Here is a 101,838-nt window from a genome sequence, read left to right on the forward strand (position 1 = left end):
CAACAGGTACGGCCGAAGCCTACTACCTCAATGGTATCAATGCCTCTTTTGAGTATTACCTGGAGAGGCTTGCGGTAGGTAACTATTCTGAGATTATTGAAGTGGCTTCACCTGATGCAGCTTACTTCGCTCAGGCTGATGTTGCTTACACTGGCACGACAGCTGAGAAATTGCAGAAGATTGGCACACAGAAGTGGGTAGCTCTTTTCTTCAATGGCATGGAGGCCTGGTTCGACTGGAGAAGGACCGGCATACCAGCAATTACACCTGGCCCTGGTGCGGTGATTCCTACCGTACCGGTTCGCTTTATGTATCCAGGCGACGCCCAGGCACTAAATGCTGACAATTATAAGGCGGCTGTTGCCCGCCAGGGTACCGATGCAATTACCACCCGTGTTTGGTGGGATGTAAACTAAATAAGAAGTAATTTTTGCCTCAAACCTATCTGGAAGTAAGGGGGACGTTTGTCCCCCTCAACTTTTGGAGCAACCCGATTGACAATGAAAAACACCTTACTTCTTATTGCCGGTTTAGCGTTTTCTCTGGGCACTTTCGCTCAAAAGAAAGACCTGAAAACAGAGAATGTCTTCATTATTACTTTTGACGGCCTTCGCTGGCAGGAGCTCTATGGAGGAGCCGACGCAGCGCTGATTGGCGACAAAGACTATGTGGAGAATGTAGAAGCTCTGAAGAAAGAGTTTTGGGCAGAAGATGCGAAGACAAGGCGAGAAAAGTTGTTCCCTTTTTTCTGGTCTGAGATTGCAACAAAGGGGCAGATGTATGGCAACCGCAACGAGGGAAACAAAGTAAACTGCGCTAATGGCATGTGGTTCTCTTATCCCGGCTATAACGAAATTTTATCCGGATTTGCTGATGACAAAAGGATTACCAGCAACGACAAGATTCCAAACCCCAATAAAACTGTGCTTGAGTTCGTCAACAACCAACCACAATACAAAGGCAAAGTTGCTGGCTTTGGCTCGTGGGACGTGTTTCCCTACATCATCAACGCTGAAAGAAGCGGCATTCCGGTAAATGCCGGATTCATGAAGGCAACAGGCAGCAATCTGACAAACAGGGAAGTTTTTTTGAATCAGTTGCAGGACGAAATCCCCGGCCCATGGGGAGGAGTGAGGCTTGATGCCTTTACCCATCATTTTATGATGGAATATCTGAAAAAGAACAGCCCAAGACTTGTGTATATCAGCTATGGTGAGACAGACGACTGGGCGCACGATGGTGAATACGACGAGTATTTACATTCAGCTCGCCGCACCGACCAGTTTATAAAAGAGCTTTGGCAGTATATCCAATCCAACCCCAAGTATAAAGATAAGACTACCCTGCTGATCACCACCGATCACGGAAGAGGCACTGTGCCGAAAGACACGTGGAGAAGCCATGGCAGCCAGGTTGAAGGAGGCGGAGAGATTTGGATGATGGCGATTGGCCCGGATACGCCAGCATTAGGCGAGGTGAAGCAGGATGGGCAACTATATCAGAACCAGGTAGCAGCCACCGCAGCTACCTTGCTGGGTCTGACATATGTTAATACTCTGGAGCCGGGAGCGATTGTCGGCTCAATGTTCAGCAAGTGATGGATTTCAAAAGGGTAATTGTGCTCCTGTTGCTGGCGGCCTTTGGTTGTCGGCAGCAGGACTCAATTATTTCCCCAACCTATACCATATTTCCGCCGCAGGATTCGGTAAGACTTACACTGGCAGAAAAGTGGAAAGCGGCCAAGACACCAACACCTGCTATTACTCAACCCATCGATCAAGGTTGGCGGTACGTAGCTGGAATAAATGAAAGTCTGACGGATTTTGAATTCCCGGAATGGGAACAGGCCGAAGCGCTCGATTTACCTCACCGTATTACTCTTCCAAACACCGCCATGTGGTATCGACGGCCGGTGTTTGACGCCATCGATTCTTCAGTTTTGGAGGTCAATGCGGACGATGGTGCCCAGGTATTCCTCAATGGTAAAAAGCTGGAAAGGCTAATTGACGACAGGTTTTATCTCACGGCCACGGCTGGAGACATGCTGACGATTAGGGTACTTAACAATGCCATGGCTGGTGGCTTGCGCACAGTGAAACTGATTCTTCTCGCCAACTATAGGGACTACAAGAACCAGCTGGCACTCTATCGAAAAGCAGGTGCTGCCGTCGATCAGGTGTTGCGATTGAGTGAACCGTCGGCAGAGGCCATGGAAGCTGCAAGCCTTCTTGTGGAGCACCCGACCATAGAGAATATTACGAGGGTTGAAGCACTTTTGAGTGCATATCCCATGCTCAGCGACCCTGTTTTGCTGAATAACAAAGGCCACTTCGAGCTCAATTGGTTGAGTACGGGCAGTGGTCAGACAACAATTTTCGCAGGCAACGACCCGAGTCACCTTACCACTGAGTTTATAGTGACAGCCAAACAGCAACTGTTCAGATTTCCGCTGGAGCAGCTAGGCAACGCCAGTTTTTACAGGATTCGGCAGCTCGATACCTGGACAGAAATATTCGAAGTGCCAAAAATGGAGCAAACCACCGGCCCTTTTTCATTTACGCTCTGGGCCGATAGTCAGGGTGGTTGGAACACGTTCAGCAAACTGATGGCTCAGACCAAAGATGATAATGACAAGTTTAGCCTTGGCGCTGGCGACCTGGTGGCCAACGGCTCCGATTCCCTGCAATGGAAAAGCCTGCTGACCAGTCTTGGTCAGGCCAAAGGTCGCTTCCCTTTTTACCTCGTGCTGGGTAACCACGACTACGATGGCTATTACGACGACCTCAATCCTAAAAATTTTAATCAGTACATTACCACTCCTTCGGGGAAAAACTACTTCTCGTGGCAGTATGGTAATTGCGCTTTCATTGCCATCGACCCTAATGAAGCCTTTCCTATTGGTTTTGACTCAGGTCGGCAAAAGGAATGGTTTTTAAATGAGATAGAAACAGCGGCATGGAAATCAGCTACCTGGCGTTTTGTAGTGCTTCACCAGCCGCCTCTTTCCCAGGGATGGCCTGGTTACCATGGCGACGAAGTGGTTCGGCAGCTGCTAGAAGCTGTGTACGAGTCGGCGGGCATCGATTTTGTTGTCACCGGGCACACCCATGATTATGAAAGGCTAACGAGAAATTACGGCAACCAGCAGGTCAATTTTCTGATTGTTGGAGGGGCCGGAGGAGGTCTGGAGCCTGAAGACGACAAGTCGGAGTACCCAGTGATGGACAGGCTGATCAGGAAGCATCACCTCGCTCGCATGTTTGTACAGGGCGACGCCATCCATTTGGAAGTGAAAGACCCTGATCAAAATATCATCGATCAATTTGATTTTACGAAGCAATGAAAAACTGTCTCCTTCTTCTTTTTGCGTTGCAAACCTCAGTGGTTTTTTCGCAGGATGTCAAAACCGGCCTGCTGGGCGACTGGTGGCTTTGGCCAGAGTACACATTGCCTGCCAGGGCTAATAATACTCCCGGCAATCAACCCAAAGCACCGGAGTCAGTGTTTGCCAATGTGGACAGCCGTAGCATCCCGCTTGTGCTGAAAGGGGAGGAGCCCACCCAGAGGCTTACGGGTATTTTACCTCAAAACCAGCTTCCTGTTGCCAGCTTTACCGTGGAGTATTGGTTGGTGAACCATGTGAATCAGCCAGTGGGCATGTTGGCGGCTGTGAAGCCCAAATACACAGGGGGCGAGCCACAGTGGTTGTTGGGCGTCTACGAAAGGGAAATCATATTTTCGCTGAAACCAGAAAAGGAGCCTTTTGCGGCGGTCATCAGCCATGAAATCAAGGCTCGTGGTTGGAAAAACTACTGGGGACATTTGGTGGGAGTGTACGATGGCAGCTCAATGAAGCTCTACCTGAACGGGGAGCTTCTGGAAGAGCAAAAAGTGGGAGCGATGGCAGCTCTGACGCAGGACAAGGAGCTGGAACTGGCTTCATACATGCACAACGAACCCTATATGCAGCTGGGCAATATGCTGAAAAACTTCAGGCTCTACAACCGCCCACTCAACGCCTCCGAAATCAAGCAACGTTACGCTTACCTTCAAAAGCATGTAGAAGAAGGGAAGCTTTGGCCCGACACCTTTCATTTTAATGCCGGGCCTTACCTCAATTATGCTACCACTTCCAGTATCAACGTGCTCTGGGAAACAGACAGGCCAACAAGGGCTGTGGTGGAATACGGTGAGTCGCTGCCTTTGAAACAAAAGAAAGAATTGGCTGTGGCCAGCCTGAAGAAGGAAGACCCAGCCTCGGAAGGTAAATACATTCAAGAGTTGAAACTGGACAATTTGAAGCCGGGCACCACCTATTTCTACAATGTGAAAGTGGTGGCCGACGATGGGCAGGAAATGGAGTCTGGTGTGCTGACTTTTGCTACGGCCGTTGAACCTGATGCTCCATTTGCTTTTGGGATCATTGGCGATACCGAGGCCCGGCCCCATGTGAACGACCGGGTGGCCAAAATGCTGTGGGACGAGCGCCCCAACTTTCTCATGATTGTGGGCGACCTAACCGACGGTGGCCAGGAACACCATAAGTTTGAATGGAACTACGAATACTTTGCCGCCATGACGCAGCTCACCAGCCGGGTGCCGGTGTTCCCGGTAGCGGGCAACGGGGAGTCGGATCTATTTTGGTACAACCAGTACCATGCCCTGCCGGAGCCCGAAGGGTACTACTCATTTACCTACGGCAATGCGGAGTTTTTCATGCTCAACAGTAACCAGCGAGACGAATTTGCTCCCGGCAAAATGCAGTATGTATGGCTGGAGGAGAAACTAAAGGCTTCTACAGCCAAATGGAAGTTTGTGGCACATCACCATGCCCCCTACTCCGCTGATGAAGACGACTACGGCAACAGCTGGGAAGGCCCTACCGACCTGGGCGACAAAAAGGTGAGAGAGATTGTGCCATTGTACGAGAAGTATGGAGTGGACATGGTGTTCTTCGGCCACCTGCACACCTACCAGCGCACGATGCCTATCGAAGCCAATAAAGTAAGCGAGCAAAATGGCGTCGTCTACATTCAAGCCGGCGGTGCCGGAGGCAACCTCGAAGACTTTGCGCCTACCCGGGCCTGGTTCAGTGCTAAAACCTACCGGGGTCATCATTATTGCATCGTGGGGGTGAATGGCGGAAGCCTTTCTTTTAAGATGTATGACACAGAGGGGAGGCTTAAGGACTTTTTGGAGTTGAGGAAGTAGGGTTTGGGATTGTTGATTTTGACGTCATCCGAGGGAGCATTGTAATTACCAATTGTGTCTAAAAATGGCCGACGACCGAAGCAATCCGGTCATTAACACTCAGGCTCCGAAGTGAACAGGATTGCTTCGTCACTTTGTATCCAGAGCACACAATGCAACCCAGTTCAAGTTCCTCGCAATGACAACGTTAATATTTACGTTTCTTAATGAGATTTGTCGGCGAATCACTACTCATCCTTCTCATCCACCACACACCTAAAACCCACGGTAGCACTTCTTTCAAACCCCGGTGACACCCGCAGCAGCATCTGTCGCCAGGGAAGGGGCTGGGGGCCACCTTTTACATACCACCAGCTTGAAGTTGGGTTGAAGTAGCTGCCGCCCTTTAGTATTATGAATTCGCTCGTGCCATTGAAGTAGACATCGTTGGTCAGTTGCCATACATTGCCCACCAGGTCTTCGAGTCCAAGTGTGTTTTTCCCATCGGGAAATTGTCCCACAGCAAACGGCTGACCGTTGGCACGACTGGTTTTAGTGCTGTCCATCTCGGTGCCCCAGGGCCAGGTATGGGAGGCATTGCCCGCCTGGGCGGCATACTGCCATTCCAGCTCGGTCGGCAACCGGTATCCCTTCCACTCCGCATAAGCCCGGGCATCTTCAATGTCTACATACACTACGGGAAAGTCTTCTTCTCCTTTCTTTGGTTTGCCACCTGGCCAGTGTTTAAGAAAATTGGTGTCGTCATTGGGGCGGTAGCAGGTGGCAGCCAGAAAGTCGTAGTACTGGGCATTGGTTACCGGGTAGCGATCCATCCAGAAGCTGTGCATGAGCGTGTCTTTTTCAAGCTGTTTCGGGTAAGGAATAAACTCTCCTTCCCGGGCATCCACTTTGTAGTGATAGTTGCCGCTGGGTATCCGGACTGAAGTTGGGTCGATATTGTTACCTGCTGTGCTGGCGGAGCTTGAGATCAGCCAGGGATCCGAAGCTTTTAGTTCGAATACCACTTCATCCATTAGCTCACCATCGGTGAGGTACTGGATGACCACGCTGCCCTCTTGCCAGCCAAATGTCTTTCTAAGCGACAGGCTGTGCTTTCCGCCTTCCAGTTCATAGGGTTTTTTGTCGTAGCTGGGGCCATTGATGGATAAGGTGATCTTTCCTGGCGGGCTTTCTAGCGCCAATTCATCGCCCTGGCGGCTGACCTCCAACACTTTCGGAAATACGGCGACCACACTCACCGTGCCTTCGTTGTTGGTGCCAAGGTCGCCAGGCGCAAATCCATCGATGGAAACAATCGCTTTGCCACCTTCCACACTTACCGGTTGGTGCGCCCACAGGCTGACGGCGTGATGAGTGTCGGGCAGTTCCAGGTCAAACAGAGGCCCCGTGAAGCCTTCAGGGTTGGCGTTGTAAATCGTGTAGAGAGTTTTGGCGTCACTCTTCCACTCGTTAACATACACACTGTCCCGAAGCGTTGGAACTAGTGGGGTGAGGGTGCTGTAATTGAAAACATCGCTGTTGCTGCGGAGCACCATCAGTATCCTGCCCAGGTGTTTGTACTGCTCATCTACCCATTCTGGTCGGCCGGGTTGGAACTGATTGATCTCTACACCATGGCCGTTGAAAAGACTTAGGTTATATTCCCGCAAGATGGGCTCATAGGCCAATTCCGCCACCCGGAAAATAGCGAAATCAGGCTTGATGAATTTGTTGAGGTTGAGCAAAGGAGGGTACTCTAGTGCATTGTGCACCCTACCGGAAATAATGCCCGGCATGTCTTTGGGAATGGCCATGCCCTCGCTGTACATGATTACGCCCTCTTTGGCGGCATCGCCTGCCGCTTGTATCTCGCCGCTGCTACTGCCCCTGGTGTCGAGCACTACGCCGTCGGTGTCAGTGGCTTTGAGCATGTCGGTCATGCTTGCCATCTGCTCGGCGAACGTAGTAGCGGTAGTACTTTCATCCCATGGATTGTAGCAGAGGAAAATCTTTGTGCCTGCTTTGTGAGCATCGGTGGTGATGCGTTTCAGCTCTTTCATGCCGCCTGGCAGGTTGCGGAACATGTCCCACTGATTGCGCTGGTCGAGGCCAAGGGCTGGCCAGGTGGGCCAGAAACCAATAACATCCCAGCCGCCGAGCAAAGGATTTGCTTTTTCGATTGTTTTGGGCAGGTAATAGATGCCATAGCGGGGGTTGTAAAAGTCTTTGTCCCAGGCCATCATCAGATTGATGGCATATGCCTTCCGAATCCACGCAAGGTCAGGGCGGTCGAAGAGGCTGTTGTCAAATTGCTCCAGGTCAAAGAGCATATGCTTTTGAAACATGAGCCGCAGCCCTTCCTGCCAGTTGCCAGCGAACGGCTCATACCAAAGCTCGTAAGTGACCTCACCACCAGGGTACACGACCGTTTCGAATCGTTTGCGCTGTGCCTTCTCCCAGCTTTGGCGGCGAGCCAGCCCGGCTACAGCGTTGCCATCGGGCAGGGGCAGAATGCCAAAACCCAGCTCCCAGGCGTTGTCGGGCAGAATGACACCAATGGGGCCAAAGCCCGGTCGGTAAATCACGCTGCGTGACAGCCGGTGTTCTCCCAGCCCGGTGATGTACACATGGTCGGGATTTTCACCAAACGGCACCACATTTTCGATGGTGAGGGTGTCTGTGGCCGAGGTATTTTTGAAGGTGAAAGTGATTTTGTAAGGCAGGGAAGATTTGGATGATGGATGCGTGTAAAGAGTTTCAAATCTCTTGTCAGCACCTTCCTGTACGGCACTGCCGATCACCTTGCCATTGACCCGGAAAGAGATAAAGGGAACGTGATCTGTTTGGTATTTAGTGCCTGAAGGCAGAGACACCCGTTGAATACCAGCTTTACTGTATTCAAACAGCTGGGCCTTAACGGAAAAAGTAGCTAGGGACAGAAGAAGGACGGCCAGTTTTCGCATGCACTAATATCGGGAAGATTTGGGAAAAGAGGAGGGGTGAGATTGATATGGTTCATTGTGCACTAACCACACGCTTGGCGACTTGCTAGCCATCTTATTCTGCCAACAACTCGTGCACCGTTTTAGCTGACCCGCCGAGTTGAATTACTGTATTTCTAAATGTTATATCATTGGTGATAAGTGTTAAGTAGTTTTTTATAGCTGTTTCACCAATTATTGCATCGTTGGTTTTTTTTCGGTTCCCCTTCCGGAGCTTCTCTATCAGTTTGCCATCTCCAATTTTTGCAGATCCAATTCTAGAAGTTCCAATAACAAAAGATTCTGTTGGAATTTTAGTTGGTCTAAGTTCGATCAACATCAGAAACAAGCGAGCTCTTTTTTCAGAATCAGAGCATCTGTTTAATTCATCAATTTGAATGTGCGTCAAGAAGATTTCAGCATTCAAATTTTCGATAACTTCAAGTTTCAATTTACCAGAAACAATATCATCGAAAACATTGGAATCAAAAATGAGTTTCATTCGGACAGGGTTCATTGTGAGATATAAGAATGGCTCTTTAGCCGAGGTTCGTGTCTCACGAACCATGTACCTTATTTGCAATCGTATTTTTCCTTTTCTCCCAATACTATTACGCCATTTTTTTGAACGTAACCGTTGGTTTCGAAGTGGGTACAAACCGTGTCAAATTCATCAATCGCACCTTTTTCATATACCACTCTCGACTCGAAGAAAGAATGGATTTTTAAATTTGTATCGATGACTGCATATTCTTCGCACTCCAAGATTTCTCCGGCATATATTACACTGTTCTCTTCAGTAAGTGACTCATAGGAAATACGTTTGCCCTGTTTATCAAAGGTCACCAAATTGGGTTTGCTTATTGCTGAAATGGTAATAAAGATAAACGAGTAGAAGCTCGAAGTGTCGGGGAGTGCTCCAATGACAAAGCTAGCAGTTCCTCTGAAATCCGCACATAGAGTTGAGTCTTTGCCCCAACATTGAATTCTGTAAGTACCGTTTGTTGAGGCATTGAAAAGTGCCTTGTACGGGAGTGACACAAAACCAACTTCGTTGATCAAATCATGGAGTAGATTTTTTTTTGAGCCATCTTGTCTGCTCGCTCTTGTAATTTCCTCGGTGTCTTTTATCGAACTGCTGCTTGCTAGGAGTACCATTACAGAAAACAAGGTGAGGAATCTTGGCAGTCTATTTAATTGTAGCATATCCCGAGTGTTCAGTCTAGGTTTAACGCCATAGCTAATCTGGCCGGTCAAATTGTTATTTTGCTTTGGCCTTGGTTCGTGTCTCACGAACCAACCCACAACGCAACATAAAATTATCTATTACACATGTAAATTGAATGGGGTTTCGTAATTTATTGCTAGCAATGAATCACTATGAGTGACATTTTTACAGACAGGCGTAAATCATACATGGATATCGGTGAAATATTCTTTTTCACTGCGACTATCAACAGTTGGATGCACCTTTTGGCGGCCAACAATTACAAGCAGGTAGTGGTTGATAGTTTGGAAAACCTCAAAAGCCGTAGCTTGGCTGATATATTTGCCTTTGTGATTATGCCAAATCACATTCACGTGATTTGGAGAACTTTGTCGTTAAATGGGAAGGAAACAGTGCAGGGCTCATTTTTGAAATATACGGCCCATTGTTTTAGAAGAATGCTGATGAACGACGACCCTGCGGAGCTTAGAAAGTACTCGGTGGTTGCCAAAAACAAACAATTCGAATTTTGGCAAAGAGATTCCCTTGCTATTCATCTATACTCAAAAGAAGTGGCGTTGCAAAAGCTCGACTACCTTCATCGCAATCCGCTTGCAGAACATTGGCAGCTAGCTAAGGAGCCAAGTGATTACTATTGGTCCTCAGCTTCGTTTTATGATCAGGGTGTCAGCCCATTTGGTTTTTTGAGTGATTTGAGAAATGAGTTTTAGTGGTAATGAATTGGTTCGTGGGACACGAACCAAGGAAATTAGGCTGTTAGCCAATGCGGTTTTCAAAACAAATGGTGAAATTCTATTTCAATCGTGGATCAAAATATTCATCCGTTTCATCCAATTTGGACACATATTTCCCGAACTCCGGATGTTCGGGAAATAACAGGATATTCTTCTCTCTGGGTGACTGGACCGATGGAACAACCACCCCAACATACAGTTGGCTATCCATGATATCCTTTACCATCGCCGCTAATTGCCTGGGGTAGGGATAGGCATGCCAGGTTGGTGGTAAGTCGGCGACGGTCATTTCTGCCAGTGGAGTTTCATCGTCTATTTCAAGAGTCAGTACGTACCTGTTCTGAGGTATTCTCGACCCACTATTAGCCAGCGTTTCCAATTTGGCAAGGGCGATGTTCTCTGAGGTATACACCACCCACATATCTTTGGTGCTCCAGCGGCCGTTTGCAAAACGAGAACCAAGAGGAGGGTAAGTGGACTGGTATTTCTTCTTTTCTATTCTAAAAACCAGCATTAGCCATACACTCCATACTCTACCCGGTCAATAGCTTCCAAAACCGCTGTTCTACCACTTTCGGTCATCAAAAGGTCAATCGGACGCTGATCCCCCAGGTTGGCTATCTTCGATTGAAGCCACTCTTCAAACGGCTCCGGCCCTTCAAAGGCTTCCATTCCTCTCTGGTAAATTTTGAACAAGCTTGAAAGTCGGTCCACCGTGCCCATATCAAGTTCCGGCTCATCTTTGGCCCTGTAGAAAGTAGTTTTGCTCATGTCAAGCAGCTCTGCCACTCTGGCCACGGGCAGGTTTGTTAAACCGGGAACCTCACCAAGAAATGAGCCTTGCAACCGAAGTGTACCTACACCTGCATAGCCCAGGAGTTGATCAATTTCGGCTTGTACGTCATTGCGGCTGGCCCGCCACTTGTTCGGCTGAACATGCTGATACTTTCGCTGACCGGCACCATACCTGGTGACGTTTTTTAATACCGACCGCACTTTTTGTTTCATTTGGTACTTTCAACTTCCTATTTGAAACTCAATTTAAGAACAATCATTGATTATTAAAGGTTTGGGTGTACAATTTTGTGGTCAGATAGCTGCTTATTCAGCCCTCTCATTCTTCTTCCCCGGCCCTATACTTAATCTGCATGCCACTCAAAAAGTACCGCAGATATTGGTCGTTACAAGGCCTGTACTGGCTTTGTTTGGGGTTGCGGAAGAAGGCGCTTAGCTCATGGGGGCCGATGCTTTTGCCTTTCAGTTTGAAAATGGCCTGGATATCTTCTGAGCTTAGGTTGAAGGCAATCTTGAGCTTTCTGAGGATAATATTATTATTGAGCTGTTGCTCTGGCGCAGGCTGATCGCCCTCTCTTGTGCCACGTTTTTCGTTGATGAGTCCGTTGAGAAAAATCGCCAGCTTGATATCAGGCATTTCCTGGAAGGTTTCTTCATCTTCTCTTTTCATGTAGTCGCTCACTTCGGCCCTGGTTACATGATGCCCAGCCTGTGCAAACAGCTCAATCATCTGTGAGTCACCGGCATCAAGCAGGTAGCGCAATCGGCGGAAGATATCGTTGTTGGTCATATCGAGTGCAAATTTAAGAGAAAACTGTTGGCAATATGACTGCAGAAGGAAAACCTCAACCCCTCTTCGACCTCATGGCCTTCACTTTCTTGATGGAGTCGTCAGCCATAAACTTTTTGTATTCCTCTGTTTCGGCTCCGTAAATGGCAATTTTCCCTTCAGCATTGGCGTGAACGCCCCAGCCGTATTGTTTGGTGAGTGGTGAAGCTCTAAAACATGGCTGGCCTTTTGAGAAGTAATGCTCACGCTGCTCTTCGATTTCACTCTGTTCGAACTCCCGCCTCACAGCAAACACAGCAAATAATACCTCATCAGAGGTGTATTTGTAGGGGTTTTCGTAGACCATATCGAACTGCATATTGGCTACTGACTTTTTTTCTCCTTTTAGTGGAGGCACGGCAGCTTGCTCGCTGGGGCTGTCTTCTGCGATTTCTATAAATGTATTGTAGTAGTTGGTGGTGTGTTCCATTATCCCTTGAGGCAATTGTGGTTATGAACATAAAGGTATCGGGTGTGCCTGTCAACCTTATGTCAGTAGGTGGAAAAAAGATTTGGTAGCTTTTGCTGCCATCACAGAACTTTTTACGGCAGTGCAGCAACCATCTTCAGCAAACCTTGAATTGGGAATTCATTCCTTAAGTGAGATAAGGTCAATATATTTAGTGTTGACTTACCTATTCGCACCTTCTGTCGATCTATGCCTGGGTGTTTCTGTGGTCTTTCTTGCTTACCAGGTGAAAACGTTTCTTGGATAAGATGTTATGGGAACATTAGAGGCTGGAGCAAATTCGCAACTTTGAATAACAAAAAGACATATTTTCGCCGACCCACCCACTTACCGCTCCTAAAGTATCCAAAACATCGATGTGCCCGCAGGCGTTGTTTTATTAAACAACCCTAAACGTTATTAATGTATTTTAAGACTGTATCACTGATTGCCTTACTTTGCTTTGCCTATTATTTACCATCAATTTCTCAAACTGTAAAAGCCGAAAAAATCAAGTTGTTTTTGGATTGTAGCTCCACCAGATGTGATCGAACGTACATACGAACCGAAATCAATCTGGTCGACTTTGTCAATAACAGAACCCAGGCAGACGTCCATCTGCTTCTAACGGATCAGCGGAGCGGAAACGGAGGCAGAACCTATCAGCTTATTTTCTTTGGACAAAACGATTTTTCTGGCAAAAGGGATACCCTCGCTTTTTCAATGCCGCCGTCGGCCACTGACGTAGAATATCGGGAAAAGCTATTGAATTTGATCAAGATAGGGCTAGTGCCATACGTTGCTCAAACGTCCTGGGTCAACGAAATGATGGTAGCCATGAAAGCTGATGGGATGGATGCTGACGAATACGAGGCATCCAAGGTGGAAGACAAATGGGACTATTGGGTATTTCGTGTCGGCGGACGAGGCAACCTCAGCGAGGACCAAAACTACAAGGAGACGGAATTGAATAGCTATATTTCGGTCAACAGGACGGTGCCGGAAAATCGAACTGAATTAAGAGTTGGGTATGGTAGAGAACGATCAGATTTTGAGTATGTGAACGATGATGGGACGCTAGAGTCCTACTCTGTACGAAACTCCAACTGGTACCTCAATCACTTGTTCGTCAATAGCTTCAGCGATCACTGGTCCTACGGTTACTACTTGTTTATAAGAAATAGTACATTTTCCAATTACCAGCATAGCATAAGGGCTAGGCCAGCCATTGAGTATAATTTTTTCCCCTATTCGGAGGTTAATACGAAGTATTTAGCTCTTTCTTATATGGCTGATGTCAGAAACAACAGCTATTATGAGGAAACCATTTATGATAAAAATAACGAATGGCTTTATGGCCACAGGGCTCAGGCTGTAGTGAGCTTCAAGCAAAGGTGGGGCAATCTTAGCTCAACAGCCTCCTACTTCAATTATTTCCATGATTGGAGTCAAAATAGTATTCGAATTGATTTAAATGCCGACGTAAGGGTAAAAGGTAACTTAAGTTTCTTTGTCAACTTCTATGGAAGTTTGTCGAGGAACCAGGTGTTCATCGCCAAAGGAGAATCGAGCGTTGAAGACGTGCTTGCCCGCCGTAAACAGCTAGCGTCAGGCTATGAATACGGCACATGGTTTGGGATTAACTACCGTTTTGGCTCCATCAACAATAGCTTTATTAATCCACGGTTTTCAGACGAAGTGGATTAATTGACTAGACCAGCAGGTCTTGGCACAAATATTTCAGGATGCCCAGACAAATTATCGGCAACTCAAAGTCTTTATCTTGAGACTAAACCCCAAACGGCTCTTCAATACTAATACTTTGCGGAGTGAACAACTGGCCTCCGTCTTCTGTCACATAGAAACAGTCTTCGAGGCGAACGCCAATTTCTCCATAAATGTAGATGCCGGGCTCGTCGCTAAAGCACATGCCAGGCTGTAGTGGAAGGTCGTTGCCTTTCACGAGGTAAGGCCATTCGTGCCCATCCATTCCGATGCCATGGCCCAGGCGGTGGAAGAAGTTTTTGTAACCTGGGCCAAAGCCAGCATCCTCAATTACTTTGCGGCCCACGTCGTCGATGGAACCACAAGTAGCGCCAGGCTTCACAGCTGCCATAGCGGCTGTTTGTGATTCTTTTACTTTGTTCCAGATGTTAGTTTGACGCTCAGTCGGCTTTCCGTAAATAGTAGTCCTGGTAATATCTGAGGCGTAATCGTGCAGGTTGCAGCCCCCATCCATTAATACGATGTCGCCTTCTTTCATGCTTTGAGCCGTTTGGCTGCCATGCGGGTAGGCCGCCCACTCTCCAAACATCACGCTGGCGCCCCCGGTTACTCCCAGCTTCTTAAAGGCATCTGAGATATTTCCGCTGAACTCGTATTGCGACATGCCTTCTTTCATTACGGCGATTGCCGCTCTATAGGCTTCAATAGTAATTTCATTGGCTCGTTTCATCAACGCCAACTCAGTCGGAGATTTAATCATGCGGCACCCAGCAGCTACGGGAAAGGCATTTACAAACTGTATTTGTGGAAGCTCTTTTCTTAGTCCATCGAAAAGGAAAAAACGGACATTCTCTTCAACCCCGATTTTGCCAGTGCTAATACCATTGTCTTTAAGAATGCTGCCTACCAGCTTGTATGGGCTTTCATGCTCCTGCCATACCCGGAGATCATTACCGAACAGAATTCTCTCTTTCAACCTTTCTTCTTCGAACGCCGGACATACATAGGCCAGCTCACCTTTGGCAGGGATGATGGCTGCCATCATACGCTCGCTGCGGCCCCAGTTGATACCGGTAAAATACACCATGGTAGAACCTGATTCTAAATAAAGGGCATCGATTTTATTCTCTACCATCAGCCGCTGCGCTTTTTCTATTCGCTTCTTTCTTTCCTCATTGCTGATGGGCTTCATGTCATCCACCATCGATTTGAGGTGGTCGAATGGGCCTGCTTGCGCAACCACATCTGTGGGCTTATCCTCAGCTGCGCAGGCTGTTAGACCAACTGCAGCAATTGCGCCCGTGGCTTTAATTGATTGATCAAAGAATTTCCTTCTGTTCATGGTTGGGTAGGTTTATGAAGGTTTAAGATACTGTGAAATAGAATTCGGAAGGAAAGAATTTATACGGAGGGCTAGTGGAATGGTTGGCGGTGGTTTGAGCAAGGAACAATTATAAAAGAACGTCACCTCGATCCGACGTAGGAGGGATAGTTCTCCCAAAAATAGACTGAGTCCAGTTCGGGAGACCTCTCACTTCGCTTACGCTACGTATCGAGGTGACGTTTTAGCCACTACATCTCCCTGATCCAGATATTCCTGAAGCTTACCGGGTTGCCGTGATCTTGAAGCATAATAGGGCCTTTGCCATGTGCTTGATACGTGGGCGAGCCAATGTAAGCTGTATTGCCCCAGATGCGTGTATGGTTTTGCGTTACCACGCCGTTGTGCAACACCGTCACCGTTGCTTCATGCACCACTTCTCCTTTGTCGTTGAAAACAGGGGCCGTGTAAATGATGTCATACGTTTGCCATTCCCCAGGGCCTCTTGTTGCGTTTACCAGGGGAGGCGATTGCTTATAAATACTGCTCGCCTGACCGTTGGAGTACGTACGGCTTTCGTAGCTGTCGAGCACCTGCACTTCGTAAATGCCCTGCATGAACACGCCACTGTTGCCACGTCCCTGGCCTTCCCCTTTTACTTCGGAGGGAGCACGCCATTCAATATGAAGCTGGTAGTTGTCAAACTTCTGCTTGGTTTGGATCACTCCCTTGCCAGCAGCCACGGTTACAGCGCCATCTGCTACAGTCCATTCTGCTGGGCCTCCTTTCCCCGACTCCCATTTGTCGAGGCTTTTGCCATCGAAAAGCACAATGGCGTCTGACGGAGGAGCACCGTATTGTGCACCTGGATTTATTTTTTTAACTGCTGGTTCCCAGACTTCCGTCGTTTTAGGGTCTTCACCTTCTTTAACTTGTGCGCAAGCTGCAAAGACTACCAGAAAGGCTAAAGCGCTGAATAGGATGTTTTTCATGGTTGAAATATTTTTTGTGATACTTAAAATTTAGCAGGATGATGTCTTTCGAAACTTAGTGGTGCCCCCAGCTATGACTGTGGGCACTACTTCAAACTTCCGTCTACGGTCTTCTGTCTTCTTTACAACTCTCTTATCCAGATGTTTCTGAAACTGATAGGCTTGCTTGGGTCGCCATGCGCCTGAAGTTTGATAGGCGAAGCGCCATGCTTTTTGTAAGAAGGCTGTCCGATGTAAACAGTGCCACCTTTTAGCTCAAAATTATTTTGCACTAACACGCCGTTGTGAAAAGCAGTCACTCTTGCAGGGCTTTTCAGCGAACCATCGCTATTAAAGCGGGGAGCCGTCCACACCACGTCATAAACCTGCCATTCCCCAGGCTTCTTACACGCATTGGCAAGCGGCACGCCTTGTTTGTAGATACTGGCCGTTTGACCATTTACGTAAGTCGAATTATTGTAGCAGTCAAGAATTTGTATCTCGTATCCATCGTCGCCGGGGCCGGTGCTGGCAAGGAACAGACCACTATTGCCTCTGGCCTGTCCCGTTTCAATGATGCCCACCGGCTGGTACCATTCCAGGTGCAATTGGTAATCCATAAAGCTTCTTTTGGTCTGGATATTGCCCTGGCTTTTGTCCACAGTGATCACACCACCCAGGCTTGTCCAGCCCGCAGGCTTCGAAGGGTCGTTGGTGCTCACCCATTCGCTCAGGTCGCTGCCGTTGTAAAGAACTACGGCGTCAGACGGAGCATCGGATGGAGCATCGCCAGGAGTGACTACCGGAGGCACTGGCTCATAGAATTCGGTAAGCTTTGGGTCGCCTTTTTGTTGGGCGAAAGCCGACATGGCAACGAAGGCTGCAAGGGCGCTGAAAAGTATCTTTTTCATGTGTCTATCTTTTAAAATCGATGTTTAAGTAGTTTTTGGGGAATATAAGGAATTCTGAAATAAACCGTTAGCTGAAAGTGATGAACAAAGTTCGCAAGTCAATCACCTTTCCCAGAGTTTTTGGACTCCTGACTGGTTGGTGAATAAACATCCCACATCATCCGGTTCACAATGCCCGCCCAAATATAGGTGCGATGATAGCCAGCCCAGGGCTCGTCGGGGCTGTAAAATTCCCAAAGATTGTGGTTCTCCTTTAACTGATAGATCATACTGGCCGAAACCCGATCCACCAATTCTTTTGCCTCCGCATTATACCCGTAGTTCTGCAATCCCCTTTGGATCAGGTAGTCCCATTCTACCCACACCGGGCCGTTCCAATAGCCTTTATCGTTGTAGAAGGGGTCATCAGCTGCGAGGCTGGGTACTCCGTAAGGTCGCCAGAATTTATCTGGATTGGTTAGATGTTCCACCAGCCGTTCAGCCTGGTCTTTTGAAGCAATACCAGCCCACATTGGCAGGAAACCGATGATTTCCATACGCTTCAGGTCGTCGGTCTTTTCAAATGTAAAGTCGTTGTCTGCTTTGTCTGCATTGTAGTAAAAACCAGTCGTTTCATCCCAGAAAGCAGCATTGATGAGTGTGGTTCTCTGCTCGTGGTCAGCTTTCCATCGGGCAGCCTCGTCCGTTTTGCCCAGAGCGGCTGCCATTTGCTCAAGTGACTTCGCTTCCATCACGAGCATGGAGTTGAGGTCCACTGCCTCAAAGTTCGCAGGCCAGCCTACTTCGTCCCATACGGCCACATCGGCATCCCTCACCGACTCCAATATGGCGTGTCCGCCCCACTCGCAAAGACCGTCACCGTCTTTGTCCCGGTTGGAAACATAGAACTCGTAAAACCTTTTGCTCGACTCATACATCTCCGCCAAAAACGTTTTGTCCTGTGTGATTTTGTACACCTCCCAGTTGATCCACGCATACCAGGGGGCTGATGAGGTGAGCTCTCCCTCGTGCTCAATGATTTCATCCAGATAGCCGCCTGTCCGGTAGTTGATATAGCCGTTTTCGTACTGTCGCTCTTTGAACACCCTTTGGGAATTCATAGCCAGTTCCGGATCCTGTAGCGCCAGTGCCAGCATGGTCAGGCTTTCGTGAAACACCTGCCCGCCATGGCCCCAACCCCACACGGGTTCACGGCTGAAAACATAGTATGGGTAGCTGCTTTTTCCCTCAGCCGGGTAAAACACCTGCTGCATCATGTTCCAGCCCGACAGGTACAGCAGCTGTTGGTCGGCCGTAAGCCCGGGCAAGGGCGGAATGCTATTCAAATAGATTTCTCTGCCCCCCATTTCCAGACTGAAGCCTTCATCCAGAAGCTTTTCTGCTTCCTCCCAAGCGGCCTTTTCCTTCAAAGGGGCAACCGACCTCACTATCCTGATGCTGGTTGATTCACCGGGAGCGAGTGTAATACTTTTGCTGTAAGCCACTATTTTGAAGTACTTCAGGCTGTCATTTTTCCAGTCACCGGTTGCAATTGCCTGTTTGAGTGAGGGGCCCGGCAAGGTATTGCGCTCTCGGGCATGCATCCCAATTTCTCCACCTGCTCCGGCACCTACTGCGATGAAACAATAGAGGTCATCGGTAGGCAGTTGCACCATCAAGTTGGTGGTGGATAAGGGTTTAGTAAACTGCGTGTAGTAGTTGTCGTTCGCTTTTTTCCTGTAAATAATGACCTGGCTGCCATCTGATGGTTTGCTCCAGCTGAGCGCCGCTCTGTTTTTTTCCTGCATGATCACTTCAAATCTTTGCGGTGCAGCTGGTAATTTGATGTCAGAAGGCCGCAGGCTACCTGAAAACTGAGAGCGTGCCGACGGAATGGAGTCGGTTCGCTGCGCAACGATGCCCAATGTTTCGTCGACTGCGGTGAGTGTGTATTGCGCAGCCCTGCCAGTGCCCGGTAGCTGACTGAGCTCCATGCGAAAATAGCCGTCTGAATTCAGTGTGCCCTGGAGGCTCCCAAAGACGGGACTGCTTTCCGTCAAAAGATGTTTTGTATCATTGTCGACATAGGCTTGCAGCCTTACTTTAGGAAGCTGAGTCATCACTCGTTGGCCACCCTCGTTGTAAAGTCTGCCGTTTACTTCTTTGACAGGCTTTTTATCTGGAAATACTTTCCATGGCAAATAACTTCCTTCCTCTGAAAAAGAGCTGAAAGCCCCGAATCGATCTGGCTCTGCCGACATTTTGAAAAGGTTTTGCAGCGAATCGGTAAATGGCACTTTATGTCCAACCGTCCAGGTGTCTGGGAATTCCTCGTGGTTGAAACGCTGTACGCCGTCCTCCACCAAATAGGTATTGAAAAGCCTGCTATTTCCCTGAACAAAAGGGATGTAGTCAAAGGAAACGGTAGAATCGGTATTGTTGGTAAATGTGCTTTCCAGCACAGCAGACACAGAGCTGTACACTAAAAACTTACTCTTTACTTCAATTCCATTAACAGGCGAAAATGAAAAATTCACTTCGTCAGGAAACGACGAATAGATGACTGGTTTTTGTGCATAGTCACCCGTTTTATAAATCCAACTGTCTTTTGATGCGAAAGAAAACCCAATTTCTCCGCCAGTGTCTGAAGTAAAAATGGGGGCGGAACCGTCTTCATTAAAAACGAACTCATAACCCTCATCAAGCACAAAATGAGAACGGTCTCTGGCGGCTGCATAGGTAGTGTAAAGCGGTGCGGAGGCGTCTGCAGTGATAGAAGGTATATTTTTATTAACCGGCTTTGATGTTTCGCAGCTGTGGAGGAACCAAACGGATAATATAAGAAATGGAACTAAAGAATCTCTTTTTAGCATTTTGATGATATCTTTTGTGAAAGTTACCAAATTGAGACGAGGAGCAAACCTCTCACAATACCAAAGGTTTCTTTTTAACCATCATTCTTCGACATGGATTTACTAAAAGCCCTCAAAGAGAACCCCAGTTTTCAGGGAGTTCCTGAGGATCAACTACAGTGGCTGATCAACAACTCCGAGTGCAGAGATTTTGCTGAGGGAGAGTTTTTATTCAAAAGGGGCGACCCTGCTGACCATATGATGATCGTGCTCACAGGAAGAGCAAAAGCCTATGCATTGCAGAATAACCAAAAAAGAGACCTCTTCGAGCTGGTACCTCCCGACATCAGCGGACTTTTGCCATTTTCTCGTCTCAAGGTGACTGTGGGTTATGCTGAGGTAATAGAGCCCGCAAGCGTCCTTCTTACATCAAGAGAAAAATTGAGGGAACTAGTTTGCAACCACTATGAGCTGACTGAAAAACTGGTCCAGGAAATGACTTCCAGAGTGAGGGAGTTTACCTCTATGCAGCGGCAAAACGAAAAGATGATGGCCCTGGGAAAACTCTCTGCGGGCCTCGCACACGAGCTTAACAACCCTGCCGCAGCAATTGTCAGAAGTTCCGATGAACTGAAAAAGCACCTGGCCTACACCCCTGAAAGGTTCAAGCAGGTGATATCGATGAAGCTTGAAGAGGAGCAAGTAGATGCTGTGAATGCTATTCTTTATGAAAAAGCCAAAGCGGGGCGTCAAAACCTGGGGTTGAGAGAGAGAAATAAACATGAAGAAGAAATTCTGGACTGGTTCGACGACAATGACCTGAAAGGGGGAGACGACCTTGCGGAAAACTTTATCGAATATGGAATAGGGCCCAAGGAACTGGATATGGTTCGGGAATATATTCCAGAAAAAGAGCTTCTGCCAGTGCTGTTCTGGCTCGACAATGTATTGACAACCGAACGAATGGTTGGCGACATCAACGAAGCCTCTACCCGGATTTCTAAGCTGGTACAGTCCGTGAAATCGTACTCTCACATGGACAGGGGCCACGACAAGGCCCCAACCAATATCCACGTGGGCATCAAGGATACGCTGACTATGCTCGACCACAAAATAAGAAAGGGCAATATTTCCCTGGCCATCGATGTGGCTTCAGGCATTCCTCCTATTAATCTGCTGGCTGGAGAAATGAACCAGGTATGGACAAATATTATCGACAACGCTATTGATGCGCTGGAAGGAGTGCCTTCACCGATGCTAACAGTGAAGTCGGTAAAAGATGGCGAGTTTGTGAAGGTGCATATCATCGATAACGGCCCTGGCATTCCTCCAGACCTGCTAGGCAAGATTTTCGACCCCTTTTTCACGACCAAAGAGGTGGGAAAGGGCTCTGGGCTCGGGCTTGAAATTGCCAAGAATATTGTAGAACAACACAATGGCACGCTAAAGGCCACCTCTCGTCCGGGTGAAACTATTTTTACCGTATGTATCCCATTGAAAGACAACTAACCAATGAAGAAGCCAGTTATTTTTTCGGTTGATGACGACCCTCAGGTACTAAAAGCGATACGCAGAGATTTGCGTAATGAGTTTCGTGACGACTACAGGATTATGAATACCGAGTCGGCCAACGAGGGCCTGGAGGTACTGCTGGATATAAAGAAGGCTGGTGAGGAAGTAGCATTGTTTATTTCCGATCAGCGCATGCCTGAAATGGAAGGGGTGGCTTTTTTGGAAAAGGCCAGGGTGATCTTCCCTGAAGCGAAGCGGGTGTTGTTAACCGCCTATTCCGACACCGACGCAGCCATCAAAGCCATCAATGACGTGCAGCTCGACTACTACCTGATGAAACCCTGGGATCCGCCCGAAGAAAAGCTTTTTCCGATCCTCAACGACCTTCTGGACGAGTGGCAAGCGGGCTATATTCCGGATTTTGACGGATTGAGGATCCTTGGGTACCAATTCAGTCCTAAAACCCACTCACTGAAGGATTTTCTTTCCGGTAACCTGTTTCCCTTCCAATGGCTGGATGTGGAAACCAACGAGAAAGCCAAAGAGCTTATTACGCTGCATGCTTTGATTGCGCAGGATTTCCCCGCTGTGGTTTTGGACAATGGCACGGTGTTGAAGGGAGTAACTGCCGAAACTTTGGCTGAAAGTATTGGCCTGAATCCCCGGGCTAAGGAAGAGCTGTACGATGTGGTGATCATAGGTGCCGGACCGGCTGGCCTGGCCGCCGGGGTTTATGGTGGCTCGGAGGGCTTGAAAACCCTGCTGGTTGAGCGACGTGCCCCTGGTGGGCAGGCAGGTACCAGCTCAAGAATTGAGAACTATCTCGGCTTCCCAAGCGGGCTTAGCGGAGCTGACCTGTCAAGGAGAGCAATCACGCAGGCCACCAGGTTTGGTGTTGAATTTTTATCTCCACAAGCAGTAAATAAAGTGGAGGTAAAGGATCCTTACAAAATTATCACATTGGCAAATGGAAGTGTCATCAATGCGAAGAGTATAGTGATAACAACCGGTGTGGACTATCGCAAGCTGGATACCAAAGGGTTGGAGCAATTCACCGGGGCGGGCGTGTACTACGGCGCTGCCACCACCGAAGCAGCTGCGTGCAAAGATGGTGATGTGTTTGTGGTAGGGGGCGGCAACTCTGCCGGGCAGGGCGCCATGTATCTTTCAAGATTCGCCAGAAAAGTATTCATTGTTGTTCGCAAGGAAGACCTTACTTCTACCATGTCATCCTACCTCATCGATCAGATCAACGCAACACCAAACATTGAACTCGTGCCTTGCACCGAGGTTACAGAAGCTTTTGGTGAGAATGAGCGACTTACCCAGCTTGAGCTATCCAATATTTCGAACGGCCAGAAAAGTAAAGTAGAAGCAAGGGCGATCTTTATTTTCATTGGCGCCAAGCCTTACACAGAATGGTTGGGCGATCTTATCATCAAAAATGAAAAGGGATTTATTGCCACAGGCCGTGATTTGGTGCAGTTTCCTGATTTTAAAAAGAAGTGGAAACAAGCAAGAGAACCCTTTGCGCTGGAAACTTGCCAACCGGGCATTTTTGCTGCTGGCGATGTGAGGATGAATGCGATGAACAGGGTGGCGTCAGCTGTGGGAGAGGGCGCTATGGCCATCAGCTTTGTGCACAGGTACCTGGAAGAGATCTAGTTTGCGATGGGGAGTGCTATTCTTTTTCGAGCTCAGCAATATGTGACTCCAGCTCATTCAGGTATTTGCCGAATGACACCTTGTTCATCCACCGGGCCAGCAGGTGGCTGAGTGGGGTGAGCACGATCCAGCAAGCGATAAGCAAAATAATGGCCGTGCGACTTTCAAAAAACTCATCGAGAGTCGCCTGAGTGGTAAAGCCCAGTAGAAAGCCTGCCGTAAGAGCCACAGGATAGATGAAGAGTGCGATCCTTTCTTCCTGTCGCAACACCTTACTTACAAACGCATGATAGTTTTTCAGGTTGGTCAGCAGGCCCTCGTCCATGGGAATGCCCGCCTTGATTCTCTTATTCTGGCTTAAGAATAGAAAGAAAGCGGTGAAATAAACGCCTGCCATAAAAAACTGCAAGCCACTCACCAGAGGCTCTTTTATTTTGATGCCGATGTAAAGGAAAATAAATGTAAATACGACAATAAAGGCCAGTTTGATAGTAAACCCGGTTTGTATTTTCTGGACAGGGCCGTGCGATTTTTTGTGCATGGCTTCCAGAATATCCTTGTCGTCCAGTATCCCCATGGAGAACTGATCCATTTGCATTTTATCCCATGTTTTTTTCAAGTCCATACCCTTAGCCGTTTAATTTTTTGGTCAATTGCTGCTTGATCCTGTGGAGTTTGACCGCCACATGATTCTTAGTCAAACCGGTGATCTCGGCTATTTCCTCATTTTCGTAACCATCCAGATGGAGAGAAACGATTGCCCTGTCCGTTTCTCCAAGCGATTTGATGGCCATCATGAGCATTTCTGTATCATCATTTTTGTCACCAGGCAGTGCGTAGCCTGATGCCTTTTCTAAATCATCAGTAGGTATTCTGCTGTTTTTTCTCCTGAACGTGAGCACAGTATTCAGGCTCACTTTGTATAGCCAGGTAGAAAATTTGGAACGCCCGTCGAACCTTGTAAAGGAATGCCATGCCTGAAGAACGATCTCCTGGTACAGGTCCTTTTGGTCTTCAGTATTATCGATATAAAGCCGTATGACCTTATAGATAATGCCGGCATTCTCTTTTACCAGCGACATATATTGCGCCTGAAGATCCGACTGAAGGTGGGGCATTAGGTTGATTTGGTTTGGGTAATAGGTATTGGCTCTTGAGCTATAATTACAGGCTTTTGCAATTTTTACGCAGAAGGTAAGCTTATTTATTCAGTTGGAGAATAAAGGACAAAATTGTTTTCATAGCCAGGAGATGTGCTGACAATCACTCCTCCATCATCAGTTCGGTCAATGGTATTTTGAAAGTTTTGTTGCTGGCTGTTCTCCCTTCGTCCCAGGTGCCCCCGAAAATATACAAATAATCGCCTATGATAGCTGAGCCTGGGGATACGATTGTCATCCAGGTTTCAAACTCCTTGAACGAGCCGTCTCTGATGTCTATCCGGCCGATAACATTGTTTTCCTGCCCTACATTGGAAAGGAATATGTAGGGATACCTGGCAGCAACGGAGAAATGGCTGGCGGCGTAAGGCAAGTATCCCACGGTTTCCCAAAAATCTCCTTCAAAATCGTAGCGCCATATGTCTGCGTAGGTGTGTTCGTTGTCAAACCCACCAAAAGTATACAGGCTATTGCCAACCACTGCTCCGTAAGTACCACGGGCGGAAGGCATCGGCGCCAGGTCTTCCCATTCACCGGATGCAGGGTTGTAGCTAACCATACGATTGGAGAAGTGTGATGATCCGTCTTCCTCGAAGGCTATCCCCCCAAAAACATAGGCTTTACTATTCCAGTGAACTACCTGGCTTCCCTGAGCCCAGTGAGGATTGCTTCGCAGGTAGTCGATATGGTAGTCTCTAAGGTCAAGGATTTCAAGGGGGAAAGTGTAAAAGTCACCTTTCTGAATGTCGGCGAAGCCAGTGGATACTATTATGTTGAAATTTGGTAGATATACGCTATTGGTGTGCCCCTTTACAAGTGGTTTGTCATTGAAATGGGCCTTTTCCCATCCTCCGGCAAAAGGCGAAAACAAATAGACTTCTCCAACAGATTGCCTTGCTCGGCCTAGAAACGTGGTTCCCCCAATAGAAAAGATAATTTTTCCATCGGTAGCGTAGCCCATCTCAAATATGCCGGTTGGCATGCTCGGGCCTCTAAGGATTTTAACCGAAGATGGTAAGCGAAGGCTTTTGCAACCGCTGCTAAATATGAGAAGAAAGATAAGTAGGCTTTTGGGCAATTGACTCAACATAGCAAGACTGGGAAATCAATATGCTTATTTAGCCAATTTAGGTGGATTCCCCATGAGAAATGCGATTAGTTATTGCCTTTGGCCTACAAATCAAGCGCTTTGTGCATAAAAACAGCAGAGGAGGGGCATAAGTCGGAAAATTCGGAAGTATTTTTTATCACATCAGGTGCGGTATTCCTGTCGGCTGTTTGGTACCCTGCTCTTTCAAAAAATATAGCGGCTGTGGTGGTAAGCAGATAAAAATCTGTAATGCCATTGGCCATTGCATCATTTTCAATGGATCGAACGAGATGGCTGCCATATCCTTTTCCTTTTTTCTGAGGGGGCACGCAAACCGAGCGAAGCAGGGCCTTGTCCTGATACGCCTCCAGGCCTCCCAGGGCCAGTAGAGTTTGGCCGTCGAACAGGCCGAACAACGTCACCTTTTCCGAAATATCGGAAACCACCAGTGACGCTTCACCCAATAATGCTGTCGCCACTGCTAATTCACTTGTTGTGATTGAACGGAACTGGATTGAAAATAACGTAGTATTCATAGTAAAGCCATTTAGTACACAATGTAATGGCATTTGGTGTATGAATCCAGCCTTAGGTGAGGCTTTTAACCGACTGAGAGGTCAGTCATTTTTGGTTTTTCTTCTTTAGCTCTTCTATGAAGTCCAGCCACCTCACGGGGTCGAGGAAATGATTAGGGGGAATTTGGCCTGTCAGCTGATAGATTTGCCGGTTCTTTAGTTGTTCATCGTAGTATTTTTCCGATTCATAAGAGCGTCTCATAGTTGCTTCTAGCTCTTTCTGCATGTTATTGGTTTTGTCTTGCTCAGTTGGTGGAAGGGAGACACCAAGGAAGGCTGAGTGAAATTGTGATGCAGAGGGCCAGGGATAGACTTTGAGCTCTTTGAGCACTACAGTCGACTTTTCCATTAACTCCAGCATGGCATAGCGGCTTTCGGTCATGCTTGCAGGAATGACAAGCTCCGAAGTCTTATAACCCACCATCGAAAACTGCACCGTGTCGGTGGGGTGGACGAGCAAGGTGAAAAGCCCCTGAGAGCTCGTGATAGTGCCGTGGAAGGAGCCTTTCACCAGCACGGTGGCAAATGGAAGCGGCTCCAGGCTTTCTTTGTCGAGCAGGCTACCGGTAATTTGCACGGTGGCAGGCTGCTGAGCAAAGCCGCCCAAAATAACGCTGCTTACTAAAAACAGTAAAAGAAATAGTCTTTTCATAGTTAGTGGCTCCAGTTGTACTGGTCTAACTCTGATAACGCAGAAGAGAGCAAATTAATGCACGATTGTACGTCTTCTTTGTGGGCCATTTCAATTACCTGATGCAAATGGCGGGTAGGGATGGATATAGCGCCCGAAATAGCGCCGTTTTTACCCATTCTCTGCACATAGGCCGTATCGGTACCGCCTGCGGTAAGAATTTCAGGCTGCCATTTTATTTTGTTTTTATCGGCGGTCTTTTTCAGGTAGTCCACCATTCGGTAGTCGCAGATAGCTGATGAATCCATGATTTTGATAGCGGCACCTTTCGAAAGTTCCGTCACCTTTTCATGGGCTTGCGCTCCTGGAACGTCAAAAGCAATGGTGGTGTCGAGCGCCAGGCCAAAATCGGGATTAATGGAGTGTGCTGCTATTTGGGCACCTCTGAGGCCAACCTCCTCCTGAACCGTAAATACTCCATAAATGTCGTGAGGAAAATTTTTGATGTTTCTGAGCGTCTCAATCAAAATGAAGACGGAAATTCTGTTGTCAATCGACTTGCAGTTAACACAATTTCCCATTTCAATCAATTCTCTCTCCCGGGTAACGGAGTCGCCAATGCCGATATATTTTACCACTTCGTCCTTGTCCATTCCCATGTCGATGAAGAAATCGGTGGTCTCTGGGAGCTTCTTTTTTTCTTCGGCGCTCATTACGTGCACCGGCTTGGTTCCCATCACGCCAACAAGGTCTTTTTTCCCGTGAACGATGACTCTTTGGGCAGTTAGTGTCTTAGGATCGAAGCCGCCAAGGGTATGAAAGCGGAGGAAGCCGGCGTCGTCAATATGCTTCACAATAAAGCCTATTTCGTCCATGTGTGCGGCAACCATTATCTTTTTATTGTCCTTGTTATTTTTAGCTTTTTTTACACAGATAACATTGCCGATGTTATCTACCTCCACTGTGTCGACTAACGGAGCGACCTCTTTAATTACCAGGTCTCTAACCTTTTTTTCGTATCCTGGGGCACCTGGTGTCTCGCAGATTTTTTTTAGGAGGGCTATATTTAGGCTCATTTCACTAAGAATCAGTGTGTTATTTATCGCACAAATATGGGTGATTTTAGTGGAAATAAAAAAGTTTTGGGAAGATAGAAAAGAAGTGCGCAAAGGGGGATTCGAACCCCCACGGGCTAACGCCCACTACCCCCTCAAAGTAGCGTGTATACCAATTTCACCACTTGCGCATTAAAACCTCAATTGGGAGTGCAAAGATAGACCAGTGTTAATTAATCACAAAGAATTTTCTCTGGTAAACTATCAGGTGGCCACCCAGAGCGAATCAGTGAAATATTCATCTTTGTCCCGGAGGTTTTTTACGACATCAAACCCACTGCTGGCAGCTAGCTCGTTGATCGTTTCAAAATCAAACTTCCTGGAAATTTCTACATGTATAGGCTCCCATTTTTTGAAGTGGTAGGCAGCTTGTGAGGCTTGCATAGTTACCTCTTGCTCTTCGGTGCTAACCAAATAGCTCTTGCATTCACCTGACTCTGGGTCGTACGATTGGTAGTGTTTGAACCTGGCCAAATCAAAATTGGCGCCGAGCTCGGTGTTAAGCCTTCTCAGCAAGTTCATATTGAAGTCTCTCGTAACGCCTTGCGCATCGTCGTAGGCACTGCGTATCACATGAGGATCCTTCTTCATATCGAAGCCAATAAGTGCCATGTCGCCGTCGGTCAGGCTCGCCCTGAGGGTGGAAAGGAAACCGATAGCCTGCTTTTGCCTGAAATTGCCAATATTGGAGCCCAGAAACAGCACCACTTTTCTCTGCTCATCGGTCTTTTGCATTTGGCTTAGCACTTCGAAATATTCACCTTCCATGCCTTGCACCTGTAGCGACGGAAGTTCGTTCGTGAGTGAGCTTTCCAATTCCTCCAGCACATTGCCTGATATGTCGATCGGCCGGTAGTCGAAGTCCGCATGTTGTTGAACAAAATGATGCAGCAATACCTTGGTTTTCCAACCGTCACCGGCACCAAATTCCATCATGTGAAAGGCTCTTCCCTGGTCAGCGAAATGCTGAAGCAGCAGCTCCTTGTTTTGATCAAAGATGGCATACTCGGCCCTGGAGAGGTAGTACTCATCCAATTGCATGATTTTTTGAAACAGCCTGTCCCCTTCTGCGTCGTAGAAATACCTCGACGAAATGGCTTTGGGGCTTGCTGAGAGCCCAGCATCTATTTCGGACGCAAAGGTGTCGGTTGGAAGTACTACTTCCTCATTAAGTTCTTTTTCCATAGTTGGTTTAGATGTGTTTGGCCAGCCTGATGCCCGTAAACTGCCAGCGCAAGTTTGCCTGAAAGAAATTGCGATAAGTGGCCCTTATGTGGTTGGCTGGAGTAGCGCATGATCCCCCCCGCAGCACCATTTGGTTGACCATAAATTTGCCATTGTATTCCCCTACTGCCCCTTCCTCCGTTTTGAAATAGGGGTAGGGCAGGTAGGCACTTTGGGTCCACTCCCAGGTGTCGCCAAATAGCTGTAGGTTGTCCGGTTGCTGCGCCACCGGGTGATAGCGTTCGCTTTCGACAAAATTAGAAGTTGATAGCACCGAAGGACTTAACAGATGTGAAGCCACCTCCCACTCAAACTCTGTGGGCAGTCGCAGGCCGGCCCAGCGGGCAAAGGCCTCTGCTTCATAATAATTGACATGTGTCACCGGAAGTGAGGGGTCGATTGCCTGAAGACCTCCGAGTGTGTACTGGTGCCAAACGCCATCGATTTTGTGCCAGTACATAGGCGCTTCCACCTTTTCAGCATTCACCCAGGCCCATCCGTCCGACAGCCAGCACCGGAAGTCCTGATAGCCGCCTCCTTTGATGAACTCCAGGTATTCGCCGCAAGTAACAAGGCTGTTGCGAATCGCAAAAGGGTGAAGGAAAACCCTATGCACGCCTTTTTCATTGTCAAAATAGAAGCCTTCTCCCTGATAGCCAATGGTGTGCATGCCTTCCGGGAATTCTGAGAAGGATAAATCATTGGTAGCAGTCGATTTTGCTATGACCGATTGCTTGTATGCTGGCTGCAATGGATTGTTGCCCAGAATATATTTGATGTCTGTCAATAGCAATTCCTGGTGCTGCTGCTCATGGTTAAGGCCAAGCTCCAGAAGGGTGGCAGCCCGCTCCGGTATGTTTTCATTGTCTTGTAGCCAGGGCAACAAGTGTGTATCCACATGTTTTCTATAAGCGAATACGTCGGCCACAGTTGGCCTGGAAAGATTCCCTCTGTCGGTTCGCACGACTCGCTTCCCTACTGATTCATAATAACTATTGAATACAAAATTGTAGGCATCATTAAAGACACTATAGCCCTTTACATAGGGTTGCAGGATAAAGGTTTCGAAGAACCAGGTGGTGTGGCCCAGGTGCCATTTGGGTGGGCTTACGTCCACAACCGGCTGAACCACAAAATCTTCCCTTTGAAGTGGCGTACATAGTTTTTCCGATTGGGTTCTTACCTGCTGGAATGACTCTTTTAGTTGAAGGGTTGGGCTTTCTATCAGTTCCATAGATGAATTTAGCTATTGCTTTAAAGTAAAACCATTTTAGCCCGCTATGGTTCCTGCGAAATAGAAGCGTCACGACATTTTGCAGAAAAAGCGCATGGAAATTTTTTTTTTCGCAAAAACATAAACAATTCGGAGTTTTGTTCGTAATAGTATTACTATCGTAATAGATACATTTACTTTTGAATATGTCAGTGGTTACTATCCAAATTGGAGAAAAGTATTATAGTAAAGACCCTCAGTCTACTGAGCTTGGCAGAAAAATAATTTCAGCGAGTATTGAGTTGCTTGATCAACTGGGCTTTGAGGAGTTTACATTCAAAAAGCTTGCGGAAAGTATTGGTTCGACTGAGGCTTCGATTTACAGGTATTTTGAAAACAAGTTGAAGCTGCTGGTATACCTCACTTCCTGGTATTGGGCTTGGCTGGAGTATATGATCGACTACAAAACCCATCATATCCAGGATAAAGTGGTCAAGCTTAAAGAAATTATTAAAATTCTTTGTCATGCCGACCAGGGTGATTCGAGCATAGATATGCCGGGCGTAAACACCGTTTGTCTGCGGCATGTGGTGGTGAGTGAGGCCGACAAAACCTACCTCACCAAAAAAGTGGACGAGATCAATAACCAGGGGCTCTTCATGGGGTTTAAATCGCTTTGTCATAAAATTGCTTTGACTATTTCGGCCATTAGCCCGTCCTTCGAGTACCCCCATGCTGTTGCCAGCACAATTCTCGAAGCGTCACATCAGCAAGCTTTTTTTGCGTTGCATTTGCCGTCTCTTACTGAGATAAGGAGGGATGGTAAAGACAGTGTGGAAAATCAGGTATACCGCTTTATTGACGTATTGATTTCTAAATTGCTGAAGTAAAAAATATCCAAAATGAAAGGTGACGGCCTCAACATAGAAAATAAGAGTGTAGGTGATGAATCAAAATTATCACCCGTCAAGCGTTTGTTCAGAATGCTGTCGCTCGACAAGCGGGAGATCTTTGTTATTTACGCCTATGCGATTTTCTATGGACTAATCAATCTGTCGCTGCCACTGGGCGTGCAGGCGATCATCGGCTTTGTCACCAGTGCTGAATTTTCCTCTTCCTGGGGTCTGCTGATTTTTATTGTTGTGCTGGGAGTGGCCACCGCCGGCATCATACAAATCCTTCAATTGTCGCTTACTGAATTGCTTCAGCGACGTATTTTTACAAGGGCATCTTTCGAGTTTGCTTATCGCATTCCCAGATTTAAAATGGAGGCCATTTCCGGTTTTTACCCGCCAGAGCTGATGAACCGTTTTTTTGATACACTGAACGTTCAAAAAGGGCTTCCCAAGATTTTAATAGACGCATCCACGTCCGTTCTTCAGATTTTGTTTGGGTTGATTCTGTTGTCTTTTTACCACCCTTTCTTCGTTTTCTTTGGCATTGTACTCATTGGCCTTATGTCCCTTATTTTTCTTGTCACGGGATCCAGAGGGCTTAAGACCAGTATCATGGAATCGAAGTACAAGTACCAGGTGGCTCATTGGCTGGAAGAGCTGGCCAGGGTGATGGGCACGTTCAAGCTTGCTGGAAAGACCAGCCTGCCGATCGATAAAATGAACTACTATGTCAGCAACTATCTCAAGTTCAGAAAGCAGCATTTTAATATCCTCATTCTGCAGTTTTCGAACATTGTAGCCTTCAAAACTATTGTTACTTGTGGTATTTTAATTCTGGGCAGCATTCTGGTCATCAATCAGGAAATCAACCTGGGGCAATTTGTAGCTTCGGAGATCATCATTCTTTTGGTACTTAACTCTTCTGAGAAACTTATTCTTAGTATGGAAACGGTGTATGACGTACTTACGGGGCTGGAAAAGCTGGGACAGGTAACTGACATAGAATTGGAGAGTGATGAGGGCATTGATTTAAATGAAATCGCAAAAGGAAAAGGAATTTCTCTGGAAGTAACGGGACTTACGTACCAATTTCCCGGTACTAACAAGCCTGCTGTGAATGGAGTAGACCTCAAGGTGGCCGTGGGCGAAAAAGTGTGTATCACTGGCGTCAATCAATCGGGCAAGTCAACGTTACTGGCGTTGCTCTCAGGTTTGTACAATGACTATAGCGGTTCGATCCACTTCAATGGCATACCACTGGGCGACATCAATATTATGAGTTTTCGCTCTTTTATTGGTGACAACCTGGGCATGCAGGATCTTTTCTACGGCACATTGGAGGAGAATATCACAGTTGGAAAGGAGGGCATCAACATTGAAGACATGCTTTGGGCCATAGAAGAGGTCGGCTTAGGTGAATATTTCAGGTCACTTCCCAAGGGGCTCAATACCATGATTCAACCTGAAGGCCAGGGCCTTTCGACGAGTACCAGGCAGAAAATCATTTTGGCTCGAACAATCTCAGAGAGGCCTAAGCTGATTGTGATGGATCACACAATGCATGGGCTGGACTTTGAAGACAGAAAACATATCAGCTCCATACTGACGGATTCCAACGCCAAGTGGACATTACTGGCAGTTACCAACGACCCGCTCATGCTCTCAAAATGTGATAAAGTAATTACCATGGAATACGGGAAAATAGTGGACATAGAAACAAGGGCTAACACGAAGCAGCCCAAAAAGAAGTAGACCAATGTTAAACATTTCAAATAATTCGATCAACCGTGATAAGGTACTTAAGGACCAGTCGGCCTATCAGGATGTGATGGAAACATCTGCTTCCCGGAGGTTGGTCTACCTGTTGTCGGCGCTTCTCTTTGCTTTTCTGGTGATATTGTTTTTCCCCTGGACGCAAAATATCAGGGCCCGGGGTAAACTCACTACGCTTCGCCCCGAAAATAGGGAACAAAACATTCATTCGATGATCACAGGGCGAATTGAGAATTGGTTTGTTCGTGAGGGCGAGTTGGTTAGAAAAGGCGACACCATCGTATTTATTTCGGAAGTCAAATCAGAATACCTGGATCCCCAGCTCATTGAGCGATCAACTAATCAGACGGATGCTAAAAAAGCGTCGATAGACACATATGTGGACAAAGCCCGGGCCCTGGCTGATCAGATTGTGGCCTTGCAGAAAAATCAAATATTGAAAGCAGAGCAGGCAGAAAACTACTTCAATCAGTCGAGGTTGAAGGTGCTATCGGACAGTATCGATTTTGAAACGGCACTGGTTAATTATGAAATAGCGCAAAAGCAGTTCGACCGCCAGCAGACGTTGTACGACCAGGGCTTGAAGTCGCTGACTGAACTGGAACAGAGAAAGCAGAAGCTTCAGGAGGCTTTGTACAAGAAGATTTCTATTGAAAATAAATGGCTGGCCAGCAAGAATGAGTTCATCAATGCAAAGCTTAATTTAAGTGTCATACAAAACGAGTTTTCGGAGAAAATAGCGAAAGCAAAATCCGACCGCATGTCGGCGCTTTCCGATGCCTTGCAAGCGGAGGGCGACTTCAACAAACTTTCGATACAGCAATCAAGTTACACCAAAAGGTCGGGGTTTTATTACATCACCGCTCCGCAGGATGGTTACGTTACGAAAGCAAGGATCACCGGAATTGGGGAGACGGTGAAAGAAGGGGAGGCGGTTTTTAGTTTAATCCCAACCAACTTTGACCTCGCTGTGGAAATGTATGTGCGGCCGATTGACCTTCCGCTGATAGAAGAGGGTCGCAAAGTACAGCTACAGTTCGACGGATGGCCAGCCCTGGTTTTCAACGGGTGGCCGGGCATGTCGTTTGGCACCTACTCCGGCCGGATTGTGGCTTACGACAAAGCGGCCAGTGCGAACGGCCAGTTTAGGGTGCTTGTTGCCCCCGACCCTAACACGGCCGAGTGGCCGCAATTGTTAAGGCTGGGCTCCGGCACGTATGGCATAGCACTGCTCAAAAAAGTACCTGTTTGGTACGAGTTGTGGAGAAATTTGAACGGCTTTCCTCCCGATTTCTACAAAGAGGAAACAGCCTACAATCCCGACAAAAAATCAAAATGAGACAACTGAGGTTATTTATCATTTTAGCTTTTTTGGGAGCTGGTCATATGGCCTGGCCGCAGCAAGCCGCAACCGGTTGGCTGAGCTTGGGCGAGTTTTATGAGCTGGTGAACGAGCACCATCCCATTGCCAGGCAGGCCACTCTGCTCAATACACGGGGAGGCCTTGCGGTCAACCTGGCGAGGGGAGCTTTTGATCCAAAGCTCGTGTCCGATTTCAACAGAAAAAACTTTGACGGTAAAAACTACTACGATATTTGGAACACTTATGTGCAGGTGCCCACGTTGCTTAATGTGGACCTGAAGGCGGGGTATGAGCGAAACAAGGGCCTGTATCTCAGCCCGGAAAACACGGTGCCGGTGGATGGGCTTTACTATGCGGGCGTTTCGGTGCCCGTGGGGCAGGGTTTGATCCGAAACGAGCGAACCATCGGGCTTCAAAAAGGCAAATATGAGGCACTGGCGTTTGAGAACGAAGCGAACAATGTGCTCAACAACCTTTTTCTGGATGCCAACTATGCTTACTGGTGGTGGTATGAAAATCATATGAAGAGGGAGGCCATGCAAACCAACCTAAGGCTTATCAGACAAAGGTTTGAAGGCGTAAGGCAGGGAGCTATTAGCGGAGAAAATGCTACGATTGACAGTGTGGAGATGCTGATTCAGGTGCAGCAATGGTCCAATGAGCTGAGAGAGGCCGAGCTCAACCTGCAAAACAGTACGCTGCTTATGCAAAACTTTGTTTGGGTTGATAGCCTCGATGTGGTAGCGTTGCGTCCTTATCCTGAGGACAGCACTGTTGCTCCTGACCTCGACAGCTACCTCGACTGGGCTTTGGCCAATCACCCCGACCTGAAGAAGCTGAACATAGAAAGCAATGTGCTTGAGCTGGACAGAAAATTGAGCAGCGATCAGCTAAAGCCTGTGATTGACGTGAATTACAATATGCTGTTCGCCGGTCAGAACGATTTGGAGATAGCCAATTATGACAACAACTATAAGCTCGGCGTAGATTTTGTATTTCCGCTGCTTTTAAGAAAGGAGAGGGCAAAGCTCAAGATCGTCAAGATCAAGCAGCAGGAATATGACTTAAAGATCACTCAGAAGAATAGGGAAGTGATCAATAAAATTCAGCAGAGCTATAACAAAGTATATACCCTGGAAGAAATGATCGACCAGCAGCGAGAAATGCAAGTCAATTATGAACGCATGCTACAGGCCGAGCTTACCAAATTCGAAAATGGAGAGAGTTCCATTTTTCTGATCAACAGCCGGGAAAACAAGAAACTACAGGGGCAAATCAAGCTGATTGAGCTTGAGGCGAAATACAACCGCTCCCTGGGCGAGCTCAAGTGGGCCACCGGCAAGCTTTATGAAGAGATTGGGGGAGTGGAGTAGTGTGCTTCCTGGCATTCACAAAAAAAAAGCACCACGGCAGGTGCTAAATAAAGTACCGTGGTGCTGGCTTCGGTAGTGTTGAACAAATGGTTACAGGTAATCTATCTCATAGTTCAAAAGAAAAACACCGCCCTTATAAGCAATTGTATTCAGCTCCCTCAGGCGATATGTTTCCTCAGAACCCTCGAAGAGCTTGATGCCGGCTCCGAAAAGCACCGGGCTCAGTTTGATTTTGAGTTCATCGATGAGCTTATGGGCGAGCAAAAAGCTCGCAAACTTTCCCCCTCCACACATATAAATCGGTGAGCCTACACTTTCCTTAAGTTCCCGCAAGGCGTCTATCTGATTATCGTCAATGACCTTTACCTGCTCGTGGGCACTTTCAAAATGCAGCGAGCGGGAGAAGACATAGTGCATCATGTGCGGATAGGCTGGTTGCCCCGGCTGCAGACCGTAGCTGTAGCCATATTCATAAGTGTGCCTGCCCATGATCACAGTGTCGTAGTCTTTCAGGCTTTCCAGGTAGTCCGAAACATGTTCTCCTTCTTCCAGAAAGCCCTGAGTGGTGCCGTCTTTGTGGGCAATGTAGCCATCGAGCGTTGAGGCTACGTGGTATATTATTTTTCGCATGGTGTATCAGTTTGAATAAAAAAATAGTTGAATGCCAATATTGAAACTGGCGTATCAGGTTTCAATGATTCCCGGATTGTGATGTGCAAACGATAAGGTCACTTGCCAAAGCAAAATAGAATCCATGTTATCATTAACAATGAACAACCCGGATCGAAAATCTGATGTAGTGGGAGTGGCAGGAATGTGCTTGCCTGAGCAAGTCAGGAAGCCATTTGTGCCACGGGAAGATGTGAAAAAATTATCTGATCATGTTTGAAAGTCCCTCAGTTTGCACTGAAGCAGTGGCAAATATAACGGTTTAGTTGAAAAATGGAAAGGGAGATAGGGAAGACCTCCCAATCCAGCAAGCGTTCGCTTGTGGATTTATCTTTTCGGCGTCTCGCCGCCATCAGTAAATGCTAACTTGCCCCAGTGCCTGTCAGCCAATTTGCAAATGAAAGCGGGACGCTCAAGTGTACTGAGTCAAAGCGGACGCTTGAACTATTGGACTCTGGGCAAAATCACTCCCCCTCCCTCACCAGCTGCACGGCATCCATTCTGATGCGGGCGTTTTTGATGAGAGAGGCAAGTTTAGCCCGCTCTTCGAGTGCCAGCTGAATTTCTTCCGGCCTGACATTCTCGTTTTTAGCGTGAAGCGCCTTAAGTCGACCAATTTCATGGTTCATGGTGAGGCTCATCTCTTGCATTCCTTTCAAAACTTCGTCCGCTTTTAGCTCTTCGGCCACCGCTGTTGCCGCTTTGAGCATGTTAGGAAGAATTTCATCTACAAGAGTATCATTCTCCAGCATATCGTCGACCCGCCCGGGTCTCAGCTGTTGATCGAACAGTTCAATAGGATAATCATCCGTTACATCCTCGCCACCATGGTCAACTACCACCCTGAGCGGCGTGGCAGGCAGAAAGCGGTCCACATGCGTGCTTTGCCCGCCTGAAGTTTCCAGCACAAACAGCACCTCCAAAAGAATGGCAGAGTTCTTAGTTCCCCGAAGGACGCCATAGCTGGCCCCTCCGGTGCCCAAACTCAACACCATATCCATGGCACCCGTGGTCATTGGGTGATCCCAGCTAACGAAACCAATGTCCTCCCTGGCCAGGGCACGTTTCCGGTCGAAAGTAACCGACATGCCTTCGTCGGGTAGAGAAGGAAATTTGTATGTATTGGCTTGTGTGGGGTGCAGCAAATAGGTTCTGGGGCCGAGGTCTTCTATATCGATAGAAAAATGGTGAAAGACCTGCGTCATGTACTTCTCCAGCCCCATGTCAAGATCGGCCTCTCTGATCTGCTCCACCAGTTTTTTAGCCACTTCGGGTCGAAAGGAATTCATTTCGAGCAATCGGTCACGGCCATTGGCAAGCATCTGTTTTAGTTCTTGCTGAAAGGTGGCGGTGTCGCTAATGAGTGACGCCAGTTGACTGCTCGCTACCGGTGATCCGACTGACAAAGTGGCCTCGTTCAGCCTGTCGCCAAACAGTTGCGCCAGCCGGTTGCCGCCTTCCAGGTTTTCTTCAAAGGCATTGAGTCCTTCGTGAAACCACCTCACAACTACTTCCTGCGAACTGCCTGTAAGATAGGGCACATGAATCTGGATGTCTTCCGTTTGTCCTATGCGGTCCAGCCGCCCGATTCTTTGCTCCAGCAACTCCGGATGAGCTGGTAAATCGAACAGAATGAGGTGGTGGGCAAATTGAAAATTCCTTCCCTCGCTGCCTATTTCCGAGCACAAAAGCAGCCGGGCACCATCAGGTTCGGCAAACCAGGCGGCATTCCTATCTCGCTGCACAATTGTAAGGTCTTCATGAAAAACACCCACTTTTATACCGCTGAGCGCTCCTAAGGCTTCCTCCAGGGCTAGTACTTTTTCTTTGGTTCTGCAAATGAGCACTGCCTTTGCCGGCTTCAGTTTCTTCATCAGCTTCACCAGCCAGCTCACCCTCGGGTCTTCTTCGAACCAAAACTTCTGCGAGGGGGCATCAGCCGCTGGCGGCTCTGAGTCGAGGGCATATTCCTGCGACAACCGATCTATCCACAAGTCGTGCTGCTCATCTGCTTTGATAGGAACAAGATGCGCCTTCCGCTTTGGGAAGCCACTCATTGCCGACCGGGTGTTTCGGAAAACGACCCGGCCAGGGCCGTGCTGGTCGAGCAAATCTTCAATAAGGTTGTTCTTTGCTGTTTCACCTTCTTTTGCCAGGGTGGCTATTCTCTCTTTGCCAAACATCGATTCCAGCAACTGGGTGTCGGCTGCCTGCAAGGGTTGTCCTGACGAGAGCGCTTCTACAATATTGGCGATGGCTTTGTAGTCGTGCGGTTCATTTTTGAATGCCTCGTAGTTGGCGTACCTGTCCGGATCCAGCAGCCGAAGCCGGGCGAAATGGCTTTCTACACCTAGCTGCTCAGGCGTGGCGGTCAATAGCAGCAGCCCTTTGGCGGCTTTAGTCAGAATCTCCACAATACCATACTCTGGGCTGACCTTGTCGACGGACCATTCCAAATGATGGGCTTCGTCTACCACCAGCATGTCCCAACCGGCCGACAGCGCCTGCCGGGCCCTCACTTGCGAGCCTGCTAAAAAAGACGTACTGCAAATGATCAGTTGATCATCCAGAAAGGGATTGGCATCGGGTGCGCCGCCATCCAGCGAGGCGCATCGTACTTCATCGTAAATATGAAACCACAAATTAAATCGCCTCAGCATTTCCACAAACCACTGGTGAACCAGCGAGTCGGGCACCAGGATCAGCACCCTGGAAATGCGGCCGGTCAAAAGCAGCCGGTGCAAAATCAAACAGGCCTCGATGGTTTTCCCGAGCCCCACCTGGTCCGACAGCAGCACCCGGGGTGCATATCGGCTGCTCACCTCATGGGCGATATATAGCTGGTGGGGTATCAGGTCAATCCGCCCCCCGACAAACCCATTGATGGGAGAAATTCTCCGGTTGTGGTCGTAATAAAGCGTTTTTCTGCGTAGAGCAAACAACTCGGGCGTGTCGACCTCTCCCATAAAAAGACGGTCGTCCACCCCGTGCTTAACAGATACATCACCAAGGTCGGCCTCCGAGAGTTGCCTGCCTTGCCCGAAGTAGACAAGCAGGTGTCCGTCCGGTTCCACACGCTCCACCAGCATAGGACGCTTGTCCTTGTCGGCAATAGAATCGCCGGGCTTAAAAGCCACTCTGCGCAGGGGTGCGTTCTCTACAGTATACTGTCTTACTTCGTCAGCTGCCGGGAAATGCAGCTTTACACGGCCTTTGCTGGCTTCAGTTACGATACCCACGCCCAACTCGGGCTCGCCGGCACTCGTCCATCTTTGATCGGGAAAGAAGTTTTCCAAAGGATAATTATTGTTCGGTGAATAGAGCGCTGCCCCGGGTGGGGGTGCGTCATTGTATTAAGAACGCAAAGGTCTTCAATTTTTGGTTATGATGGTGCTTATATATTGAGTACTTGGGCATATTGCCGTTTTACAAACCAACAAATTAGCTTTGCGAGAGTTTTTCAGCTATTTTGATAATTGGAGGAAAAATTGAAATGAAGTGTCAGCAGCTTCTGGCTACAGTGTATTATTGTGGTTTATTTGAAGAAAACTGAATGAAAAGAACACTTGAAGAACAGCGAGTTGAATTTTCCAATCAAAAATTTATCGCCACACCTTTATCCGGGTTGATTGTTTGGGCGGTTGTTGGATTTATCGGGATATTTTTCTCTGATTTTATAGCGGTTTGGTCAATATTCATAGGGACCGGAAGCATAGTTTATTTAGGTCTGTTTCTATCAAAATTCACAGGCGAAAATTTCCTGGATAAAAGCAAACCGAAAAATGAATTTGACATACTCTTCTTTTACACGGTTGGGCAAGCAGTATTGGTGTATTCAATTGCCATTCCATTTTTCCTGGTGGACTATTCGTCGTTGCCGCTTACGGTAGGAATTTTGACAGGATTGATGTGGCTCCCATTTTCATGGATTATCAATCATTGGGTAGGGATTTTTCATGCACTGACAAGAACAATTCTGGTTCTCGGTCTTTGGTATCTGCTTCCCGAGTACAGGTTCATTTCAATTCCTTTTGGGATAGTATTAATTTATAGCCTTACAATTCTAATTTTAAGAAAAAGAAAGCCAACTGATTGAGCATGACAACGTTTGCTATGGTTTCCGCAAGCAAGGCGAGGCTAAATACGAGCGGGCTATAGCTGTATAAAAATCCGCACTCCCACGAGCCGGGATGCTAACCGGTGAACGCCGAACTCCAGGCAAAATCAGGAAACCAATAAATGACTGACTACGACAAATACTACAGGACTGAAAATTTATTTGGAGAGCCATATGCCGAGTTGATTGAGTTTTTCAAAAGCTACGAACCTAAGGGAAAACTACTTGACTTAGGTTGTGGACAAGGCAGAGATGCCATAGCCCTGGCAAGACTCGGATACAGAGTAACCGGAGTTGACAACTCAAAAGCCGGCATCGACCAGATGATTAGAGTATCCAACTCAGAAAGCCTGAAAATTACTGGATTGGTCAGTGATATGTATGATTTTGATAACTATGGAGATTTTGACATTGTATTGCTCGATTCCATTTTTCATTTCGAGCAACGTGACAGGCAAAAAGAAATTTCTTTGATCAATAAAATTGCCAGCGACCTAAAGCCCAATGGCTTGATTTGCGTATGTGTACAGGATACCGGTTCCAAAGTCAGGATTTTAAAGGGAGCAATAAGCAATTCAAAACCAGATTTTGAGACGCTCAATGATTCATCCTTGATTTACAGGTATGAAGATGACGAATCAGGTCATAAGTCAACAACTAAATATTGTATGTATATCGTGAGAAAGAAATGAGAAATACCTTACTGACCTTTCTTTTAGTATTATCGCTATCCTCTTGTCACTACCGTGAGGAATCCGACGCACTTATTGTCGAGGGCTTGCCTGAAAGCAAGGCTGAATATCAACGGACAATTGTCGGTCATTTGTCCGGAAAATATGAATTGGCCAACAAAACCCTGATCAAAAGTCGTTGGTCTGTAGAAGAAAGGGCTGTGGCAAGATTGTATTTGAAGGAATTGATTGCAACTCTGAACATTGAACCCCGGGAAAATCATTATTCGTCGCCCAACCTCAATCCCGCTATCGACTTATTACTTGAGCCGTTCAAAGGCACTAATATTTATGGAATTCTTCCGGCCACCAGAAGCAGCGAAGAGTACGTTATTTTGGGGGCACATTATGATACTGGAAAGAGGAATGCACCGGGTGCAATTGACAATGCGACGGGAATTGCTTTGATATACAGCGTGGTGAAGGAGCTGGCAAAAAGTGAGGTTAGAGACAGGAATCTGATTGTTGTGTTTTTCGACCAGGAAGAGGAGGAATTGATTGGAAGCAAAGCCTTTGCAAAACACATCAAAGAAAGTGAATGGAATATACATTCGATCCATTGTTTTGATATGGTTGGCTGGGATGCAGACGATGATGGTGCCATGGAAGTTTTTTCAGCTTCAGAGTCCCTTTTGGACACGTACCGTACAACGGCAGGTGCCTACGGCAAGCCCCTTAAAGAAATCGTTATTGATCCGGTAGGTTACGACAACAGCTCAACCGACTTTGACGCCTTCGTTCAGGGTGGGTACAATGTGATAGGGGCTGGCGAATGCTACTATTTCAGAGACTCGACGCCCTACAAGGATAGCCCAGATGATACGTTTGAAACAGTCAACTTTCAGTATCTGTTGTCTTGCTCAAACATGATTGAGGACGTCATAAGAAAAATAGTAATACTATGAGCGCTGTGCAAGAGCGAAGGTTTGGCATGCTGGTGAAGCATTTGCGGTTTGTGACCATTTTGGGAATCACATTGCTTTTCTTTTTGTATAAAGGCATCTCTTATGCTGCGATTGGAAGCTATGTTCCAGTCGTTTTTATTGTGGCAATCCTGGCACTATTTATCGCTGGGTTCTACAAATCGGAGAAAGCATTTATACGTGTGCTAAGTTTCTGGGCTATATTAGTCGTTCTATGGTCTTTTGTAAGGTTGTTACTAGGCATTGTCAATCAATTTGTGAAACCCATACCCGAGGGGCATGTTCACGGTCAGCTCGGAATAGCGGGCTCGTTGCTCAGTTTGGCCTTCCTGTTTGCAGGAGTTTATTTATTGCGGAACAGGAAAAAGGTATTTGGCTAGTCAATCGAGCTTGTCTGCTTCCGGTTTAACTGGTCACTGCAATTTTCCGCCTGCCAGATATATCAGATTTGTGTAGCTATGCCCGGTTATTAAGGGTATATTGCAGATACCGTCCCAAATTATTTTCGTTCTTACCAGCAGTTTTCCTTTTATCTTATTTCATTTCGTTGCTCTTCATTGGATCACTCATTCTGGCGAAGGTCACTTAAACACCAATAAAAGCTACATGAGCCAATCCATTAAATTTGTGTCGAAGGAGTACGACTTTTTCACTACTCTGAATCATCGAGTCAACCAGTACTTCAAAACGAAAAACATTAGCCGCAATGCCAACACGGCCATGGTCTTCAAGACTATTGCCATGTTTACGCTGTATTTCGGCCCCTACGCAGTCATTGTTGCAGGTTCTTTCTCAAGCCTTTATGTGTTTTATGCACTGAGTGCCGTTATGGGGTTTGGCCTTGCGGGCATTGGCATGTCAGTGATGCACGACGCTAACCATAGTGCCTATTCTAAGAAAAAGTGGGTGAATACGCTGTTAGGCTATTCTCTGAACTTAGTGGGCGGAAATGCCTTCAACTGGAAGGTGCAACACAATGTACTGCACCATACATTCACCAACGTCGATGGAACCGATGAAGACATTGAACCACGTGGTGTACTTCGTTTTTGTCCCCACACCGACTGGAAGCCCTTCCACAAATTTCAGTTTATCTATGCGTGGTTTTTCTACGGCCTTCTGTCGTTTATCTGGATTGTGTTCAAAGACTTTGAGCGGTTGACCAGGTACAAAAGGGCCGGCCAGATAAAAAAGCAAAAAACAACTGAGCTGAAGGAGTGGTCAGTTTTGATATTTACCAAAATCGTATACTACACTTATATTATTGCAATACCCATGCTGGTGCTGCCATTTGCCTGGTGGCATGTGTTGCTGGGCTTCTTTGTGATGCACTACATAGCTGGCTTTATTCTGGCAGTAGTTTTCCAGCTGGCGCATGTGGTGGAGGGCACCGAATATCCTGTACCCGACGAAGCCGGCAATATCTACAACGCATGGGCGGTTCACCAGCTTCATACCACAGCTAACTTTGCCCAGCACAACAGACTGTTGTCCTGGTATGTCGGTGGTTTGAACTACCAGGTAGAGCATCATCTTTTTTCCAATATCTGCCACGTACACTATGACAAGCTATCCGAGATTGTGAAAGAGACCTCGGAGGAGTTCGGGCATCCTTACAAGTCAAAGCGAAGGCTTCGGGACGCAGTGGCGAGCCATTTCAAAGTGCTGAAAGCGCTTGGCAAAAAGGATGCATCGCCAGTGCTTGAGGCTGTGTTTGTGCCTTAAAGGTTTTTAAGACTCAACAGTAAAAATAGAGGCAGTTGATCCAATCAACTGCCTCTATTGCTTTAAGAATAAAGCTTTTTGTAGTACTCGTCCGCCATTCTGTGGCTGCTGAAATAGGGCACCACATCCCTCATGCTGCTTTTCATCACTTCCAGCCACTTGTCTGGTTTGTCGTAGTAAGTAGGAAGAATCTCCTTTTCAAGGATCTTGTACATCCCCTCAAAGTCTTCCTGATCCAGCTTCGGGTGGTCGTTGAAGTCAGTGCCGTCTGGAATAAGGTAGCTGTTCACCCCATGCTTGCCATACTCAGGAATCCAGCCATCCTGAATCGATAAATTCACACTGCCATTCATGCTGGCTGTCATGCCGCTGGTGCCTGAAGCTTCTCTGGGCTTTCTGGGGGTGTTCAACCAAATGTCGCTGCCGTTTTTTAGTGAGCGACTCAGTGCCAATTCATACCCTGTCAGCACCGTGCAGTTGGCAAACTCTTTGGACACCCTGATGAGGTGGTTGAATATATCAATGGCGCCATGATCTTTCGGGTAGGGCTTGCCTGCCCAAATGATTTGTACGGGCCTTTTCGTGTTGGTCACCAGCTTGCGGAACCTGTCGAAGTCTTTGAGCAGCAGATCCGGCCTTTTGTAGGCGGCAAACCTTCTCGCCCAAACGATGGTGAGCACATCTGGGTCAAACAGCTTGCCCGACTGATCGGCCACAATTTTGAAGAGCTCGCTTTTCATCTCCTTCTTTCTGGCTATCAAAGCCTTGTCATTATTTTTCTCCAGGGCGGCGTTCAGCTCTTTATCGGCCCAGTAGCTCACATTTTGAGAGTTGGTAATAGGGATGATTTCGCACGTATCTTTAAAAGTGCTCCACATTTCTTTCGACACCTTGGCGTGGATTTTTGACACCGCATTGGCTTTTTTGGCCAGCCGCAATGCAGCCACTGTATAGCTCACTTTGCCGGATTTGTCTGTGATCCAGTCCACTTCTTCCTGCTTCCAGCCTTTTGGGAAAAAGCCAATTTTATTGAGCAACTCAAGAGAATGCTCTTCGTTTCCTGCCTTTTCCGGTGTGTGCGTGGTGAAAACGCATTGGGTCTTCAGTTTCTTCTTGTCGGCCGCCTGCGCATACATGTGAGTGAATGCCGGGAGTCCGTGGCCCTCATTGAGATGGTAAATATCGGCACCGCCCAGCGCCTCAATCACCTTGTAGCCACCCACGCCCAGCACCATGCTTTGGGCTACTCTGGTGAGCTCATTGTCCTCATAAAGCCTGTGGGTAATCGTGCGGGACAGGTAGTCGTTCTCAGGAATATCTGTGCTTAGCAGATAGATAGGCGCACTGCCAAAGGTGTCGGCCTTGAGGGCATACGCCTTGGCCTTTACACTGCCATTGTCGAAAATGGGAACGTCGACGATGATGCCCGTATCTTCCAGAAAGCTGTAGTTTTTCTCTGTCCAAACAGCGCCCAGCGACTGATCCATGTTGCGGGTTTGGTCGTAGTAGCCATACTGCCACAGTATGCCGACGCCTACCAGGTTTTGTTTTAGCTCAAAAGCACTGCGCATGTGCGAGCCTGCCAGAAACCCAAGACCACCGGAGTATATTTTCAGTGCCTGGTCAATGGCAAATTCCATGCTAAAGTAGGCTACCTTCTTCTTGTATTTAGCATCGTATTTATAGGGGTGAAACCATTTACTGTATTGACTCATAGTTGATTGTGCTTGTTTTGATGAGCGAAAATAGGCAAAACAAATTTAGGACAGCAACAATGAAACAGTCGATTTCCCTGAACAGGTTTGCGGTAAGCATAAAGAAGCAATTGAGGGCTGTTTGCTCCTGACTTAGTGGTGTTTCATGCTCATGTTGAGCATGCAGCCAATAGGCTCCGTTTTGTTTGGGTTGATGGCTTTGCCTGCAAAAGCAGCAGCAATGGCATCATCGAGGTAGTGCTCGGTTATTACATTTCGGTATTTGCCCAACTCATAAAACCAATTGTCTATTTTGCCTCTGTAGAGCAGGTCGCCCGTTTGATTAAAAAGAAAAACTTCAGGAGTGACTTTGGCTTTCAGAATGTGGGTGACCACCTGGTGGCTGTCGAGCAGAATAGGGAAGTCGAATTTGTATTTGGCAGCAAAGGCACCGGCGGTTTCTTTGGTTTCTCCTTCGCTGGGAGCAATGCCCACCACGCTGAGCCCATCTACTTGCGCCAACTCCCTGAACTTGCCTGTGTACTGCTGGCAGATGGGGCAATCGTGCGCCATAAGGATCAAAAGTGTGAGCTTCTGGTGCTCAAATGATGAAAGAGAATAGGGCTGGCCGTCGTAGTTTTCTAACTCAATTTTCCTAAGCGACTCACTGAAATTACCAAGGTCGGTGGGAATACTTTGCGCCAGCACACCAATGCTCAGTAGCTGACTAGTAATCAGCCCAATGAGGGCTAAGAAGCTTACGTACCGCCGATTGTTCATACCTTAAAGTTAGGGCTTAATACCCTTGATAGAAAAAATATGACAAAGCTTTCCATTATCTTTCCAAATCATCGGCAATCCTTCTACTTTGGATTCCGTTTAGAGATTAACAAAAAGAAGAAGACAGTCATTTCATGAATTTTCTATTTCCTCAATTCCTTTGGGCTCTTCTTGCACTTTCTATTCCGATCCTCATTCACCTGTTTAATTTTCGCAGGGCGAAAAAAATATATTTCTCCAATGTGAACATGCTCAAGCATGTGAAGCAGACGAGCAGCTCCAAACTGAAATTGAAGCATTGGCTGGTGTTGTTTTCGAGACTTGCGACCGTCTTTTTTCTGGTCATGGCTTTTGCCCAGCCTTTCATGCCTTCCAACGACGGCAAGCAGCTGAGCGGTGATGTGGTGTTGTATCTCGATAACTCGCAGAGCATGAGCAACCTGACCGGCACGGAAGCCCCCGGGTTAGATGTAAGCATCGGGATGATCGGTGAAGTGCTCAAGGCGTACCCAAGAGAAACACGTTTTCAGCTTATTACCAACGACTTTGCGCCTTTTTCCAATCATGCCAAAAGCAAGGTGGATGTAGAAGAATTGCTTACCGAGCTGAGCTACTCATCTATTGTAAGATCGCCTGATGAGATCGTTGGCCGGATGGAGCTGGGCGCCACGGAAAAAGACGTTTACTGGATAAGCGACTTTGCCTACAGCCCTGAGCAGCCGGTATCGGATGGCGACTCCGTCAATAATTTTAAATTGGTGCCCATCGCCTTTCCTGTTTCCGCCAATATTTTTATTGACACGGTTTACCTCGAAAGTCCGTTTCTTATCGAGGGTCAAACCAATACCCTTTTTGTTTCGCTACGCAATACGGGCGAAGAAATAAAAACTGATATGCCGGTGAAGTTTTTTGTCAACGACATTCAAGCGGGGGCACTCACCACCGACCTGGTACCCAATGGGCAGACCACCCTTTCATTTGAGCTCAATATGGCACTCGAAGAGTTCAATCGGTGCCATCTCAGTATCGACGATTTCCCTATTCTTTTCGACAATGAGTTTTACCTGACGCTGAACCAGTCGCCCAGGGTGCGCATCATGGAGATTCGGGGCAGGACAGCCTCTTCTGCCATTGGCCGGGTGTTTGCCAACGAGCTTTTGTTCGATTTGCAGTCCTTCGACGCTGGCAATATTGACTACGGAAGCTTTGAAGATGCTGAGCTGCTGGTAATCAATGAGGTTGATCAATTGAATAGCGGGCTGGAAGCTTTTATCAAGAGCTCTCTCGACAACGGACGGACGGTTTTGATTATTCCATCATCCCAAAGTTTTGATGGTGGGTGGACAAATATTTACAGTGCCCTCAGGCAAAGTGTGCAGACCAATCTGCAGGAAATTGCTCAACCCGACCTCAATAACCCATTCTTTAAGAATATTTTTGAGGCCTCTGCCGACAAAATGGAAATGCCGGCGGCTGCCATGCAAATGAGCTGGGGCAACAATGGCGATCATTTGCTGAAATACAGGTCAGGTGCCCCCTATTTGACGAGAACGAATGCCTCTTCGGGGGTTTTGTACCTGCTGGCTGCTTCTCTGGCGCCCACCAGCAGCACGTTTTCCAACAACGCTTTGTTTGTGCCCATCATGTACAAAATGGCTATCGGTGCCCGCAGCACAAAAGGCCGCCTTTACTATACACTCGATGAAATTCTGCTCACCGTTAACGGGTCGGAGGTAACTGATACCGATCTGTATAAGCTGAGTGGCAATGGACAGGAGATTGTGCCCGGCCAGCAGTCGGTGGGGGCAAATGTAAGGCTGGAGCTGCCCAGGTTTATGATGCAGGCAGGCTACTACGATGTGAAGTTCAGGGACGAGCTGGTGGATGCGCTGGCGTTCAATCTGGAGAAAGGAGAATCGCAACTCAAACCTTTGCCGGAGGAGTCGGTGCTGGAGTTGTTTAACACGGTGGAGAAAAAAGAGATTATCAATGTGCTATCTCCTGAAGATTTCGAAAAGAATTTGAACGAACGCTTCAATGGAAAGGAATTGTGGAAATATGCCTTAATTTTGGCGTTAGCATTTTTACTTATTGAGGTCTTATTACTTCGTTTCCTATGAGTAGCCTATACCTGAAAGGTGTAAAACTGATCAACCCCTCCTCGGAATTCCATCTGAAAAAAGTCCACCTTTCCGTGAAAAATGGAAAAATTGACTACCTGGGTTTGAAGGAGACTACCAATAGCACAAAAGCAATTGAAGGCAAAAACCTGATAGTAACGCCAGGCTGGTTCGACCTGCGAGCCAATTTTTGCGACCCGGGTATGGAGCACAAAGAGGATCTGACATCAGGGTTGAAAGCTGCTGCGGCCGGAGGCTTTACAGACGTGTGCCTGCTGCCAGATACCCACCCCACCATACAAACGAAGAACGATATCGAATACCTGAAGTCGAAAGGGCGGGGCAAAGTAACAACGGTGCATCCAATGGCAGCTGTTACGCTTGGGCGCAAAGGGGAGGAGCTGAGTGAAATGATAGACCTGCACCATGCTGGTGCCGCAGCTTTTACCGATGGACATGACCCAATCTGGAACACGGATATTCTGCTGAAAACACTGCAATATCTTCAGCCACTTCATGGTGTGTTGATGAACAGGGCAGAAGATAAGTGGCTGGCAAAATTTGGTGTGATGCATGAAGGTGTGCAAAGCACAAGACTGGGCATGAGGGGAGTGCCTGTAGCTGGTGAAACCATCATGGTGGAGCGTGACTTGAGAATATTGGAATACGCCGGCGGGAAGATCCATTTTTCACTGGTGTCTTCGGCTGAGGCTGTCGATATGATCAAAAAAGCCAAAAAGCGTGGACTCTCAGTTACGTGCGATGTGTCGGCGCACCATCTTTGTTTCAACGACACCTACCTGAGCACCTTCGATACCAATTATAAAGTATCACCTCCCTTCCGCACCGAAAAGGACAGGAAGGCACTGATCGCTGGCGTGAAGGACGGCACCATCGACGCTATTGTGTCGGCGCATGAGCCGCAGGATGAAGAAAGCAAAAAGCTGGAATTTGACCTGGCAGAATTTGGCATCACTGGGCTTCAAACCCTCTGGCCTGTGCTCAACCAACTGGACATTAAAGGCGAGCTGTCGCTGGAGCAGTCGCTGCCCGCTGTCTTCGCCGGGCCACGAAAGGTGCTTGGCCTGGAACCGGTTGCATTGGAGGTTGGCGCTGATGCCTGCCTGACAGTCGTCGATACATCCGCCAAATGGACGTTCGATAAGAAAACCAACCTCAGCAAATCGATCAACAATCCCTTTTTTGGCAAAGAGCTGACCGGTATGGTGGCAGCGGTTTCCAATAATGGTCTTGTTCAAACCACCAACTAAGAAGGCATGAAGAATCCTTTGATCAAAGTGCCCCTTAAGTATGGGACAATCGGCGCTTTTGTCATGATTGTTCTTTTCATGGTGATCTACCTGTTGGGCGATAATCCCCTGTTTGCCGAAAATGTGATTGACAAAGTGTTGCTGGCGTTGTTTTTATTTTCGGCCATTAGGGAGTTTCGTGATGTTCACAATGGAAAAATCATGTTTTTCTGGGAAGGGATGACCGTCGGATTCTTTTGCTATATTGTGATTGCAAGTATCGTGGGGCTTTTTACCTGGATGTTTTTGGAGTACTACGATTGTAATCTTTTAGCAGACTTTGTCACTAATGCTTTAAAGAGTGCTGATAGTGAAAAGGCTGAGACTATTAAAGATGTTGGGCAGGAGAGCTATGATGAAATGATTCGGAGTATAAGTGCTACCACCACTATCAAAATCTCCTTCGAAGCTTTTCTGCAAAAAACGGTCTTTGGTCTGCTTTTTACCATTATCCTCTCTATGATTCTCAGAACAAAACCTAAAAACTAAAAACCATGGAACAACAAGTAACAACCAGAGGTGTCGGCATGCAGTACGGTGTCATCGTTGGCATTATCATGATCATTTACGGCACTCTTTTGCAGGTGAGCGGCTTAGCACTTGAATACCAAAGCCTTTCTTATATTAACTACATTTTTCTAGGTGTCGTTATTTACCTGGCACACAAGAAATTCAAGGAGGACGGCGACGGCTTTATGTCGTACGGTCAGGGGCTAGGAATCGGCTTTTGGATATCGTTGATTGGAGGTGTGATATCTATGGTGTTCAGCTATATATACATGTCCTTCATCGACTCCACCATCATGGAGCAAGCAATGGACAAAGCCAGGTACGATATGGAGGAGAAAGGAATGTCCGATGCGCAAATTGACCAGGCAATGTCAATCACTGAAAAATTTATGACGCCTGAGATGATATTTGTAATGGGCATTATTGGCACTCTGATTTTCGGCTTTATATTGAGCCTGATTGTGTCTGCCATAACAAAGAAGACCGATCCGCAACTTGAAGTTTAATGACAGAAGATAAGCCTGATATTTCTGTAGTGATTCCTCTGAAAAATGAAGAGGAATCATTGCACGAATTGTGTGAATGGATACAAAAAGTGATGCAAGAAAACCAGTTTACCTACGAGGTGATACTGGTGGATGATGGGAGCACCGATGCCAGCTGGGTAACTATCCAGGAGCTTGGCATGGGCAATAGTTGTGTCAAAGGCTTACGGTTCAATAGAAATTACGGGAAGTCCGCTGCTTTGCACGAAGGCTTTGCGGTAGCAGAGGGCAAGGTGGTTATCACCATGGACGCCGATCTTCAGGACAGCCCAGATGAAATTCCAGAGCTCTATCGCATGATTACCGAAGATGGCTACGACCTGGTGTCGGGGTGGAAAAAGAAGCGGCACGACCCGATTGGCAAGACCATCCCATCCAAATTTTTTAATGGAGTTACCCGCATCATGTCGGGCATTCCGCTACACGACTTTAACTGCGGCTTGAAAGCCTACAGGTCTGTGGTGATAAAAAACATCAAGGTGTACGGCGAAATGCACCGATACATCCCACTTATCGCCAAGTGGAACGGGTTTTCTCGCATTGGCGAAAAAGAGGTGCTGCATCACGCCAGAAAATACGGTAGCACAAAGTTTGGACTGGAACGCTTCATTTTCGGTTTTCTTGATCTGCTCTCTATCTCCTTTGTTACCAGATTCAAGCGCCGTCCGATGCATTTTTTCGGCACGCTGGGCACACTCACTTTTGTGTTTGGAGCCGGCGTTACCGGTTTTATGGCGCTGGAAAAGTGGAACAACCTCAGGCTTAAGCTTCCGGTAAGAGAAATTGTCGATCAGCCATTGTTTTACATTGCTCTGCTGGCCGTAGTTGTAGGCGTTCAGCTGTTCCTGGCTGGCTTCTTAGCCGAAATGATGACAATCACGAGTAATAAGAATGAAGATTATCTGGTCATTGAGAGGTCAGGTTTATAGCTTTGGCCCATGGCTAAGCCCAAATACTCATTTATAGTCCCGGTTTACAATCGGCCGGACGAACTCAGCGAGCTTCTCTCCAGCTTATGCGACCAACAAGCAGAACTCTTTGAGGTGATTGTTGTGGAGGACGGATCGGTACAAAAGGCCGACAAAATGGTGGACACCTTCACTGGAAAATTAGACCTGACCTACCTTTTTCAACCCAATGCCGGACCAGGAGCTGCCCGAAATAATGGGGCTTCGCAGGCCAAAGGTGAATGGCTTATTTTCCTGGATTCGGATGTGATAGTGCCGCCAGGTTATGTAGCTGCACTGGAGGCAATGCCAAAGCTACCGTCGCTGTTTGGAGGACCCGACAAGGCCGCCCCCAATTTTACTGCCACTCAGAAAGCCATCAACTACTCCATGACCTCGTTTCTAACCACGGGTGGTATTCGTGGGAAAAAGAAATCGATGGAAGCTTACAAGCCCAGAAGCTTTAATATGGGCGTTGAGGCAACGCTTTTTCGAAAAATTGAGGGCTTCAGAGCCATGCGGTTTGGTGAGGATATTGACCTGAGCTTGAGAGCTGAAAAAGGAGGGACAAAGGGCGTGTTGATCGAAGACGCCTGGGTGTATCACAAGCGAAGAAGCAATTTCCGACAGTTTTACAAACAGGTGTTCAACTCAGGCGTGGCACGCATTCACCTTCATTTGTTGCACCCTGGTTCTACAAAAGCCGTACATACTTTTCCAGCCTTGTTTGCTGTCGCAGTCATTTTTCTGGCTGTATGGGCACTGCTCTTCAATGCCAACCGACTCCTTCCTCTTTTGATCTATTCCGCCTTCATTCTTATTGACTCAACAATCAAAAATGGTCTGCCAGCCGGGATCTTGTCAGTACCGGCCGCATTCGTGCAGCTGGTCGGCTATGGACTGGGTTTTCTAAAAGCGGGATTTGAGGTGTATGTGCTAAGGAGGAAACCTAAGTTTGGGTTCGCTGACACCTTTTACAAGTAGCTTATGCCTTTTTGCAAAAGAAAATTGTCTCGTCTTTCGGTAGCGCATACCTGGTAACTACTTCTTCCGGTAGTTCGGTCACGTAGTCGTTGGCGTCAACAGTAAATCCAGCGCTTGCCAGCCTTTCCGCATAGTCCTTGCCATACTTCCGTACGTGATCGTCCTGCCCAAACCTGCGGTAGCGCTCCTTTGGGTCGGTGATGGTAATGTCTTCAACCGTTTTCTCTTCCAGCGGATAAAAGAACGGCACCTGAATAATCGCCCACCCACCAGGCTTCAATACCCGGTAGAGTTCGCTCATTGCTTTCAGGTCGCTGTCTACATGCTCCATCACGTGGTTGCAAAAGGCCACATCGAAGGTGTTGGCGTCAAATGGCACCTGATGGATGTCCATCTTCACTTTCGCCAAAGGCGATTCTATGTCGGCCGTGGTGTAGTCGTCTTTATGAAGTTTTTCAAATGCCTCAATAAAGCAGATTTCCGGGGCCACGTGAAGCACTTTCAACTTATCGGTGAAAAAGTTAGTCTTGTTCTTGAGAAACAGGTACATCAGCCTGTGCCGCTCCAGGGCCAGGCAGTTGGGGCAGAGTGCATTTTCACGGGACTGCCTGCCGTAGGGCAAGAACTTTCGGAAGTGGGCGTTACATACCGGGCATTCCACTTTGTTGCCAATGTAGAAGATGGAGACCACCTTGAGCAGCCAATGGCTGAAAAGCTGCAGGTATTTTCTGGGTACTGTCCGTAGCAAAAAACTAATGATGTGCTTCAAAACTATAGCGATCTGGTTCCGAAATGCCTGCAAATATAGTAGATTCGAAACCCAAACCAGCTTGGAATCGAAATAAGGAAATATTGATTGAGGAGAATTACCAGTATATTCGAAACCATGCGTCTTAGGCTCCCTATTCTTTTAATAATACTGACTACAGCTTTCTTTCTGGGAAGCTTACGCATGGCAACTGCGCAGTCGAAAGAAAAGCCTATAGACAAGGATTCCCCTTCATGGGTGCTGAAGCAAAAAAAGAAAAACGACGCAAAAAAGGATTTCCCAAAACAAGAATACCCTCGCTATATTATCATAACAGAGACAAAAGGAGTGCTGTATGGGAACCCCTGCGCCCTGCAGGAAACGCACAAGATGGGCTTTGAGTATGTACTGCTAAAGGAAGGCCAGCCAGGCTACGAAACTATGTGGAAGAAGATGACCAACAACTTCTTTGTGAAAACGGGACTGGTATTTCGACGGTCACCCTTTTGGAAACTCATACTAAAGAACAGGATCGAAGACTGCCGTGTTAATACCGGCGACTTTATTGGAGATAGTTCAGCTCCGGAGGCACTTAATATCGAAGCAGTCTCACTTTGATCTGGTTCGCTTCACAGCCAAAATTGACCATGTGCCATTCATTCGGTACATTTAGGTATATTCACTAGGTAAAAAAATAAAATCATTTCTACTTAGGGTTTTGAAGTTGAACAACGCCTTTTGGGCACAAAACACATCAATATGAATAAAGTAATGAAAAGCTTAAGCGTCGTGGCTATGGTGATGCTTTCTTTTTCCTTTGCTGCCAATGCGCAAAAAGGAAAGTGGGTTTCTTTGTTTGATGGAAAAACCATCGATCAGTGGCACATTTACAACAAATCAGGAGTTGATCCGAAATGGCAGGTGGAAGATGGCGCCATTGTGCTGACTGCCGGTGGCGCTGGCGACCTGGTTACTAACAAGGACTACGGCGATTTTGAATTAGAGCTTGAGTGGAAGATTTCTGAAGGAGGAAACAGCGGTATCATGTTCCACTGCATAGAAGACGCCAAGTACAACGCTCCTTACTACACAGGCCCTGAAATGCAGGTGCTTGACAACGAACGCCATCCAGATGCAAAGCAGGGTAAAAACGGTAACCGCCTTGCGACGTCTCTGTACGACATGATCCCCCCCAGCGACCCCTCAGCTTACAAGCCAGCGATGGAATGGAACAAAGTAAAACTGGTGATCAAAGACGGAAAAGCCACTCACTACATGAATGGAAAGAAAGTGGTTGAATACCCTACCAGCGGCCCCGTTTGGGATAAAATGGTCAGCGAAAGCAAGTTCGCCAAGTGGGAAGCTTTCGGAAAATCATCAACGGGCAAAATTGCCTTGCAGGACCACGGCAACAAAGTGTGGTTCCGCAATATCAGAATCAGGGAATTGTAAAAGCCAATAGCTTCTTATATTCCCGTAAAACTGAAAGGGCTGATTAACCTCAGCTCTTTTTTTATGTCTTCACTTACCTCCAGCTCATCAATAAAAGTGCTGATGCTTTCCCTGGTGATCTTGGTGTTGGTGCGGGTGAGCGCTTTCAGTGTTTCGTACGGATTGGCGAAGCCTTCCCTGCGAAGCACGGTTTGGATAGCCTCGGCCACCACTGCCCAGTTGTCTTCCAGGTCGGCGTCAATGGCTGCCTGATTAAGCTCAAGCTTGCCAATGCCTTTTGCCAGCGAAAGCAGAGAAATATAGCTGTGAGCAATAGGTACTCCAATATTTCTCAGCACTGTCGAATCCGTCAGATCCCGTTGAAGCCTTGAAATCGGCAGCTTGGCTGAAAGGTGCTCGTAAATGGCATTGGCCATTCCCAGGTTTCCTTCTGCATTTTCAAAGTCAATCGGATTTACCTTGTGTGGCATGGCAGATGAGCCAATCTCACCCGCTTTGATCCGCTGTTTAAAGTAGTTCATGGAAATGTACTGCCACACGTCTCTTGAAAAGTCGATCAGGATGGTGTTGATGCGCTTGAGCCCGTCAAAAAGAGCCGCCATGTGGTCGTAGTGCTCAATTTGGGTAGTGGGAGAGCTCCTTTTCAGTCCAAGACTATTGCCTACAAAACCGTCGGCGAACTCAGCCCAGTCGTAAGTGGGGAAGGCCACGTGGTGGGCATTGAGATTGCCGGTAGCACCGCCAAATTTGGCCGCAAACGGTATGTTTTTCAATCCGTTTATCTGCTCCTCCAACCGTACCTGAAACACCCTGATTTCTTTGCCAAGACGAGTAGGAGAGGCGGGCTGCCCGTGTGTCTTAGCCAGCATCGGTATTTTCTCCCAGTCGGCGGCCATAGCTGCCAGCGAGGCAATTATTTCATTCAATTTGGGCAGGTAAACCTCCTGCAAAGCCTCCTTCAGGCTTAGAGGAATGGCGGTATTGTTAATATCCTGCGAGGTGAGACCAAAATGGATGTATTCTTTATAGGCAGACAGGCCGGCAGCATCCATCTTCTGTTTGATGAAGTATTCCACCGCCTTCACATCATGATTGGTCGTTTTCTCTATTTCTTTGATCGCCAGGGCATCCTTCTCCGAAAAGTCTTTATAAATGGCTCTCAACTCGGAGTACTTGGCTTTTGGGAAAGAGCCAAGGGCAGGCAGTGGTATATCACAAAGCGCTATGAAATATTCGACTTCTACCTGAAGTCTGTAGCGAATAAGCCCCCATTCTGAGAAGTAGGGAGCCAGCAAAGCCGTTTGTTTTCTATAGCGGCCGTCGACAGGCGAAATGGCTGTTAAATGTGTTAAATCCATGCTTAAAAAGAGAAGGGGCAAAAGTACGGAATTATGGCTAGAATAGTGTTCTTGATTGAAACAAAGTAGGCAGGGGGCAGCCTCGACGAATTTCAAACTCCTGCTGGGGCCAGCTTAAAGCATGGTGGCTGTTTCCAAATCAATAAATATTTGTGGATTTACCGCTTTCAGTTCCGCCAGAAATTCTCCTTCCCGCCCGGGGGTAATCAAAGCGTGCCCACCCTTGAACCTCACCTTCAATTTTTTCAGCGAGGGGCCGGAGGACGAACTCTGCAATTCATAGCTTCTATGGATAGTTAAAATCTCGCCGATGGGAATTGTTCGTTCAATGAGGGGGCCGATCTTAACCATCAAGTTCCCTTCTTCAATGATATAGCGGATGCCAAACCATGTGATTCCGAATACTCCCAGAATGAGCAGCCCAATGGAAAGTAAGATAAGATTCCCACTTCTTATCGCCGGAAGGCCCATCAGGAAAAACAGCAAACAGATCAATCCAAGGTATATTAAACCCACAATAGGCCCTTTTCTCGATGGAAAGCTTGTCCTCATCAACGATACTAGTCTTCAAAATACGCCTTCAGTGGCTCCCAGTAATAGTCGATCCAGCCCTGGTCAATGCTGTCTGCCACTTCTTCAGGCACTCCATGCTGTTTGAAAGTAAGAAGAGTTCCGCCAGGAACTGCCGTAAACTCGTAGATGACCTTGGAGAAATGACCCTCTGGCCATTCGTCTTCATCAGCTTGCCAGGTTTGAACAATGCGCTTTCCATAGGAAAGCTCCAGGTTCTCACCAAAACAGTAGCCATCGAAAGCGCTGTGCTCTCCGCCTACTTTTCCGTCGTTTTCTGCGGGGCTATCTGTAAAGTCGCTGTGTTTTTTTGGGTCAATAATGGCTTCATAAGCCTGGTTGGGTCCTGTTTTCAGGATCACCTTATGGTGTAAGTCACGAGTTTCCATTTGTCATTCCAGGCAGGCTGGAGTGTTTTGTCTTGGTTAGGTACTGCTTTAATTTTTCAGGTCGGAAAATTAGAAAAGCTTTCAAAATATCTTCTCAACCCTGTTGTTTTTTTTCAGTAGTAAAATACGAAAATATCAAGAAAAAACCATGGAGATAGGGCTTTTAAGCCCGACTCGAAGTAGCTCTTACTGTGATCAAAGTATTTAAAGATTGCTGTGAAAAGTTCACGACTGATTTTCTATTGCCCTCAGTAGCCTCACAACATTTCCCGTTAGCTCTGATGAAAGGCGCACATCCACCAACACCTCCTGCAGGTGGTCTATAAAAATCTCTTTCTCTTCCTGCGACCTGTGAAGAGGTATTTTTTCGATCAGCTCAATGAGTGTGTCGAGTCTTTCATTGGCCAGTCGGCTGTCCAGAAGAATTTCCCTCACCTGAATAAGCAATTTGTACTCAGGGAGCACGGGCATTTTGGCAAGCTTTTGCTTGAGCTCAAATTCCGTCCAGGGCCTGGTGAGTATTTTGTCCGACATCAGAAATTATTAAAAGATTAATCTAATCTATTTTTGGCAGAAAACTTAGAATATCTGTAAAGCATTGTAATTCAATTAGATAAATGCTCCTCAAGGAAATTAACCAAAAAATTTAACCAAATGGTTAAACCTTTCGGTTAATCATTCGTACATTTGAAGCATGACGAAGGACGTAAGCACAGAAAGGAAGATACTGGAAGCTGCCAGAGAAGTATTCATTCAGCAGGGTATGGTGGGGGCAAGAATGCAGGAAATTGCTGACCGGGCCGGGATCAACAAGGCATTGCTGCACTACTATTTCAGATCAAAGGACATGCTTTTCGAGAGGGTTTTTATGGAGACGCTTCAGTCCAATGGCCCGGTACTGTTTGGTATTCTTGGGAAGGAGATGCCATTAAAAGAAAAGTTGAAGCAGTTTGTGGAGCACTATGTTGAGCTGATGAAGAACAATCCATTCATGCCTCTCTTTGTCATTAACGAAATTTCAAGAAACCCTGAAAAGCTGTTTGGGAAAATTGGCTCGCAAATTTCACAAGTGGCTTCGGGTTTGAATGCGCAATTGAAAGCGGAGGCAGATAAGGGTACGATTAGGCCTATTGAGCCGGTGGATCTGATTAGTTCCATTATGGGGCTGTGCGTTTTTCCTGTCATTGCAAAGCCTATTCTCAGGCCGGTCTTCGGACTTAGCGAAGGAGACTACGACGAGTTTCTTGAGAGACGAAAGAAGGAAGTTCCGGTGATCATCTGGAACTATTTAACTGACAAATCAACAAACGAATAATATGGAAAGGTTTGTACTAACAATGAGTGCAATGGCGATGGTCGCCGGGGTTTATGCTCAGGAAACCATCAGCCTGCAGGGCTGCTACGAGTTGGCGCTTCAGCATACACCTCTTTCGGGGCAGGCCGCTCTTTATGGTGAGTTGGCTGCATCCAAAGAGGAGCGACTGGGCCTGGCGTATCGCCCACAAGTAAGCGTAAATGGGCAGTGGAGCTATCAGAGTGATGTGTTTTCGCTGCCTTTCAGTATTCCGGGTGCTGAAACGCCGGAAATTCCAAAAAGCCAGTACCAGGCTACACTGGGGATTGAGCAAAGTATTTACGACGGTGGCATGGTTCGGCAGTCGAGGGAAGCTTCCAAAAGAGAGCTGGCGGCCAATCAGCAGAAAGTGGAGGTTGATCTGTACAAGGTAAAAGAGTCTGTGAACAGCTTGTATTTTGGTATCCTCAGGATTCAGGAGGCAGAAAAAAACCTGGAAGCTGCGAGGAACACTTTGCTGGAGCGAAAGAAAGTGATTGATGCCGGATTTTCAACCGGGGTGCTTTTGCAGAGCGACAAGTTCGCCTTCGAAAAGGAGATTCTTTCTATTGAACAACAGCTTGTGACTGCGGAGGCAGAAAAAGAAGGGCTTGTAGCCATGCTGGCCGGTAAACTGGGGCAGCCTGTTTCGGTAGATGCGGTATTGACGCTTCCCGGAGGCACCATTCCACTGGATGGTGAGGCAACGATCAACCGGCCGGAGCTCAGCTATTTGAGTGAGCAGAAAACTGTGCTTTCTCAGGCGGGACAGCTCATTGCTGCGAGAACTAAGCCGAAGTTAAGTGCATTCGCAAGAGGTGGCTTTGGCAGCCCCAACCCTTACAATTTTTTTAAAACCGACCTTAGCGGGTTCTATATGGCGGGCGTGAGGCTTTACTGGCCGCTTTTCGACTGGGGAGCCAGCAAGCAGGAGCGACAAGAGCTGCAAATTCAGGAGCAGCTACTCGAAAACAGCCGCAGCGACGCCATGAGCCAATTTGAAAATGGCACCCTGCAATGGAGGAAGAAGTGGCTGGCTTCAGACGAGGTGATGACAAGAGACGCCGAGATCGTCAGGTTACAGGAGTCAATTGTCAAAGAATATGCTGCCAGGCTCGAAGGTGGAACTGTCACCTCTTCCGACTACATCACGGCGCTGGATCAGCTTACAAGGGCAAAGATCACTGCCCGCATGCACGAGATCGACAAGGCGTGGTATCAGGTGCAATACTTTACACTTACAGGAAATCTTTAAGGATCTATAAAAATGAAAATTTTTACATACACAGCAAGCGCATTACTGCTGATAGGCTTGGCAGGATGCAACAAAAGCGAAGAGAGGTCGGATGCTTATGGCAATTTTGAAGCGACCGAAGTGCTGGTTTCTTCGGAAGCCACAGGCAAACTCCTGCAGCTAAAGGTGGAGGAGGGCAACGAGGTAAAGGCTGGCGCTGCCATTGGACTAGTCGACACCCTTGGCCTTCATTTGAAGAAAAAGCAACTTATGGCCGCTAAGCAAGCGATAAGAAGTAAACTCCAAAATGAAAAGGTGCAAATAGATGTACTGCTTGAGCAGAAGGAGAACCTCGAAAGGGAGATCAAACGGGTGGACAAGCTGTTCGCCGAAGGGGCAGCGACTGCAAAGCAGCGTGACGACCTGCACGGGGAGTTGAAGGTGCTGAACAATAGAATTGACGCCACCAAAAGCCAGCTAAGCACAGCCAACAGAGGCTTGTTGTCTGAGTTGGCTCCTCTGGAGGTGCAGATAGAGCAAATAGAAGACCAGATTCAACGCAGTGTGCTGGCAAGCCCGCTGGGAGGAACAGTGCTGTCAAAATATGCTGAAGCAGGTGAGATCGTCACTTTTGGCAAGCCGCTGTTCAAAGTGGCTGACCTGAAGGAATTGACACTGAGGGCCTACGTAGATGCGCCGCAGCTGGCCACCATCAAAATTGGCCAGAAAGTGAGGGTGCTGACTGACGGCAGCGACGGCAATTTGAAAGAGAATGAAGGAACGGTGTCATGGATCTCGTCATCAGCCGAGTTCACGCCGAAGATCATCCAAACAAGGGAAGAGAGGGTCAATTTGGTATATGCCATCAAGGTGGTGGTGGCCAACGATGGAGCACTGAAAATAGGAATGCCAGGTGAAGTTAAATTCTAAGGTCATGGAGAAGCAAAACGCAGTTACTGTAAAGAACCTGGTCAAAACCTATGCCCATGTGGAGGCATTGAAGGAGATTTCTCTGAATGTTAAAAAAGGAGAGCTTTTCGGAGTGATTGGCCCTGATGGAGCTGGAAAAACCTCTCTTTTCAGGATCATGTCTTCGCTGTTGCTGCCCGATAGTGGCGAAGTAAATGTGTTGGGCATTGATGTCACCAGAGACTATGCTTCAATTCGCAAGAAGATGGGCTATATGCCAGGTCGCTTTTCTCTTTACCATGACCTGAGTATCGAAGAGAACATCAACCTTTTTGCCTCCATCTATGACACCACGTTGGAAGAGAATTATGAGAACATCAGGTATATCTATTCTCAAATTGAGCCTTTTAGAAAACGCAGAGCCGGAGCGCTATCAGGTGGAATGAAGCAAAAGCTGGCCCTTTGCTGTGCCCTGGTGCACAGCCCTGAAATACTATTCCTCGATGAGCCTACAACAGGCGTAGACGCTGTGTCGAGAAGCGAGTTTTGGGAAATTCTTCAAATGCTGAAAAAACGAGGGATGACCATTTTGGTATCCACTCCCTACATGGACGAGGCCAGCCTTTGCGACAGAGTGGCCCTCATGCAAGACGGCCGCATTCTTTCGATCGATACACCTGCGAAAATTACTGACGCCTACGCCTATTCGCTTTTGGCTATCAAAACAAACGAAAAGTATAACATGCTTTCGTCGCTTAGAATGCTGGAGCATGCCACACTGGTGTATCCTTTTGGCGAAAACATCCATGTGGTGTCGGATAAAGGGAAGCTGACAAATGAAGAGCTGACCAAATACCTCAACGATCAGGGAATGGAAAACTGGGAGATAGTGGAGGTAGCACCAGATATAGAGGACTGCTTTATTGCGTTGATGAATCAACATGTAGCGGCATGAGTAATTCTATCATAGAAGTAGAAAATCTCACCAAGAGGTTCGGCACTTTTAAGGCCGTCGACTCCATTTCACTAGAAGTGAAGCAGGGGGAAATCTTCGGGTTTCTGGGAGCCAATGGCGCTGGCAAAACCACTGCCATGAAAATGCTCTCAGGCTTACTTAGTCCCACTTCTGGCAAGGCAATGGTAGCCGGCTTCGATGTGTTCAAGCAACAAAACCAGATCAAAAAATCTATCGGATACATGAGTCAGCGGTTTTCGCTCTACGACGACCTGACCATCAAAGAGAATATCCGGTTTTATGGCGGTATTTATGGTTTGAAGAGAAGGCAGTGGAAGGAAAAAGGAGAAAGGCTTATAAAAAGACTAGGCCTCGACGAAGTGGAGGGTAAGCTTCTGAAAGACCTGCCATTGGGCTGGAAACAAAAACTAGCTTTTTCTATCGCCATTCTTCACGACCCCAAGATCGTTTTTCTTGATGAGCCCACAGGGGGAGTAGACCCCATCACCAGGCGACAGTTTTGGGAAATGATTTACGAAGCAGCTCACGACGGCATAACTGTGTTTGTCACCACTCACTACATGGACGAGGCAGAATACTGCGACAGAATTTCCATGATGGTGGATGGCAGGGTGGAGGCCTACGATACGCCTGAAGGCTTAAAAAAGAAATATGGTGTAAAAACCATGAACGAAGTATTCATTAAGGTGGCCCGTCCATAGGATGCCCCAAAGAAGATAGCATTTCATTATGAAAAGACTGACTTCACTTATACGAAAGGAGTTTTACCACATCTTCAGAGACAAGCGAACGCTGCTGATACTGTTTGGAATGCCTGTGGTGCAAATCCTGCTTTTTGGCTATGCCATTACCAATGAGATCAAAGATGCCCACATAGCCATCCTCGATCAGTCGAACGACGAGGTGTCTCGAAGGTTGACGGATAAGCTGGTTGCTTCAGGATACTTTCTTCCCGACGGGCAGGCTGAGAGCATTGGCGACGTTGAGCAGCTATTCAGGGAAGGAAGGATCAAGATGGCTGTGGTGGTCGAGCCTGACTTTGCGGACAAGCTCCAACATGAAGGAAGAGCTTCGGTGCAGCTACTGGCCGACGCCACCGACCCAAACATGGCCAATACATTGGTTAATTACGCCACGGCAATCATCCAGAATTTTCAACTGGAACTGAACCAACCCGGTCAGCCACCCATTCTTGTGGGTGCTGAAGTGCGGCTGCAGTATAATCCGAGCTTAAAAGGCGTGTTTCTTTTTGTTCCGGGCCTTATTACCATCTTGCTCATGCTGGTATCGGCCATGATGACATCCATTTCGATAGCCAGAGAAAAGGAAACGGGCACAATGGAGGTATTGCTTGCCTCGCCTATGAACCCCGGTCAGGTGATTATTGCCAAGGTGGTGCCCTACTTCAGCCTGGCATTCCTTGATGCGGTGGTCGTCCTTTTGCTCGGCAGGTATGTGTTTGGAGTGCCCATTATGGGAAGTGTGCCGCTATTGCTGGCCGAGATCATGCTTTTTATTATTATGGCGTTGTCGCTGGGCATCCTTATTTCCACGGTGGCTCAAACACAGCAAACGGCTCTTTTGCTTTCACTCATGGGGCTGATGCTGCCAACGATCCTGCTTTCAGGTTTTATTTTCCCTATCGAAAATATGCCACTGCCGTTGCAGATCATTTCGCACATTATTCCGGCCAGGTGGTTCATTGTGATCGAAAAAGCCATTATGCTGAAGGGAGTAGGCATAGCCTATTTCTGGAAGGAGACCCTCATTTTGATTGGCTTCACAGTGTTTTTTATTGGAGTAAGCATCAAGAAATTCAATGTCAGACTTGGTTAAAATGAAAACGCCATGAGAATCATTCTTTACCTCATACAGAAAGAATTTTTGCAGATTTTCCGGAATAAAACGAACCTGCCCATTTTGTTTGTGATGCCGGTATTGCAGCTGATTGTTTTAAGCTATGCTGCCGACTTCGAAATCAAAAACCTGAAGGTGTATTGGATGGACAATGACCAGAGCAGTGCCAGCCGTCAGCTTTACCGTGATTTGACCGCCTCTGGCTACTTTACCATAGCGGGCACTGGTTTCGACCATGCGGAAGCGGCAGCGGCGCTCGATAAAAACGAGGCTGATCTGGTGGTGGAAATACCGGCGGGCATGGAAAAGAAGCTGGTTCGGAAGGAACCACAGCAGTTGCAGGTGATTGTGAATGCCATTGACGGTACCAAAGCTGGCCTGGCCAACTATTACTTTGGCAGAATCCTTGGCGACTATAATCAGCGGGAGGTGGCAGCGCTGCAAATGAGAGTGGTGGCCGGTGGTCAACCCACTGCCCGGCAGGTAATCAACGTCGAGTCGTCTTTCTGGTTCAACCCGGAGCTCAATTATAAGACCTTTATGGTGCCCGGCATTTTGGTGCTTTTGGTAACGATGATTGGTGCATTTTTGAGCTCAATGAACATCGTGAGGGAGAAAGAGATCGGCACAATCGAGCAGATCAATGTGACGCCCATTCAGAAATACCAGTTTGTGATTGGCAAGCTTTTGCCTTTCTGGCTGCTTGGCCTCATGGTGTTATCAATTGGCCTTATCGTGGCCAAAGTAGTGTTTAATATCCCGTTTGTAGGTAGCGTAGGGCTTATCTATGCTTTTTCGGCTGTCTACCTGCTTTTGATTCTTGGCTTTGGCCTGTTGATTTCCACGCTTACTGACACACAGCAGCAGGCCATGTTCCTGGCCTGGTTTTTCCTGGTCGTGTTCATCCTAATGGGTGGACTTTTCACCGCCATCGAAAATATGCCTGGCTGGGCGCAAACTATCACGTTGTTCAACCCGATCCGGTACTTTATAGAGTTTGTGAGGCTGGTGATGCTCAAAGGTGCTGGCTGGCAGGAGACGAGGTTCTTCTTCGCCGTGATCTTCGCTTATGCTTTGTTGCTCAACGGGTTAGCAATTTTGAATTATAAAAAAACGGCTTAAATCGAGAATGGAGCAAGGCTTTTGCAGGATCAAAGCCCAATAGCCTTCAGGTCCTCCAAAGTGTCAAGGTCGACACTTGCCTCAGGCAGGGGATAGCTAACGATTTCGGTGTCAGATAAATTCTTTAGAATCCTCCTGGCACCCTGATCGCCTTTCAATAACAACAGTTGTTCGAAATAGCTGCGGGGGAAAATGGCCGGAACACCAATGATTCCGGAATAGGCCGCACCTAAGACTTTACTTTGGTCGTTGAGCCATTTACCGACCATTTCTGAGAGGTGTTTTTCCGAGACAAACGGCTGATCCACAAGCAGAAACATGACGGCTTCAGCATCTGTTGGAAGGCACGCTAGTCCGGCTTTTATCGAGGTGCTCATACCTTCGGAAAACTGGTCGTTGTATACTTCGGTGTACGAAAGACCAGTCAGTTCTTTGCAAACTTCTTCCCGCTTGGCTCCGGTCACGACAAAAATATCGTATTCTTCTCCAAACGCCTTCGCAATTGTAGCGACCCGGTGGCGCACCAACGTCGAGTCTTTGAAAGGCAATAGCTGCTTGGCCTGCCCTAGCCGGGAAGACGAGCCTGCCGCCAGCAGAACGATGCTAAGCTTTGCCTTTTTTGGAGCTTGTGGCATTGAGCTGCTCGTAAATATTGTTCAGCAGTTGGTCGTCGTAAGCACTGCGGTCGTGTATGGGGCCATTGAGATGCTTCAGATAGCCACCTTTGGAATTGTTGAAAAACGCCTGAATTTCGGCAATGACCGACAGGGCAATTTCGTCGGGTGTTTCTGCGCCCAGGTCAAGACCTATGGGTGAGTGAACGGTAGCTGCCCAGGCATCTCCAGGGTAAACACCCTCTTCCTTCAACTGGTCAACCATTTTATCGAAACGCTTCTTAGGGCCCATAATCCCCAGGTACGCCGGTGGATTTTTGATCAGCTCTTTGAGTACGGCGTAATCGTACTTGTAATTGTGCGACATAAGAATGGCAGCGCTGAATCTTTTGAATATGATATCAGTAGACACGTGGTCTCGCTGGCAGAGAGTCACATTTTCAGCATCAGGAAAACGCTTAGTACCGAGGTGAGCGATACAGTCATCGGTCACTGTCACTGCCCAGCCCAGGTTTTTCGCCATCGAAGTCACTGGGGCCGCATCGAAACCGCCGCCAAAGACCACCAACTGAATGCCGGGGTGCAGCGTTTCCACCAACACTTCTACCATGGCCTCGTCCACTGTGTATTGGCAAATGGCAGGCCGGTTGGCCACAAAGGCTTTTTGAGCATCGGCAGCTATGAGCTCTTCTAAATTTGCATGGCCGATAGTACTGTATTTTTCACCCAATCCATTGAGTAAAAACCGCTGGCCCTGATATGGATTTTCAGCGATAGAAGAGTCGAACACCGTGGCCATCACAGCCAGCTCACCTCTCTCTACGAACTTTTCAAGCAGGTGAATAGAGTTGAAAACATCCAGCTCATTGATGGGCTCAATCAGCACGTCGATGATGCCATTGCAGCCGAGGCCGACGCCCAGGCTGGTGGCGCTATTGTCGTCCATGGTGTCGTAAGTAACAAGCGACGGGCGATTGTTGAGAATTGCCTGACGGGCCTTGCGGAGTGCGTCACCTTCCAGGCAGCCACCGCTGATGGCACCTGTCCAGCGTCCGTCGTCCGTCATTAGCATTCTCGCACCCGGTCTTCTGTAGGAAGAGCCATGCACCCGCATAACAGTGGCCAACGCAGCTTTTTGAGTTGAAAAATTAACTTTTCTGTAAGCCTCAATGATGCTTTTTGCCTCTTTCATAATATCAACTCAATTTACAACTCTTCATCAATTCTATCCACCCATTCAAAAAATAAACCCCATGAAGGGGTTAGTTAATACATATTTAAGACCAATCAAGTTTCACCAGGTGGTGCCTTTTAAATCTCTTGCTGCTTTCATGATGTCCCGTCTGCTGATCTGGCCTTTCAGCACACCTTTGCTGTCAATCACAGGAAACCTGCGAAAATGAGTAGTGAGAAACTCATTGGCCACGTCAAAAATGTCTTTATCAACATCCATGGTTTTCACTTTTCTCGACATGTAATTTTTTACTTTCCCCTCGTGATTTGGGTGATTATGGTAAGCAGAATCAATAATAATTCTCAGGCAGTCTTTTTCCGAAAGCATTCCTACCAACTCGCCGACGTCATTCAACACAGGGCCGCCAGATATCCGCTTGTCCAACATAAGGTCGATGGCTTCCTGAATATTTTGATCTGGATGAAAAGTGAAGACATCCTTGACCATGTAATCGGTAACGGGGGCGTATTTAATGGGTTCGACAGTCCTGGTAGTACCAGTATCTTTTGGGGGAGTAAAATTCATTGTCAGTTGTTTAAGTGATATGATAGGTTATATAATGAGCCTGGATAAATCAGGAAGTATAAGTTACGGAACTATCAGGAGGATTCAAACTAGACTGACTATGTTTTCTGTAAAATCAGTACATAGTTTTGAGATTTCAGAATTTACAGAATAATATTTTTACGATAGAAAATCTTCGATATAAGATTTTATTTGAGGGATCAGGAGCACATCAGCCCTGCTCAATTCCAAAGCCTCCATGTTGTTGAAATCTACCCAGTCAAAAGCCAGGTGTTCGGTAAGGTGCACGTCTCCGCTTATCCACCGGCAATTCCAAGCTGTCAGGTCGATGCGGGGCACCTCTATGGATACGGTGCCAATTTTCTCAATGGGACTCACCTCGATGGACAACTCTTCCCTGATTTCCCGGGTGAGCGCTTCTTGCTCCGTTTCTCCCGGTTCAACTTTGCCTCCGGGGAATTCCCATTTGAGGCCCTCTTTTTTGTGAGCAGGACGTTTCGTTACCAAAATTTTTGACCCACTTATAATAATCGCACAAACAACTGAAAGCATGGGCTAGAAAATCTCTACTCTGCTGAGCAGCATGTCCGATTTGAAAGTGTTATTTTGAAATGACAAGGTGAGGTCTTTCTTGTCGAGCGAAATCTTGCCGCCCAGCATATCGATAGCTGAGTACTCTATTTCCTGCTTGGTTAAAATGTCAAGATAGTACTCCTCGTTGGCACGTCTTATCTCGAAGCTAAACTTTTGAACCAGGCGGTCTTCACGAAAAACCTCGGCGTTTTTACCAGAGATAAGCACCTTATATAGAATACCTGTTTTTAGCGTGCTAACGGTGATAGCACCAAAAGGTGTAGGGTACTTTGTATTTACCCAAACCCAGACGCCACTGACCTCAACATTCTTTCTATTGATGGCTTCCTCCGTCGGATCAACTTTGGAGCATCCGTCCAAAAGCACCAAAACTGTCAGAAAAAATAGCGCTTTTGTCATAGGATAAGCTTGGAGTAAATGTAGGCCGACGGAACGCCGGATACCCTCGCCCCATCAATTTAAGGAATAAACAGTTATAGTCCTCTGCATCCCTACTGGACAAAACAAAAAAAAAGCGAGCCCTGCCCGCTTTTTACTGTTGATTTCGGTCTGATTATTTTACGTTGAACGAGACGTCCAGGTCGCCCCATAGCAGGCTCACTTTGCCCGACTTGTCTATCGTGTAGGTCAACCTTTCGGAGGCAGTTGCAGCTTTTTTCGGCTTTACACTTACTTGCAGAGCATCTTCTCCCTTATTTTTTTCGTAGTCAAAAGCGCCCCAGGTGTCCCAGGTTTTGTTGAAGATAAGTGTCCAGTCGTCACCGTTTTTCAATGTAAAAAATGCGTATTTTCCAGCTGGAAGTGCCTTGCCTTCTATTTTTACATCTTTGTCAACTTCGAATACAGTGGCGTTGTTAGCCCCAGCTCTCCATACCTTGCCTTCCATTGGCTCCACGTCTTTCCCCATTGTTCTGCCCTTCAAAGCAGGTGAGCTGTAATTGATTGATACGGTGGCTCCACTCTTTATCTTTTCTGATACTGACGCAGCAGGGCTTGGTTTGTCCTGGGCGAGGAGGTTGCCAAAAGCAATGGTGAAGAGTCCCAAACAAAGCGCAAAAATTTTGTAGCTAGTTTTCATGGTTTGTGATTTAGTTAAAGGATACCACTGTAGACGAACCAGCAACCCAAAATGTTTTGGCTTTGATGTTCGTTTCAATAAATGGTTCCGATCCAGTCAAACATATCCACCTTCACATACTGTGAGTATTTACCTCTGAAGTCTGATATGGCAATTTTCAGATTGTTTCTGCTTACTGAATCTTCGTCCAGATAAAAAACGAAAGCAGACGTGCCAGCGGGAGTGGCGTTTGCCCGCCTGAGGGATACTTTATTTTCTTCATCGATAAGAAAATAAGTGTAGTCGCCTTTCACCAGCGCAGTGTCGGCAAGCCCGTTGTCGCTAAGGAGGTCAAAAAAGTTATCCACAAGAGTATTTGCCTGCTGCGATTCGGAATATTTCTGGATGCTGCCCCAAAGTATGCCTTCGGGCATTCGGTAAACCTGGGGGTTCACAAACGCAAAGTCATCGCTTTCCGTCATGTCCAGCGTATAGCCAGTGTCTGAAATAACAAGAGTGCCTGTAGACGCTGGCTTGTCTTTCACTTTCAGGCTTAAGTTGTACGTTCCATTTACAATTTTTGAAAAAGAATAAACATTGTAGGCTGGGCCGGTTTCGGAGCGGCAAGTACTGTTTTTGTAAATCTCATTGAATACGATATCAAGGTTGTTTTCATCTGCATCTACTGTCATTAAGATATTGTAATTGGAACATTCATACAGATTGGTTGACTCAAATAAGATTTGAAAGAATGGATCTTCTCCACTTACGTCTTCCAGCATTGTTACATTAATTTTGCTTGTGATAGGGCCTTGAAATTCGTCACTATCGAGGCTGCACGAGAACAAAAACCCCAACCCCACCACTGCAATGATTGCAATCTTCTTCATACACTATTTTTTTTGGTATTAAGAGACAAATTTGGTGACAAATGGTTGGAATGTTGCACCTCAAAATCACAATTCACAAAAAAATGGCGGTTTTGCCTGTCAGAAAATTGCAGATCGCTGAAATACAGGCCAGTTGATATTCCACAATCCCAAACTTTGTTTGCACAGGCTCTTCAAATCATAAATTATTACCTAATTTTGCAGACTTTTAAAGGAACGTATGGATCACATCCGCAATTTCTGCATAATAGCACACATAGATCACGGTAAAAGCACCCTTGCTGACAGGCTCCTTGAGGCCACTCACACCATCACTGATCGGGAAAGGCAGAATCAGCTTCTTGACAACATGGACTTGGAGCGGGAGCGAGGCATCACCATTAAGAGCCACGCCATTCAAATGAACTACAAGAGCGGTGGCAAGGATTACGTGCTCAACCTGATTGACACACCAGGTCACGTTGACTTTTCTTACGAGGTATCACGCTCCATTGCCGCCTGCGAAGGGGCACTTTTGATTGTTGATGCATCTCAGGGCATTGAAGCGCAGACCATTTCCAATCTGTACCTGGCTTTAAATCACGACCTCGAGATCATACCGGTGCTCAACAAAATTGACTTGCCCGGCGCTATGGTGGAGGAGGTAAAAGACCAGGTGGTGGAATTGCTCGGTTGTACCCGGGAAGAGATTCTATTGGCCAGCGGAAAAGAAGGTATTGGTATAGACGAGATACTGGAGGCTATCGTTCAGAGGATCAAGCCACCCAAGGGAGATCCTAACGGCCCCTTGCAGGCGATGATATTTGACTCCGTTTTCAACTCTTTCAGAGGCGTTGAGGTTATTTTCAGGGTGTTCAATGGCACCATGAAAAAAGGAGAAAAGGTAAAATTCATGAATATCGGCAGCATTTACGATGTGGACGAAATTGGCGTACTCAAACTCAAACAATCACCAAAAGCAGAAATTAGCGCTGGTAATGTAGGGTACCTGATCTCTGGCATAAAAGTGGCCAAGGAAGTAAAAGTAGGAGACACGATCACCCATGTGGACAGGCCAGCGGCCGTTGCCATCAAGGGTTTTGAAGATGTGAAGCCAATGGTTTTTGCAGGAATCTACCCGGTAGAAACTTCGGAATACGAAGAGCTTAGGGCATCAATGGAAAAGCTCCAACTCAATGATGCGTCCCTCGTTTGGGAGCCAGAGACGTCAGCAGCTCTTGGCTTTGGCTTTAGGTGTGGCTTCCTTGGTATGCTACACATGGAAATTATCCAGGAGCGCCTGGAGCGGGAGTTTGATATGACTGTGATCACCACGGTGCCTTCCGTACGGTTCCATGCCACGCTCAAAGGCGGTGAAATGCTGAAAGTAAGTGCACCGTCGGAAATGCCTGATCCCATTGCTTTAGATTTCATCGAAGAGCCTTTTATCAGAGCCCAAATAATAAGTAAATCAGAATATATCGGTCCCATCATTTCGCTATGTATCGACAAGAGGGGCGAGATAAAAAACCAGGTATACCTTACCTCTGACAGGGTAGAGTTAACCTTCGAGTTGCCGCTTTCAGAAATTGTATTTGACTTCTTCGATAAGCTGAAAACAATTTCAAGGGGCTATGCCTCCCTCGACTATGAGCTGATAGGTTACCGTCAGTCGAACATGGTGAAGCTCGATATTATGCTCAATGGAGAGCGGGTGGATGCCCTTTCGGCCATTGTGCACAGAGACAAGGCCTACGATTGGGGCAAGAAGCTCTGCGAAAAATTGCGTGAGTTGTTGCCACGCCAAATGTTTGAAATAGCCATTCAGGCAGCTATTGGAGCTAAAATTATTTCCAGAGAGACTGTGAAGGCCATGCGCAAAAACGTGTTGGCTAAGTGTTACGGCGGTGATATTAGCCGTAAGCGTAAGCTGCTCGAAAAGCAGAAAAAAGGTAAGAAGCGAATGCGCCAGGTAGGCAATGTGGAAATTCCGCAGGAAGCCTTTATGGCAGTATTGAAAATAGACTAAACCATAAGAGATGCCTCAGATACTTGATGGTAAAAAGGTAGCTGCAGAGATCAAGCAGGAGATAGCAGCCAAAGTAAACGAACTGGTAGCTCAGGGTAAGAGAGCGCCCCATTTGGCTATCATTATCGTGGGCGACGATGGCGCAAGCCACACCTATGTAAATGGAAAAATCAAAGCGTGCAAGGAAGTTGGGTTCGACTTCACGCTCATGCATTTTGCCAAGACCATCTCAGAGGAAAAGCTCATCAAGCATATTGAACAATTCAACGCCGATACAGACATCGATGGTTTCATTGTTCAGCTCCCCTTACCGGAGCACATTTCGGTAGAAACGGTGACGGAGAGCATTTCAGCTGAAAAAGACGTCGATGGGTTTACCAACCAAAACTTTGGAAGTATAGGTTCGCAAACCCCTTTGCTAATGCCAGCTACACCTTTTGGGGTGATGGAGCTGCTGAACCGCTACAAGATTGAAACCAAAGGGAAATATTGTGTGGTGGTGGGTGCCAGCAGGCTGGTGGGGGCACCGTTGGGCATACTCATGACCCAGCAGGGGCAAGCCACGGTGACGCTTTGCCATAAATACACCGAAAACATTTCTCAATACACAAAAAACGCCGACATCCTGCTGGTGGCAGTTGGCAAGCCGCACCTGGTAACAGCCGACATGGTAAAAGAAGGGGCCGTTGTTGTAGATGTGGGAACTACAAGAATTGACGACCCAACCAGAAAATCCGGGTTCAGGCTGGTAGGTGATGTGGACTATGAAAACGTAGCGCCAAAAACGTCTTATATTACTCCAGTGCCAGGAGGGGTGGGGCCTATGACCATTGCGTCATTGCTGATGAATACCCTTCGTGCCTACGAAATGCTTCTTGAAACAGCCTGATACCATATTGCCTTCAATAAAAACAGCCCTTCCGTTAATGGAAGCTTTCTACACCATCCAGGGTGAAGGAGCTTTTCAGGGGCATGCGGCCTATTTCATTCGCCTTGGTGGCTGCGACGTCGGCTGCATATGGTGCGACGTAAAAGAGAGCTGGGAAGCAGAGGCTCATCCGGATACAGAAGTAGCCTGGATGGTGAAGGAAGCCTTGCAGTTTCCGGCAAGAGTGGCTGTTGTCACTGGTGGAGAACCCCTGATGTACGACCTCGAAGAACTGACCCGGCAGCTTAAAGACAATGGATTCAGAACCCATATCGAAACGTCTGGCGCCTATCCGCTTTCGGGAAGTTGGGACTGGGTGTGCTTTTCCCCGAAAAAATTCAAAGAGCCGCTTCCAGAAGTAGCTTTGGCGGCAGATGAGCTTAAGGTGATCGTCTACAACAAGTCAGACTTTAAATGGGCCGAGAAGTACGGAGCCCTTGTTGGCAAAAATTGCCGACTGTTTCTACAGCCCGAATGGTCACAGCAGGAAAAGGTGACACCTCTGATCATTGACTACATCAAAGCCAACCCGCAGTGGCAGGTTTCGCTGCAGGTGCACAAATACCTGAATATTCCTTAATTCAGGAATGCTCTATATCTGTATAAAAATCCGCCAGTGCCCTTCCCGGTAAATTTCGAAGTTTAGCTCGCAGTCGAGCTGGTAGGAGTTGAAAGCGCTGGGCGCATAGAAATTAATAGTGGCATTGGTCAGCGGATACACCACCTTGGTAAAAGCCACGATAGTTTGGCTACTTTCAAACATAGGTGACTTGTCGGCCGAAGCTTGCAGCTGACTAACCCCAATCGGAAGCCCGTTTCGTTGAATCAGTATTTCAACCTGGTTGGGGGTGTCGGCCATATGCACAAACCTTGTTCTGAGAATATTCCGCTTTTGTCCCACAGTGTAAGAAGAAACGTACTCACCAACGTACTTGTCTTTGTCCCAGTAGCCGGTTACGATGCTATCTGGCACGCCAAGTTTTCTGATATAGAGCTCACCCTTACCATCTTTGAGGCCATTTTTGAATTCACCCTTATAAAGGTTTCCATTCGACCAGGTGTAAGTGCCTACGCCGTCCGGGTAGCCTTTCTTGAAGCTCCCCTCATAGGTGTGAGAACCGAGTGCCTTACCAATACCATGAGCAAGCCCTTTTTTGCATTCACCATCGTACTCAAGGGCGAGCGTTTCCATCAGTACCTCGCAGTCTTTCTGAATGGTTGGGTCCGGCCCTAAAAAAAGAAACAACCCGGCAAAAAGTAGTGTAAAAAATGTGTTCATATTGAGTTTAGGTTTTAGGCTACAACAGGTTGCTTTTCAAAAGCACTTACTGGAAGATACAATATAACCCAAACAGGGGGAGTAAATCTATATGAAAAGTCAATCTGGAGTCAAAGAATTCAGTTTTTTTTTTGGACAAACGCTTGTTGAAAGAGCTTGGAGAAGCTCAGTATAGTCTCAATAAACCTCGATTGTGATCAGCCACCTCGCTTTTTTGAATATGTCGAATTCAACATGGTATTCTAAAATGGCAGAACCAACCGGTGCCTGGCTGCGGAAGTCTAGTTTTGCACCAGTAAATGGAAAGTCCAGCTTGCGCAGCACGGTGTATTCAAATTCCGACAACGGCTTAACCTCCTGATCACTCACCAACCTCAGCCCGTCTGCCACTACCGATTGCTTGTTCCTGGCATAAACAATCATTATTTCCGACCCGTTCTCAGTTATTTCTTCAATCATTACACTTTTGATATTGCTGGAGTGCGATTCTCTGTAGGGCAAATTTGAAGCCCCTACGAAAATATCTTTGATCCAGTATCCTGCAAGAAGGCTGTCCTTTTGACCTTCCCTTTTCATCTTCATTTCTCCATAGCCTTCTTTCACACCTTTTACAAAGTCACCCGAGAAATAGTCACCATTCTTCCAAATGTATCGCCCCTGTCCTTCGGGCAGCCCTTTTTTGAACTCACCGATATAGGTGTCAATGCCTTTAGCAGTACCCGTTCCCTCAGCCAGCCCTTTTTTACAGTCACCATCGTAAGTGCCCGAAATAGTTTCCAGAAGTACTTCGCAGTCTTTTACAGGTGAAATGGCTTGATCACCAAGAAACACAATTACGAGAATGATAAAGCTTTTGATCATGATACTTTAAATAGATGTTGAAGACAAATCTATGGCTTCTGCCGTTATGTATTCAATTTTTTATAATAGGATAATAGCTAATTTAGTGTGATGATACGATTTGCTTCTCTTTTGGTGGTGATACTAATCTTCGGTGTAGCTGACATGGCTGCCCAGTCCACTTATACCACCGAAGATAAAAAAGCCATAAAATATTATGAACAATCGGCCTTGCAGATCAGAGGCCGTGACTTCAATGGCGGTATTGAATCACTGCAAAGTGCCTTGTTGCGTGATCCCTCATTTATAGAGGCTCACCTGCGACTTGCTTCAGCCTATAAGGTGCTGCTGAGATACGATCTTGCCGAGACACAGTACCGGGAAGCGCTGGCGGTGGACTCACTTAATAAACTAAATTTTGACACCTACTTTGCCCTTGGCCTGATGATTTACGACAATGGCGAATATAAGGAGGCTAGGAAATACCTCTCAAGGTATATTCAAACCAACCCAAACAATGCAGGGAGAGAGGGCTTGGCGATGGATCTTATCAAGAATATTGATTTTGCGCTCGACCTGATGAGTAACCCCTTGCCGTTCAATCCGGAGCCCCTGCCTGCTCCGCTCAACAAGTATGTGATGCAGTACTTTCCGGCCGTTACGGCTGATGGGAAGCAGCTTTTCTTCACTGTTCGGAAAGGTAACACAGCCAACGACGATGAGGATATTTATGTAACGGAGCAAAATGATGAAGGCGTTTGGTCGGAACCAGAGCCCATTTCCGATCTGATTAACTCACACAGGAACGAAGGCACTAGTTCGGTTTCTGCTGATGGTCGTATGCTGATTTTCACTTCCTGCCAGGCACCTGGAGGGTTTGGGAGCTGCGATCTTTATTTTGTTCAAAAGGAAGGAGATACATGGGGCAAGCCTCAGAATATTGGCCAGCCAATCAATTCTTCCGGCTGGGAGTCGCAACCATCGCTATCGGCTGACGGTCGCACACTCTATTTTGTGAGCGACCGAAGGGGAGGGCAGGGGAAAAGAGATATTTGGGTCAGCACCCTGTCGGCTCGTGACAACTGGATGGAGCCGGTGAACCTCGGCCCCGTTATCAACACGGAAGGCGATGACCTTTCTCCCTTCATTCACGTCAACGGCCAGTCTTTGTACTTCTCCTCGTCAGGGCATAAGGGGCTTGGTAAGTACGACTTGTTTCTGAGTGAAAAAAATGGGCTTGAGTGGTCACAGCCAAAGAACCTTGGCTACCCTATCAATACCAAGGACGATCAGGTATCGCTGGTTATCACCTCTGACGGCACCAAAGCCTATTACTCTCATGAAGTGATAGAGAATAACCGGGATTTTCAAAGCTCATTGTACACATTTGACGTGCCTGAGGAAATTCGGGTGCAAAACAAAAGTAATTTTCTCACAGGCAGGGTAATGGATATAGAGACCAAAAAGCCACTGGGAGCGTCCATTGAGATGTTCGACATCAACGATGCGTCCCTTAACTACAAAGCTACTTCCGACAAGGTGGATGGAAAATATTTTGTTGTGCTTACCGAGGGCAAGGAGTATTCTATTTACGTTACCCGCAAAGGCTATCTGTTTGAAAACCTTACATTTAACTATCTGGAAAAAAAGTCAAGGGAGCCTGAAGTCCTTGATATCTATTTGACGCCTATTAAAGCAGGAGCTACGTCGGTACTTAAGAATATATTTTTCGATGTTGACCAATATGTGCTGAAAGAGAAATCTAAAACAGAATTGGACGAGGTGATAAAGTTTTTGAAAGACAACGAGCAGATAAGGATGGAAATAGAAGGGCACACTGACAATACGGGCAGTACTTCTCACAACTTGGAACTGTCGACAAATAGGGCAAAATCGGTTTATGATTTTTTAGTCAAGGCGGGAATCCCAAAGGAAAGGCTTCAATACAAAGGGTACGGATCAACCAAACCCAAAGTTGACAATAGCACGGAAGAAGGAAAGCAGCTTAACAGAAGAATTGAGTTCAGAATACTTTAGCACATTAACCAGCACATGGGGATCCAAATGAAGAGAGTTTTAACCGCAGGCCTTTGCCTTGTCGCTACGGTGGCCGTCTTTTTAAAGCAGCAGGCGCCAGTTTTAAACAAAATTCAGCCCAAGCTTAGTATCAAGCACCAAAGATTGTTGGAGAAAATCAGCGAGGAAGGGGAGGGTGAAGAAAAACAGGATGGCTATTCCAGATTTGCTGAATTCCACCGACTGTTGCGAACACCTGACGGCAAGCCTGGCCCCGAATATGATTTTAATTATAAGCTAAAGGAGCTGGAAAGGTCGACGGCAAGAATGGCCAATTTCAGAACTTTGGGGACAGTGCTGGACTGGAAGTCCAGGGGGCCTGGAAACATACCCGGCAGAACAAGGGCACTTGTTGTCATGCCAAACGATGCCACGGGCAACACCTGGCTGGCTGGGTCTGCCGGTGGCGGTGTCTGGAAAACTACAGACAGTGGCGCCAGCTGGACAAATATGACGCCCGACTTGCCCAACCTGGCTGCGGCTACGCTGGCGGTTTGCGCCACCAGTCCGGCAATTATTTATGCCGGTACGGGCGAAGGCTTTGGGAACCTCGATGGCATCGGTGGCGCCGGCATTTTTAAGTCGACCGACGGTGGAGCCAGCTGGGTGCAGTTAACTTCAACAGTTGCTGACAATTCGTTCCGGGTGGTCAACAGGATCATTGTTGATCCAAACAACCCCAACCTGGTAATAGCCTGTGCTAATACATCAACCAACACATTCAATACAGCCACTTCCGGTATCTTCAGAAGCACTGACGGCGGAACTACATGGACGAAGGTGTACACCTCCGATGAGCCCGTTCAGCAGGTAATAGCGGCACCTGGCGATTTTTCGGTGCAGTATGCGGCCGTGCGGGCGGTAGGTGTTTTAAAATCTACGGATGCAGGTGCTACCTGGTCAGCCACATCATCCAACCTTAAGTCCTCGGGAAGAATTGAATTGGCTGTGTCAGCAAAAAGTCCGCTAAAAGTAGCAGCCTCAGCCGAAGGAAGCCTGAGCGGAGAGGCAGGTGCCGATCTTTTCATCAGCGAAGATGGTGGAACTAGCTGGGCTTATGTTTCCGAGAAGGACGAAAACAACTTTGACTTTCTTGAGCAGGGCGACTACGACAACGCCATCATGTTCCATCCCTTTCTCGACAATGTGGTGTACGTGGCAGGTGTCAACATCTTCAAATTCACTATCGACTCTTCCGCTCCTTCTCTTATAAAGTCGGTCGAGGCGTTCGAAAAAACTGGTACCTCATCGTTTATCGATTTCACGCCGTTCAATGGCAACAACTTGCCCGGGCTGGAAATCGGGGACGTTGCCGCTGAGGAACTGGTGGATGTGGAAATAAGATTCGGGCCAGGCATCAACCAGCTTGCAGCCAGATTCACTGTGAACAAGCAGGGTGCAGGAGTGCCAGCAGCCCAGTACCTGTACAAAGACTATGTGGAAGTCCCTTTTCAGGTTTGGGACGTTACCAATAACAGGCAGCTGATGGCTTCATTTCGGGACCAGCAGGAAGATGGGGAATTCACACTGATTGGAGCCAACACCGAAGGAGACGGTAGCACGCACAGCAGGGAGTACCTCTTTGTTCATCTAGTCGATTATTCAACGACAGTAGATGCTGAGATTGCAAAAAATGGTGGTCATGAGTACCAGATGGAACTCAACCTTTGGCCGGTGCTGGCTAGCGGGGGCGCCTGGAGTCCCAAGAGCCTTCCGGACTCAAAGTTGAATATCACATTTTCAAGCATAAGCAAGCTCAAAAAGCAAGTAACTATTGTGGCCGATGGTTATGGAGAACATACCGAATTTTCAGGGGGGAGTGTCATTAACCCCACTTCCTCCATCCATGTTGACCATCATTCATTGACAGCAGGCACAATTTCCACCTCGGACTCTACATTCAGAATAATTTCGAGTAACGATGGTGGCGTTTATCATTCGACCGTAAGCAAAGACCCGGGTACCGCCAATGGAGATTGGACATTTTCGGGAACGGGCATGGTTACGGGGCAATTTTACGGAGTGGATAAGCGACCAGGCGTAGACCAATATATTGGAGGCCTTCAGGATAACTCGACCAACATCTCTCAGGAGGGTACCTCACCTGGCGGCAATGCGAGCTACACACGGGTGATTGGTGGCGACGGCTTCGATGCAGTCTGGAACTACGGAAATGCTGCGCAGGTAATAGGGTCTGCTCAGTTCAATACTTTTTTTAAGTCTTCCAACTTTGGCGCCCCTGGCAGCTGGATCCCTGCCGTCTCCGGTTTGCCTCAGGACGACACAGAGACTGACTTCCCCTTTTTCTCAAGGCTGGGAAACTCCAAATCTGTGCCTGAAGTACTTTTCTGTGTTGGCACAAACGGAATTTACAGGTCAACCGACTTTGGCGATAAGTGGGTGTCGGGCCAAATGGACACAGATTGGTCATACAGAGGTTCGTTCACCAACGTTGAAGTCTCTCAGGCCAACTCAATGATCGTTTGGGCAGGAGGCGCTATGTCTTCCAATCAAACCTTGCAAGTATCCACCGACAGAGGAAAAACTTTAAAAAAAGTAAACAACTACACAGGCAATGCGCAGCTCAAAGGCGTGATCACGGGCATTGCCACTCACCCAACTGAAGACAGCACGGCTTATGTGCTTTTTTCATACGCCGGGCTGCCAAAAGTGGTAAGGACAACCGACTTGGGGCAAACATGGCAGGATCTTTCTGGCTTCGAAAGTAGCACCAGTGGAGTAGCAGGATTTCCGGACGTAGCGGTGTATTCTCTTTTGGTGCTACCAAACGATCCATCAGTTATTTGGGCGGGAACAGAAATAGGTATTTTCGAAAGTGCTGACGCTGGCCAATCATGGACACGCCTGGTTGGTTTACCAGCGGTGTCAGTTTGGGAAATGAAGGTGGTGGATGATCAGGTGGTGATAGCCACCCACGGAAGAGGTATTTATACAGCACAGCTTTCCAATGTTCCACAGGTTACGATGGCTCCCTTTATCCAATCGCTTGGTGTGAAGCCGTCGGGCCTTGTTAATCTGGAGGCTCAGCTACGGTCGACTTACGACAGCACTCAGGTGCTCGTAAATAATCAGGCAACCAAAACGCTTGGCCCCAATACTGCGGGAGACACAAGTATTGATTTTTTCATTGATGGAGAAAGTGAGATAGAGGTGGTTCTTCGCTCATTTAAATCAGGCAAAGAGTTTGTGTCCATTTCGAAGTCTGCGGTGTCGGATCTCAGGGCTCCGTCATTGAGCTATTCCAGCACCTTTGATGACCCTTTGGCGGCAAACGACTTTACAGGCAATGGCTTTTCAGTGGCCACGCCGGTTGGTTTTTTGTCGTCGGCTATTCACTCCAGGCATTCTTATGATGAAGACACCACGTACATCTACAAACTGCTAACCCCTATCGTCATCAATGCCGAAAACCCAACCTTCAAGTACCGTGACATAGCCATTATTGAAACCGGCGAAACAGGAACTGTGTTCGGAGACGATGAATTCTACGATTTTGTTGTAGTGGAGGGCTCTACAGACGGAGCAAACTGGACGCCCATTGAGGATGGGTATGACGCAAGTTATAACGCAGCCTGGCTGAGCACTTACGATAACGAGGGCAAGGGCAATGAAGGGCTGTACGTGCAGCATTCTGTTAATTTGCTCGACACCTTTAACGAAGGTGACACAGTCATCTTTCGATTCAGACTTTTTTCAGATCAACTCAGTAACGCCTGGGGCTGGTCCATCGACGACCTCAAGATTCAGACAGAAAGCGACAACACCCTGACTGCCACAGGAAATAGCCTTGACACATGGAGCTTATACCCCAATCCTGCTGGTAATTTCGTCACTCTGGGGCATCCTGACAGATACAGGGGACTACTTGGTGTAACTATCCTTAACATGGGCGGACAAAAAATGCTTCAAAAGGAAATGAATGTTATTTCAAAGAGTACAGAAGTTAACCTTACCACTTTAGAACCGGGCATTTACATCTTAATTGCCCATTTTGCCGACGGCGAAAAAAAATTCCGATTACTGAAAGAATAAAAATTGATTATTCCAAGTTTACTTTTCTTAACATTCTCAAAATATTGTTCGGCGACCTCCCCCAATTTGCGTGATCTCGAAAAATTAAATTAAGCAAAACAGCATTTTATGTGGGTTTTGAAAATTTCACAACGCTTGATTTGATATAATGTGACGCCACGAAAGAATCTTAGATTTTTTTGAGATTTCAGTGAAAAACTTTAAGTTTGAGTTTACTTACAATCGAAAACTATTACCTATTTCCAACTTTAAACAAAACAGTATGAAGAGGATTCTACTACTATGTTTCATGCTGGTTTCAGTCTTCGTATCCGAAGTCTGGGCCCAAGACAGGGTGGTGTCAGGAACAATCACATCTACGGATGATGGTTCTTCTCTACCCGGTGTGAACGTTGTACTTAAAGGTACAACCGTAGGTACCATCACTGACATTGATGGTAACTACAAAATTAGTGTTCCTGCAGCAGGCGGAACGCTCGTATTTTCTTTTATTGGTCTCACCACTCAGGAATCTGAAATTGGTGCAAGATCAGTTATTGATGTTGCAATGGCATCTGACGTTAAGCAATTGACTGAAGTAGTTGTAACAGCTGTGGGTATTGAGAGAGAGAAGAAGGCACTCGGTTATTCCGTAGCCAACCTTTCATCTGATCAGGTATCTCAGCGTGCTGAGCCAGATCCTCTGCGTGCTATGCAGGGAAAAATGCCAGGTGTTAACATCACAGGTGGTAACGGTGCGCCCGGTTCATCCACTAAGATCAACATTCGTGGTATTTCTTCAATGACTGGTAACTCCCAGCCACTTTTCATTGTTGACGGTATTCCATTCGACAACAGTGTGAACGGTAATGATGATCCAGGATCAAACACAGTTACTTCTAACCGTGCATTTGATATTGATCCAAACAACATCGAAAGTATTTCTATCCTTAAGGGTGCTGCGGCGTCGGCGCTTTATGGTTCTAGAGCGACAAACGGTGTTGTGGTAATCACAACCAAAGCAAGCAAGAAAAATACTAAGAAGGGAATGGAGATCAGCTACAATGGCTCTGTCAACTGGCAGGAGATTTCCGGTATTCCTGACTATCAGGATGTGTATACTCAGGGTTCTAACCAGGTATACAACGGTGGTTTCATCGGTAACTGGGGTGCTCCTATGCCTGACTACGTTGATCAGATCAACCAGCAGTATGGCACTAACTACACCAAGACTTACTCTTTGTACCCTGATGGTGCTCCTTATCCTGACGGCACAGCTAGTAACCCGATAAGCAACAGATACCCAGGCTTGTTCCCTGATTTGATGCAGGATTACACAATGCCTGATGGCTCTGTAAGAAGCGTATCCGCACCTTACAAAATAGAGCCACATGATATCATCGGTGAATTTTTCCAAACAGGCCGTGTAGTCGAGAATGGGGTAACACTTTCATCTGGTTCGGAAAAAGCTAGTATCAATACTGGCTTCTCAAGAATGAATCAGGAAGGTATCGTTCCTAATCAAACTATCGACAGAACTACTCTTTTCTTTGGTGGTAATGGTCAGCTTGATAACGGATTATTTGTTTCAGGTACAGTAAACTATGTAAATACAAATCAGGTTTCTCCACAGTCAGGTGCCAGTGCATTCTCTGACTACTATGGTGGACAAGCGACAAACTCAATTTTTGCTCGTTTGTTTTACCTTCCAAGAAACTTCGACTTGAATGGTCTGCCATTTGAACACCCTGTTGATGGTTCTAATATATTTTATAGAGCACTTGATAATCCACGTTGGATTGCCAAAAACAACCTCTATGAAAGTAATGTAAACCGTGTGTATGGTAACATTACCGCCGGCTACGATGTCACTGAGTGGTTCAACGTAACTTTAAAAGGTGGTGTTAATACTTACCATGATTTCAGAAGAGATTTGATAAGACCAGGTGGAATTGCCGTTCCTAACGGTGGTGTTACTACAGACGATATCTCCAACACTGAGCAGGATTATAACCTGATCATGACGTTCAGCAAGGACATCAACGAAGACCTTAGCTTCCGTGCTTTGGTAGGTATGAATGCCAACGAAAGAAAGTATTCAAGAAGAACGATTGGTGGTGCTAACGTAATCACAGCTAGCCTGTTGAAGACAAATGCAACTTCTACTCAGATTGTACTTAGAGACTTTGACAGATTGAGAAGACTTATCGGTGTTTATTCTGATCTTTCTCTTTCTTACAAGGATTTTCTTTTCCTTAACGTGGTAGGTCGTAATGACTGGTCGTCTACACTTCCTCAGGGAGCGAACAACTATTTCTATCCAGGCGCAAGCCTTTCGTTTGTGTTGAGCGATGCGGTGACTATGCCGTCATTCATCAACTTTGCAAAGTTGCGTGTAGCACAAACTAAAGTGGGTAGAGATGCTGACCCTTATCAGGTTAGAACTGTCTACGCATTGGGTCTGCCGATTGCTTCTCCCAGGTATTCAGGTGTTTTCAATACAGCAACTTTGGGTAACACCCTCGGAAACGCAACGCTTAAGCCAGAGTTTACAGACGAGTTTGAGGTAGGTGCCGAAGCCAGAGTTTTGAATAACATCATTGGTTTGGATGTGACATACTTCTCCAGAAGTTCTACTGACCAGATAGCCAGTGCTGCCGTTTCACGCTCAACTGGTTTTACTCAGGAGATTGTAAACATCGGAGAGTTGACTAACAAAGGTTGGGAAATCGGCCTTGACGTGACTCCTGTTAAGCTGTCCAATAGCTTTACCTGGAATTCTTACTTCGCATTCACGAAAATCAAATCTGAAATTGTTGATGCAGGCCCAAGTGGTGAAATCTTCATCGGTGGAGCAGGTTCTACTTTCGGAACGATCCATAGAAATGGTGCTCCTTACGGACAGATCTTTGGAACGAGCAATGCAAGAGACGATGAAGGCAATATTTTGATCGACAAAAACACCGGCCTTCCTTTCCCAACGCAGACTTCAGGAATCATTGGTGATCCTAACCCTGATTTCACGCTTGGTTGGACAAACACATTCTCATTCAAAGGCGTTACTTTGAAGGCGTTGATCGACTGGAAACAAGGAGGAGACTTCTATTCCTTTACTGCAGCTTCTTTGATGCTTCGTGGTCAGCTGGCTAACTCTGTTGATCGTGAAGGTCTGAGAGTGGTACCAGGTGTTTATGGAAGCAACCAAACTTATGCTGCTACTCTTGATGAGAACGGTAACAAAATTCGCAATACTACACCAATTACTGCTTTTGACTCCCACTTCTCTAACGGATGGGGTGCTTACGGACAGGATGAGGTAAACGTATATGATGGAACGGTTATTCGTTTGCGTGAGTTGAGCCTTGGCTATTCACTTCCAAAATCAATTCTTGATGGTACACCTTTTGGAAGAGCTTCCATTTCGTTGACTGGTCGTAACCTTTGGTTCCGTGCGCCTAACGTATTAGAAGGCTTGAATCTGGATCCTGAACAATTGACAGCGACGGCAGACTCTAATCAGCAAGGATTCGAGTACGGAGCGACACCTACTACTCGTCGTTATGGCTTCAATGTTTCACTTAGCTTCTAATTGAGGCTTAATAAAATGAATGAACATATGAAAAAATTACATAGAAAAGCTTTAGCTGCATTTATGTCGCTAATACTTTTGTTCTCTGTTTCTTCGTGCGACATCTTCGATTTGGATGTCAACACAGATCCTAACAACCCATCAGAGGCAGCGGTTGATCTTCTGCTGGCCAATGTGTTGTCGAACATGTCTTCCTCGTTGGCTGGTGGATTCAATGGTGCTTCTACCGGGTTCATGGCACAGACTGATAATAGTGATAATTTTAATTTCAGCAATGCGTCATGGAATGGTACTTGGAATTTTCTCTACAGCGGCCCTCTTAAGGACCTAAACGAGTTGGTTGCGGCTGCAGAAGCACAGGGAAATAACCCCCGTTACCTTGGCATTGGCCAGGTGCTGAAGGCTTATTATTTCAGTACGATGGTAGACTTCTTTGGAGACGTTCCTTACACGGAAGCGTTTAAAGGAGATGCTGAAACACCAATCAAGGAGCCTGTTTATGATGATGATGCTGCCATCTATGCCGACTGTTTGAGTTTGTTGGATCAGGCTATTGCTAACTTTGCTCTAACAAGCACAGTGGCTGTAAGAGGTGATCTTATCTACAACGGTAACATGACTCGTTGGAGAAAACTAGCCAAAACTATGAAGTTGAGGCTGTTGCTTCAAACAAGGAACGTTAGCGATGTAGCTGGCCAAATTCAGGCGCTGGTTACGGAAAACGATTTGATCACCAGTGCGGCTGATGATTTTCAATACGAGTTTCCAACTGCAGTTACGCCTGATTTTAGACATCCATGGTACCAGGCTGCATATGCTGGTGGAGAAGCTGGTTTTAACTACTTTGGACACCAGTTTATGTACGAGATGTTGGTGAATGGCGACCCAAGGTTTCCGTTCTACTTTCACCGCCAAACAACAACTGTGCTAAATCCTGACGATCCGACAGACAAGCAAACGATCCCTTGCTCTCAGAGAACAGATTGTACTTACGGATACTTTGTGCTAAATCCTAATATTACCAATGCCTTGTTTGGGTCAGACCCGGATGGACTTTCTTCATCTGAGGAGGCTTATCTGGCAGGTATATTCGGGAGGGACAGAGCTGATCCATCAGGTATTCCTAACGACAACCCTATCAGGACTATCCCTGGTTCTTATCCAGCCGGTGGTGTGTTTGATGCTACGTCTGGTTCGGGCGGAGGCAATAGGGGTTCAAGTATAGGTTACTTTCCTATGCTAACAAGCTGGATGACTAAGTTCTATCTTTTGGAAGCTTCCATCACTTTGGGAACTGACATATCAAAAGTGGCAGCCAGCGAGTCTGCTCTGCTTAACTCTGCATTGACTGATCAAATGAACAAAGTTTGGGATTTTGGTTCTCGTGGTCAAACAGTAGCGGCTGATGAGTCTACGTGGGGCACTGCCTATAGCTGGCCTGTTACATTCAAGACCAGAGCTGCTCTTAGGGCTGAGGTTATTGACGCTTACCCTACAGGGGGTAGTGAGACCGCAAGGCTAGGTTATGTACTGAAGCAAGCATGGTTTGCTAACTTCGGGAATGGCATTGAGCAGTATAATGCCTTCCGTAGAACAGGGCTTCCAGCTGATATTCAGACACCGCTTCAGTTGCCTCGTCAGTTTGCGTTACGTTTCCCGTATGCGCAGGATGAGCTTAACCTGAATAGCAAGACGCCGGTTATCATTTATGACAATCCTTCGGCTGCAGTGTTCTGGGATACACTTAAGTTTCAGTTTTAATTAGTTAATTAGACAATTATGAAAAAACTAAATAAATATATCCTGGTATTGCTGGCAATGGTGGTTGTTATCCCTGCCTGTAAAGACGAGGATTTGGTGGTACTACCCGATTGGGAATCAGGTGTCAATGCATATACAGTGGTAGCTGAAGGCTCCAAAGGTGACTTTCTAAGCGGTAACGCTGCACAGGACATTACCTTTGATATGCTGTGGAACTCTATTGATGGCGAGAACACAGTGACTAAAATAGAGATTTTCGCATATTTCAGCGAAGCCTACACTGATCCTGATGGCAACCCGGCGGTCGCTAACTATGGTGGTGCAGACGGAGTTTCTTTCTTAACTATAGAAGGAGCCGCAGTGCCTGCCAACAAAGTGACAACGTCATTCTCGATTTCTCAGGATGATATGTATGAGATGTTTAAGGACTCTTCCTTTGACTACGACAAGGACGGTACAGCTACGCCAGTTTGGGGTAACCCTGACAAGCCAAATAGAAGAGCCAGTAGCACAAACTTTAAGTTTGTTCCTGGCGACTCTTTCTCAATCCGTTGGGAGTTGACTACTGCCGATGGTAGGTTGTTTGATTCATGGTCTCCTTCAGTTTGTACTGAATTTCCTGGGTCTAACTGTTCATATGCTTGGGCTATCGTGTGTGCCCCTGCCATCGTAAACCCTCAGGGCGATTATGTATTGACTTTGGTCGATTCATATGGCGACGGTTGGAATGGTGCAACGTTGGTTGTTAAAATTGACGGAACACCAACAGTTTATACTGTAAGCGCTGCTCAGGGTGCTGGTGCCACTTATACTGTAAGCGTTCCAGCTGGCACAACCAGTTTAACGTTTGAGTATACTTCCGGCGATTGGGATTCAGAAGCTTCATTTACAATCAAGTCGCCTTCTGGCAACGTGATTGCTGCATGGGGCCCATCTCCTCCGATCGGTGCCGTTAAGCTTGATCTTTGTAACGAATAACGATTTGTTTTTGATAGTAAAAAGCCATCTAACTTGTTAGATGGCTTTTTTTTGCCTCAATCGCTGAATTTGTGTGGTAAAGCAGAACCGAATATTTCTTTCGCTAAAAGAGCGGTCACGAGTGCTTGGAAATTTGAAGACTATGTTAGTAGATGTTGATGTCTCCTGATTTACCTGCTGGGGCAACATGTTTTGTAGCTGTTTGTTAGAGAAGTTTCAATGATATGAAAAGATTGGACATTTTGGCTGTTGTCAGCCTTATTGCAGTGATGTGCGCCTGCCAGGGCTCTTCTGATACTAGTAAACATGCTATAAGTGTTGTTCCACCCTTGGCTAGTACCGTTAAAGTCTACAACCCGGATTTAATAGACAGTAGTTCAGTTTTTGTGGTGGAAAGTGGAGGTACTTCGGCATATCTGATTAGTAAAGCAGGAAAGAGACTCTATACATGGACATTTGGTTTGTCACTTGGTGCTGATATCGAGCTACTTCCTAATGGTAAGCTTCTTGGAATGTTCAAAGCGCCTACCCCAGGCTTTAGTTTTGGTGGTGGATATGGGGGTGTCATTCAAATCATCAACCCCGATAGTTCTGTCGATTGGGAATTCCAATACGTATCAGACGATCTGCTTGCACACCACGACTTGACGCTTTTGCCAAACGGCAACATCCTTTTTCTAGCCTGGGAGAAAATTGACTCTGTTACAGCAAAGAAGGCCGGTGCTAGTGTTAGCTATGATATTTACCCGGAAAAGGTGGTGGAAATTGATACAGCTACCAGAGAGGTGGTTTGGGAATGGCGTAGCTGGGATCATATTGTCCAGGATAAGCTAAATGGAGCGCCTACCTACGGAGTGGTTGCTGAGAGGCCGGACAAGATAAATATCAACTATTTATTGCGCCCAGATGGTGATCTAATGCATGCTAATGGTATAGACTACGATCTGGAGAACGATTTGATTTTCATTAGTGTAAATTACTTTAGTGAAGTATGGGTGGTCGATCATAGCGCCAGCACAGAAGAGGCCAGAGGTAGTAGTGGTGGCAAATTTGGCAAGGGAGGTAACCTGATATATAGGTTTGGAAACCCCGAAGCATATGGCAATGCCAAAGGCACGAGATTGTTTGATAGAATACACTTTCCTAACTTATTGAGGAAGGAAGGACGGCAGATGCCTAATGTGTTGATTTACGAAAATGGGCTTACGGCAAAGCGATCTACTGTGTATGAGTTTGAGATGCCGGAAGAGCTTCAGATACTGCCAGATTGGGACAACGAACCCAAAGTGGTTTGGAGTTTTACCGATAGTCTTTTATCGTACGGCCGAATTTCCGGTGCGGTGAGAACAAATAATGGAAATACCTTGATTTGTGAGGGGGACTACGGTTTTTGGGAGGTTACAGCAGGCGGCGAGGTAGCTTGGAAGTACAATGATACTAGCGCTACATTTTGGCGGGGATATGCATATTACGAAAACGATGAGGCTTTGTCTTTTCTAAAAGGAATGTCAACTCACTAGTGTAAGCTTATTGGCTAGTAGGAGGTAGCCATCAGTAGAATGATCGATGTCGACTATTTCTCCAGATAGTAAAGGATTAGGTTTAGCATTTCGCTGGTAGTGTTCCACCCATAGGTAACATCCTTTGGTGGAAAGGTGGGATTGGCAGGATTCCCGGCAGTATTGTCAAATGTGGCCTGCACGGTTAAGAGAGATCCCTTTGGGATTTCGACCAATTCCTTAAATTGATAGGTAGTTTGCCAGTTGAAATCCCACTTGTCAATCTTGATCAGGGGAATCTCCTTTTTATCGGGCGTAACAGCAAAGGCTTTGAAATTTGCGCCGAGATAGTGCATATGAGGGTTTACAGCTATCACCTCTATGTTGCTCTCAATCGGATAAACTGCTTCGAAGTAAGGCTTCGTATTTTTGGGTATAAAAAATTGCCTATTCACAATAAACTCCTCGGTTACGGTGATCGTTTTGACCTCTTTTTCTATTTCCCCCTTCGCCAAATATAGATTGATTGTCGATAAATCTTCTTCTTCCACCGACGACGGAGCGTAATGTATGTTGAGTATGAGGTCGACATCTTTGTTGATTTTCTTGCCGGATCCCTTGGGGAAAAAGATGGGAAAGTTGCCTGGCACCCAGCCGTAAAGGAACCTGTCGAGCGGAGGATATTTATTGAATTGCCAGATAGCTGAATCGTTCGCAGAGAGTCCTTCAATATTTCTCACCATATGTGAAGTATCAGTCATCACCCGGCTGTGGTGAACAAGCCTTTTGTTGCCTGGAATAAATTCAATTGCTTCAAGATAGGTGTCTTCTGTTAAGTTGGTTGGAATGTTGAAGAATCGATAGTCATCTTTTCCCGAATTACTAACCGTGAAGGGCTTCTGCATGGTGAACGAGTAGTCAGGGGCTCGCTCTGGGTACGGGCCCTGAGAGATTTCGATGCTCTTGGCGTTTTTTTTATCACCTTCAAGCTTACCTTGCGAAACCCATGCCTGAATCTTGGTAATTTCGTCATCTGTGAGCCTGCGCTCGTTCAGATACGTTTGGTAGGTGTGGTCAGCCTGCCACGGGGGCATGTAGCGGGTGCTGGTCACATACACGATGAAGTCTGCTTTATTTCTCACATCCTCATAAGTGATAAGACTGAACGGGCCGGCCTTACCCGGCTGGTGGCAGGGAGCACAATTCTGATAAATAATAGGCTGAATGTCTTTATAAAAGGTAACCTGCCCTTTTTCTTGGGCCAGCGAGCAAAGGCTGACACCCCACAGCAATAACACAAGCGAAGCAGATCTAATGTAAGGCAACTCCAATCTCATATCAGCCAAACTCCAATTTTCCTCCAACCTAATAAAAAATAACCATTAAAATTTCCCACTTTCTATTTAAGGCCATGTTTCGCTAGATTGCATGGTTTGAAGTAGAAGATCAGTAGTCGACAAGGATGAAGAGAATACAAATAATAGGAACGCAGCGATCAGGTTCCAATTTGCTCAGGGTAATGTTGAACCAGCACCAGAACGTTTGCGCTCCCCACCCGCCTCATCTGTTGAAAACATTTTACCCTTTGTTGTCGAGGTATGGAAATCTACAGTCTACTGATAATTTCGCTGAACTTGTTGAGGATATGATCACCTGGGTAGAGTTAAATCCAGTGGCTTGGCGGGGTTTCAGCCCGTCGTCAAGTCAAATCATCGACAAGTGCACTTCACCGACAATTTTTCAAGCTTTTAAGGCCATTTATGATTGGGAAGCAAGATTAAATGGGAAGAACGTTTGGGTATGCAAGAGCATGACAAACTATGAGTTTGCCGACGATTTTGAAGATGAGAAAATATTTGACCACTACATTTTTCTATATCGGGATGGGCGAGACGTTGCCTTGTCTTTTTCTAAGGCCATTGTTGGCCCAAAGTCGGCCTACTACTGTGCGGCACAATGGAATTACGATCAAACAGCTTCCATTAAACTGCAACAAAGGCTTGGCCCAAAAGTGTTCGCTCTAAGTTATGAGCAACTAATTCAGAACCCTGCTGGCGAGCTTGAACGTCTCTTTGCGGCTATTGGATTGGAAATGCCTGAAGACCTTTTTGAATTTCCTTCTTCGGCAGAATCAAGAGTTACCGCCGATGCAGGAGAGATGTGGAAGAATGTCGTACGGCCTATAATACCGGACAATAAGCTCAAATATGTCGAGGAGATGAGTCAGACGGATCAAAATATATACGAGTCAGTAGCCGGAGCAGCACTGCATTCTTTGGGCTATCCCGTTTACTATTGGCCGGAACATACCTTGTCATTTTCAGAACAAGATTTGGAAAGAATGGCTCAGAAAGAGGCTGTTCTGAAATCAGAGGCGAAAACGAGAACTCCGTTGCATGACCTTAACCTCAGAAGAGGACAAGATGAATTTCACTCTCATTTGTTGCAACGAAAGGCTATTTAAAAATAGGCTTTATTTGTTAAGTAAAGCTTAACATAATCTTCAATCCCACTCTCCAGTTCGGTAAATGGCTGATCATACCCGATCGACCTTATCTTAGTCATATTAGCCTCGGTAAAGTACTGGTATTTGTCCCTGATGTCTTCAGGCGTGGGAACGAACTCAATCTCAGGAGTTTTTCCCAGTGCGTTGAACACTGCCAGCACTAAATCCTTAAATGTTCTCGCATGGCCTGAACCAAGGTTGTAAATGCCACTGTCTTTCCTATGATGCATCAGAAACTGGCAAATGCTGCACACATCCATCACATACACAAAGTCACGCATTTGCTCACCGTCTTTGTAGGCTGGGTTATGCGACTGGAAAAGTTTCATTTTGCCTGTTTTTTCTATTTGATGGTGGGCATGAAGAATCACAGAAGCCATTCTGCCCTTGTGATATTCATTGGGGCCGTACACGTTGAAAAACTTGAGGCCGGCCCAAAAGAACGGTTTCTGCTCCTGCTGCAATACCCAAATATCAAATTCATTCTTCGACTCACCATAAGGGTTCAACGGCTTGAGCTCGGAGAGCCTTGATTCATCGTCGTCGTAGCCAATTTCCCCCAGGCCGTAGGTAGCGGCTGACGACGCATACACCAGCGGAATTTGATAGAGCGTGCACAACTCAAACACCTTTTTCGAATAGTTGGTATTCAGCTTCCAAAGAAGCTCTCTATCAAACTCAGTAGTGTCTGTGCGTGCTCCCAGATGAAAGATGAATTCTATCTGCTTTTGATTATTCTCAATCCAGCTGAAGAAGTCATCTCTGTCCACCCTCTCTATGAGTTGCTTCTCTTCGAGGTTTTTGTTCTTCTCTTCGTTGGAAAAGTCATCAACAGCTACAATGGCCCGAAAACCCTTCTTGTTCAGGCTTGAAATAAGGCAGCTTCCAATAAAGCCGGCAGCACCAGTTACTACGATCATTTAAAGTTATTTTGCCCAAATATAGGGCTAAATAGCAGGCCAATAAAGCCTAAAGACTGAAAGCCTGCATAACACGCACACATTCTTCTTATATTTGCGAAAATTTGTTGGGGAATGATTTACGTAAGCAGGAAGGAACATTTTAACGCAGCTCATAAGCTATACAATCCGGCGTGGTCAAAGGAGAAAAACGAAGCAGTTTTTGGCCCCTGTGCTAACGAAAACTGGCATGGGCATAACTTTGATTTGATCATAACAGTCAAAGGAATGCCCGATCCGGAAACAGGCTTTGTGATTGATCTTAAGAAGTTAAGTACGCTTATTCGCACAAGGGTGATTGAAAAAGTCGATCACAAGAACCTAAACCTGGATGTCGATTTCTTGAAAGGAAAGATGGCGAGCTGCGAAAACATTGTATTTGAATTCTGGAAAATTCTCTTTCCGGGAGTCAAAGAAATTGCGCCAAATGCCACGCTGCACGCCATCAAGTTATATGAGACACCCCGCAACTATGTAGAATATTTTGGGGAATAGCGTCAGCCATTTCCCGGCTATATCTTTACAAACCACCCAAACCCGGACGGAATGAAGTATTTTTTGATTGCAGGAGAGAGGTCTGGTGATTTGCACGGGTCTTTTCTTATCAGCTACTTAAAACAAGCCGATCCCAAGGCGGAAATTGTGGGGTGGGGAGGCGACTACATGGAAAAGGCGGGAGGCACCGTTCTCAAGCATTATCGGGAGTTGGCGATCATGGGTTTTTGGGAGGTGGTCAAAAACCTCAGAACCTTGGCAAAACTTCAAAAAGAGTGCAAAGACAGCATTTTGGAGTTCAGTCCGGATGCGGTGATTTTTATCGACTACCCGGGTTTCAACCTGAGAATTGCTGCTTTCACTAAGGCAAAAGGTTTCACCAATTTCTACTACATCTCGCCAAAGGTATGGGCATGGAACCAAAAGCGGGCGTATAAGTTGAAACGGCTCATCGATAGGCTTTTTTGTATCCTTCCTTTCGAAGTGGAGTTTTTTAATAGGTATGAGTTTGAAGTCTCCTATGTGGGCAATCCTCTGAAGGAGGCCATTAGGTCATATGATTTCGATGAGCAGTTTTTAAGTGCCAGGGCGGGCAAAAAAGTGATAGCAGTGCTGCCGGGAAGTCGGGCGCAGGAGGTAGCCAATGTGGTTGAAATGTTGAGGGAGATAGTGCCGTTGAAGCCAGAATTTTATTTTCTGGTGGCAGCAGTTGACAACCTTCCAGCTAGCGCATACGAAGCGCTGAAACAGAGTGGGGGAAACGTAGAGCTGGTTTACAACAAGACTTATGAAATCCTGAAGCTAGCCGAGGCAGCCATTGTTACCTCTGGCACTGCCACCCTCGAAGCGGCCTTGTTAAAAGCACCGCAAGTTGTTATTTATCGAACCAGTGGCATTTCCTACGCCCTGGCCAAAAGGCTTATCAAGGTGCCTTTCATTTCTTTGGTCAACCTGATAGCAAACAAGGAGGTGGTGAAGGAGCTTATCCAGGACGAAATGTCGCCCCAGAATGTGCTAAAAGAGATCAATGCCATCGTCTCCGATAGTAATGGATATAGAAACAAGATGCTGCAAGGCTACGATTTAGTAGATTCAACGATAGGAGATCAGAACGCTCCCGAACAAGCGGCCAGGGAAATGGTATCCTTCCTGAAACAAAAAAAGGCCTAAGCGGCCTTTAGTCTTTTGAACTTCGATTTGTTCATTTTCTCTTCAGCGTAATCCTTGCTGATAACCAGCTTGTCGATATCCTTCGATGAGGGAATTTCAAACATCGCATCGTTAACAATTACCTCGCAGATAGATCTTAATCCTCTGGCACCAAGCTTAAACGCCACGGCTTTGTCGACGATAAAGTTCAACACTTCGTCGTCAAACTCAAGCTCTACACCTTCCATTGCAAACAGCTTCTTATATTGCTTGGTCAGTGCGTTCTTGGGAGAAGTAAGTATTTTTTTAAGCGTTTCCTTATTTAAAGGATCGAGGTAGGTGAGTACCGGCATACGACCGATAAGCTCCGGGATCAAACCGTAGGACTTCAAATCCTGCGCCGTGATGTATTGCAGAAGGTTATCCTTGTCAATAAACACGTCATCTTCCTTGTCAGCGCCAGCAGCAAAACCAACCGGTCTTGTTGTCATCCTCGAGGAAATCATCCTGTGAATGCCATCAAAAGCACCGCCACAAATGAACAGAATGTTTTCTGTGTTCACTGTGATCATTTTTTGGTCGGGATGTTTTCTGCCCCCCTGAGGTGGCACATTCACTTGAGTTCCCTCAAGCAATTTTAAAAGCGCTTGCTGAACACCCTCTCCGCTCACGTCACGGGTAATAGATGGGTTGTCCGATTTTCTGGCGATTTTGTCAATCTCATCTATGTAAACGATCCCTCTTTCTGCCGCTTCCACATCATAGTTGGCAGCTTGCAGTAATCTTGTCAGTATGCTTTCAACGTCTTCTCCCACATAGCCGGCTTCAGTCAACACCGTAGCGTCAGCGATGCAAAAGGGTACTTGAAGAATTTTGGCTAGAGAACGGGCCAGGTAGGTTTTACCTGTCCCTGTTTCTCCCACCATTATGATATTGGACTTTTCTATAACGATATCATCATCCGTTTTCTCCTGCGTCAATCGTTTGTAGTGATTGTACACTGCCACGGAAATAACCTTTTTGGCTTCATCCTGGCCCACAACAAACTCATCAAGGTGATTTTTGATCTCAATAGGCTTGATGAGGTTGAACTTCGGCTTCGCAGTGCTCGTCCTTGTTTTTGTTTCTTCTTGCAAAATTTGCTGAGCTTGCGAAATACATTTATCGCAGATATGAGCATGTATCCCTGAGATCATCAGGTCAACATCCTTTTTGTTTCTCCCACAAAATGAGCAAGTTACTTGGGCCATCTTATCTTCCAAAAGTACTTTATTTAGATGATTTTCTCTGTAAAACTTCGTCAATTAAACCATATTCCTTCGCTTCGGTAGGTCTCATCCAATTATCCCTGTCTGAATCCTTCTCCACTTGTTCGTATGGTTTGCCAGTGTGGTTCGAAAGAATGGTGTACAAATCCTTCCGCAACTCCTGCATTTGTCTCAGGGTAATCTCCATGTCCCTGGCCTGGCCTTGCATGCCACCGCTCGGCTGGTGTATCATGATTCTTGCATGAGGCAATGCAGAACGCTTGTTCTTTGCGCCACCTGCCAATAGCACTGCACCCATTGAAGCAGCCATGCCCGTGCAAATAGTTGCCACATCTGGGGTTACATACTGCATAGTGTCATATATGCCCAAGCCCGCATAAACCGACCCACCAGGGCTGTTCACATATAGCAGAATGTCTTTCTTTGCATCTACAGACTCCAGAAACAATAGCTGGGCCGTGATAATATTACCGATATTTTCTTCTACCTGCATGCCCAGGAAAATGATCCTGTCCATGATCAGGCGGGAGAAAACATCTATTTCTGCAAATCTTGTTGGCCTTTCTTCGATAACCGACCGGGTCATGTTCTCTACTCTGCTTGCATATTGATCGAAAACAGAGCCTGAAATCCCCTGGCCTTTCACTGCGTATTTCCTAAACTCTTCTTTTGAAAGCTCTTTATACATTTGACGTATTGTTAATGGGTTGATACAAAAATAAAAAAAAAGCCCTTCTGTGAAAGGACTTCAATTTAACCCAAAAAGTTGGTTCTTAGTTCATAGGCAGATCACGGAAATCGTCAAGGCTGACATCCTTCGACTTAATGGTCACTTGTGACTTTATGTACTCCATTACTTTCAGCGTTTGAACCTGATTGTGAACTTTCATGTAATTGTCGCCATTCTCCCCCTGAAGGTAGTTGTTAACAAACATATCGATGCTCGATTCAAACTGAGATCCCATGCCGCTGCCAGCCAGCTGCCTTCTGATCAGCTTTCTGGCCTCCTCCATCACGTCCTCGTGCTCTATTTTCAAATCCTGATCCTTACTGATTTTGTTTCTTATAAGAGACCATTTCAACTCTTTGGTGTAGGCATCAAACTCTTTCTCAATATCTTCTGGAGTCAATTGCCCTTCATTCGTTCTCAACAGCCAGTTTTTCAAAAAGCTATCAGGAAGCTCAAGCTTCGTGTTTTTGATCAGCTCATTTCTGATTGACCTGTCAAGGAACATGTCCGTTTCTTGCTGGTAGTTTTCAGAAATGGTTTCTTTTATTTTTTGTTCAAACTCTTCGTTTGACTTCACGGCGTCTTTACCGAAGGTCTTGTCAAACAATTCCTGATTGACCTCTGCTTTAGCCACCCGGCTAATGTTTTTTACTTCAAAAGTATATTTACCCTTCAGTTTCTTAGCCTCATCTTTGGTAATGCCCAGGGCGATTGCCAAATCTGATTCTTCTTTGAAAAGCTTTTTGAGATCCACCTCAACAATAGCCCCTTTAGCTAGGCCAACTAGTTTTTTCGCCTCTTTTGGCGAAAGTTTGTCGGCATAGAGCACAATGCTTTCCTCTTTAGCGTCATCCTCAGCCTTTAGAACCCCGAAAAGATTGTCTCCTTCCGTTGCAGTTTCCTGATCAGTGGTCTCACCAAACTGATTTTTCAGGTTTTCTACTGTTTCCGCAATTAGCTTCTTATCGACTTTGATCGAGTATGCCGTCACGCTAACCTTTTTGGAGAGGTCAATTGAGAATTCATCAACCAAACCAACGTTGTATTCAAATTCAAAATCCTTCTGCACATCCCAATCAATGTCCTGTGCCTTTTCAACATTAGGAAGAGGCTCGCCAATGATCTCCAACTTGTTGTCCTTGATATAATCTGACACTTTGTGAGAAAGCATATGGTTCACTTCATCCACAAGAATCGACTTGCCATACATTTTGCGAATCATGCCTTGAGGCACCTTTCCTGGGCGGAAGCCTTTGATAGAGGCTTTGCGGCTATACTCCCTTATTTTTTCTTCAACTTTGGGTTGATAATCAGTTTCTGAAACCTTAATTTTAATAAGGGCTTCTGTCTTAGTAATCTTGTCGAGTTGAATATCCAATGTTGTAGAATTTTGTTGAGTCAATCCAATATAAAAAAACCCTCTCAGCAATTGCGTAGGAGGGTTTGTTTTTTAGTGCGGGTGGAGGGACTCGAACCCCCATGCCTTGCGGCGCTAGATCCTAAGTCTAGTGCGTCTACCAATTTCGCCACACCCGCTTTTGAAAACGGAATGCAAATGTAGAGAAATAATTTGTTTTGTCAACGTGTAGTAACAAAAAATTGTTTAAATAGGTATTCGTTAATAAAGTAACATGCAGGCGGTAGATATTGAGGAAGAGAAGCGGGAAATAATTCAGAGGTATAGGCGTTTGCTGCGACTGGCGAAGCCACTTCTGAAAGACGGAGATGCCAAGCTAATCAAGAAGGCATTTAATACCTCCATGGAAGCCCATAGGGAAATGAGGCGGAAGAGCGGTGAGCCGTATATTTTTCATCCCCTTTCGGTGGCGCAGATTTGTGTGGAAGAAATTGGTCTGGGCACCACGTCCATTGTGGCAGCCTTGCTGCACGACGTAGTTGAGGATACCGACACCAGTATTGCGGATATTGAAAGAGAGTTTGGGCCGAAGATTGCCAAGATCATTGACGGGCTCACTAAAATATCCGGTGTATTCGAATACGGTAGCTCTCAGCAAGCCGAAAACTTCCGAAAGATGCTACTCACCCTTTCCGAAGATGTGAGAGTGATTCTCGTGAAGCTGGCCGACAGGCTGCACAACATGCGAACGCTTGGCAGCATGCCTCGTAATAAACAACTGAAAATCGCTTCTGAGACAATTTATCTGTATGCCCCGCTGGCTCACCGATTGGGATTGTACACAATCAAATCTGAGCTCGAAGACTTAAATCTCAAATTTACCGAGCCCGATACTTATAAATCTATTGCTAATAGTATAAGTCAAACCAGGGCATCCAGAAACAAATACATCAGGTCTTTTGTGAGGCCAATACAGTCGGCCATTGAAAAATCTGGTTTGACAGTGGAAATCAAAGGGCGTCCCAAATCAATATACTCTATTTATAATAAAATGCGCAAACAGAACATTCCCTTCGAGGAAGTGTATGACCTGTTTGCCATCCGGATAATTATCGATACTGAATACGAAAACGAAAAGGCTGCCTGCTGGCAAGTGTACTCTATTGTTACCGACTACTATCAGCCCAACCCCGATAGGCTTCGTGATTGGATTTCCACATCGAAAGCAAATGGTTATGAGTCTTTGCATACTACTGTAATGTCTCACCACGGCAACTGGGTGGAGGTACAAATCAGGTCTCGCAGGATGGACGACATTGCGGAAAAAGGATATGCAGCCCATTGGAAGTACAAAGAGAATAAATCAAATCCACAAGAATCTGGACTAGAACAGTGGATCACCCGGGTGAGGGATATGCTGGAGCAAAATGATTCTTCGGCGATTGAGTTTGTAGATGATTTCAGATCTAACCTCTTTCAGGAAGAAGTTTTCGCCTTCACGCCGAAGGGCGATTTGAGGACATTGCCACATGGAGCCACGGCATTAGACTTTGCCTTTGATATACACACCCAAATTGGCGCACGTTGCATCGGGGCAAAGGTGAATCAAAAGCTGGTTCCGCTCAATCATGTATTGAAGAATGGAGACCAGGTCGAGATACTTACCTCCAGCAAGCAAAAGCCCAACGAAGGATGGCTTCGGCTTGTTGTAAGCTCAAAGGCGAAATCAAAGATCAAGGATCTTCTGAAAGAAGAAAGGAAAGCAGCAGCAGCCGAAGGCAAGGAAATAGTGCTTCGAAAGTTGAAGCAAATGAAGTTGACGCTTTCCAGCGAAATCCTGGATCAGTTGGTGGCATATTTTGGTACAAAAACACCACTTGAGTTTTTCTTTGAAGTAGGTAAAGGCAAGATCGACTCAAAGGACATAAAGAAATTCAAGGACTTCAAGGAAGGGAATATTCAAAGGAATGGCCATAAAATTCAGGATGCCCGTGCCTTTGAAAAGCAGATCACTGAAGTAAAGGGCAAAGATCACGACTTGCTACTGATCGGTGAGGACATGGATGTGATTGACTACAAATTCTCCAAATGCTGCAATCCCATCCCAGGCGATGAGGTTTTTGGCTTCGTAACAGTCAACGAAGGCATCAAAATCCACCGTACCTCTTGCCCAAATGCACCTGAGCTTTTGTCCAACCATGGTTACCGGGTGGTGAAGGCAAAATGGGCGTCCCAGCAGGCAATAGCTTTCCTTACAGGGCTGAAAATTACCGGCACCGACAGAATGGGAATGATCAACGACATCACTAAAGTGATATCGGATGAACTCAAAGTGAACATGCGGTCGATAACTATCGACACCGACAATGGGATTTTTCAGGGCGGAATTAAGTTATATATCCAGGACACCAAACATCTTGACACACTGATTCGGAAACTCGAGGAAATTAGTGATGTTTACAGCGTCTCCAGATACGATGACTTAGAGCAGCTTGACTAAGCCAGCTTTTATTATATTTGTGACTTTGAAAGTATGGTACTCAACGAAAAAATATTCTCAGAGGTAAAAAAGATATTTACAGCTTACCTCGAAAAGAAGGAGCTACGGAAGACTCCCGAACGTTTTGCTATTCTGGAAGAGATCTATTCCAGGGGTGGTCACTTTGATGTTGAATCTTTGTACATAAGTATGAAGAACAAAAACTACAGAGTGAGCAGGGCCACTGTATACAATTCGCTTGACTTACTTGTTGAATGCGACTTGGTCTCAAAACATCAGTTTGGCCAGAACATGGCGCAGTACGAAAAATCATATGGCTATAAACAACACGATCATTTGATTTGCACAGAATGCCATAAAGTAATGGAGTTTTGCGACCCACGAATCCAGAATATTCAGAATACCGTTGGCGATTTGTTGCACTTCGATGTCATGCATCATTCCCTTATCCTCTATGGCAACTGTACGAATGCCTCTTGCGGTAACAGAGAAGAACTGGCAAAAACAGAAAAAGCATAAAATTTACTTTCTAATTTTTAAACTGAGCTTTCTCCTTATATAATTGCGCCTGAATGAAATACACACATAACATAAGCGACAAAATACTTCATCTTCATTTTGAAGGCGACTTAATCGGCGAAAACAACGGAGCCGAGTTGGTAGAGATAGTAAAAGATGCTATCGATAAACAAGTCACCCTTTGTGCGCTTTATATAGAAGATGTCAGGTATATCAACAGTAGCGGCATAGGCGTTTTGATAACAATACTTACAAAATTCAGAAACAAGGGTGGAGAAGTAGTGCTCGTTAATCCTTCTGATCATGTCAAAAAGCTGCTGGTGATCACAAAGCTCAATGCTATCTTTTCTATAGTAGACAGCAAAGGGGAGGCAGTGGAAAAACTTAAAAAATCTTAAACAAATGGCGGTAGATGTACTTTTGGGCCTTCAGTGGGGAGACGAAGGTAAGGGAAAGATTGTGGACGTTTTGGCGCCCAAATACGATGTAATCGCCAGATTTCAAGGCGGACCAAACGCAGGCCATACTTTGGAATTCGACGGTATAAAGCACGTACTTCATCAAATTCCATCTGGAATCTTCCATAGCTCTATAATCAATATCATAGGCAATGGCGTGGTGCTTGATCCGATAATATTCAAGAAAGAAGTAGAGGCTTTGTCGAAATATAATGTCGACATCAATGGACGGCTCTTTATTTCAAAAAAGGCTTCTCTTATTCTCCCAAGCCACAGCCAGCTTGATGCTGCCTACGAAAGTTCAAAAGGAGAGAAGAAAATTGGCTCTACGCTAAAGGGGATTGGCCCAACCTATCAGGATAAAGTGGCAAGGCTCGGACTCAGGGTGGGCGATATCCTGTCACCCGATTTTAAAGCAAAGTATAATGCACTTAAAGAGCAGCATCTCAAAATACTCGACTTTTACAACTACGTCCACGATTTCTCCGAAAAGGAGGAAGCTTTCTTCAAAGCGGTTGACTTTCTAAAGGACTGCCAGCTTATCGATAGTGAGTACGTGATTAATAAGCATATAAACTCCGGAGCTAAAATACTGGCTGAAGGCGCTCAGGGTTCATTGCTCGACATAGACTTTGGAAGCTACCCCTTTGTCACCAGCTCAAATACGACGGCTGCCGGGGCCTGCACCGGTCTCGGAATAGCACCGGGCAACATTGGTGAGGTCTACGGCATCTTTAAAGCCTACTGCACAAGAGTGGGAAGCGGGCCGTTTCCAACTGAGCTTCTTGAGGAAACTGGCGAAAGGCTTAGGCAAGTTGGTCATGAGTTTGGCGCTACCACAGGTCGGCCCAGGCGTTGTGGCTGGCTCGACCTGCCAGCACTGAAGTATGCTATCATGATCAATAAAGTCACATCCCTTTTCATGATGAAGGGAGACGTGCTTACGGATTTTAATCCGCTCAAGATATGTACTAGCTATTCAGTTGATGGCAAACCGACGGACGAATTGCCTCACGACCTGATAAATGGCAACTATAGCCCTGTCTTTTCTGATTTCTCCGGGTGGAATGTCCCTATCAACAAAATAAAAACTTACGACGCTTTTCCTAAGGAAGTACATCAGTATATCTCCTTTATTGAAAAAGAAGTCAATGTTCCAATTAACCTAATCTCCACAGGACCAGATAGAAGTGAAACAGTCCTCAAAGATTTTAAGTAATTTTTTAGAATAGGGTTGCAAAGTATAACATAAGAGTAGTACCTTTGCATCCCTTCTAAACGAAGAAGGAATTCCAACTGACCTACTGTTCTATTCCTTCAAAAAATATTTATAAAATAATTTTTGGATTTAGGGAGAATAAGTGATTACCTTTGCATCCGCTTTCAGAGGGATAGCCAAAGAAAGTGGTGTCAGCGAGACGGCAGGTTGAGTTGAG

90 protein-coding genes and 2 tRNA genes (1 of these 92 cut by a window edge) are annotated in these 101,838 nt (G+C 46.6%); 48 read left to right on the plus strand and 44 right to left on the minus strand.

Going from position 1 to position 101,838, the window contains the following annotated elements; all coding sequences use genetic code 11:
- From RIG68_RS19130 to RIG68_RS19145, 4 genes are all read left to right on the plus strand, one after another.
- Positions 1–416 carry the 3' portion of a SusD/RagB family nutrient-binding outer membrane lipoprotein gene (locus RIG68_RS19130; RefSeq protein ID WP_350125889.1) on the plus strand. Its footprint begins 1,141 nt before the window's first position, so the window shows 416 of its 1,557 coding nt (coding positions 1,142–1,557); the start codon falls outside the window, past its left edge; its stop codon occupies positions 414–416.
- An 84-nt stretch (positions 417–500) separates the two neighbouring features.
- Positions 501–1,598 (plus strand): alkaline phosphatase family protein, encoded by a 1,098-nt coding sequence (locus RIG68_RS19135; RefSeq protein WP_350125892.1) that lies wholly within the window; start codon positions 501–503, stop codon positions 1,596–1,598.
- Positions 1,598–3,343 (plus strand): metallophosphoesterase family protein, encoded by a 1,746-nt coding sequence (locus RIG68_RS19140; RefSeq protein WP_350125895.1) that lies wholly within the window; start codon positions 1,598–1,600, stop codon positions 3,341–3,343. Before RIG68_RS19135 ends, RIG68_RS19140 begins: the two co-directional genes overlap by 1 nt.
- Positions 3,340–5,211 carry a metallophosphoesterase gene (locus RIG68_RS19145; protein WP_350125898.1) on the plus strand — a complete coding sequence of 624 codons (1,872 nt, stop codon included), beginning with the start codon at positions 3,340–3,342 and terminating at the stop codon, positions 5,209–5,211. The genes RIG68_RS19140 and RIG68_RS19145 overlap by 4 nt, the downstream gene beginning before the upstream one ends.
- 227 nt (positions 5,212–5,438) lie before the next feature.
- On the opposite strand, the gene RIG68_RS19150 is transcribed toward RIG68_RS19145, so the two are convergent.
- From RIG68_RS19150 to RIG68_RS19160, 3 genes are all read right to left on the minus strand, one after another.
- Positions 5,439–8,153, minus strand: coding sequence for a formylglycine-generating enzyme family protein (locus RIG68_RS19150; protein WP_350125901.1), 2,715 nt, complete (start codon positions 8,151–8,153; stop codon positions 5,439–5,441).
- Between the two features lie 94 nt (positions 8,154–8,247).
- Positions 8,248–8,673 carry a PIN domain-containing protein gene (locus RIG68_RS19155; RefSeq protein WP_350125904.1) on the minus strand — a complete coding sequence of 142 codons (426 nt, stop codon included), beginning with the start codon at positions 8,671–8,673 and terminating at the stop codon, positions 8,248–8,250.
- 71 nt (positions 8,674–8,744) lie between these two features.
- Positions 8,745–9,329, minus strand: coding sequence for a hypothetical protein (locus RIG68_RS19160; protein WP_350125907.1), 585 nt, complete (start codon positions 9,327–9,329; stop codon positions 8,745–8,747).
- A gap of 222 nt (positions 9,330–9,551) precedes the next feature.
- On the opposite strand from RIG68_RS19160, the gene RIG68_RS19165 reads away from it, so the two are divergent.
- The gene (locus tag RIG68_RS19165; protein ID WP_350125910.1) at positions 9,552–10,109 is read left to right on the plus strand and encodes a transposase; all 558 of its coding nucleotides are present in this window, start codon (positions 9,552–9,554) and stop codon (positions 10,107–10,109) included.
- Between the two features lie 82 nt (positions 10,110–10,191).
- Here RIG68_RS19165 and RIG68_RS19170 read toward each other — a convergent pair whose 3' ends face one another.
- The 4 genes from RIG68_RS19170 to RIG68_RS19185 all read right to left on the minus strand — a co-directional run bounded on the left by RIG68_RS19170 (position 10,192) and on the right by RIG68_RS19185 (position 12,187).
- Positions 10,192–10,647 carry an RES family NAD+ phosphorylase gene (locus RIG68_RS19170; protein WP_350125913.1) on the minus strand — a complete coding sequence of 152 codons (456 nt, stop codon included), beginning with the start codon at positions 10,645–10,647 and terminating at the stop codon, positions 10,192–10,194.
- Complete coding sequence (locus RIG68_RS19175; RefSeq protein WP_350125916.1) at positions 10,647–11,141, minus strand: antitoxin Xre/MbcA/ParS toxin-binding domain-containing protein; 495 nt, start codon at positions 11,139–11,141, stop codon at positions 10,647–10,649. The genes RIG68_RS19170 and RIG68_RS19175 overlap by 1 nt, the downstream gene beginning before the upstream one ends.
- Positions 11,142–11,247: 106 nt before the next feature.
- A complete protein-coding gene (locus tag RIG68_RS19180) occupies positions 11,248–11,718 on the minus strand; it encodes a YehS family protein (RefSeq protein ID WP_350125919.1) in 471 nt (156 codons plus the stop codon).
- A 55-nt stretch (positions 11,719–11,773) separates the two neighbouring features.
- Positions 11,774–12,187, minus strand: a complete 414-nt coding sequence (locus tag RIG68_RS19185) for a DUF6157 family protein (protein WP_350125922.1) — start codon at positions 12,185–12,187, stop codon at positions 11,774–11,776.
- 441 nt (positions 12,188–12,628) lie between these two features.
- Between RIG68_RS19185 and RIG68_RS19190 the strand changes: the two genes are divergently transcribed.
- Positions 12,629–13,912, plus strand: coding sequence for a hypothetical protein (locus RIG68_RS19190; RefSeq protein ID WP_350125925.1), 1,284 nt, complete (start codon positions 12,629–12,631; stop codon positions 13,910–13,912).
- A gap of 82 nt (positions 13,913–13,994) precedes the next feature.
- Here RIG68_RS19190 and RIG68_RS19195 read toward each other — a convergent pair whose 3' ends face one another.
- The 4 genes from RIG68_RS19195 to RIG68_RS19210 form a co-directional block, all read right to left on the minus strand.
- Positions 13,995–15,272 carry a M24 family metallopeptidase gene (locus RIG68_RS19195; RefSeq protein ID WP_350125928.1) on the minus strand — a complete coding sequence of 426 codons (1,278 nt, stop codon included), beginning with the start codon at positions 15,270–15,272 and terminating at the stop codon, positions 13,995–13,997.
- A gap of 230 nt (positions 15,273–15,502) precedes the next feature.
- Entirely contained in the window at positions 15,503–16,243 is a 741-nt protein-coding gene (locus tag RIG68_RS19200) for a 3-keto-disaccharide hydrolase (protein WP_350125930.1), read from the minus strand.
- A 122-nt stretch (positions 16,244–16,365) separates the two neighbouring features.
- Positions 16,366–17,133 (minus strand): 3-keto-disaccharide hydrolase, encoded by a 768-nt coding sequence (locus tag RIG68_RS19205; protein ID WP_350125782.1) that lies wholly within the window; start codon positions 17,131–17,133, stop codon positions 16,366–16,368.
- Between the two features lie 98 nt (positions 17,134–17,231).
- Complete coding sequence (locus RIG68_RS19210; protein WP_350125933.1) at positions 17,232–19,985, minus strand: amylo-alpha-1,6-glucosidase; 2,754 nt, start codon at positions 19,983–19,985, stop codon at positions 17,232–17,234.
- 93 nt (positions 19,986–20,078) lie between these two features.
- On the opposite strand from RIG68_RS19210, the gene RIG68_RS19215 reads away from it, so the two are divergent.
- A complete protein-coding gene (locus RIG68_RS19215) occupies positions 20,079–21,473 on the plus strand; it encodes a sensor histidine kinase (RefSeq protein WP_350125936.1) in 1,395 nt (464 codons plus the stop codon).
- 3 nt (positions 21,474–21,476) lie between these two features.
- Positions 21,477–23,141 (plus strand): NAD(P)/FAD-dependent oxidoreductase, encoded by a 1,665-nt coding sequence (locus RIG68_RS19220; protein WP_350125939.1) that lies wholly within the window; start codon positions 21,477–21,479, stop codon positions 23,139–23,141.
- A 16-nt stretch (positions 23,142–23,157) separates the two neighbouring features.
- Here RIG68_RS19220 and RIG68_RS19225 read toward each other — a convergent pair whose 3' ends face one another.
- The 9 genes from RIG68_RS19225 to egtB form a co-directional block, all read right to left on the minus strand.
- Entirely contained in the window at positions 23,158–23,766 is a 609-nt protein-coding gene (locus RIG68_RS19225) for a hypothetical protein (RefSeq protein ID WP_152000068.1), read from the minus strand.
- A gap of 4 nt (positions 23,767–23,770) precedes the next feature.
- Positions 23,771–24,259, minus strand: a complete 489-nt coding sequence (locus RIG68_RS19230; RefSeq protein WP_152000067.1) for an RNA polymerase sigma factor — start codon at positions 24,257–24,259, stop codon at positions 23,771–23,773.
- Positions 24,260–24,404: 145 nt separating this feature from the next.
- Positions 24,405–25,283, minus strand: a complete 879-nt coding sequence (locus tag RIG68_RS19235) for a Kelch repeat-containing protein (protein ID WP_193217920.1) — start codon at positions 25,281–25,283, stop codon at positions 24,405–24,407.
- A 191-nt stretch (positions 25,284–25,474) separates the two neighbouring features.
- Positions 25,475–25,927 (minus strand): arsenic resistance N-acetyltransferase ArsN2, encoded by a 453-nt coding sequence (arsN2, locus tag RIG68_RS19240; RefSeq protein WP_350125942.1) that lies wholly within the window; start codon positions 25,925–25,927, stop codon positions 25,475–25,477.
- A gap of 85 nt (positions 25,928–26,012) precedes the next feature.
- Positions 26,013–26,618, minus strand: a complete 606-nt coding sequence (locus RIG68_RS19245) for a carboxypeptidase-like regulatory domain-containing protein (RefSeq protein WP_350125945.1) — start codon at positions 26,616–26,618, stop codon at positions 26,013–26,015.
- A 2-nt stretch (positions 26,619–26,620) separates the two neighbouring features.
- On the minus strand, positions 26,621–27,673 hold the full coding sequence (locus tag RIG68_RS19250) for a M42 family metallopeptidase (protein WP_350125948.1): 1,053 nt from the start codon (positions 27,671–27,673) through the stop codon (positions 26,621–26,623).
- A gap of 86 nt (positions 27,674–27,759) precedes the next feature.
- A tRNA-Leu gene (locus RIG68_RS19255) sits at positions 27,760–27,843 on the minus strand.
- Positions 27,844–27,916: 73 nt separating this feature from the next.
- Positions 27,917–28,897: an L-histidine N(alpha)-methyltransferase gene (gene egtD, locus RIG68_RS19260; protein WP_350125951.1), complete on the minus strand. Its 981-nt coding sequence runs from the start codon at positions 28,895–28,897 to the stop codon at positions 27,917–27,919.
- 7 nt (positions 28,898–28,904) lie between these two features.
- The gene (egtB, locus tag RIG68_RS19265; protein WP_350125954.1) at positions 28,905–30,170 is read right to left on the minus strand and encodes an ergothioneine biosynthesis protein EgtB; all 1,266 of its coding nucleotides are present in this window, start codon (positions 30,168–30,170) and stop codon (positions 28,905–28,907) included.
- Between the two features lie 185 nt (positions 30,171–30,355).
- Between egtB and RIG68_RS19270 the strand changes: the two genes are divergently transcribed.
- From RIG68_RS19270 to RIG68_RS19285, 4 genes are read left to right on the plus strand one after another with little or no spacing between them, the layout of a single operon-like run.
- Positions 30,356–31,039: a TetR/AcrR family transcriptional regulator gene (locus RIG68_RS19270; RefSeq protein WP_350125957.1), complete on the plus strand. Its 684-nt coding sequence runs from the start codon at positions 30,356–30,358 to the stop codon at positions 31,037–31,039.
- A 12-nt stretch (positions 31,040–31,051) separates the two neighbouring features.
- Entirely contained in the window at positions 31,052–32,797 is a 1,746-nt protein-coding gene (locus tag RIG68_RS19275; RefSeq protein WP_350125960.1) for a peptidase domain-containing ABC transporter, read from the plus strand.
- Positions 32,798–32,801: 4 nt separating this feature from the next.
- A complete protein-coding gene (locus tag RIG68_RS19280; protein WP_350070680.1) occupies positions 32,802–34,157 on the plus strand; it encodes an HlyD family secretion protein in 1,356 nt (451 codons plus the stop codon).
- A complete protein-coding gene (locus RIG68_RS19285; RefSeq protein WP_350125963.1) occupies positions 34,154–35,554 on the plus strand; it encodes a TolC family protein in 1,401 nt (466 codons plus the stop codon). Before RIG68_RS19280 ends, RIG68_RS19285 begins: the two co-directional genes overlap by 4 nt.
- Before the next feature lie 90 nt (positions 35,555–35,644).
- Here the strand turns inward: RIG68_RS19285 and RIG68_RS19290 are convergent, their stop codons facing one another.
- Together RIG68_RS19290 and rapA are read right to left on the minus strand one after the other, a co-directional pair.
- Positions 35,645–36,184: a dihydrofolate reductase family protein gene (locus RIG68_RS19290; RefSeq protein ID WP_350125966.1), complete on the minus strand. Its 540-nt coding sequence runs from the start codon at positions 36,182–36,184 to the stop codon at positions 35,645–35,647.
- A gap of 503 nt (positions 36,185–36,687) precedes the next feature.
- On the minus strand, positions 36,688–39,519 hold the full coding sequence (rapA, locus tag RIG68_RS19295; protein WP_350125969.1) for an RNA polymerase-associated protein RapA: 2,832 nt from the start codon (positions 39,517–39,519) through the stop codon (positions 36,688–36,690).
- 257 nt (positions 39,520–39,776) lie between these two features.
- On the opposite strand from rapA, the gene RIG68_RS19300 reads away from it, so the two are divergent.
- The 5 genes from RIG68_RS19300 to RIG68_RS19320 all read left to right on the plus strand — a co-directional run bounded on the left by RIG68_RS19300 (position 39,777) and on the right by RIG68_RS19320 (position 43,719).
- Positions 39,777–40,319, plus strand: coding sequence for a DUF7010 family protein (locus tag RIG68_RS19300; protein ID WP_350125972.1), 543 nt, complete (start codon positions 39,777–39,779; stop codon positions 40,317–40,319).
- A 143-nt stretch (positions 40,320–40,462) separates the two neighbouring features.
- Positions 40,463–41,032: a class I SAM-dependent methyltransferase gene (locus tag RIG68_RS19305; RefSeq protein WP_350125975.1), complete on the plus strand. Its 570-nt coding sequence runs from the start codon at positions 40,463–40,465 to the stop codon at positions 41,030–41,032.
- Positions 41,029–41,976 (plus strand): M28 family metallopeptidase, encoded by a 948-nt coding sequence (locus RIG68_RS19310; RefSeq protein WP_350125978.1) that lies wholly within the window; start codon positions 41,029–41,031, stop codon positions 41,974–41,976. The genes RIG68_RS19305 and RIG68_RS19310 overlap by 4 nt, the downstream gene beginning before the upstream one ends.
- Positions 41,973–42,374, plus strand: coding sequence for a hypothetical protein (locus tag RIG68_RS19315; protein ID WP_350125981.1), 402 nt, complete (start codon positions 41,973–41,975; stop codon positions 42,372–42,374). Before RIG68_RS19310 ends, RIG68_RS19315 begins: the two co-directional genes overlap by 4 nt.
- Before the next feature lie 226 nt (positions 42,375–42,600).
- The gene (locus tag RIG68_RS19320) at positions 42,601–43,719 is read left to right on the plus strand and encodes a fatty acid desaturase family protein (RefSeq protein WP_350125984.1); all 1,119 of its coding nucleotides are present in this window, start codon (positions 42,601–42,603) and stop codon (positions 43,717–43,719) included.
- Positions 43,720–43,781: 62 nt separating this feature from the next.
- On the opposite strand, the gene glgP is transcribed toward RIG68_RS19320, so the two are convergent.
- Together glgP and RIG68_RS19330 are read right to left on the minus strand one after the other, a co-directional pair.
- The gene (glgP, locus tag RIG68_RS19325) at positions 43,782–45,434 is read right to left on the minus strand and encodes an alpha-glucan family phosphorylase (protein ID WP_350125987.1); all 1,653 of its coding nucleotides are present in this window, start codon (positions 45,432–45,434) and stop codon (positions 43,782–43,784) included.
- Between the two features lie 132 nt (positions 45,435–45,566).
- Positions 45,567–46,193, minus strand: coding sequence for a redoxin domain-containing protein (locus RIG68_RS19330; protein ID WP_350125990.1), 627 nt, complete (start codon positions 46,191–46,193; stop codon positions 45,567–45,569).
- Positions 46,194–46,327: 134 nt separating this feature from the next.
- On the opposite strand from RIG68_RS19330, the gene RIG68_RS19335 reads away from it, so the two are divergent.
- Genes RIG68_RS19335 through RIG68_RS19360 form a run of 6 tightly spaced genes read left to right on the plus strand, consistent with a single transcriptional unit; the run spans position 46,328 to position 52,609 of the window.
- Complete coding sequence (locus tag RIG68_RS19335) at positions 46,328–48,313, plus strand: BatA domain-containing protein (protein ID WP_350125993.1); 1,986 nt, start codon at positions 46,328–46,330, stop codon at positions 48,311–48,313.
- Complete coding sequence (locus tag RIG68_RS19340; RefSeq protein WP_350125996.1) at positions 48,310–49,584, plus strand: dihydroorotase; 1,275 nt, start codon at positions 48,310–48,312, stop codon at positions 49,582–49,584. Before RIG68_RS19335 ends, RIG68_RS19340 begins: the two co-directional genes overlap by 4 nt.
- Positions 49,585–49,590: 6 nt before the next feature.
- Positions 49,591–50,112 carry a DUF4199 domain-containing protein gene (locus RIG68_RS19345; protein ID WP_350125999.1) on the plus strand — a complete coding sequence of 174 codons (522 nt, stop codon included), beginning with the start codon at positions 49,591–49,593 and terminating at the stop codon, positions 50,110–50,112.
- 5 nt (positions 50,113–50,117) lie between these two features.
- A complete protein-coding gene (locus RIG68_RS19350) occupies positions 50,118–50,639 on the plus strand; it encodes a DUF4199 domain-containing protein (RefSeq protein ID WP_350126002.1) in 522 nt (173 codons plus the stop codon).
- On the plus strand, positions 50,639–51,607 hold the full coding sequence (locus RIG68_RS19355; RefSeq protein WP_350126005.1) for a glycosyltransferase family 2 protein: 969 nt from the start codon (positions 50,639–50,641) through the stop codon (positions 51,605–51,607). The genes RIG68_RS19350 and RIG68_RS19355 overlap by 1 nt, the downstream gene beginning before the upstream one ends.
- A 9-nt stretch (positions 51,608–51,616) precedes the next feature.
- On the plus strand, positions 51,617–52,609 hold the full coding sequence (locus tag RIG68_RS19360; protein WP_350126008.1) for a glycosyltransferase family 2 protein: 993 nt from the start codon (positions 51,617–51,619) through the stop codon (positions 52,607–52,609).
- A gap of 1 nt (position 52,610) precedes the next feature.
- Here the strand turns inward: RIG68_RS19360 and RIG68_RS19365 are convergent, their stop codons facing one another.
- Positions 52,611–53,378 (minus strand): class I SAM-dependent methyltransferase, encoded by a 768-nt coding sequence (locus RIG68_RS19365; protein WP_350126011.1) that lies wholly within the window; start codon positions 53,376–53,378, stop codon positions 52,611–52,613.
- Positions 53,379–53,495: 117 nt separating this feature from the next.
- Here RIG68_RS19365 and RIG68_RS19370 point away from each other — a divergent pair, with 117 nt between their 5' ends.
- Both RIG68_RS19370 and RIG68_RS19375 read left to right on the plus strand, forming a co-directional pair.
- Entirely contained in the window at positions 53,496–53,975 is a 480-nt protein-coding gene (locus RIG68_RS19370; RefSeq protein WP_152000670.1) for a hypothetical protein, read from the plus strand.
- Positions 53,976–54,128: 153 nt separating this feature from the next.
- Positions 54,129–54,809 carry a 3-keto-disaccharide hydrolase gene (locus RIG68_RS19375; RefSeq protein ID WP_350125926.1) on the plus strand — a complete coding sequence of 227 codons (681 nt, stop codon included), beginning with the start codon at positions 54,129–54,131 and terminating at the stop codon, positions 54,807–54,809.
- Between the two features lie 14 nt (positions 54,810–54,823).
- Here the strand turns inward: RIG68_RS19375 and purB are convergent, their stop codons facing one another.
- From purB to RIG68_RS19395, 4 genes are all read right to left on the minus strand, one after another.
- The gene (purB, locus tag RIG68_RS19380) at positions 54,824–56,167 is read right to left on the minus strand and encodes an adenylosuccinate lyase (RefSeq protein ID WP_350126014.1); all 1,344 of its coding nucleotides are present in this window, start codon (positions 56,165–56,167) and stop codon (positions 54,824–54,826) included.
- Between the two features lie 114 nt (positions 56,168–56,281).
- Complete coding sequence (locus RIG68_RS19385; protein ID WP_152000668.1) at positions 56,282–56,719, minus strand: PH domain-containing protein; 438 nt, start codon at positions 56,717–56,719, stop codon at positions 56,282–56,284.
- An 8-nt stretch (positions 56,720–56,727) separates the two neighbouring features.
- Positions 56,728–57,126, minus strand: a complete 399-nt coding sequence (locus RIG68_RS19390) for an SRPBCC domain-containing protein (protein WP_350087414.1) — start codon at positions 57,124–57,126, stop codon at positions 56,728–56,730.
- Positions 57,127–57,351: 225 nt separating this feature from the next.
- Positions 57,352–57,660 carry a hypothetical protein gene (locus RIG68_RS19395; RefSeq protein ID WP_350070752.1) on the minus strand — a complete coding sequence of 103 codons (309 nt, stop codon included), beginning with the start codon at positions 57,658–57,660 and terminating at the stop codon, positions 57,352–57,354.
- A 160-nt stretch (positions 57,661–57,820) separates the two neighbouring features.
- Between RIG68_RS19395 and RIG68_RS19400 the strand changes: the two genes are divergently transcribed.
- The 7 genes from RIG68_RS19400 to RIG68_RS19430 are packed head-to-tail and all read left to right on the plus strand — an operon-like array spanning position 57,821 to position 64,557.
- The gene (locus tag RIG68_RS19400) at positions 57,821–58,441 is read left to right on the plus strand and encodes a TetR/AcrR family transcriptional regulator (protein WP_350126017.1); all 621 of its coding nucleotides are present in this window, start codon (positions 57,821–57,823) and stop codon (positions 58,439–58,441) included.
- A 1-nt stretch (position 58,442) separates the two neighbouring features.
- Entirely contained in the window at positions 58,443–59,714 is a 1,272-nt protein-coding gene (locus RIG68_RS19405; RefSeq protein ID WP_350126020.1) for a TolC family protein, read from the plus strand.
- Between the two features lie 12 nt (positions 59,715–59,726).
- Positions 59,727–60,623: an HlyD family secretion protein gene (locus RIG68_RS19410; protein WP_350126023.1), complete on the plus strand. Its 897-nt coding sequence runs from the start codon at positions 59,727–59,729 to the stop codon at positions 60,621–60,623.
- Positions 60,624–60,627: 4 nt separating this feature from the next.
- A complete protein-coding gene (locus RIG68_RS19415; protein ID WP_350126025.1) occupies positions 60,628–61,557 on the plus strand; it encodes an ABC transporter ATP-binding protein in 930 nt (309 codons plus the stop codon).
- Positions 61,554–62,279, plus strand: a complete 726-nt coding sequence (locus RIG68_RS19420; protein ID WP_350126028.1) for an ABC transporter ATP-binding protein — start codon at positions 61,554–61,556, stop codon at positions 62,277–62,279. The genes RIG68_RS19415 and RIG68_RS19420 overlap by 4 nt, the downstream gene beginning before the upstream one ends.
- 28 nt (positions 62,280–62,307) lie before the next feature.
- Positions 62,308–63,414: an ABC transporter permease gene (locus RIG68_RS19425; RefSeq protein ID WP_350126031.1), complete on the plus strand. Its 1,107-nt coding sequence runs from the start codon at positions 62,308–62,310 to the stop codon at positions 63,412–63,414.
- 12 nt (positions 63,415–63,426) lie between these two features.
- Complete coding sequence (locus tag RIG68_RS19430; RefSeq protein ID WP_350087436.1) at positions 63,427–64,557, plus strand: ABC transporter permease; 1,131 nt, start codon at positions 63,427–63,429, stop codon at positions 64,555–64,557.
- A 29-nt stretch (positions 64,558–64,586) separates the two neighbouring features.
- Here the strand turns inward: RIG68_RS19430 and RIG68_RS19435 are convergent, their stop codons facing one another.
- The 7 genes from RIG68_RS19435 to RIG68_RS19465 all read right to left on the minus strand — a co-directional run bounded on the left by RIG68_RS19435 (position 64,587) and on the right by RIG68_RS19465 (position 69,471).
- On the minus strand, positions 64,587–65,192 hold the full coding sequence (locus RIG68_RS19435) for a nucleotidyltransferase family protein (protein WP_350126035.1): 606 nt from the start codon (positions 65,190–65,192) through the stop codon (positions 64,587–64,589).
- Positions 65,161–66,363, minus strand: a complete 1,203-nt coding sequence (locus RIG68_RS19440) for an XdhC family protein (RefSeq protein ID WP_350126038.1) — start codon at positions 66,361–66,363, stop codon at positions 65,161–65,163. Before RIG68_RS19440 ends, RIG68_RS19435 begins: the two co-directional genes overlap by 32 nt.
- 102 nt (positions 66,364–66,465) lie before the next feature.
- Positions 66,466–66,930, minus strand: a complete 465-nt coding sequence (locus RIG68_RS19445) for a CBS domain-containing protein (protein WP_152000656.1) — start codon at positions 66,928–66,930, stop codon at positions 66,466–66,468.
- 159 nt (positions 66,931–67,089) lie between these two features.
- On the minus strand, positions 67,090–67,482 hold the full coding sequence (locus RIG68_RS19450; protein ID WP_350126041.1) for a (deoxy)nucleoside triphosphate pyrophosphohydrolase: 393 nt from the start codon (positions 67,480–67,482) through the stop codon (positions 67,090–67,092).
- Between the two features lie 3 nt (positions 67,483–67,485).
- On the minus strand, positions 67,486–67,923 hold the full coding sequence (locus tag RIG68_RS19455) for a hypothetical protein (protein ID WP_350126044.1): 438 nt from the start codon (positions 67,921–67,923) through the stop codon (positions 67,486–67,488).
- A gap of 154 nt (positions 67,924–68,077) precedes the next feature.
- Positions 68,078–68,602, minus strand: coding sequence for a DUF2911 domain-containing protein (locus RIG68_RS19460; protein WP_350126047.1), 525 nt, complete (start codon positions 68,600–68,602; stop codon positions 68,078–68,080).
- Positions 68,603–68,676: 74 nt separating this feature from the next.
- A complete protein-coding gene (locus tag RIG68_RS19465) occupies positions 68,677–69,471 on the minus strand; it encodes a hypothetical protein (protein ID WP_350126050.1) in 795 nt (264 codons plus the stop codon).
- A gap of 220 nt (positions 69,472–69,691) precedes the next feature.
- Here RIG68_RS19465 and lepA point away from each other — a divergent pair, with 220 nt between their 5' ends.
- From lepA to RIG68_RS19480, 3 genes are read left to right on the plus strand one after another with little or no spacing between them, the layout of a single operon-like run.
- Positions 69,692–71,479: a translation elongation factor 4 gene (gene lepA / locus RIG68_RS19470; protein WP_152000651.1), complete on the plus strand. Its 1,788-nt coding sequence runs from the start codon at positions 69,692–69,694 to the stop codon at positions 71,477–71,479.
- Positions 71,480–71,489: 10 nt separating this feature from the next.
- Positions 71,490–72,368 (plus strand): bifunctional 5,10-methylenetetrahydrofolate dehydrogenase/5,10-methenyltetrahydrofolate cyclohydrolase, encoded by an 879-nt coding sequence (locus tag RIG68_RS19475; RefSeq protein WP_350097383.1) that lies wholly within the window; start codon positions 71,490–71,492, stop codon positions 72,366–72,368.
- A 37-nt stretch (positions 72,369–72,405) separates the two neighbouring features.
- The gene (locus RIG68_RS19480; protein WP_350126053.1) at positions 72,406–72,987 is read left to right on the plus strand and encodes a 7-carboxy-7-deazaguanine synthase QueE; all 582 of its coding nucleotides are present in this window, start codon (positions 72,406–72,408) and stop codon (positions 72,985–72,987) included.
- Between the two features lie 12 nt (positions 72,988–72,999).
- On the opposite strand, the gene RIG68_RS19485 is transcribed toward RIG68_RS19480, so the two are convergent.
- Both RIG68_RS19485 and RIG68_RS19490 read right to left on the minus strand, forming a co-directional pair.
- Positions 73,000–73,686 carry an MORN repeat-containing protein gene (locus RIG68_RS19485; RefSeq protein ID WP_152000648.1) on the minus strand — a complete coding sequence of 229 codons (687 nt, stop codon included), beginning with the start codon at positions 73,684–73,686 and terminating at the stop codon, positions 73,000–73,002.
- 177 nt (positions 73,687–73,863) lie between these two features.
- A complete protein-coding gene (locus RIG68_RS19490) occupies positions 73,864–74,547 on the minus strand; it encodes an MORN repeat-containing protein (protein ID WP_350126056.1) in 684 nt (227 codons plus the stop codon).
- A 90-nt stretch (positions 74,548–74,637) separates the two neighbouring features.
- On the opposite strand from RIG68_RS19490, the gene RIG68_RS19495 reads away from it, so the two are divergent.
- The 6 genes from RIG68_RS19495 to RIG68_RS19520 all read left to right on the plus strand — a co-directional run bounded on the left by RIG68_RS19495 (position 74,638) and on the right by RIG68_RS19520 (position 88,482).
- Positions 74,638–76,563 (plus strand): OmpA family protein, encoded by a 1,926-nt coding sequence (locus RIG68_RS19495; RefSeq protein ID WP_350126059.1) that lies wholly within the window; start codon positions 74,638–74,640, stop codon positions 76,561–76,563.
- 27 nt (positions 76,564–76,590) lie between these two features.
- Positions 76,591–80,655 (plus strand): VPS10 domain-containing protein, encoded by a 4,065-nt coding sequence (locus RIG68_RS19500; protein WP_350126062.1) that lies wholly within the window; start codon positions 76,591–76,593, stop codon positions 80,653–80,655.
- Positions 80,656–80,917: 262 nt separating this feature from the next.
- Positions 80,918–84,223, plus strand: a complete 3,306-nt coding sequence (locus RIG68_RS19505) for a SusC/RagA family TonB-linked outer membrane protein (RefSeq protein WP_152000644.1) — start codon at positions 80,918–80,920, stop codon at positions 84,221–84,223.
- A 27-nt stretch (positions 84,224–84,250) separates the two neighbouring features.
- Positions 84,251–85,984, plus strand: coding sequence for a SusD/RagB family nutrient-binding outer membrane lipoprotein (locus RIG68_RS19510; RefSeq protein WP_350126065.1), 1,734 nt, complete (start codon positions 84,251–84,253; stop codon positions 85,982–85,984).
- Positions 85,985–86,002: 18 nt separating this feature from the next.
- Positions 86,003–86,962, plus strand: a complete 960-nt coding sequence (locus RIG68_RS19515) for a hypothetical protein (RefSeq protein ID WP_350126068.1) — start codon at positions 86,003–86,005, stop codon at positions 86,960–86,962.
- A 224-nt stretch (positions 86,963–87,186) separates the two neighbouring features.
- Positions 87,187–88,482, plus strand: coding sequence for an aryl-sulfate sulfotransferase (locus tag RIG68_RS19520; RefSeq protein WP_350126070.1), 1,296 nt, complete (start codon positions 87,187–87,189; stop codon positions 88,480–88,482).
- A 53-nt stretch (positions 88,483–88,535) separates the two neighbouring features.
- Here RIG68_RS19520 and RIG68_RS19525 read toward each other — a convergent pair whose 3' ends face one another.
- Complete coding sequence (locus RIG68_RS19525; RefSeq protein WP_350126073.1) at positions 88,536–89,798, minus strand: c-type cytochrome; 1,263 nt, start codon at positions 89,796–89,798, stop codon at positions 88,536–88,538.
- A gap of 125 nt (positions 89,799–89,923) precedes the next feature.
- On the opposite strand from RIG68_RS19525, the gene RIG68_RS19530 reads away from it, so the two are divergent.
- Positions 89,924–90,925, plus strand: a complete 1,002-nt coding sequence (locus RIG68_RS19530; RefSeq protein WP_350126076.1) for a sulfotransferase family protein — start codon at positions 89,924–89,926, stop codon at positions 90,923–90,925.
- Here RIG68_RS19530 and rfaD read toward each other — a convergent pair.
- A complete protein-coding gene (gene rfaD, locus RIG68_RS19535; RefSeq protein WP_350126079.1) occupies positions 90,922–91,887 on the minus strand; it encodes an ADP-glyceromanno-heptose 6-epimerase in 966 nt (321 codons plus the stop codon). The genes RIG68_RS19530 and rfaD overlap by 4 nt on opposite strands.
- 114 nt (positions 91,888–92,001) lie before the next feature.
- Here rfaD and RIG68_RS19540 point away from each other — a divergent pair, with 114 nt between their 5' ends.
- Positions 92,002–92,421, plus strand: a complete 420-nt coding sequence (locus RIG68_RS19540) for a 6-pyruvoyl trahydropterin synthase family protein (RefSeq protein WP_350126082.1) — start codon at positions 92,002–92,004, stop codon at positions 92,419–92,421.
- Positions 92,422–92,472: 51 nt separating this feature from the next.
- On the plus strand, positions 92,473–93,591 hold the full coding sequence (lpxB, locus tag RIG68_RS19545; RefSeq protein WP_350126085.1) for a lipid-A-disaccharide synthase: 1,119 nt from the start codon (positions 92,473–92,475) through the stop codon (positions 93,589–93,591).
- Here lpxB and clpX read toward each other — a convergent pair.
- The 4 genes from clpX to RIG68_RS19565 all read right to left on the minus strand — a co-directional run bounded on the left by clpX (position 93,588) and on the right by RIG68_RS19565 (position 97,104).
- Positions 93,588–94,820 (minus strand): ATP-dependent Clp protease ATP-binding subunit ClpX, encoded by a 1,233-nt coding sequence (clpX, locus tag RIG68_RS19550; protein ID WP_152000686.1) that lies wholly within the window; start codon positions 94,818–94,820, stop codon positions 93,588–93,590. The genes lpxB and clpX overlap by 4 nt on opposite strands.
- A 19-nt stretch (positions 94,821–94,839) precedes the next feature.
- Complete coding sequence (locus tag RIG68_RS19555; protein WP_317488187.1) at positions 94,840–95,526, minus strand: ClpP family protease; 687 nt, start codon at positions 95,524–95,526, stop codon at positions 94,840–94,842.
- Between the two features lie 85 nt (positions 95,527–95,611).
- On the minus strand, positions 95,612–96,946 hold the full coding sequence (tig, locus tag RIG68_RS19560) for a trigger factor (protein ID WP_350126088.1): 1,335 nt from the start codon (positions 96,944–96,946) through the stop codon (positions 95,612–95,614).
- Between the two features lie 76 nt (positions 96,947–97,022).
- A tRNA-Leu gene (locus tag RIG68_RS19565) sits at positions 97,023–97,104 on the minus strand.
- A gap of 95 nt (positions 97,105–97,199) precedes the next feature.
- Between RIG68_RS19565 and RIG68_RS19570 the strand changes: the two genes are divergently transcribed.
- From RIG68_RS19570 to RIG68_RS19585, 4 genes are read left to right on the plus strand one after another with little or no spacing between them, the layout of a single operon-like run.
- On the plus strand, positions 97,200–99,425 hold the full coding sequence (locus RIG68_RS19570) for a RelA/SpoT family protein (RefSeq protein WP_152000636.1): 2,226 nt from the start codon (positions 97,200–97,202) through the stop codon (positions 99,423–99,425).
- Between the two features lie 33 nt (positions 99,426–99,458).
- Positions 99,459–99,944, plus strand: a complete 486-nt coding sequence (locus tag RIG68_RS19575) for a Fur family transcriptional regulator (protein ID WP_152000635.1) — start codon at positions 99,459–99,461, stop codon at positions 99,942–99,944.
- 53 nt (positions 99,945–99,997) lie between these two features.
- Complete coding sequence (locus RIG68_RS19580; protein WP_350070843.1) at positions 99,998–100,342, plus strand: STAS domain-containing protein; 345 nt, start codon at positions 99,998–100,000, stop codon at positions 100,340–100,342.
- A 4-nt stretch (positions 100,343–100,346) separates the two neighbouring features.
- Entirely contained in the window at positions 100,347–101,621 is a 1,275-nt protein-coding gene (locus RIG68_RS19585; protein ID WP_152000633.1) for an adenylosuccinate synthase, read from the plus strand.
- The last annotated feature ends 217 nt before the right edge of the window (positions 101,622–101,838 follow it).

This window comes from Imperialibacter sp. (assembly GCF_040222385.1).
Taxonomy (GTDB): Bacteria; Bacteroidota; Bacteroidia; order Cytophagales; family Cyclobacteriaceae; genus Imperialibacter.

What these genes read in the sequence shown, in the direction of transcription:
- RIG68_RS19135 (WP_350125892.1), top strand. Translation starts at nt 501, where the DNA reads ATGAAAAACACCTTACTTCTTATTGCCGGTTTAGCGTTTTCTCTGGGC.
- RIG68_RS19140 (WP_350125895.1), top strand. Translation starts at nt 1,598, where the DNA reads ATGGATTTCAAAAGGGTAATTGTGCTCCTGTTGCTGGCGGCCTTTGGT.
- RIG68_RS19145 (WP_350125898.1), top strand. Translation starts at nt 3,340, where the DNA reads ATGAAAAACTGTCTCCTTCTTCTTTTTGCGTTGCAAACCTCAGTGGTT.
- RIG68_RS19150 (WP_350125901.1), bottom strand. Translation starts at nt 8,153, where the DNA reads ATGCGAAAACTGGCCGTCCTTCTTCTGTCCCTAGCTACTTTTTCCGTT.
- RIG68_RS19155 (WP_350125904.1), bottom strand. Translation starts at nt 8,673, where the DNA reads ATGAAACTCATTTTTGATTCCAATGTTTTCGATGATATTGTTTCTGGT.
- RIG68_RS19160 (WP_350125907.1), bottom strand. Translation starts at nt 9,329, where the DNA reads ATGGTACTCCTAGCAAGCAGCAGTTCGATAAAAGACACCGAGGAAATT.
- RIG68_RS19165 (WP_350125910.1), top strand. Translation starts at nt 9,552, where the DNA reads ATGAGTGACATTTTTACAGACAGGCGTAAATCATACATGGATATCGGT.
- RIG68_RS19170 (WP_350125913.1), bottom strand. Translation starts at nt 10,647, where the DNA reads ATGCTGGTTTTTAGAATAGAAAAGAAGAAATACCAGTCCACTTACCCT.
- RIG68_RS19175 (WP_350125916.1), bottom strand. Translation starts at nt 11,141, where the DNA reads ATGAAACAAAAAGTGCGGTCGGTATTAAAAAACGTCACCAGGTATGGT.
- RIG68_RS19180 (WP_350125919.1), bottom strand. Translation starts at nt 11,718, where the DNA reads ATGACCAACAACGATATCTTCCGCCGATTGCGCTACCTGCTTGATGCC.
- RIG68_RS19185 (WP_350125922.1), bottom strand. Translation starts at nt 12,187, where the DNA reads ATGGAACACACCACCAACTACTACAATACATTTATAGAAATCGCAGAA.
- RIG68_RS19190 (WP_350125925.1), top strand. Translation starts at nt 12,629, where the DNA reads ATGTATTTTAAGACTGTATCACTGATTGCCTTACTTTGCTTTGCCTAT.
- RIG68_RS19195 (WP_350125928.1), bottom strand. Translation starts at nt 15,272, where the DNA reads ATGAACAGAAGGAAATTCTTTGATCAATCAATTAAAGCCACGGGCGCA.
- RIG68_RS19200 (WP_350125930.1), bottom strand. Translation starts at nt 16,243, where the DNA reads ATGAAAAACATCCTATTCAGCGCTTTAGCCTTTCTGGTAGTCTTTGCA.
- RIG68_RS19205 (WP_350125782.1), bottom strand. Translation starts at nt 17,133, where the DNA reads ATGAAAAAGATACTTTTCAGCGCCCTTGCAGCCTTCGTTGCCATGTCG.
- RIG68_RS19210 (WP_350125933.1), bottom strand. Translation starts at nt 19,985, where the DNA reads ATGCTAAAAAGAGATTCTTTAGTTCCATTTCTTATATTATCCGTTTGG.
- RIG68_RS19215 (WP_350125936.1), top strand. Translation starts at nt 20,079, where the DNA reads ATGGATTTACTAAAAGCCCTCAAAGAGAACCCCAGTTTTCAGGGAGTT.
- RIG68_RS19220 (WP_350125939.1), top strand. Translation starts at nt 21,477, where the DNA reads ATGAAGAAGCCAGTTATTTTTTCGGTTGATGACGACCCTCAGGTACTA.
- RIG68_RS19225 (WP_152000068.1), bottom strand. Translation starts at nt 23,766, where the DNA reads ATGGACTTGAAAAAAACATGGGATAAAATGCAAATGGATCAGTTCTCC.
- RIG68_RS19230 (WP_152000067.1), bottom strand. Translation starts at nt 24,259, where the DNA reads ATGCCCCACCTTCAGTCGGATCTTCAGGCGCAATATATGTCGCTGGTA.
- RIG68_RS19235 (WP_193217920.1), bottom strand. Translation starts at nt 25,283, where the DNA reads ATGCCAACCGGCATATTTGAGATGGGCTACGCTACCGATGGAAAAATT.
- arsN2 (WP_350125942.1), bottom strand. Translation starts at nt 25,927, where the DNA reads ATGAATACTACGTTATTTTCAATCCAGTTCCGTTCAATCACAACAAGT.
- RIG68_RS19245 (WP_350125945.1), bottom strand. Translation starts at nt 26,618, where the DNA reads ATGAAAAGACTATTTCTTTTACTGTTTTTAGTAAGCAGCGTTATTTTG.
- RIG68_RS19250 (WP_350125948.1), bottom strand. Translation starts at nt 27,673, where the DNA reads ATGAGCCTAAATATAGCCCTCCTAAAAAAAATCTGCGAGACACCAGGT.
- egtD (WP_350125951.1), bottom strand. Translation starts at nt 28,897, where the DNA reads ATGGAAAAAGAACTTAATGAGGAAGTAGTACTTCCAACCGACACCTTT.
- egtB (WP_350125954.1), bottom strand. Translation starts at nt 30,170, where the DNA reads ATGGAACTGATAGAAAGCCCAACCCTTCAACTAAAAGAGTCATTCCAG.
- RIG68_RS19270 (WP_350125957.1), top strand. Translation starts at nt 30,356, where the DNA reads ATGTCAGTGGTTACTATCCAAATTGGAGAAAAGTATTATAGTAAAGAC.
- RIG68_RS19275 (WP_350125960.1), top strand. Translation starts at nt 31,052, where the DNA reads ATGAAAGGTGACGGCCTCAACATAGAAAATAAGAGTGTAGGTGATGAA.
- RIG68_RS19280 (WP_350070680.1), top strand. Translation starts at nt 32,802, where the DNA reads ATGTTAAACATTTCAAATAATTCGATCAACCGTGATAAGGTACTTAAG.
- RIG68_RS19285 (WP_350125963.1), top strand. Translation starts at nt 34,154, where the DNA reads ATGAGACAACTGAGGTTATTTATCATTTTAGCTTTTTTGGGAGCTGGT.
- RIG68_RS19290 (WP_350125966.1), bottom strand. Translation starts at nt 36,184, where the DNA reads ATGCGAAAAATAATATACCACGTAGCCTCAACGCTCGATGGCTACATT.
- RIG68_RS19300 (WP_350125972.1), top strand. Translation starts at nt 39,777, where the DNA reads ATGAAAAGAACACTTGAAGAACAGCGAGTTGAATTTTCCAATCAAAAA.
- RIG68_RS19305 (WP_350125975.1), top strand. Translation starts at nt 40,463, where the DNA reads ATGACTGACTACGACAAATACTACAGGACTGAAAATTTATTTGGAGAG.
- RIG68_RS19310 (WP_350125978.1), top strand. Translation starts at nt 41,029, where the DNA reads ATGAGAAATACCTTACTGACCTTTCTTTTAGTATTATCGCTATCCTCT.
- RIG68_RS19315 (WP_350125981.1), top strand. Translation starts at nt 41,973, where the DNA reads ATGAGCGCTGTGCAAGAGCGAAGGTTTGGCATGCTGGTGAAGCATTTG.
- RIG68_RS19320 (WP_350125984.1), top strand. Translation starts at nt 42,601, where the DNA reads ATGAGCCAATCCATTAAATTTGTGTCGAAGGAGTACGACTTTTTCACT.
- glgP (WP_350125987.1), bottom strand. Translation starts at nt 45,434, where the DNA reads ATGAGTCAATACAGTAAATGGTTTCACCCCTATAAATACGATGCTAAA.
- RIG68_RS19330 (WP_350125990.1), bottom strand. Translation starts at nt 46,193, where the DNA reads ATGAACAATCGGCGGTACGTAAGCTTCTTAGCCCTCATTGGGCTGATT.
- RIG68_RS19335 (WP_350125993.1), top strand. Translation starts at nt 46,328, where the DNA reads ATGAATTTTCTATTTCCTCAATTCCTTTGGGCTCTTCTTGCACTTTCT.
- RIG68_RS19340 (WP_350125996.1), top strand. Translation starts at nt 48,310, where the DNA reads ATGAGTAGCCTATACCTGAAAGGTGTAAAACTGATCAACCCCTCCTCG.
- RIG68_RS19345 (WP_350125999.1), top strand. Translation starts at nt 49,591, where the DNA reads ATGAAGAATCCTTTGATCAAAGTGCCCCTTAAGTATGGGACAATCGGC.
- RIG68_RS19350 (WP_350126002.1), top strand. Translation starts at nt 50,118, where the DNA reads ATGGAACAACAAGTAACAACCAGAGGTGTCGGCATGCAGTACGGTGTC.
- RIG68_RS19355 (WP_350126005.1), top strand. Translation starts at nt 50,639, where the DNA reads ATGACAGAAGATAAGCCTGATATTTCTGTAGTGATTCCTCTGAAAAAT.
- RIG68_RS19360 (WP_350126008.1), top strand. Translation starts at nt 51,617, where the DNA reads ATGGCTAAGCCCAAATACTCATTTATAGTCCCGGTTTACAATCGGCCG.
- RIG68_RS19370 (WP_152000670.1), top strand. Translation starts at nt 53,496, where the DNA reads ATGCGTCTTAGGCTCCCTATTCTTTTAATAATACTGACTACAGCTTTC.
- RIG68_RS19375 (WP_350125926.1), top strand. Translation starts at nt 54,129, where the DNA reads ATGAAAAGCTTAAGCGTCGTGGCTATGGTGATGCTTTCTTTTTCCTTT.
- purB (WP_350126014.1), bottom strand. Translation starts at nt 56,167, where the DNA reads ATGGATTTAACACATTTAACAGCCATTTCGCCTGTCGACGGCCGCTAT.
- RIG68_RS19385 (WP_152000668.1), bottom strand. Translation starts at nt 56,719, where the DNA reads ATGAGGACAAGCTTTCCATCGAGAAAAGGGCCTATTGTGGGTTTAATA.
- RIG68_RS19390 (WP_350087414.1), bottom strand. Translation starts at nt 57,126, where the DNA reads ATGGAAACTCGTGACTTACACCATAAGGTGATCCTGAAAACAGGACCC.
- RIG68_RS19395 (WP_350070752.1), bottom strand. Translation starts at nt 57,660, where the DNA reads ATGTCGGACAAAATACTCACCAGGCCCTGGACGGAATTTGAGCTCAAG.
- RIG68_RS19400 (WP_350126017.1), top strand. Translation starts at nt 57,821, where the DNA reads ATGACGAAGGACGTAAGCACAGAAAGGAAGATACTGGAAGCTGCCAGA.
- RIG68_RS19405 (WP_350126020.1), top strand. Translation starts at nt 58,443, where the DNA reads ATGGAAAGGTTTGTACTAACAATGAGTGCAATGGCGATGGTCGCCGGG.
- RIG68_RS19410 (WP_350126023.1), top strand. Translation starts at nt 59,727, where the DNA reads ATGAAAATTTTTACATACACAGCAAGCGCATTACTGCTGATAGGCTTG.
- RIG68_RS19415 (WP_350126025.1), top strand. Translation starts at nt 60,628, where the DNA reads ATGGAGAAGCAAAACGCAGTTACTGTAAAGAACCTGGTCAAAACCTAT.
- RIG68_RS19420 (WP_350126028.1), top strand. Translation starts at nt 61,554, where the DNA reads ATGAGTAATTCTATCATAGAAGTAGAAAATCTCACCAAGAGGTTCGGC.
- RIG68_RS19425 (WP_350126031.1), top strand. Translation starts at nt 62,308, where the DNA reads ATGAAAAGACTGACTTCACTTATACGAAAGGAGTTTTACCACATCTTC.
- RIG68_RS19430 (WP_350087436.1), top strand. Translation starts at nt 63,427, where the DNA reads ATGAGAATCATTCTTTACCTCATACAGAAAGAATTTTTGCAGATTTTC.
- RIG68_RS19435 (WP_350126035.1), bottom strand. Translation starts at nt 65,192, where the DNA reads ATGCCACAAGCTCCAAAAAAGGCAAAGCTTAGCATCGTTCTGCTGGCG.
- RIG68_RS19440 (WP_350126038.1), bottom strand. Translation starts at nt 66,363, where the DNA reads ATGAAAGAGGCAAAAAGCATCATTGAGGCTTACAGAAAAGTTAATTTT.
- RIG68_RS19445 (WP_152000656.1), bottom strand. Translation starts at nt 66,930, where the DNA reads ATGAATTTTACTCCCCCAAAAGATACTGGTACTACCAGGACTGTCGAA.
- RIG68_RS19450 (WP_350126041.1), bottom strand. Translation starts at nt 67,482, where the DNA reads ATGCTTTCAGTTGTTTGTGCGATTATTATAAGTGGGTCAAAAATTTTG.
- RIG68_RS19455 (WP_350126044.1), bottom strand. Translation starts at nt 67,923, where the DNA reads ATGACAAAAGCGCTATTTTTTCTGACAGTTTTGGTGCTTTTGGACGGA.
- RIG68_RS19460 (WP_350126047.1), bottom strand. Translation starts at nt 68,602, where the DNA reads ATGAAAACTAGCTACAAAATTTTTGCGCTTTGTTTGGGACTCTTCACC.
- RIG68_RS19465 (WP_350126050.1), bottom strand. Translation starts at nt 69,471, where the DNA reads ATGAAGAAGATTGCAATCATTGCAGTGGTGGGGTTGGGGTTTTTGTTC.
- lepA (WP_152000651.1), top strand. Translation starts at nt 69,692, where the DNA reads ATGGATCACATCCGCAATTTCTGCATAATAGCACACATAGATCACGGT.
- RIG68_RS19475 (WP_350097383.1), top strand. Translation starts at nt 71,490, where the DNA reads ATGCCTCAGATACTTGATGGTAAAAAGGTAGCTGCAGAGATCAAGCAG.
- RIG68_RS19480 (WP_350126053.1), top strand. Translation starts at nt 72,406, where the DNA reads ATGGAAGCTTTCTACACCATCCAGGGTGAAGGAGCTTTTCAGGGGCAT.
- RIG68_RS19485 (WP_152000648.1), bottom strand. Translation starts at nt 73,686, where the DNA reads ATGAACACATTTTTTACACTACTTTTTGCCGGGTTGTTTCTTTTTTTA.
- RIG68_RS19490 (WP_350126056.1), bottom strand. Translation starts at nt 74,547, where the DNA reads ATGATCAAAAGCTTTATCATTCTCGTAATTGTGTTTCTTGGTGATCAA.
- RIG68_RS19495 (WP_350126059.1), top strand. Translation starts at nt 74,638, where the DNA reads ATGATACGATTTGCTTCTCTTTTGGTGGTGATACTAATCTTCGGTGTA.
- RIG68_RS19500 (WP_350126062.1), top strand. Translation starts at nt 76,591, where the DNA reads ATGAAGAGAGTTTTAACCGCAGGCCTTTGCCTTGTCGCTACGGTGGCC.
- RIG68_RS19505 (WP_152000644.1), top strand. Translation starts at nt 80,918, where the DNA reads ATGAAGAGGATTCTACTACTATGTTTCATGCTGGTTTCAGTCTTCGTA.
- RIG68_RS19510 (WP_350126065.1), top strand. Translation starts at nt 84,251, where the DNA reads ATGAAAAAATTACATAGAAAAGCTTTAGCTGCATTTATGTCGCTAATA.
- RIG68_RS19515 (WP_350126068.1), top strand. Translation starts at nt 86,003, where the DNA reads ATGAAAAAACTAAATAAATATATCCTGGTATTGCTGGCAATGGTGGTT.
- RIG68_RS19520 (WP_350126070.1), top strand. Translation starts at nt 87,187, where the DNA reads ATGAAAAGATTGGACATTTTGGCTGTTGTCAGCCTTATTGCAGTGATG.
- RIG68_RS19525 (WP_350126073.1), bottom strand. Translation starts at nt 89,798, where the DNA reads ATGAGATTGGAGTTGCCTTACATTAGATCTGCTTCGCTTGTGTTATTG.
- RIG68_RS19530 (WP_350126076.1), top strand. Translation starts at nt 89,924, where the DNA reads ATGAAGAGAATACAAATAATAGGAACGCAGCGATCAGGTTCCAATTTG.
- rfaD (WP_350126079.1), bottom strand. Translation starts at nt 91,887, where the DNA reads ATGATCGTAGTAACTGGTGCTGCCGGCTTTATTGGAAGCTGCCTTATT.
- RIG68_RS19540 (WP_350126082.1), top strand. Translation starts at nt 92,002, where the DNA reads ATGATTTACGTAAGCAGGAAGGAACATTTTAACGCAGCTCATAAGCTA.
- lpxB (WP_350126085.1), top strand. Translation starts at nt 92,473, where the DNA reads ATGAAGTATTTTTTGATTGCAGGAGAGAGGTCTGGTGATTTGCACGGG.
- clpX (WP_152000686.1), bottom strand. Translation starts at nt 94,820, where the DNA reads ATGGCCCAAGTAACTTGCTCATTTTGTGGGAGAAACAAAAAGGATGTT.
- RIG68_RS19555 (WP_317488187.1), bottom strand. Translation starts at nt 95,526, where the DNA reads ATGTATAAAGAGCTTTCAAAAGAAGAGTTTAGGAAATACGCAGTGAAA.
- RIG68_RS19570 (WP_152000636.1), top strand. Translation starts at nt 97,200, where the DNA reads ATGCAGGCGGTAGATATTGAGGAAGAGAAGCGGGAAATAATTCAGAGG.
- RIG68_RS19575 (WP_152000635.1), top strand. Translation starts at nt 99,459, where the DNA reads ATGGTACTCAACGAAAAAATATTCTCAGAGGTAAAAAAGATATTTACA.
- RIG68_RS19580 (WP_350070843.1), top strand. Translation starts at nt 99,998, where the DNA reads ATGAAATACACACATAACATAAGCGACAAAATACTTCATCTTCATTTT.
- RIG68_RS19585 (WP_152000633.1), top strand. Translation starts at nt 100,347, where the DNA reads ATGGCGGTAGATGTACTTTTGGGCCTTCAGTGGGGAGACGAAGGTAAG.